This is a genomic window from Maribacter sp. PR1, from assembly GCF_028464145.1.
Classification (GTDB): Bacteria; Bacteroidota; Bacteroidia; order Flavobacteriales; family Flavobacteriaceae; genus Maribacter.
Genome location: NZ_JAQPCG010000006.1, coordinates 115343 through 230685 on the forward strand (window position 1 = coordinate 115343; position 115343 = coordinate 230685).

The window sequence follows — 115343 nt, forward strand, 5'->3', positions numbered from 1 at the left end:
ACATCAGGGGACTATGAAAAATATGTAAGCTTTAACGGTAGACGATATGCACATATCATTGATCCAAGAACCGGATATCCGTCCACAGGAATTATTAGTGTAACCGTTTTTGCCCCAAAGGCAGAATTAGCAGATGCCCTGGCAACTTCTGTTTTCGTTATGGGCAAGGACATAGGCATGGACAGAATCAATCAATTGCCAAAAGTTGAATGTATCATTATAGACGAAAAGGGTAATATTTCAAAATCCACTAATATAAAAATAGAAAAATTATGATGAAAAGATTTATAATACTAACCTTCATGGCAATTTCTTATAGTAGCTGTGTGGTCCTAAAAGAATATGAAAAAGTGAATATCAACGATCCCGATATGATTTTGGCGGACAAACCATGTGATAGAAATGTCACGACCATGCATTCCTACAGAGAAGCGGCCGCAGGAGCAAATGGTGGAAAAACAGGCGGTGGATGCGGCTGTAATTAATACTATCGAGACAATACCTTCTTTATGACAATTATTAAAAACTATATTACCATTTTTTTAGGGCTTATGAGTTTTATCACATTTGCCCAGGAAAACAAGGATGATACCTCCTATAAAAAGCGCGTTTTGGAAGCTACAGAAGTAGATTTTCTAACCAGTTATTATTCCCAAAATGGGGACAATGCCGCCGTCAGTGGCGGTATTGGAACTGAGAAATTAACGGATGCCACTGGAACTTTCGTAGTGGCCATCCCTTTGAATGAGGATGATGTACTTACCATAGATGCAGGCGTTTCAGCTTATACCTCGGCATCCTCTAGTAATATAAATCCATTTGATGGTGGTCAGCGTGCAGACCCTTTTGTTGCCAGTTCTGGAGCATCGAGTTCGGATGTATGGGTAAATCTCACCGGGAACTATAGCCATAGCTCGGATGATAGAAATAATATCGTATCAGGAAAAATATCCGTATCCTCGGAATACGATTATTTCTCACTGGGATTCGGTGGAAGCTATTCCAGGCTTTTCAATGAAAAAAATACAGAGCTAAGTCTCAGTGCCAACGTTTACCTAGATTCTTGGAATACCATTTATCCATTTGAGCTTCGGGCTTTTGGAAATAACGGCATTGGTTTTTTTAGACCTACAGAAATAACAGGCAATGTAAATTATAATCCTTCATTTACTGAGTTCGACAAAACGAATAGGAACTCTTATTCCCTAGGTCTAGGTTTTTCCCAGATACTACATAAAAACTTACAAGGTTCATTGGCTCTGGATTTTGTGAAACAACAAGGGTTGTTATCTACCCCTTTTCAACGGGTATATTTCAACGACGTTGCCGATTCCTTTATTGAAGATTTTCAATTGGCCGATGATATAGAACGACTGCCAAAAAGTAGGTTTAAAATGGCTATGGGTGGAAGATTGAATTGGTTTGTAAACGAATTAATTACAGTTCGTACCTTTTACCGTTATTATTTTGACGATTGGGGAATCAGTTCCCATACGGCGAGTATAGAAGTACCTGTTAAGATAACCGATAGATTTACCCTATACCCTTCTTATCGGTTTTATAATCAAACCGCTGCCGATTATTTTGCTACCTACGAAACCCATTTGTCCACCGAAGAATTTTATACATCGGATTATGATTTGTCCGAATATCAAGCCAATCAGCTGGGATTTGGAGTTTCCTACACGGATATTTTTACCAAAATGCATATTTGGGAATTCGGTCTAAAAAGTATCGACTTAAAATTCTATAAATATGACCGGGACACTACTTTTAGTTCCAGCATAATTACGGCTGGATTTAAGTTTGTGATGGATTAAAGACCTCTTTAAACATTATTAAATGACCAAATTTCCCGCCAATTGCTTAAGTATTATTTCGGACACCTTGGCTTGAAACTTGGCATTACTAAATCGGACCTTGGCGTTAATATAATTTAATTGAGCTGTTCTAAATTCTATAGTGGGTATAATACCTATTCTATATTTTTCAACGGTAATATCCAAGTTCTCCTTGGCAATCGATTCATTATTACCTTCCAATTCGATTAGGCTGATATTGGTCAAATAGGTTTGGTAGGTTGTTCCGAGCATTGCCAATAGTTCTTGTTTTTGTTGTGCAATGGCCACCTCCGAATTTTCTATCTCCAACTTTCCAATCTTCTCGTTTCTATTTTGATTTAATCCATCGAATAAATTTAAAGTAGCCCCAAATCCATAATTAAATCCTCTTGAATACGAGGAAGTAGTGAACCCCAAACTTGATTCTGATTGGCTAAAATTATAACCTGTTGTGGCAAAAATGGTGGGAAATCTTGCTGCCTTGATCTGTTTTAATTCGAGTTCCGAAATTCGTTTGTTAATTTCAGACACCAATAACTGAGGGTTTTGACTAACAACCATGGATTGCAGGTTGTCCAACAATAAGGTTTCATCTACAAAAATTTCAGGCGCCACGTCAAAATCAATTTGCAAATCCCGAGCTAGTTGTCGGTTCAATTCAATTTTCGTGTTTACATAAAGTTCCTTTTGGCGTTGCATCAACGTTTCGTCCGTGTTCAAATCAACTTTAGCGTTCAAAACTTCCAATTTAGAGGCTTTTCCTATTGTAAATCTATTTTGGGCCAATTCTACGCGCTGTTTTGAAATTAGAATTGTACTATCCAATGCGGACAATTGTTGCTTCTGCTGTACCAGGTCGTAGTAGGTAATCATTACTTCACCCACTGTGGTAAGAATTACTTGTTTCAACTCCGCATCTCCCAACTTTTGGTTTTCCTTTAATTGCTCATAGTTCGCAAACATCCGTAAACCATCAAACAAAGTCCAATCCAAGGCAACCCCATAATTAAGACTGTTATTTATAGCATTGTTACGTTCCTGTACCGTACCATCCAAACGTGTTTGGGAAAGGTAGAGGGTCCTATTGTTATCCGTTATACTTGCCTCCAGGGAAGGTAACATACCCGCATAACCCGGACTTATACCGTATTCATCTATTTTTAAATTGTTAGAAGCTGTAATGATCTGGAAATTATTTTCCAACGCCTGTTTAACGGTATTGTCTATCGTTAAAACTTCCTGACAGAAAATAAGTGCGACGTTGAAAACAAGAAGAGAAAAGATAATCGGGGTTCGGTTTGGCATTTTAATAACTTTCTAAAACTTTAAACTCAGGTCTTTCCACCTTCTCCCTTGACCATAAATAGTATAGGGCAGGAATAATGAAAAGAGTTAAAATCAATGAAAACATGGTACCTCCAATAATAACTACACCCATGCCTATTCTGCTCGTTGAGGCCGCTCCAAGCGACAAGGCTATGGGTAAAGCACCCAAAGCAATGGTTAAACTTGTCATTAATATAGGTCGTAACCTCGATTCCGATGCCTTGAAAATTGCCTTATGCTTGGACATACCTTGTTCCCTGAGCTGATTGGCAAATTCAACGATCAATATGCCATTCTTGGTAACCAGACCAATTAACATAATGGTACCAATCTGACTGAATATATTCCAAGACTGACCAAACAACCATAGAGAGAACATAGCGCCCGCAACTGCCATTGGAACGGTAAGAATAATTATGAATGGGTCAATAAAACTTTCGAACTGGGCGGCCAAAATCAAAAATATCAATAAAAGGGCAAGGCCAAATGCAAATAGGGTATTGGAGCTACTTTCCACAAAATCACGGGATTCTCCACCCAAATCTGTTGTAAATGTATCATCCAAAACTTTCGCCTTGATAGCTTCCATTGCATCGATACCGTCATTTATCGTTTTTCCAGGTGCAAGATTAGCCGAAACCGTAGCAGACATATATCTATTGTTATGATACAATTGGGGAGGACTACTATGCTCCACAGTTTCTACCAAATTGTCTAACTGAATCAGGAGGCCATCATTATTTTTAACGAATATGGACGTTAAATCCATTGGTGCATCCCTATCTTTTTTATCAAACTGACCAATTACTTGGTATTGTTTGCCGTTCATCAAAAAATAACCAAATCTTTGACCACTGAGGGATAGCTGTAATGTTTGGGCTACGTCAAGAACGGAAACACCTAAGCTTTCCGCTTTTTCCCTATTTATGTTTACATAAATTTCCGGTTTATCGAATTTTAGGTTTACATCCACAAAGGAGAATGTTTCGTCCTTCTCTGCTTCAGCCATAAATTTAGGAATGCTCTCCTTTAACTTATCAAAATTCTGTGCCTGGATAATAAACTGAATCGGAGGTCCCCCCCTTCTATTGACGGAAATCGTGGGCCTTTCCGAAACATTGGATTTTCCACCAACATAGGCCTTTGCCCATCTCCCCAAATTCTGGGCAATTTCATGTTGACTACGTTCCCTTTCACTTGGTTCCACCAAGGCTACATTTGCCCTTCCACTATTCACGGAGGAAGAACCAAAACCGGGAGAAGTAAGTACCAAGCTCACCTTTTTTTCGGGTATGGAATCATTGATCAATTCGGTTATATCTGTCATTAAACGGTTCATGTACTCATAGGAAGAACCTTCCGGAGCAGTTACGTTTAAACGCACAAAACTTCGGTCGTCGTAAGGAGCAGTTTCCTTTGGCAATAGGGTATAAAACAAAGCAATAAGGCCTAAACAACCAATTAAAATTGGAAAACTTAGCCATTTCCTTCCCATAAAACTTCTTAAGGATTCTGCATAGGCCTCATTCATTTTTAGGAAATATTTCTCCGTAAAATGATAAAACTTAGATTGTTTTTGCTTCCCGGGTTTTATAAGGTAAGCGTTCAACATAGGCGTTAACGAAAGAGATACAAAAGCCGAGACCAAAACGGCCGCGCCCAAAACCACACCGAATTCACGGAATAACCTGCCTACAAAACCTTCCAAAAAGATGACAGGAAGAAATACAGCTGCCAAAGTAATGGAGATAGATATTACCGCGAAGAATATCTCATTGGAGCCTTTAATTGCGGCCTCAATGGGACTCATACCCTCCTCCACCTTTTTATAAATATTTTCAGTAACTACAATACCATCATCTACGACAAGTCCCGTGGCCAAAACAATCGCTAATAAGGTGAGAACGTTAATTGAAAATCCAAACAACCACATAATAAAGAACGTTGCAATCAAGGAAACAGGAATGTCAATCAGAGGTCTTAGTGCCATGGACCAATTTCTAAAGAAAAGATAAATAACAAGGATAACCAGTACGATTGAAATGAGGAGGGTCTCCCCAACCTCAGTGACAGCACGTTTTACGAAAACCGTGTCGTCTATAACAACATTAAGTTTGAAGCCTTCCGGAAGGTCCCTTTTTAGCTTTTCATATTCCCTGTAGAATGCATCGGCGATTTCAAGGTAATTGGTACCTGGTTGCGGTATAACCGCCGTAGCGACCATTGGCTGACCGGAATCGCTCATCTTGGTCTCCATATTTTCACCTTCGAGCGAAGCATTACCAATATCATTTAGGCGAACTAGCTTTTCACCGTCGGCCATGATGATAATATTATTGAATTGCTCTTCCGTTTGTAGGTTACCTATAGTTTTAACCGCTAACTCCGTATTATCACCTGTCAGTTTTCCCGAGGGTAATTCCACGTTTTGAGCCAAAAGTGCAGTACGGACATCGGCCACTGTAAGGCTATAAGAAGCCAATTTTAGCGGGTCTATCCACAAACGCATGGCGTATCTTCGCTGTCCCCAAATTTGAACACTACTTACACCCGGAATGGTTTCTATTCGAGGGGTAATTACATTTTCAGCATAATCAGAAAGCTCAAGGATATTCTTGTCATCACTTTGAACGGTCATGGACAAAATTCTTTGTGCATCCGCATCGGATTTTGATACTACGGGCGGAGCATCAAGATCATCCGGTAGACTTCGTACTGCTTGTGAAACCTTATCCCTCACGTCATTCGCGGCATCCTCTAAATTTTTATCAAGATTAAACTCGATACTTATGGAGCTTGAACCCTGCACACTCGACGAGGTAATATTTCTAATACCGTCAATAGAGTTGATGGCTTTCTCCAAAGGCTCGGTTATCTGTGATTCGATTATATCTGCATTCGCACCGGAGTAACTGGTCCTTACGGAGACTTGTGCCGGGTCAATAGATGGGAACTCTCTGATTCCCAGATAAGTGTACCCAATTACACCAAACAATACAATAGTTACATTCATAACTATAGTAAGTACCGGCCGTTTTATGCTTAAAGTTGATAAATTCATTATTCAGCAGGTTTGTAGTTTGGTGATTCTTCAATTTCTATGGAAACAGGTGCTCCATTTTTTAAAGCCATAACCCCATAGGTCAAAACCGTATCACCAGCATTCAAACCTTTTAAAATACGAACTTCCGAACCCGTACGTGCTCCTATTTCAACATCGATTTCTTTAGCCTTTCCATTTTCGGCAACAAAGATTTTCTTGCCATTTTGAACAGGAATCAAAGCTTCCGAAGGAACCAACAAGGCATCGTTCACGGTCTGTAAAGGCAATACTACATTGGCGTATGCCCCAGGATATAGCGTACCGTCAGAATTATCTGCCACTGCTCTCATTTTTAAGGTTCTCGTGGCAATCTCAACCTCAGGCTCTATGGCATATATAGTTGCCATATGTTCCTTGGAATTGTCCGACGTCCTAAAGCTAAGACTAGAACCCTTCTTTATTTGTGAAGCATATTTCTCAGGTATAGAAAAGGTTATTTTTAATTTATTAGTATTTACTAGTTTCGCGACAGGAGTTAATGGAGTTATATAGGTTCCTTCTGAAATGGAACGAAGGCCTATTGTTCCAGAAAACGGAGCCCTGACCATGGTTTTTGATAACTGGGCGGAAATTAGGGATGACTCTGCACGTGCAGATTCAAAATCTGCACTGGCTATGTCATATTCCTCTTGGCTTATGGCTTGTTTATCCAGTAATAATTGGGCCCTTCTCTCATTTTCCGACGCTAATTTTTGTGCAGTTTTTGCCTTGGAAAGTTGTGCCTGTAATTCAATATCGTCAACTTTAAAAAGTACTTGTCCTTTTGAAACGTTACTTCCCTCTTGAAAGTTTATACTTTGAACAATACCGGAAACCTCGCTTCTTATCTCAATTTGTTCATTGGCCTCCAATGTTCCAGAAAGGGAAATATTGTCATTAAATTTCCTTGGCTTTAAAACCACACCTCGAACTGAAGTAATTGAGGAAAGATTCGAAGCATTTACTGACTTACCTATTTTTGAATTCGTGTTGATTCGGTATATGACTAAGCCGCCAACGCCAACAATAAGTAGACCATATATTAAATATTTTATTTTCATAGGTAAAGATGGTAGTTTGTTATTTCTGGTCTCCCAAAGCTAGATCTAAAACCGTTTTTTTAAAAAAAGTTGTGCTTTATTTAACATGCCTTAACATAAGTACTTGGAAAAAGCAAAATCTAAGACCTTTAATTTTCTTGAATTGGTATTATTCTTTCTCCCTATAATTGAATTTCAATTCGTGAACTTGCTTTATGAATTTCGCTGATTTGGAGTGGAAAAAAATTGGAAATAAAAAACCCGTAACATTTGTTACGGGTTTTTTTCGCGGAGGAAGAGGGATTCGAACCCCCGGAGGTGTGACCCTCAACAGTTTTCAAGACTGCCGCATTCGACCACTCTGCCATTCCTCCTAAGCGGGTGCAAATATAGAAAGCTTTTTCTATCTTTTAAAAACTTTTCTATTATAATTGCTAAAGTATTTTCATAGTCCAATGATAATTCATGCTCTATTAATATCCATGATGGCCATGTTATATGTATTTTCGCAGACTGCCGATGTGGAAAGCGTTTTGGTTGGTATTCTTATTCTATTCAAAAAACATCTGATTATTTACCAGAGTACTAATCCTCAATAATTACAAGGCCAACGCATGTTGGGAGGTTACTTAAGTGGTCACTATATCACGAAAAGGTATTATCCAGATTTATAAAAGGCCTTTTTATGCTATAACTTGACTATGCATTTCAAAAACCTTTAGAAGAAAAAATAAACAAATTATTGGACAGGTCAGTTTGCTTTTATCCTATAGGTAATTCCTCTATTTGTAATGACCGTTGCAGCCACATTTAGGGTAACTATGGCACTATCGCATAAATGGCTATTATCGATAAATTCCATACTACAAAGCGAGGGCCGAGCAGAACCACTACCGTCCATAAACTTACCTAAGAGTACATCTGTAGCAAGGCCCGTGTTCAAAGGGGAGTACTCAGGTGCCAAAGGAAAAACGGTCGTTGCCCCATTGGCCGAAAAAGTAACATTACCGGTTATTTCATCGTAATTAATAACATAAGGCACACTACCCGAAACGAAACTACCCAAATTAATAGTAAATGAATCCGGTAATCCAGTAGTGCCATTGATGACATCTACTCGGAGACCTATATTATTACCAGAGATGTGGTATACCCTTAAGTTACCACCTGTAATTATATCTGCCGTACTTTCCTGATCTTCGTATTCAAAAGACACCGTGAAACTCGTAAAATCGAAGATGCCACCGGTATTGGGAATGTTAATATCAAAACCTGTGGAACCACCAGATCCCGATGGAAAATAAGTACCACAACCCGTTTGCGCTGCTGATGGATTAATCGATGTAGCATTAGGTCCAACAGTTGCTAAGGTTAGGTCCGGATCGTCAAAATCAAATCTCGAAACAATATTATTTGGAGAACCGTCATCACAAACTTGATAAGTAAAACTATCCGTCCCTACAAATCCATTGTTTGGTGTGTATGTAAGTCCACCATTAGCCAGTAGGGATAAGCTACCCGAGCCGGGGCCGCTTAAAGGAGTTGTTCTCACCTGCAACGTTGTACCTGCGTTAGCATCCGTGTCGTTGAACAATACACCATTTAGACCGTTCACTACCCTGGGGGTTTGAAAACCTATGTTATAGACATCATCAATGGCAACGGGGGGCACTTTTTGTGCCACAACTGTCATTGCAGCAAAAAGTATTAGAACCACAAATAATTGATTATTGCCCATTTTTCTGTATTGTATTGCAATTTTGACCTAGAAAATCACATGGACAAAACTATGTTGTGTAATACTGAAATAGCGTTGTAAATCAAGTTTTAATGAAATCACTTCGTTTTATTCCGCCTTAAGACAGTTTTTCGAGCAATAAGAGACAAACATTTATTACTATATCCTATATACAGAGGTTACGAATGATTGGAAGTTTAGGATAACATAAAAACTTATGGCTAGCACATTCAAATTTTTCTATTTGAATATTAACAAATCATGATTCTAAAAAAGCATAATTGTATAATGATAAAGAACAACATATTTACCTAAATTGCCATTATGGAAAGTGCCTTGGTTAGCATTCTTATACCCTTTAAAAACACCTCAGAATATTTAAATGAGTGCCTATCTTCAATTCTTAATCAATCTTATACCCATTGGGAGGTTATTTCGGTAGATGACCATTCCAAAGATGAAAGCTTAGAAATAGTCGAAGAGTTTTCACGTAAGGATTCGAGGATCAAAGTTTTGTTCAATTCCGGAAAAGGAGTTATCGCAGCACTAAGAACTGGCTATGCCGAGTCCCGAGGTACATTAATCACAAGAATGGATTCGGATGATATGATGACGCCTAACCGATTGGAAACCATGGTTGTTTCGCTAAAAAAAAATGGTAGCGGGCATGTTGCCGTAGGACAAGTAAAATATTTTTCTTCCCGGGGAATAAGTAATGGCTATGATCGCTATGAGAAATGGTTGAATAAATTAACGGCCGAAGGTAAAAATTATGACGAAATCTATAAGGAATGTGTCATCCCCTCCCCTTGCTGGATGGTCCATAGAACAGATTTTGAGAACTGTGGAGGCTTTCAACCTGACAGATATCCTGAGGATTATGACCTTACATTTCGTTTTTATGAAAAAGGTTTAAATGTAATTCCATGTGAACAAGTTTTGCTACTTTGGAGGGATTATGATTATCGTACCTCCCGGACCAGTGAGCTTTATGCACAAAACTACTTCCTGGACATAAAACTGCACTATTTTTTAAAACTGGATTATGTTCACACCCGACCATTGGTAGTTTGGGGCGCAGGTAATAAAGGTAAAAAAATAGCAAAATCTTTACTAAAGAAAGGAATTGATTTTGAATGGATCTGTGACAACCCAAATAAAATTGGAAAAAATATCTATGGTAAGGAAATGCTTTCTTTCCAAGTATTGGAAACCATGGAAAACTCCCAAAGCATTATCACGGTTGCAAATGAAAATGCTCAGCGGGAAATAAGATCCTACTTTCAAAAAAAGGACATGTTCCATATGGCCGACTATTTCTTCTTTTGTTAAATTTGAAACTCCAATACATAATCAAGAATAAAACAATCACCCTCTTCGATCTAAATACAAAATAAGTATCTTTGGGCAATCTTAAAAAGGAATGCAGTTTAAATATCCAGAACTTCTTTGGGCCCTTCTCCTACTTATCATTCCCATAATTATTCATCTTTTTCAACTTCGCAGGTTTAAAAAAACACCTTTTACCAACGTAAAGTTGTTGAAAAAAGTAGTCTCTGAATCGAGAAAGAGTAGTATCCTAAAAAAATGGCTGATTTTGCTAGCCAGATTAGGCATTTTTACAAGTTTAATACTTGCGTTTGCACAACCCTTCAGTGCAAATGAAAATGCACTAAGAAACCAAGAAACAGTGTTCTATTTGGATAATTCGTTTAGTATGCAAGGAAAAACGGAGAATGGAACACTCCTTCAAAATACGGTTCAGGAATTTATTCGGAGTATTTCTAAGAACAACAACTTCACCCTCTTCACCAACGACAAGGTCTATGAAGAAGTAGAAATTGAAGATATTCAGAATGAACTTATTAATCTCTCTCCGAGCATCAATCAATTGAATTTAGATCAAGTAATCTTAAAAAGTTCTACGTTTTTCAGCAATGATCAAAGGGCTTTGAAAAGAACAATTTTAATATCGGATTTTCAGGAGACCATGGGTCCTTTTCCTTCCATTAATGATTCGGAACTTTTTTTTATAAAGCAGAAACCCCTGGAGCTTAACAATGTTTCAATTGATTCTGTTTTTATATCAAACGCAAACAACGAGGTGGTTGAGCTAACTGCCCAACTTTCTTCCAATACGAATCTGGAATCACATGCGGTCTCACTTTATAATGAAGACCAACTAATTGCCAAAACGGCTGCACCCTTCAATGCGGGTACTAAAGCTACAGTTACTTTTTCGGTTCCGGCCAATGAACCGCTCATGGGCAGAGTGGTAATTGCGGACAAAGGCCTACCCTACGATAACGAGTTTTATTTTAATCTCGACACACCAGATAAAATAAAGGTCTTGGTAATATCCGATGATGACACTTCTCATTTAAGAAGAATATATAAGGAAAATGAATTCGATATTGACATCACTCCTTTGAATCAAGTTAATTATGGAAGTATAGAGCAATATAATTTGATTATTTTAAATGAACTCAATCAAATTCCAACAGGCCTTACGACAACTATTAACGAATTCACTAAAAACGGAGGTACCATTGCCGTGGTACCTTCGGAAAACATTGAAATCTCCTCTTACAATAGATTAAGCTCCACTTATTTTAATACAAGTTATAAAGAACCTTCGTTGCAGCAAGCTGCTATTTCTGAAATAGCCTTTGAACACCCGATATTTTATAATGTTTTTAATAAGAACGTTACTAATTTTCAATATCCAGAAGTAAACAGTTATTATGAAATGGAGACAGATGGTGGCGTTGCTCTTTCGTTTCAAAATAATAAGCCTTTCTTAATCGGAAATGAGGATGCTTATTTTTTTACCTCGTCCATAAACAAGGAAAATTCTAATTTTAAGAATTCACCACTCATTGTGCCTACATTTTATAACATCGCGCAGCTTAGCTTAAAACTACCCAAATTATACCATATATTAGGGACCTATGAAGAAATGGAAATTCCTGTTTCCCTATCGAAGGATAACATTTTAAAGGTTACTAAAAACGACTACGAATTTATTCCCCAACAAAGGTCTTTACCAAAAAAAGTTAGTTTGATTTTTGAAGAAAATCCTACGGAAGACGGAATTTATCAAATTATAAATGATCAGGAAGCTCTCGCAAATATTAGCTTTAATTACAATCGAGAAGAAAGTAACTTAAGGTATATGGATTTAAGCAATGTTGAAACCATAAATGTTTTCGACTCCATTCTCAATTTTTTCCAAGACGTTCAAAAATCGAACCGTATCCATGAATTTTGGAAATGGTTTGCTATTTTAGCATTGGTTTTTGTACTCGTGGAAACTGCACTTCAAAGGTTTTTTAAATAACTCTTAAATGAATATACTTTTAAAATCAGCCAAGATTATAAATTCAAAAACAAAAGAATTTCATCTTAAGAAAAGAGATATTTTAATTAAGAACGGGGTAATTGAAAAAATAGCTTCTACGATAGATGCTCCATCAAAAACTAAAATTGTAACACATAAGAATCTTCACGTTTCCTTAGGGTGGATAGATACAGGTGTAAGTTTTGGAGAACCCGGTTTCGAAGAAAGGGAGACCATTGATAATGGGCTTAAAACTGCTTCAAGTAGTGGATTTACCGCTGTGTTATTGAACCCTAGCAGTTTTCCTTTACCCGATAGTAGCTCCGATATCGTTTTTCTAAAAAACTCTGGGGAAGGTCAAATTACCAATTTGCACCCTTTTGGTAACCTAACCGTAAATGGAAAGGGCGAAACACTGGCCGAACTTTACGACATGAAAAATGCAGGGGCTGTGGGGTTCTATGATTTTAAACACGCTGTTTCCAATCCCAATTTGCTAAAAATAGCATTGCAATATGCCCAAGGTTTTCAGGGGACTGTGCTCTCTTTTCCAATGGATAATTATATAGCCGGTAAAGGAAATGTAAATGAAGGTATAGTAAGCACCCAATTAGGGTTAAAAGGGATTCCTGCCATGGCCGAGGAACTTCAAATTTCTAGGGATTTATTTATTTTGGAGTATACCGGCGGAAAATTACACATCCCTACAATAAGCAGTGGAAATTCTGTTAAGCTCATTGCAGTGGCCAAGAAAAAAGGATTGAATGTAACCTGTAGCGTTGCTGTGCATAATTTGATGCTGACCGATGAGGTCTTGGAGGAATTTGATACTAATTATAAGGTTTTGCCTCCGCTCAGAACTAACAACGATTCCAAGGAGTTGATCAAGGGTGTTAAAAACGGTACGGTGGATTTTGTAACCTCGGACCATACACCTTTAAATATTGAGCTAAAAAAGGTCGAGTTTGATAATGCCGAATATGGGAGCATAGGTCTTGAGAGTAGTTTTGGGGTCTTAAATGAAATTTTTGGTACGGAGGAGTCTATAGAAATTCTAACCAGGGGACGAAAAACCTTTGGATTGGAAGAACCCGATTTTAAGGAGGGCGCCAAAGCCAATTTAACCTTGTTCGATCCTAAAACGGAACTTACTTTTACCGAAGAACATGTAGTAAGTAGTTCAAAGAACAGTCTGTTCCTAAACCAAAAATTAAAAGGTTTGGCTTTGGGAGTAATAGCCAACAATCAAATTTATTTAAATAGCTAATTAGAGTTATGACAGAGGAAGTGGTTCCCGGAAAAAATACAGCTATAATTGCCTATCTGACCATAGTGGGTGCCATCATAGCCATTACTATGAACACGGAACCAAAACATGATTTTGCCAGATTCCATACCAGACAGGCATTTGGCATACACCTGCTGTTTCACGCGTTTGCTTTGTTTTCCAGTGTTTGGTATAATCAATATGGACTATATGGACTATACGTATGTTATATAATACTTTGGTTTTACGGATTCCTTGGAGCGCTCAACACTAAAAAACAACTTATTCCAGTAATAGGCAGCTATTTTCAAAAATGGTTCACCTTTATACAATAATAAAATGACAACTGCCCCCTTATCTTTAGAACATATTATAAAACCATCATCCCTTACCGAAGGAAAACCCCCAGTTTTATTTATGCTCCACGGTTATGGAAGCAATGAGGAAGACTTATATTCATTTGCCCAAGAACTACCCGAAGAATTATGTATAATTTCGGTACGGGCGCCATACACTTTGCAGCCTTTTGGTTATGCATGGTATGCCATAAATTTTGATAATGAAAAAGGGAAATGGAGCGATGATGAGCAAGCCATAGAATCCCGTGAAAAAATTATAAATTTTATCGAAGAAGCCTGTGAAGTTTATCATCTCAATACCCATGAAATAACCTTACTTGGATTTAGTCAGGGAACTATTCTCAGTTATGCCGTGGCGCTCTCCTACCCAGAGAAGATAAAGAGAGTTATCGCCATGAGTGGTTATATCAACGAAAAGATATTGGTCGATAACTACAAAGAAAAAAACCATGAAGAATTGCGCATTTATGCTTCTCATGGGCAAGTGGACCAAGTTATTCCCATAGAATGGGCGCAAAAAGCTCCAGAATTGCTCAACAAATTAGGGATAAAGAATATTTTTGAGGAGTTTCCGGTGGGTCATGGAGTAGCACCTCAAAACTTCCATTCATTTAAAAAGTGGTTAGGGGATAATAGTTAATTACTTCGCGTGTAAAGAAGATGATCCATTAAAGTAAAATCAGCACCCAAATCATCTTTTAATTCATAGCGAATCAATAATTCTCCCCAATACTTACCATCTGAAAAATCCGCTAGAATCCATTTATGGTTTAAAACTTTTATTTTATTGATTTTAAAATCGTTTTGCATACCCTCATAAGGGACCAACGGGTTATCTCCCTTGGCCTCATTGGTTTCCAACAATTTATCGGATATGTATCGCGTTGGATTATCTAAATCTAAATGTTCATAATAGGCCAATGCATCATCATTATTTTCCAACGAAAAATATTGCATTTCCAAAATCCGAAGTTCGGCCTGTTGCAAAGTATCTTTTAGATTTTCCACCTTTGTTTCCAAACTTTGAATTCTTTTAATATTTGCATCAGCCATTTTGCTACCGCTAACAGCCAGATATAAACCAATTAATGCAGCAAAAATAAAAAGGTACAAATAGATATTTTTCTTCATAAACTAAATTTGAATCGTTAGGTTATCATAGGCCAAATGTACATCATTCGGAAGACTCCTTTCCACCTCTTCATGGAAACCCAATAAATGACTTATGTGTGTAAAATAGGCTTTTTCAGGTTTTACTTTGTTTACAAAAGCTATAGCTTCCTCCAAATTGAAGTGTGAATGGTGGGGTTCTATTCGCAATGCATTCACAACCAACACCTTAGTTCCCGTAATTTTTTCCAATTCCTTTTCATCAACAGATTTAACATCGGTCAAGTAGGTAAACCCGCCGAATCTATATCCAAATACCTTTAATCTATTGTGCATAACTTCAATGGGCGTAACTATGCGTCCACCTAATTCCAAAGTTTTACCCGTTTCTACTAAATTAATATCCACCGATGGAGCTCCAGGGTATTTATCTTTCTCTTCAAAAATATAATCGAATCTTTTTTTCAAAGATTTTACTACTCTTTTATGGGCATAAATGGGAATATCCCCTTGTCTAAAGAAAAAGGGTCGAATATCGTCGATTCCGGCGGTATGATCTGAATGCTCATGGGTAAAAAGTACGCCATCTAATCTTCTTACTTGATTTGTAAGCATTTGCTGTCTAAAGTCGGGGCCACAATCGATAACGAAATTAAATTCTCCCCATGATACCAATACGGACACCCTTAATCTTTTGTCCCTTGGATCATTACTTAAACAAACGGGGTGTGTACTCCCAATAATTGGAATGCCTTGGGAGGTTCCCGTCCCTAAAAATGTAACCTTTAAACCTTCTTCCATAAAACTCAAATTTACTTCTTATTTAACAAAAATAAAGCTGTAAAATCAAGGAAGCGTCATGAATTGAAGTACACTTTGCCATCATTAACATAACTTAAGGCATTTTTTTATTGGTATTGGCTATTAGGTTGCCCTTTCTTTATAACTTTGTTACAAACAAACTACAAGAATGGCCTCAGTTTTAAAGAGAGAAAGTGTCTTCGAGAATATCCCATCGATTAAAGCCAAAACTTTAAGAATAAACTTAAATCCAGATATCTACGGTACTTTCGCAGAAATTGGAGCTGGGCAGGAAACCGCTCGTCACTTTTTTAGGTCTGGCGGGGCATCAGGAACCATTGCGAAGGCAATGAGTGCCTATGATAAAGATTTTAGTGATGCCATCTATGGTATTGAAAGAGACGGGCGCTATGTTACCCAAGCTAGATTAAAGACCATGCTGCAATATGAAATGCAGTTAATGAAGGAACGAATTAGCCGAAAAAAGCATCCGAATAGAGTATTCTTTTCTTATGCAAATACCGTTGCTACCATAGATTTTTCAAAACGATACAAAGGTCATGGTTGGGTAGGTATTAGATACCAGTTGGATCCTGGACAAGAGGAATTAGATGAAATTGTTTTGCATGTCCGGTTTAAACAAAACGAAGCGAGGCTACAGCAAGAAACCTTGGGTATCTTAGGAGTTAACCTCATTTACGGAGCTTTCTATAAGTACCATAAGCCTAAGAAAATGCTGAAGTATTTGTATGACCATATTGATAAGGATACTCTGGAAATTGATATGATCAATTTTTCAGGTCCGAATTTTAAGGAGGTCGATAACCGATTGATGAGTCTACAATTGATTCGAAATGACATGACAGACGCTGTTATGTTCGGTCCGGACGGTAATAACCTTTTACCTGCAGCGGTATTGTACAAGAAGAATATTTTGGCCCTTAGAGGTAGTTTTAGACCTGTAACGAAGGTTAATTTGGATATGTTTGAAAAATCCTATGATATTTTCATTAGAGACCCCCAGGTTGACCAAGACAATAGTATCGTGATTTTTGAAATCACCTTGTCCAATTTAAAGGCTTCTGGAGAAATCGATGAAGAAGATTTTATGGGCAGGGCGGAACTTCTATGTTCATTAGGGCATTCGGTAATGATCTCCAAATTCCAAGAATACTATAAGCTAGTAGAGTATTTCAACAACTATACCAAGAATAGGATAGGACTTACCATGGGGGTAAATAACCTTATAGATATTTTTGACGAAAAATACTATCGTCATTTGAGTGGAGGTATTTTGGAGGCATTTGGAAAGTTATTTTTCAAGGATTTACAGGTCTACCTCTATCCTATGAAGAATCCTGATACGGGACAAGTAATGACCAGCAACAATGTAAAAGTCCATCCAAGAATGAAGGAACTTTATAAATTCTTCAAGTACAATGGAAAGGTAATGGACATCATTGATTACGAACCAGAAATAATGAACATATTTTCAAGGGACGTGCTTAGAAAAATCATGAACGGGGAAGACGGATGGGAGGAAATGTTACCAGAAGGAATTGCGGAAATAATAAAAGATAAAAACCTTTTCACAAAAAAGAAATTAGAGGAAGAAGCCCAACAAAAAGAGGAAAAAGAAGAAAAGGAAACAGAAAAGCTGAAATAAAACAAAACCCCTTAATTAAGGGGTTTTGTTTTCAATCTAATAGCTGGGCCGCATGGTCCTTGGTTTTTACTTTATCGATTACCTTGCTCACCTCTCCTTGCTCATTTATAACAAAAGTTTTTCTGTGTATACCATCATATTCCCTTCCCATAAATTTCTTAGGACCCCAAACACCAAAAATATTCAATACGGTATGATCTTCATCCGCCAATAATGGGAATGGAAAATCATATTTGTTTTTAAAGTTCAACTGCTTTTTCTGAGAATCAGCACTTATTCCAAGAAGTTCGTAACCGGCATCTTGAAGCGCTTTGTAATTATCCCTTAAATTACAAGCCTCGGCTGTACAACCCGGAGTATTTGCCTTAGGATAGAAAAAAACAATTAATTTCTTACCGGAGTAATCCGATAAATTAATAGTATTGCCATCTTGATCATTGGCTGAAAATTCCGGGATCTTATCCCCTACTTTTAAAGTATTCATAGTCAATTTTTTATTTTGTTCAATATTCTAATTGTAAAATTAAACAAATAATGACGAAGGCAGAAAAAGTATCTTTCGTAATTTCCAAATTACAAGAATTTTATCCTGAAATTCCGATTCCCCTTGAGCACAAGGACCCCTACACGCTTTTGATCGCGGTACTAATGTCCGCCCAAAGTACGGACGTTCGTGTAAACAAAATAACACCTTTACTTTTTAAACGGGCAGATAACCCCTTCGATATGGTAAAATTGAGCGTGGAAGAAATACGGGAAATTATTAGACCGGTTGGTTTATCTCCCATGAAATCGAAAGGAATTCACGGGCTATCCAAGATTTTAATTGAAAAATATAATGGTGAAGTTCCAAAAGACATGAGTTTGTTGGAAGAACTACCTGCAGTTGGCCATAAAACAGCTAGTGTTGTGGTTTCACAAGCTTTTGGAATTCCGGCTTTCCCAGTGGATACCCATATCCACAGATTGATGTACCGGTGGGGCTTTTCAAATGGAAAAAATGTAGTACAGACGGAAAAGGATGCAAAAAGATTGTTTCCCAAGGATTTATGGAACGAATTACACTTACAGATAATTTGGTACGGAAGGGATTACTCACCTGCTAGAGGATGGAACCTGGAAAAGGACATAATTACCAAAACCATAGGGAGAAAGACCGTTCTGGCCGAATATTATCGCAAAAAAAAGACCCGCTAAGCGGGTCTATATTTTTTAGTTTAAAAAGGTTTCAAACTCCAAGTCTTTATATTTAACGTCATATAGGGCCTTAGAAAAACTTAATAAAAAGTTGATTGTTTTAGGACATACTTTCTTAAACTCGGTTTGTTCTTGATAATTAGAGTAAATTTTTTCCATATTTCCAATGTTGTTACATTAAATTAACGTAACTCAAATAGAAATATTGTTTATTGTATTATCTCTCTAGTTAGTTCGTGAGAACAATGTTGTTTTTTTCAATGATTTTTCTCAAATTAATAAGGGCATATCTCATTCTCCCAAGTGCCGTATTTATACTTACTCCCGTGTTTTCAGAAATTTCCTTAAAGCTCATGTCCTTATAGATGCGCATTAACAAAACTTCTTTTTGGTCATCCGGTAATTCTTCGATTAATTCCCTAAGATCAGTATCAATTTGGTCCTTGATCAATTGCTTTTCTGCATTTAATTTATCGTCACCTATTACAGAAAAAATATTAAAATCGTCATTCCCCTCGAACATCGGCATTCTTTTGTTCTTTCTAAAGTGATCTATTATAAGGTTATGGGAAATACGCATAACCCATGGTAAAAATTTACCTTCCTCACTATACCTGCCCCTTTTAAGGGTTTTAATTACCTTAATAAAGGTATCTTGAAAAATATCCTCAGTAATATCCCGGTCCAATACCTTGGAATAAATAAAGCTGGTAATACGCTGATTATGTCTATTGATAAGAATTTCCAAGGCTTTTTCGTCGCCACTGATATAATCTCTTACTAGTTCTGAATCTTCGATCTGTAATTCCATATTAGTTATTTTCATTAGGTGACAGGGTGGGGATCCTGATTTTGGTTAATAATTGTAATTAGTCATTCATTTCTGATATAAAACTAGATAAAACACTTCCTGTAGGAAAAAGTATGTTGTAAAAACGTCTTTTTATGATGTGAAACACCGAAAACCTATTTTCCAGTACAATAATTGGATATTTTATAAGTTAGCTGAGCCTAAATTTAAAGTGAGTAATTTTTAAGTCCAGTTGTAATAGCTTATACTTGTTGAAGTCATCGATAAAATACAAAAACCCCAAGGAAAAATCCTTGAGGTTCTTTTATATGATAAAGTAATTGTTAATTCAAGTTACTCTCAAATTGGATACCCTTGGCCTCGGTAACCTTTAAAGATTTTGAATAATCTAATAAAAACTTAATAGTTTCTGGCTTTGCCGATACTAACTTGCATTGGTTCTTCTTGGTCTGGTAAATTTTCTCCATATTCTTCCGTATTGTTGGTTCTATAAAAGAACGCCAAGGATTTAAATATAGTAGATCCACTCGACCTTTTACCAATTAATTCGTTAAAACTATACTATTGGCCTCAACAAGTTTTCTAAGATTGATTAATGCATAACGCATTCTTCCAAGAGCGGTATTAATACTGACACCTGTATTCTCTGAGATTTCCTTAAAGCTCATATCCTTATAAAGACGCATTTGTAAAACCTCTTGTTGATCTTCCGGCAATTCTTTTATCATTCTTGCCAAATCTGAATCAATCTGATCTTTGATTAATTGTTTTTCGGCATTTAGTTTTTCATCACCCATCAATGAAAAAACATTAAAAGAATCTGTTCCATCGAACATAGGCATTCTATTACTTTTTCTAAAATGGTCAATGATAAGGTTGTGAGCTATGCGCATTACCCAAGGTAAAAATTTACCTTCCTCGTTATAGGCACCTCGTTTAAGCGTACGAATAACCTTCATAAAGGTGTCCTGGAAAATATCTTCTGTTAATTCACGGTCTCCAACTTTGGAATAAATGAAACCTGTTAAGCGCGCATTGTGACGGTTTATAAGAACCTCAATGGCTCTTTCATTACCGCTCATATAATCCTTAACAAGTTGGGAATCTTCAAGTACCTGTATCATAAGCCTTACTTTTGTGGGTTAAAATTGGGGTCCTATTGCTAAAAGAGCATAGGATTTTGTTAATTTTTTCTAACTTCAAAAGTAATTTTAGGCTATAGGCTTCTTGTTTTATAGAAGTTCAAATATATAAAAAAATAAATACTCTAAAAATAGTGTGAAAAAATAGGGGCCTATTTTAGAATAATACTAATTAATCTTTTAGCTAATGACCATATTGTATCTTTGCAAATTTAGAAGTAAATATGGTTTCATTATCCCAAGTAAATCCAAAGAAAAATATCATTATTAAAGGTGCAAAACTGCATAACCTTAAGAATATTGATGTTGTAATACCCAGAAATAAGCTTGTGGTCGTAACCGGACTTTCCGGTTCCGGTAAATCCAGTCTGGCCTTTGATACCCTTTTTGCAGAAGGCCAAAGACGTTACGTGGAGAGCCTTTCTTCCTACGCTAGGCAGTTTTTGGGAAAATTGGACAAACCTAAAGTGGACTATATAAAAGGTATTGCCCCAGCTATCGCCATAGAGCAAAAAGTAAATTCCACCAATCCTAGGTCCACCGTAGGTACAACCACAGAAATTTATGATTACATCAAACTTCTTTATGCAAGAATAGGAAAAACATATTCCCCAATATCTGGAAATGAAGTGAAGAAGAATACCGTATCCGATGTTATAGCATACGTTAAGACCTTTGATACAAATACCAAATTATTACTGTTAGCACCTATAAAAATAAGAGAGGATAGGGATTCCATAAAATCACTTGAGCTATTTTCAAAGCAAGGGTATGCCAGAATTAAATATAAGGGCAAGGTCATTCGAATAGACCAGGCACCTAAGGACATAGGTAAGGAATTCGATTTGGTCATAGACCGAATAATAACTAAAAATGACGAAGACTTTTACAATAGACTTGCCAATGCTGTTGATACTGCATATTTTGAAGGTAAGGGCCAATGTATTATAGAGGTTTTAGAAAATTCCCAACAACGCCTTTTCAGTAATAAGTTTGAATTGGATGGAATACAGTTCTTAGAACCCAATGTGCATCTATTCAGTTTTAACAATCCTTATGGGGCTTGCCCAAAATGCGAAGGTTATGGAGATGTAATAGGTATAGATGAGGATTTGGTAATTCCAAATACCGCATTATCCATTTATGAAAATGCAGTGTTTCCTTGGCGTGGCGAAAGTATGAGCTGGTATAGGGACCAATTGGTGAATTCTGCCTACAAGTTTGACTTCCCCATTCATAAACCATGGTTTGAATTGTCCAGCGACCAGAAAAATTTGGTTTGGAACGGGAACGACCACTTTATTGGACTCCATAAATTTTTTGAAACTTTAGAAGAAAAAAGTTATAAGATTCAGAATCGAGTCATGCTATCGCGCTACCGTGGAAAGACAAGATGTAACGTTTGTGGCGGCAAAAGGCTAAGGTCCGAAACCGATTATGTGAAAATTGGTGAGAAATCTATATCAGAATTGGTTGGATTACCTATTGAACGGCTTATTGTATTTTTCAGTGAACTAAAGTTGTCCGAGCACGATACCAAAATCTCAAATAGGTTATTGAAGGAAATTAATACGCGTTTAGGCTTTTTAGACAAGGTTGGACTTAATTACCTCACCTTAAATAGGAAATCTAATACCCTCTCCGGAGGTGAGAGTCAAAGAATTAACTTGGCAACCTCACTAGGGAGCAGTCTTGTGGGCTCTATGTATATTTTGGATGAACCTAGTATTGGTCTCCACCCCAGGGATACCGAAAATCTGGTTGAAGTGTTACTATCCCTAAGGGACCTAGGCAATACCGTAATTGTCGTAGAACATGATGAGGATATTATGAAGGCGGCCGACGAAGTTATTGACATTGGTCCGGAAGCAGGTACTCATGGAGGTAATATCGTTGCCCAAGGTACTTTGGATGAAATCTTAAACTCCTCCTCACTAACTGCCAGTTATCTCAATGGAACCATGAAAATCGAGGTTCCCAAAGACAGACGTACATCCAAAAATCATATCGAAATCATCGGTTGTAGGGCTAATAATTTGCGAAACATAAATATTACCTTTCCTCTGGATATGCTAACCGTAGTCACCGGTGTTTCAGGAAGTGGTAAAAGTACTTTGGTTAAAAAGTTATTATACCCTATTATTCTCAAGGAAACTGGAGGATACGGAGAAAAAGCGGGTCAGTTCACATCGGTTAAAGGAAAATACAGTCACATAAAGCATGTGGAATTTGTAGATCAAAACCCAATTGGTCGATCCTCTAGGTCTAATCCTGTAACCTACATAAAAGCATATGACGATATACGCAGCCTCTATGCAAGTCAAAAATTGAGCAAAATAAGAAACTATCAGGCTAAACATTTTTCATTTAATGTAGATGGTGGTAGATGCGAGAAGTGCAAGGGTGAAGGCGAGATTACCGTAGAAATGCAATTTATGGCGGATGTTCATTTGGAATGTGATACCTGTGGAGGGAAACGGTTTAAAAAAGATGTCCTTGAGGTTACGTTTAACAATGCCAACATTGATGACATCCTTAATATGACCATAGATGATGCCATCGACTTTTTTGAAGCTGGGGACCAAAAGAAGATTGTAGGGAAATTGAAACCTTTACAAGATGTAGGCTTGGGGTATGTCACCCTAGGGCAATCCTCTTCTACCCTTTCCGGTGGAGAGGCTCAACGCATTAAGCTGGCCTCCTTCCTAATAAAAGGATCTACAAAGGACAAGGCACTTTTTATTTTTGACGAACCCACAACCGGACTTCATTTTCATGATATCCAAAAATTATTAAAATCTTTTAACGCCTTGATCAAAAAAGGACACTCCATAGTGGTTATTGAGCATAACATTGAGCTCATCAAATGTGCTGACTACATTATTGACCTTGGCCCTGGCGGTGGTGAAAATGGAGGACAACTTCTCGCTGAAGGCACACCTGAGGAAGTTGCCCAAAATAAGGCATCCTATACTGCAAATTATCTTAAGGAAAAACTAAATTAAAGTAAGTAAACCTGATTTCAACAAAAATTATAATTACAAAATACTGATTATCAATTATTTAATTAGTTTAATTAATTTTTGGCACGCTGTTTGTTTTATATATGGCGAGTGTAAATAGTTGCACTTGGAATTTAAAACCTTATATCATGAAAAATTTAGTACTTCTTTTTACGGCGATGATTTTAGGCACAACGGGTGCCTTGGCCGACAGTACGGTAGAAGATAAGGTTGCAACACGCAATGCTTATAGGAACAACAACTCATTTATTTTTGTTGAAAATGGCATTACGTTTTCAGTATATCCAGATGGTGAGTTCGATTTTTATATAGAAGATTATGTAACAGGGCGAAGAAACGGAATCACCTTCAATTCAGGTTACGACTATAATCCTTATACGCAATATGATGATTACGGTGCTGTGATTCAGGTCGAAAATGTACCCATCTTTTATGACTACTATGGTCGTGTAACCCAGATTGGTGATGTGGACATCAGATATAGAAATAATAGGGTGCGTAGTGTTGGTGGAATGTATGTATTCTATGACAATAGAGGATTTTACAATTACCACACTGGATTTATAAACATCTATAATAGAAGATATGTTTACCGTCCATTTCACGGTTTGTTCATAAGACCAGCTATCGGGTTCTCCTTAGTATTCAATAGACCCTATAGAAGATACTATACACCTATTAGATATACATATTACAGACCTTATAGGTTTAATACGAGAAGGGCTTATGCAAAAATCGGTCGTGAGCATAGATATAATAAAGTAAGGCGAGAAAGAGCGAATGTCTATAGAAACGATAATAGAGTTTCCGTAAGAAACAATTCCAATAGAGGCAACAAAAGTGTAGCTTATAGAAATAATGATGGTGTACGTTCCAATACTAATACAGTAAGAAGAAATGGAAACAATAAATCCAGTAGAAGTATAGCTTCTGGTAATACTGTAAGGAAAAACGGAAGTAGTACCATTTCAAGGTCCTCAACTGTAAAGAGAAGTAGTTCTGCGGTTAAGCGTGGCAATAACAATGCAGTTAGAGGTAATAACAAAAGGACTGTTGTAAATAAACGTGAAGTTACCAAAACGCCAAGAAGTACAACTGTTAAAAGAAGTACGACTACATATAGAAAACCAGCGAACAATAGTAGGGTTGGTCGTAGTGCAAATCAAAATAGGACTGTAACCCAAAGAAGCGTAAAAAAATCGGTTAACAGGGCTCCTGCTAAACAAAAAAGCACTGTAAGTAGAAGTACAAGATCGGTAAGGAAGGCACCGTCAAGAACTGTAAATAGAAGTTCAACATCTCGGTCAGTGAATAAAGCTTCTAGAAGTGTTAACAGAAGTTCAAGATCGGTTTCTAGAAGAAACAATAAATAATTAAAGATAGTTTTTAGGTTGGTTAGTTGTTTAGCCCTGTAGTAAATACGTTTACTGCAGGGCTTTTTTTAATTTAATTCGAAGTTATTTTCAGTGACCACCAAAAATCTTCAAAAACTTTTCAGGTAATTCAATTTGAATATCCATTGGTTTACCCGTAAAAGGATGCTTAAACTTCAATTCAGCTGCATGGAGATACAGTCCCTTCCCTTTTAGAATTAGATTCGGTAAAAAATAGGTGTCATCACCAAGAATAGGATTACCAACACTGCATAAATGCTTTCTCAGTTGATGCCTTCTACCAGTTTTCGGCATTAACCTTACCAGATTAAGAAGCCCGAATCGTTTAGAGGTAACACTTTTCAAAACTTCATATTCAGAAAGCGAGACTTTTCCATCTACGGGTAGGTCTATAGTTCCATTTCTGCCCATCTGTCCAATAGTTACCGCATAATATGTTTTGTGAATATTTTTCTCCATAAATAAATTTCCCAATTCTATCATGGAAGAACTGGTTTTTCCTACCAATAACAAGCCTGTGGTAGGGTAATCTAAACGATGTACCGGTTTGGGATCAACTGCATCTGGTCTTTTACTTTTTTTAAGATTGTGGGATAATCCATTAGCGACAGTCTTAAAACTATTTCCACTAACTAAGATACCAGGTGGTTTATTGATTACCGCTAGATGTTCATCTTCAAAAATCACTTCCAACTTCAGCTTTAGTTCTCTTCGCGCATTTTTTATTGGAAATTCCTTTAAATGGATAGTCTCACCACCTCTAATGAATGTTCCTGTTCTCGCCGCTACACCATCTACCAATACCAACTTTTTCCCTATTGCCTTTTTTAATGAAGATTTGGTTGGGATATGCTTAAATATACCAACACCATATTCTTGCAGCCTTTCCATCGCAATATCCTTGGGTACGGTATGGGTTTCTAATATTGACAAAATTCAGCCGGATAAAATTAATTACGGAAAAGGTTTTAACTATATAGACTACTTATTTAACCGTGTGAATCAATAAAATAAATAGAATCTTTATACTTTGCCACTAACCTAAACAATAATTTAAATTCTTTGAAAAAAATCAATCCTAAATTATTAAGACAACTATTATTATTGGTCTTAATCTTGTTTTTTGGAGGACTTATTGCGAACTCCATGCTTCCCTACATTTCTGGTATACTTGGCGCACTCACCCTATATGTAATACTGAGAAAATGGATGATCAAGCTAGAAGAGAAAGGTTGGCGTCGCAATTGGGCATCCATACTTCTTATAAGTCTTGCCTTTGTGGGTATATGTATTCCGCTTTCTGGAGCGGTTATAATGTTAGGCTTTGAGATTGGAAATTTGGCCGATAAAGCCGAAGAAGTAATCGCTGCTTTGAAAGAGCAAATCTTTCAGGTTGAAAAATATTTAGGATATGAAATTTCATCTGCCATTGACCCGGAACAAACTTCAAGTTGGATCAGCGATAACGTTCCAGGTCTTGCCAGTGGAACAGTAAACGTATTTATTTCCTTGGGTGTACTCCTTTTTATTCTGTACTATATGCTTAAAAGTCCAAAGCACATGAAAGACTCAATGATGGAATATATTCCGTTGAGCAATAAAACCTTGCTGATTTTAGGTAAGGAAATAGACAATGTGGTCAGGTCAAATGCCATTGCCATACCATTAGTAGCTTTGGCCCAAGGAATAATTGCATTGATTGGGTTCTTTATTTTTGGGATAGAAAACCCGCTATTTTGGTTCGTTATCGTAACTATTGGATCCATGGTGCCATTTGTGGGTACCTTTCTAGGTATATTCCCAGTTTTTGTTCTTACGCTCGCCAGTGGTAACGACTTTGCGGCATGGGGCATCTTAATCTACGGTATGGTCGTAGTTGGCTCTACAGACAATCTTATTAGATTGTTTTTACTTCAAAAAATGGATAGTATACATCCACTAATCACCCTAATTGGGGTTCTTGTGGGTATTCCATTATTTGGATTTGTTGGTTTGATTTTTGGTCCTTTAATCATAAACCTTTTCCTTATAATAGTAAGAATATATAAAAAACAATATGGCACAGGTAAAACTGACAAAGAAAATTAGCACTAAGAAGCAACAAAATTTTAACTCTTAAGAAATTTTTTAATAACGGCATTGACGTCCTCAGATATCTTGAATTTATACAAAACCAGAAAATAACTGAGCGTTATCAAAGCACATTTAAGAGGAATATTAAAGAAAGGATGAAATGAAAATATTAGGTTGTAAAAGACTAAAGCAATTACAAGTATTACAATACATACCTGTATGGTTTCCAAGGTAAATGGTTGTAGTCCAAACTTCGATTTAACATAAAACAACTTTATTGAATTATATATGAAAAAGGCAGAAAAGCTTGCAATGGCAGCACCGTTTAAACCATAAGTGGGTATCAACCAAAGATTGAAACCTATTGCCATAATGGCTAGCAAAACACCAAACAAAAGAATAGATTTATAATAATCTGAATTGTACAATATAGAATTATTATTGCCCAACAAAGCATCATAGACCTTTGCCAAACCAATCCAAAAAACGATAAAAAATCCATCCTCATAACCTGAGGGTAAAAGTTGGTACAAATCATCTAGGTTTAATAGTATCAAAACCAAAATCAAAGCTGATACTATAAATAAAGTCAGCGAACTCTTTTGGTACAACCCCTTTAAAGAATTTGTATCTTTTTTATTAATGTATTCTGCCGTCATAGGATAGGTTATTTGATGCATAGCCCTAGCCGGAACTGCAATTACAGTTGCCATAAAGCCAGCAACAGCATAATAAGCAACATTCTCAATGGGTAAATAATTATTTAACATTACTTTATCCACTTCCATTAAAACAATGGCCGTTGAACCGCCCAAAATAATTAATGCACTATACTTTAGAATATTTACCCAGTTCCCTGGTAGTTTAAATACGATTTTCGGGAAACGTAATCGATAGGCATATAGCTTCATGATTATCGTTCTCAAAAGGTAAAATCCTACCAGGGCATTTATAAATAGTGGTATATCTATAATTTTAAACCACAACAAAATCAATAAAATGGATTGTCCTACCCTACAGAAAACTTCTTTCATGAAATTCCCAAAAACAGACTTCATCTTAATCCTAGACCATGCATAAAAAACTTCGAAATAAGCCATGGCCATCCCCACCAAAAATATATGCCAAACATAATCCTTGACTATGGGATTTTCCTTCGATAATAAGCCTCCAATGGCTTCATTTGCCATATAGCTTATTAAAGCCACGGGTATCATCAAGAAAAGTGGCAAAAAAAGCATCATGCTAAGAAAGCTATCCTGGTCTTTTTCCGACTTAAAACTGCTATAAAATTTTACAAGGCTGTTGGGAACTCCAAAAGCTAAAATCGGCATCAAAATTCCAGAAACCGAAAGAATCACCTGTATAAGACCATAATTTTCCGGTTGCATAAAATTAGTGTACAAAAAAAACGTATTAACCGCTGCTATTGCAAAACCGATATATGTAACAATTGTGTTATTTAAGGATTGTTTTAAAACGATACCCATCTAAATATACTCTGCTAGTTGCCTGGTAAGATCTCGCCTACTATACTTCTTAATGTTCGTAGATGAAACACTTAATGAATTGTTTTTATATGCTTGAAACCAGTTTAAAATTACATCTTTAAGTTCGGAATGTGCATCATAACCAAATACATCACCCGATTCTGTTTCCGAAACCATTTCTGCAACCTCCCAATTAGAAGGTCCAATTCCTAAAATTGGACGCCTGGCCCATAAATATTCGAATAATTTCCCTGGTATAATTCCAGTTGTTTCTTGCGAGTCAATTTCAACCAAAAGCAAAATTTGGGATTTTTGTTGGTATTTTACAGCATCTTCATGAGATATATAACCTAGCACATTAATATGTTCACCTAGCCCATATTTTTGTATTGAATTCAAAATGTTCCCTCCAACAACACCGATGAAATTCAATTGTAAGGACTGCTTAAAATCTTCATGTTCATTGGATAATTCACTCAGCACCTTCCAAAGGTTAATAGGGTTTCTTCCCGTGAGCATTGAGCCGATATGGGATATCGTAAATTTTGCGTCCAATACCGATTCCTTAAACGCTGTAAAGTCATAACCATTTGTAATTACTTTAAGCGGCTTGGATGTAATTTGCTCAAACTCTTGCTTTGTGGTTTTACTGGTTACCACAATTTTATCTGCATTGTTTAAAACATTCTCCTCTAATTTTTTATGCCGTTTTTTAGCATATGAGGTGAGTTTTAATTTTTTATGATAGCCAATATTCGTCCATGGATCTCTAAAATCGGCTACCCACTGTAATTTATATCGCTTTTTTAACTCAAGACCAATTAAGTGCATACTGTGAGGTGGTCCTGTGGTAATAATAGTTTCTATATGATCTTCCTCTAAGACCTTTTTTAAAAATTTAACCGACGGTCCTATCCAAAACTTTCTGGCATCCGGAATAAAAAGGTTGCCTCTTACCCATAACATCAACCGCTCTAAAATAGATTGATTCTTTGGAGAGATAACACCAGAACTTATACGTTTCGTTTTCTTTCCTGATATAATTTTCGAAATTCCATAAGGCTCAAATATCTTATGGCGATAAATTGTTAAATCGTTCGGAACTTCGTCTACTAAGGTCCTATCCAATAATGGGTAATGGGGGTTTTCGGGAATATAGACTATAGGTTCTATTCCGTAATCTCTAAAATACTTGACGAATTTTAGCCAACGCTGTACTCCAGGACCCCCAGCCGGTGGCCAATAGTAGGTGATGACCAAAACCTTTCTCATTAGGATGTTTCCTCCTTTCTCTTCCAAAAGGAGTAGCCTATACCGCCTAAGAGTACCAATCCTAACAAAATAGTGCTAGCCAAGGTGATTTTACTACCCTTTTCCACGACCTCCGGTTCGAATTTAAATTCAATGGTGTGCTCTCCTTCCGGAAGCCTCAGTGCTCGCAACACATAATCTACTTTAAAATAATCGGTAATTTTTCCATCTACGTAGGCGTTCCATCCATTGGGATAATACATCTCACTGAAAACGGCTATTCCGGCATTGGAATTGTTGGATTTATAAGTCAAGTGATTAGGTTGATAGTCTACCAGATTAATCGTCGCCGTTGAATCCGCTTGAAAATCGAATCTGTTTATATTCTTAACGGTATTGGTATTTACAACCGCCGTATTTTTAGTATCCAAACTATCTAAGGCAAGTATTTCTTCATCAGCGGAACCTACACCTTCCAATTTAGAAACAAACCAAGCGTTTCCATTGGCATTCGGGTTTTCTATTGGAAAAATATTTCCTTCTTGGTCCTGTCTTATTATGTATTTAATATTTAGCATATTAAATACGGATAAATTTCCTTTGTATATGTGGAAGTTGAAAAGGTCTTGCATACCGGCAGGCTTGGCGGCATGATAGCCCGTAATACTATTATGAAAGTATGCCGTCTTGGCGGAGTCAAAACCATCTGTTTGGTCGAAAACCCGGAATACACCATCATCTTCCAATATTTGTTTATCCGCTGTAGTTGCCTGGAAAGGTTCCAACATTCTTCTTTTGGATACAAAATTATCGGCATTTACATACCTAAGATTAACACCAACCAAATCGAAAACTATCAGCACTCCGATCACTATTACAACTACGTTCATCTTTAGTTTATTCTTAAGGTAAAACCAAATCAAACCTATAACAATCAGTACATATATCAAGGATCTTAGGAGGTCATTGGTATAGACTGCCTTTCGGTCGAGCTGAAGCATCGCGGGCAATTCCTCCAAGCCTGTCATTCTTAGTCGGTCATCAGAAGGTCCGACAAAGTCGAACATACCTTTTAATAAAAAAAGTAATATTCCCAAACCAAGTACTACACCTCCTGCATACTTGACGGATATAACCTTATCATCTTGACTCACTTTATTAGAAAATATTTTTTTCAAAGCCAGTATGGCCAATATGGGAGCACATAATTCTAAAATTACCTGAATCGAAGAAACTGCCCTAAATTTATCATATAAGGGAAAATAATCGATCATGAAATTAGTAAGGCCACTAAAGTTCTTTCCCCAAGACAGTAAAAGTGAAAGCAGTACACCGAACAACAACCACCATTTATGCTTTCCTTTGACTAAAAATAGGCCCAAAACAAATAGAAAAAATATTATCGCCCCAATATAAGCTGGTCCTGACACACCGGGCTGCTGGCCCCAATATAGGGGAAGTCCACTAACAAAATCAAGAGCGCTAGACCTCGGCAAACCTTTATCAATTAAATAATTGAACGACTTGGAGTCTTCACCCAAATTTTCCTGACTGGCTCCACCGAACAATCGAGGTACAAATAAATTAAGAGATTCTGCAACCCCATAACTCCATTGGGTAATATATTCCTTGCTAAGACCTCCTGTATTATCTTTAGGTGATCCGTCGGGATTAATGGTTAGTTCACTTTTACCCCGTGTACTCCAATCCGCATATTCCTTTGTGGCCAAAAGACTCGTGGCATTTGCGGCTATCCCCAAAGCAACGGATCCAAAAAGAATACCCACAGAAATGAAAAAGTGCTTTAATTCCTTATGTCTTACAGCGTCTATGAGATATACCACTCCCAAAATCAGCACCAATAACATAAAATAATAGGTCATTTGGTAATGGTTAGCTACAATTTCTAGTGCCATTGCCAAGGCAGTAACTAAAAACCCAATTAGATATTTTTTCCTGAAAACTAGTACGATGCCGGCCAAGAGAATCGGAATATAGCCTAAGGCATGGGCCTTTGCGTTATGACCGGCTCCAATTATTATGATTAAGTAACTTGAAAATCCAAAAGCCAATGCCCCAACTATGGCCAATCGATAATCGACCTTTAGACAGCATAGCAAAATATAGAAACCAATAAAATAAAGAAACAGATAATCGGCAGGTCTAGGCAAAAACCTAATCAGGCGATCTAATTGTTTTATGTAATTATGAGGATAGTTAGCTCCTAACTGATACGTTGGCATACCCCCAAAGGCACTGTTGGTCCAATAGGGCTCTGTTTCCGTGTTTTTACGGAAATCATTTTGTTCTTTGGCCATGCCCGTATATTGGGCAATGTCATTTTGGAAAATTACCTTGCCTTGAAGAACGGGGTGAAAATAGGCAAGCGCTGCAATAATAAAGAATACGGTTACAAAAAAATGGGTGAAAAAGAATTTTAGACCTTTCTTCATATTCCGGTGGTTGGTTAGTCAAAGATAACTAGTCTAGTTCTTCAAAATCTATATATTCCCCAACTTTTTCGGATTTCCCCTTTTTGGTGGTGGATTTTTTATCGATGATAACATCCCCGACCTGTTCCTCCTGTTGTTTAGTTTCTTGGTTAAAACCCTCAAAAGTCTTTCTAAAATGTGACTCGGTTTTCTTGGCTGCATAATTCAATATTTTAGGTGCAAACATCTTCGCTAATATTTTTAGCAAATAATACACCAAAAGAATTACCAATATTGTCTTTAAAAATGCCATTTATTTGGATTGATATATATCAAAAATACAATTATCACGTTGTATTACTAGATTCAAAGTATTAAAATAATTATAAAGTCGTTTCCATGGGTAGCCCCTTTATTACCAAAAGAATCCTTTTTCAACTTATAGTGTTTCTCATTGTCCCACTATCTACGTTGGCACAATACACGGATGTTATTAACTCTAATAGACCAGGTCTTTCTGTCAGTGCCTATGCGGTTGGTAAAAATGTGGTTCAGGCAGAAATGGGTCTTTTCTATGAACAAAGTGACCATGCCTTATTAAATACACAATCGGACCTTTGGGGAACAAACATCTCTTTGCGTTATGGACTTTTATTTGAACGGTTGGAGCTAAACTATGAAGGTACATTTCAAGACCAGGATATTGTTTATAACTCCTTTGATTTAAAAGCTAAGCGTAGGGACTTTTCTAGAAATAGAATGGGGTTAAAATTTTTGGTCTATGACCCCTATAAAAATCCAGAACGAAATAAGCCAAATCTTTACAGTTGGCGGGCTAATCATAAATTTCAGTTCAAAAATCTTCTCCCTGCTGTTTCCATTTATGCGGGTGCCAATTTTGTTTTGGGTGACAATCCCTACTATCCAGGTGAACCAACAGTTTCCCCAAGGGTTATGGTGGCCACCCAAAGCCGAATGACTCCGAGAATGGTAATGATTACAAATACGGCCTATGACAGAATAGGAGCCGATTATCCTGAATTCAGCTATTTGATTTCCTTATCACATGCCTTTAGAAATCCCAAATGGAGTACATTTTTGGAGCATCAAGGTATTCAAAGTGATCGATATTCCGATTTATTATTAAGGGGCGGGGTTGCTTATCTCATCAATGAAGGTATACAGGTAGATATGGGTCTAGGAGCTAGTTTTAAAAATACGCCTTCCAGAGTGTTCGTGAATTTAGGCGGGTCATATAGGTTCGATTTTCATAAGGACAGTTTAATCCCTATTGAAGATCAAGATGCTATTGGGTCCGGCGGTCCTATTAAAAAGAACACCATGAAAAAAGAAAAAAGAAAGAATCGAAAATCCAAAGGTAATGGAGCCGAGGATATTGATTTGGGACCCTCAAAAAAACAACTGAGGAAATTGAAAAAGGCACAAAAGCAAAAGAAAAAAGAATCCAATGAAATAGATTTCTAAACTTTATCCAAAGTGATATTATTTTTACTTTCCTTTATTTTTACGTATTGATTAATATTCCTAATATTGGTGCTTCTAAGAAGCATCAATGATTACAGTAAAAGAGGTTACAACCAACAAAGATTTAAAGAAATTCGTAACCTTTCCATTTTTCCTCTATAAGGGTTCCAAATTTTGGGTCCCCCCAATCATCAAGGATGAATTAGCATCTTTCGATAAGAATGAAAACCCCGTTTTTAAAGATGCGGAGGCTTGGTTTTTTCTAGCATATGACGGTGATAAGATTATAGGAAGAATTGCTGCGATGATCAACCATTTAGAGGTAAACCAACAAAATATCAAAAAAATGCGTTTTGGTTGGTTCGATTTTATTGATGATCATAACGTCTCCAAACTCTTACTTGAAAAGGTAGCTGAAATTGGCGCCAGAAACAATCTAGAGTATATGGAAGGACCTGTAGGTTTTTCCAATATGGATAAAGTGGGCGTTTTGGTAGAAGGTTTTGATCATATAGGAACCATGGTTACTTGGTACAATCATCCCTACTATAAAAATCATTACGAAGAACAAGGTTTGGTCAAGGAAAAGGAGTACATGGAGAATAAGTTTCCTGCCGGTAATGCGGACCCTGCACTATTTACTAAATTAAATGACCTTGTTAAAAGAAGATACGGTTTATCAGAAATGAACTTTAGCAGCACCAAGGAGGTAATGCCCTACACCGATGAAATGTTCGACCTTTTTAACGAAACTTACTCCAAGCTTTCCTCATTCGTACCCATAACAGAAATACAAAAGGCATATTTTAAGAAAAAATATATAAGTTTCATAAACCCGGAATATATAAAGTTTATAAAGGACAAAAATAAAAAGCTCATTGCATTTGCCATTGTAATGCCCTCCTACTCGGAAGCCTTACAAAAGGCCAAAGGAAAATTATTTCCCTTTGGGATTTTTCATTTATTAAGTGCAAAGAAAAATAGTAAGGACGTAATTTTCTACCTCATAGGAATACATCCAGAATATCAAAATAAGGGAGTTACAGCGGTAATTTTTAATGAATATTATAAAACCTTTAAAGAAAAGGGTATTCAGATGTGTTACAGAACTCCGGAACTTGAAGAGAACATTGCCATTAAACAGATGTGGAAACATTTTGATCCGGTTATATACAAAAGAAGAAGAACCTACAGAAAGAGCTTATAAAAAAGGCCCAATCCATGAATTATGGTTAAGGCCTTTTTTATTAAAAGAAATTTTATTTATTCTCCCATTGCCGCGGCAACAGCAGCTGAAAGTCTTTTATACGTTCCATTTTTCAACCTATCCCTAATTGCCGAAAAAGCGTCCAAGGTTTCTGCGATATCCTCCAATGTATGAGTTGCTGTAGGAATTAACCTAAGTAGAATAAGTCCTTTTGGAATTACTGGATATACCACAATGGAACAGAAAATACCATAATTCTCCCTTAAATCCTTAACTAAGGCCATGGCCTCTGGGATACTACCATTTAGATAAACTGGAGTAACACAACTCGTTGTTGTTCCAATATCAAAACCCCTTTCTTTTAGACCGTTCTGCAGGGCATTTACATTCTCCCATAATTTCGCTTTAAGCTCAGGCATTGTGCGTAACATATCCAATCGCTTCAAAGCTCCTTTAACGTATACCATAGGAAGTGACTTGGCAAACATCTGAGAACGCAAATTATATTTTAAATAGTCGATAATTTCTTGGTCAGCGGCAACAAAAGCACCGATACCGGCCATCGATTTTGCAAAGGTGGCCAAATAAACATCAATATTGTCTTGTACGCCTTGCTCCTCACCTGCTCCTGCACCTGTTTCACCTAAGGTTCCAAAACCATGGGCATCATCCACAAGAAGTCGGAAATTAAATTTTTTCTTTAACTCAACAATTTCCTTTAAAATACCTTGTTCTCCACGCATTCCAAAGACACCCTCGGATATGACCAAAATACCTCCTCCCGTTTGCTCTGCAAGTTTTGTGGCACGTTCCAAATTTTTCTCCAAGCTTTCTACATTGTTATGTGTAAAAGTGAACCTTTTACCCATATGCAGTCTAACCCCATCAATAATACAAGCGTGGCAATCCACATCGTAGACGATAATATCATCCTTGGTTACCAAGGCATCTATGACCGACATAAAACCTTGATATCCAAAATTTAATAGGTAAGACGCTTCTTTTTTTGAAAAGGCAGCTAATTCCTTCTCTAACTGTTCATGAAAATCCGTATGACCACTCATCATCCTTGCACCCATTGGATAAGCTGCACCATGTTCGGCTGCTGCCTCACCATCCACCTTTTTAATTTCGGGCAAATTAGCCAGACCCAAATAATCATTTATACTCCAGGTAATTACATCCTTTCCCTGAAACTTCATCCTATTGGAAATAGGACCTTCTAATTTTGGAAATACAAAATACCCCTCAGCCTGTGATGCCCATTTACCTAAAGGGCCTTTATTCTCTATGATTCTTTCAAATAAGTCTCTCATCGCCTAATTTTGGTTCTGCTTGCAAAAGTAAAAATTTTTGGACAGCATTCATAAATAATTTGTAGACATAAAAAAGCGGGCTTTTGGCCCGCTTTCAGTATAACTTTTCCAACTTGTTTATTTTATAAATTGAATTTCTTGTTTTTCTTCCACAGGATTTGCTTCCAGAAACCCTTGGTCTTCCATCCATTGATCACTATAAATTTTACTCATATATCTCGACCCGTGATCTGGAAAAATGACAACAACCTTACTGTTCTTATCGAATGTTTTTAATTCGTTTAATTGCTTCAATGCCTGCATTGCCGCCCCACTTGTATACCCCACGAACATTCCTTCCGTTCTGGAAATCTCACGTGCAGTATGCGCACTTTCAGCATCGGTAACCTTAATGAACTCGTCAATGATTTCAAAATCCGTTGCCCCGGGAATTAAATTCTTTCCTAAGCCTTCTATTCTATAAGGATAGATTTCGTTGGTATCCAAATTACCGGTCTCGTGATATTTTTTAAGTACAGACCCAAACGCGTCGACTCCAATAACCTTGATATCTGGATTTTGCTCCTTTAAAAAACGAGCTGTTCCAGAAATAGTTCCTCCCGTTCCACTGCAAGCCACCAAATGTGTAATTTGTCCAGCAGTTTGCTCCCATATTTCAGGTCCCGTGGATTTATAATGCGCATCCATATTCAACTCATTAAAATATTGATTAATATAGATGGAGTTCTTTGTTTCCTCGTGCAATCGCTTTGCTACTTGATAATAAGACCTTGGGTCATCCGCACTAACATGGGCCGGGCAAACGTACACTTCTGCTCCCATAGAACGAAGCATATCAATCTTGTCCGCAGATGATTTTGAACTTACTGCCAAAATACATTTGTATCCTTTAATGATACTTACCATAGCAATACTAAATCCGGTATTACCGGAAGTAGTTTCAATAATAGTACTGCCCTTTTTTAAGATACCTTTTCTTTCGGCCTCTTCAATGATATGAATTGCGATACGATCTTTGGATGAGTGTCCTGGATTAAATGCCTCTACTTTGGCATAAAATTCACCTGTGAAGTTTTCGGTAATCCTATTAAGTCTTACCAGCGGTGTTTTCCCAATTAATTCTAAGATACTGTTATTAGCATTTATCTTATTTTCCATAAGGGAGATATGTTTTAATTGTCTTTAGCAAATCTCGGATTTGTTAAATTTTGCTACAAATCTACTATTTTTTTTCTACAGTACTATTTTTCTCTCTAAATCCAACAAAAAGGCATATTCCTTAGCTGCTTCCCTCAATGCTTCGAATCTTCCAGAGGCTCCGCCATGACCAGCTTCCATATTGGTATCAAGAAATAAAAGTTTATTGTTTTTTTTCAATTCTCTTAGTTTGGCTACCCATTTAGCGGGTTCAAAATATTGTACTTGTGAGTCATGCAGACCTGTAGTTACAAACATATTCGGATAATCCTGCTTCCTTACATTATCATAAGGAGAGTACGATTTCATGTAATTATAATATGCAACCTCATTGGGGTTGCCCCACTCATCGTATTCCCCTGTTGTGAGAGGAATAGAATCATCCAGCATGGTAGTGACAACATCGACAAAAGGAACCGAGGCAATAATCCCGTTGTATAGCTCCGGAGCCATGTTGACTATGGCACCCATTAACAAACCACCCGCAGAGCCTCCCATGGCATAGAGATGTGAAGAATCCGTAATCTTTTGGTCTATGAGAAATTTGGAGCAATCAATGAAATCCGTAAAAGTATTTTTCTTTTTTAAAAGCTTGCCATCCTCGTACCATTTCCTACCTAAATACTCCCCCCCTCGTATATGTGCTATAGCATAGACAAAACCTCTGTCCAATAGACTTAGCCTAACCGTAGAAAAATAAGGGTCTATGGTGTAACCATAGGACCCATACGCATATTGCAAAAGAGGCGTGTCTTTTGATAGTTTGGTGTTTTTGTGGCGAACTAAGGAAATCGGAATCTTAACTCCATCTCGAGCAACGGCCCAAAGGCGATTTTCGATATAGTTATTTTTATCAAATTTTCCGCCCAATACTTCCTGCTCCTTCATTATCCGTTCCTCTTTTGTGGTCATATTGAAGTCGATGACAGAACTTGGAGTTGTTAATGAATTGTAGCTATACCTTAAAATATTGGTATTAAAATCACGGTTATTACCTACGTGTGCAGTATAGGTTTCACTATTAAAGGGTAGATCATAAGATTCCGAACCATCCCAGCGCACAATTCTGATCCTATTTAGTCCGTTTTCCCTTTCCGAAAGTACGTAGTAGTCTTTAAAAATATCAACATCCTCTAAAAGTACGTGTTCGCGATGTTCAATAAACTCTTCCCAATAATCAGCCTCTGTATTTTCCTCTCCAACTTTCATTAATTTAAAATTGGTTGCGCCATTCTTATTGGTCAGAACAAAAAAGGATTCCCCATAATGTAAAATGGAATACTCTACTCCCCTCACCCTTGGAGAAAATGTTCGAAAGCCTTCCTCAGGTCGCTCCAAGGACATGATTTGAAATTCGGAAGTTAAGGTACTGTACGAACCAATAACTATATATTTTTTCGATTTCGTCTTGTAAACGAACGTACTGAAAGTGTCATCCTCTTCATGAAATACAAGTTCATCTTCAGAGGTTGGAGTGCCCAAAATATGCTTGTAAATTTTGTCCGACCGTAGCGTAACCGTATTCTTTTTGGTATAAAAAAAAGTCTTATTATCGTTTGCCCAAACTCCTCCCCCGGTAGTGTTCTCTATCCTATCATCAAAAATTTCTCCGGTTTCCAAATTCTTAACCCTAAGTACGTATTCCCTTCTTGAGACGGTATCTACTCCAAATATGGCCAAGGTATTATCAGGACTAACGGCAATTCCCCCCATGCTAAAATAATCATGCCCTTTTGCCATTTCATTTCCGTTGAACATGATTTCCTCTGGTGATTCCATCGTATCCTTAAATCTACTATAGATGGGATACTCTCTTCCTGTCTCATACCTTGTCTTATACCAATATCCATTTAGTTTATAAGGAACCGAGGAATCGTCCTCCTTTATCCTCCCTTTCATTTCTTTAAATAATTCTTCTTGAAAAGGTTTGGTATGAGCGGTCATGCCATTATAAAATTCATTCTCACTTTTTAAGTATGAGATTACTTCCGGGTTGTCCCTATCGTTTAACCAGTAATAATTATCTATTCTAATGTCCTCATGAATCACTAATTCCTTCTTTATTTTCTTTGCAACTGGTGCTTCCTTCTTAATCATTCTAACCACTTTGTATTTTGAAAGATAGCTGCAAAAATAAGGTTAATTATCAGCAGCATGAATTGAATTTATTAAATTCAATTATTCTTACATTTTACTACTTTTACAAGGTATAACTAAAATTAAATTTTGATTATGTTCGGAGATATGATGGGTATGATGGGGAAACTGAAGGAGACCCAAAAAAAAGTTGAGGCTACTAAAAAAAAAATGGATACCGTTTTAATTGACGAAAAGTCATCCGATGAAGCGTTGTCCGTTACCATAACTGCCAATAGGGAAATAAAAAAAATTGAAATTGCGGACCACCTGCTAGAAGATAAAGAACAGTTAGAAGATTATTTAATTTTGACTTTAAACAAAGCTATTAAAAGAGCCACTAGTGTTAGTGAAAAGGAACTTTCCGCGGTAGCCAAAGAGGGTATGCCCAATATTCCCGGTATGGATTCTCTTTTCAAATAGTTCGAGCTTTTTTCTTTGATCTTATTTTGACAGATTTCTTATCTTTAAAAGAAAGAAATGCAATGATTGAGGTCAATAAAAGGGATAATAAGGATTATCAATTTGTGGTAAAGTCACCAACAGGCAAAATCTTGTTGGAAAGTATTCGGTTTTCTGACAATCGTACCTTGGAAAAGACCCTCAGTGAATTGAAAAATGAAGGTATACCTACAAAACGATTCGAACGTAGGACAAACTTCGAAGGCAAGTTTCTTTTTAATCTGAAGAATCACCAGGGCGCTATCGTAGGAAGCAGCGGCCTTTACAATTCGGAGGCCGGTATGGAAAACGGTATTAAAAATTTAAAGAATATCCTAATACAATAAGTTATTGCCAGTTCCTTCACAGCTGTTTTAATGTGGCCAATAAATAATCGTGCATTTCATTGGTATAATCCATATGGGTTACCATTCTAAGTTTCCCTTGCCCCATACTTATGATGTGTATATTTTTCTCTAACAACTTTGTATTGAAGTCCTTACCGGACATATAATTCTGATCGATTTCAAAAATTATTATATTGGTCTCAATAGGTTCTACTTTTTTAATAAAATCTAAAGAGCTCAATTCAATTCCAATTTCAGCAGCATTTTTATGGTCTTCAGCAAGACGTTCTATATGATGCTCCAAAGCATAAATTCCGGCAGCCGCTAGAAATCCCGATTGTCGCATTCCGCCACCTAATATTTTTCTTATCCTCAGTGCCTCATTTATCTTCTCCTTTGTACCCACCAGCACGGAACCCACAGGGCAGCCTAATCCCTTACTTAAACAAACACTAATGGTATCAAAAATAGATCCGTACTGTTCCGCGGTTTCATTTTTGGCAACCAATGCGTTCCATAATCTAGCCCCGTCCAAATGATAATTTAATCCATGCTTTTTGCAAACGGCCCCTATTTTTTTTAATTCCTCAATCTCCCAACAGGCTCCACCTCCTTTGTTCGTGGTATTTTCTATACAAACCAATGAAGTTAAGGGACTATGATAAAAGTCCGGAGGGTTTATGGCCTCTTCTACTTGGACGGCAGTCACCATGCCTCGATTACCATCCAATAAACGACAAGAAACGCCACTATTAAAACTAACTCCTCCCCCTTCATAATTAAACACATGGGCATATTTGTCACATATCAGCTGTTCCCCAGGTTGCGTGTGTAATTTAATCGCCGTCTGATTAGTCATGGTCCCACTCGGGAAAAAGAGAGCCGCCTCCATACCGAACATTTTTGCAGTCTTTTCCTCCAAGGCATTTACAGAAGGGTCATTCTTAAAAACATCATCCCCAACCTCAGCGGTCATCATAGCATCAAGCATACCTGCCGTAGGCTTTGTGACCGTATCACTTATCAAATTAATTTCCATTCTAAATTTTCGTGATTAACATTAATGAAAACAATCCATTCCTATGGGTGAACCGTCTGGAATTTTAGGAGTAGGAACCACCTTAAAACTATTTGGGTGCTCGTAAAAATCATTAATCCTACGTTTAAACTCCTCTTTAATGGCAGTATCTGTAATACTTGATGAATTTTGCAATTTCTTTAATTGCAAATTGGCTATAGCGTTCACTTGTGGATGCACTTCATCGCTGGCTGCCAAATTCATGAAATGAAAAAGGACCCTGAAATTTACATTTTGTTGTACTTCGTTGAGATATGCATCCTTGCTACTTTTTAGAATAGTATTCGAAACTACCTCATCCAATACTTCTTCCAATCCGATATTATTTGGATCCAAAGCTTTTTGTTGAATTAACCTTGAAGCTCTCTCAGGGTGCAACAGTAGTCCTAGTGTCATATCAGCTGCTGTTTCTGGAGCGGAAAGCGCATCAAACGAAACACCTGTTTTTCCTTTAAAGGATTCCCTTGTTCTTCCAAACCCGATGGCCCTTGGAGGAAACAAACCTAATTTGTCCTTAGGTATTGCAATTTCACTGGCATCCAAAGTCCTAAGTATAGCCTCCAAGGTCTTCTTCTGTACTTTCTTTTCAACCGGTGCAACAGTAAGTTGCCCATCTCCCTTTACCGTATAGTTATAGTCCAACCCACCAATAATTTTGGTTGCACCCTCTGTTTGGTATCTATGGAAAAAATATAAAGGGGCAAAAACATCCTCCAATATGGAGTTGGCTTCATTCGTGCGAATATTATCTATGGAAAAATTATTAATTGCAGTTTCCCTAACCCTAAGCATATCTACCAATTCTTCACTAATCGATTTACCATTATCCCAAAGGTGGGCAAACACATGGGCACCGCCTTGCGGTCTGGCATCTTGATCGGAAATGTAACGAAGACCCTCCGAAGTCGCTTCTTCCAATATGGAGTTTAAAGCATTTCTTTCATTTGTACTGTCTGAAAAATCGCTATAGGCATAGGCAACCACAACCTTATCCCACTCACCAATTCCAGTATCATAAGCATTGGAAAAATCTATTTCTCCATTTTTAATCGAAAATTGAGGATGAGGATAATCCATAACAGAAGCCCTCCCATTGGTGCTTGCAGCAAAATTATGGGAAAAACCTAGCGTATGGCCTATTTCATGTGCAGACAATTGGCGAATACGTGCCAGTGCTAAATCTAACATTGGTTTATAGTTGTTATCCCCAGCTTCGAAAGGTTTGTTCATGAGTGCCTGTGCAATTAAAAAATCTTGGCGGATTCTTAAACTACCCAAGCTCACATGTCCCTTTATGATTTCACCTGTTCTTGGGTCGGCCACACTGGACCCATAACTCCACCCTCTAGTAGAACGGTGTACCCATTGTATTACGTTGTATCTAACATCCAATGGGTCCGCATCGTCAGGAAGCATCTTTACTTGAAACGCATCCTTATATCCTATAGCTTCAAATGCCTGGTTCCACCACCTACCGCCTTCCAGTAGAGCACTTCTTACGGGTTCCGGTGTTCCATTATCCAAATAATAAATAATGGGCTCCACGGCCTCACTTACTTCTGCTTCTGGGTTTTTCTTTTTTAAGCGGTGACGAGGAATAAATCGCTTAATCAATGATTCCTCCACAGGAGTGGCATAATCATAAAAAGAAAATGGATAGGCTCCAGAACGAGGATCAAAGGCACGCTGTTCAAATCCGTCGTCCGGAAGGGCTACAAAAGAATGGTGTTGTGCAACCGTTATAAGACCCGGATTAGGGACAACACTCCTAACATATTCTCCTTTTGGTGTACCTTTAAATGTTAAGGTTACATCAAATTCAATATTTTCAGGAAAAGCTTTGGTGCGATCCAGGGCGATAACGCTTTTATCCTTGTCCAAACTATAACTTCCTTGATCAGCTCTTTGCAACCTATTTATAACACCGTGGATATCCTGCATTAAAAAACCGGTAATATCGATAATATAGATGCCGTTCCTTTCTTCTTCGATTTCGAAACCGTATAATATGGATTTAGCAAATGCCTGTTCTACCGATTTTTTCTCAAGGGCATTATCCGTAAGGGCCCTGAATTTTAAATTAGGTTGAACCAAAAGAAGTTTATTTCCGGCTTTCCGAAAGAAAACCACTTTTTCATTTCCAAGTTGCCCCCTATCCAAGCCTATATCATTGCTTCCAATTCCACTGCTAAGGGAAGGTATATAGAGAAACTCCTTTTCCAAATCCTTAACTTCGAGATAAATCTTATCAGCGCTTTCATCGTAATAAAAATCGTAAAATCCTTCATATTTCGTGTAGTCCTTTTTTTTCTCTGAAAACTGACCATTTACTTGAGATAGACAAAGAATGGTCAAAATTATCACTGTCAGGGATGGCTTTTTCATTTTCTAAAAATTAGTTTGGAGTTAAAAATAGATAATTTACGATTAAAATATCAACTGCCAATTTCTTAAATTAAAATACGCACGATCAGCAAAAAAGGCACAACATTTTTATTAAAAATCTAATAATCACATCCCATTAATATTGAAATAATACCTGAAATCTATCTAAAAACCATTACCTTTTAGGAAAACAAATTACATGACGAACATCGAAAATCAAATTTTTTCATCTTACCAAAAAAACCCTGATTTATACGATGAAATTTATGATAGTGAAGGAAATGTAAAAGATGTTTATCAAAAACTATTTGATATTTATGGAGGGCATTCCATTCAGGATTATGTCAACTTAAATTCCAAAGCAAAATCTTCTTTTTTTAATCAAGGAATTACTTTTCAGGTCTACGGAGAGGATAATGTCCAAGAAAAGATTTTTCCATTTGATCTTTTCCCAAGAATTATAGACCCGGACGAATGGGATATTATTGAAAGAGGATCAATTCAAAGGGCAAAGGCCCTTAATTTATTTCTTTGGGACATATATCACGATAAAAAAATCCTCAAGGACAATATTGTTCCTTTGGAACTTATAAGTTCGTCCGCCAATTACTTGGACCAAATGAACGGCGTAGATCCTCCGGGTGGTATTTACAATCATATATCGGGAACAGATATCATTAAACACAAAGACGGCAAATATTATGTATTGGAAGACAATATTAGATGTCCGTCCGGGGTCAGCTATGTTATATGTAACAGGACTGCCCTTAAAAGAGCGCTTTTTGGAGTCTTTAACCATTACCAAACACATACGGTTACGGACTATGCAGAAAATCTATTGGAGCAGTTGGAATCCGTTAAGCCGAAAGGTGTTGATATTCCCAATTGTGTCGTAATTACGCCTGGAATGTTCAATTCTGCCTTTTACGAGCATTCCTATTTGGCAAAAAACATGGGGGTAGAATTGGTAGAAGGTCGAGACTTATTTGTCGAGAACGATTTTGTTTATATGAAAACAATCAAGGGACCGGAACGAGTAGATGTCATATATCGCCGAATTGATGATGGGTTTTTAGACCCCTTAGAATTTAGACCGGATTCGGCTTTAGGAGTTCCTGGCTTATTTGCAGCTTATAAAAAAGGAAATGTAACACTGGCCAATGCTCCGGGAACAGGGGTAGCGGATGATAAAGCTGTTTATACCTACATGCCAGAAATCATTAAATACTATTTGAAAGAAGAACCTATATTAAACAATGTTCATACCTACCACTGTAGTAGACCTGATGAACTGGAATATGTTCTGGAAAATATTTCAGAACTTGTAATAAAGCCCGTGGATGAAGCCGGAGGTTATGGAATTTCGATAGGAAATCGATTGTCAAAACAAGAAATTGAAGAAGTCAGAAAACAAGTAAAAGAGACACCAAGGAAGTATGTAGCGCAACCTATAATGTCTCTTTCCGTGCATCCTACCTATATAGATGAAAGCGAATCCTTTGAGCAGCGACATGTAGACTTAAGAACATTTACTATTCTTGGAAAAGACGATGAATTTGTACTAAAAGGCGGATTGACCAGAGTAGCGCTCAAAAAAGGAAATTTAATAGTTAACTCCTCTCAAGGTGGTGGTTCTAAGGACACCTGGGTTTTAAAAAAACAATAAATACATGCTAGCAAGAGTAGCCAATAATCTTTTTTGGATGGGGCGATATATTGAACGTTCGGAACATATAGCACGATACATGAACGTCAATTATTTTTCATCCTTGGATGCACCAAATCAAATATCACAAGACAGACAGTTCGTACTAAGGTCCATGCTGTTTATGGTCGGGGATCCCGAAAAAGATTTGAACAAGACATTACAGGAGAACGAAGTCCTTTATAAATTAGGGGTCGATCCAGATTTCGGCTCTTCCATTTTAAATAACGTTAAACAAGCAAGGGAAAATGCCAACAGTGCGCGGGATTTAATATCAACCGAATTATACGAAGCTATTAACAAGTTTTATCATTTCGTTCTTAATTACCCAAAAGAAGTCTTTGTAAAAAGTGGTTTGCACGACTTCACCACCAATATAGCCGAAATGAGCGCTATTTTGAGGGGTAAAATAAGAGGTACTTTATTACACGATTCCGTTTATGCAATTATCTTAATGGGCGTTAATATTGAAAGGGCGACCCAAATTACACGTATTATTAATTCTAAATATAATGATGCCCTTCTAGCTCAAGGGAGTTATGAAGATGGTTTTAGCAAAAGCTTTGAGTGGTCAACCTTACTTAAATGTGCAGAATCCTACGATATGATGCGAAGGTTTTACAAGAAGACCCCAACAAGCATTTCTACACTGGAATTTTTAATTTTAAACCCAAATTGCCCAAGATCCGTAATGAACTCCTTGAACCAAGTTTACAAACACGTAAAACTACTAAATCCAGAGAAACGATATAATAAGGAGTCCACTGCATTTCTAATAGGTAGGGTACGTGCGGAATATGAATACAAGTATATAGAGGAAATAGAACAGGACATTAAATCGTTCATTGAAAATATACTTAGAAGTCTCGAAGAAATCAGCAATAAAGTAGACGAAGAGTTTTTTAACTATTAATGTGACCAATTATCCTATTTTTACATCCACGATGTCGAAAGAATATACGGTCACTTACAGTTCGGATAATGTTTACGAAAATTGGGTTTATGATGCCTATTGGCAGTTTTTAATAATGCCCTTCGAAAATGAATCCCAAGAAATATTGGATATTGATTTCAAAAACTCATTACATACTATCAACGAGTTTTCCGTAAATGGTTACGGTTTTAAGACCATTAGAGTTCAATCCAAAAAGAAATTTAAGAATGTAACTTTTGAAGGGAGATTCAAGGTATTAAAATCAGAAATCAAAGAACCGCCCATACCCTCAAGAGCGGAGATACTCAAATCTTACGAAGAAATAAATTCTTTAACTTTTAAAGTAAACTTCCAAAGATTTTTAAAGACTACTGGGTTGACCACTTTGCCCATAGGAAATAAACCCCTCTTTAAATTTGACAATATTACCTCTATAATTGAAAACCTGCATAGTTTGAATAATTGGGTGTACCAGCATTTACATTATCTAACTGGAGTTACGGACATTTCTTCTACACTGGAAAAGGTCTTGTCCCAACAATCGGGGGTTTGTCAAGATTTTGCACATGTATTTTGTGCATTGGCCCGATACAATGGTATTCCTGCAAGATATGTCTCAGGATATCTCAATCATGAAAGCGGTTACGTAGGAGATTCCCAAATGCATGCATGGGCCGAAGCATTTGTTCCAGATTTTGGCTGGTTAGGTTTTGACCCGACGAATAATATTATAGAAAATAGCAATCACATAAAAGTTTCTCATGGAAAGGACTATAATGATTGTTCCCCATTAAAGGGGGTGGTTCATTCCCAAGGTAACCATAAAACAAATCACTCCGTTGTCGTAAAAAATCACCAGCAACAAATACAACAATAATCCCTAAGTGCGAATTCCAAATTGGTGAAAAAGAATATTACTTTTACGCAAAATTATTGATATGATTATAACTACGGACCATTACAAAGGTCTTATTGATCGCCTTGGTGCGTTAAGGAGGTATCTTTGACATTGATGCCAAACTTATAGAAATAGAAAACGAGCAAGAGAAAACTTTGGCACCTGATTTTTGGGACAATCCCCAGGAAGCTCAGGCGCATATGAAGTTTATTCAATCCAAAAAGCAATGGGTAGATGACTATAATGCGGTTAAAAGCCTTGTTAATGATTTAGAAGTACTTGTAGAGTTTCTTCAAGAAGGTGAAATCTCAGAAGAAGAGGTTGAGCTCCAGTACGAAAGAGCTGTCAATGCCATAGAAAAAATGGAGTTCAAAAATATGCTTTCCGAGGAAGGCGATGAACTGCCTGCCGTGCTACAGATTACTGCTGGTGCGGGTGGTACCGAAAGCTGTGATTGGGCCGCTATGCTTATGCGTATGTATATGATGTGGGCAGAAAAAAATGGATATAAAGTTAAGGAACTGAACTTCCAAGAGGGAGATGTTGCAGGGATAAAAACAGTTACCCTAGAAATTGATGGAGAATATGCCTTTGGATGGCTAAAAGGTGAAAACGGGGTGCACCGTCTCGTTAGAATTTCCCCTTTTGATAGTAATGCAAAAAGACACACGTCTTTTGTTTCCGTCTATGTATATCCCTTGGTGGATGACAGCATTGAAGTAGATGTAAACCCTGCAGATATTACAATAACAACTGCGAGGTCCAGTGGCGCGGGAGGACAAAATGTAAACAAAGTTGAAACAAAGGTTCAATTGGTACACCACCCTACAGGAATACAAATTTCCTGCTCCGATTCTAGAAGTCAGCATGACAACAGGGCTACCGCTATGAAAATGCTTAAATCACAGCTCTATGAAATTGAGTTACGAAAAAAGATGGAAGCTAGGGAAGAAATAGAATCCTCGAAAATGAAAATTGAATGGGGTTCACAGATAAGGAACTATGTAATGCACCCCTATAAGCTGGTCAAAGATGTTAGGACCGCAGAAGAAACGGGTAATGTTGATGCCGTAATGGATGGGGATATTGACGCCTTTCTAAAGGCATATCTAATGATGATGGGGCAAAAAGAGGAGGAATAGAAAAGCTATAACCTAAATAAATTGTAACAATGATAACTATTTACCACAACCCAAGATGTAGAAAATCCCGGGAAGGATTGGAAATTTTGGAAAAATCCGGTAAGGAATTTGAAATCAAGAAATACTTAGAGGAAGTACCCACCAAGAAAGAATTGCGACAAGTACTTAAATATTTGGGTATTTCCGCAGAAAACTTAGTCAGAAAAAATGAATCCGTGTGGAAAAAAAAGTTTAAAAATCTGAATTTGACCGAAGAGGAAGTTCTGGATGCTATGATAGAAAATCCCAAACTCATTGAAAGACCAATAGTTATAAAAGACGGTACGGCAGTCATTGGAAGACCGCCAGAAAACATCGAAAATCTGATTTCCTAAAGTTATCATAAATGGCTAAAACTATTAACAAATTATTAACCAAAGCCATTTAAACCAAAGTCTAATTTTACAATCTAACGTTATGAACAATACTATAAAATTGAATCGTTTCAATGTAATTATAATGACCTTGTTCCTTTTTATAGGAGCAGAAGTTTATAGCCAATACGGTTATGGAAATGGTGGTTATGGTTACGGAAGGGGTTATGGATATGGAAGACAAAGAAGTGCCATACCTCAAGCCCAGGTAACACCCAAGGAAGAAGCGCCTAAAACAGCTGAGGAGTTAGTTGATGGTGAAATGCCCTCCATAACAGAGGCATTGCAGCTCAATGATTTTGAATCCGCTGTCCTTAGCTCAATTTTGAAAAAGTTTGTTCAAGAAAGGATCGAAGCTCGAATTCTAAAACTTCCGCCAGAAAAAATGCGTGAAGTTTATGAAAACATCACCCTAAGACAGGATGAGGAATTAAAGGCTAGTCTTCCTTTAGAAAAATATGAGGCCTTTGTGGAACTTCAAAAAAATGGAGTAGCAAAGACCTTAAAGAAAAAGAAAAAACAAAAAAAGAAACGCCAAAAAAAGAAGAACAAAAACTAAACCTATGAGAAAACTTTTCCCTTTACTCCTACTACTATTTATCTTACAACCCATTTTAAGTCAAAGACCAGAAGGAGCCCCAGGGAACGGTCCAGCTTCTATTACAATTTCCGGAACGGTATTGGACCAAGAAACAAACCAACCCTTAGAATACGCAACATTAGTTCTTCAAAGTATAGATAACCCAGATAGGGTAACTGGGGGTATAACCGACTTGGACGGAAAGTTTTCAGTTGAGACCACTCCAGGAAAGTATAATGCCCGTGTAGAATATATTTCTTACAAAACACAGCAATTACCAAATAAAACATTCGAAGAGTCCACAGATTTAGGGACCATAAAATTGTCGCTGGACGTAGCGCAACTCAATGAAGTAGACGTAGTTGGTGAAAGAACGACCGTAGAAGTAAGATTAGATAAGAAAATATATAATATCGGTAAGGACCTCACCACAAGTGGCGCAACCATTAGTGACGCTTTGAGCAATGTTCCGTCCGTAAACGTGGATATTGATGGCGGAATCAGTTTACGTGGAAACGAAAATGTTCGCATATTGATTAATGGTAAACCTTCAGCCCTGGCTGGGTTTGGATCCACCGAAGCACTTCAACAGTTGCCCGCAGATGCAATAGAGAAGGTAGAGGTCATCACCAGCCCTTCCGCTAGATATGATGCCGAAGGTACTGCCGGCATATTAAATATTATTCTAAAAAGAGAAAAAACACTTGGATTTAATGGTTCTATTAATATGTACGCTGGTCACCCTACCAATGCCGGTATAACAGCAAACGCCAACCTAAGAACGGACAAGTTTAATTTCTTTACAACGATTGGATACCGGTATCGAGAAGGGCCTGGCAACGGTTTTTTTGATACAAGATATTTTGACCCTAGACAGGATGCATTCTTGGATAGTATTGCCTATGACAGGAATATAGAAGATCGGGACATTGACCGAATAAATCGTGGCATCAATGCTAATTTTGGAATCGAATACTTTTTCAATAAACAATCTTCCATTACAGGTTCATATTTCCTTAGAACGGGAAGTGACGAGGACTTGACTACCAACATTAATGATTATTTATTGAACAATGCTCCACAGGTAGGTACCACAAGAAGTGAACTGGAAACAGAAAAAGATAATACGCATCAAATATCGCTGAACTATATTAATCGTTTTGATGATGATGGACAGGTTTTAACAGCAGACTTTCAGTACTCTGTAGATACCGAAAATCAAAATGGTTTTATATCCGAACCTGTACGCTATAATAACACTGCAAATACGGATATTAGTATACCTAGGGAAGAAACTTCAACTATTGAAGATCAAACCGAGTATTTAATACAAAGTGATTATGTTTTACCATTTGGTGAAGATTCACAATTTGAAGCAGGTTACCGAGGAAACTTTGAAAATCAAGTTACCGACTACAGTTTACTTCAAGAAAATGAAAGTGGAAATCTCGAAGTCAATGTGAACCAAACAAACATTTTTGATTATACTCAAAATGTACACGCCTTATATTCTCAATATGGTTCAAAATTTGGTGATTTTAATTTCCTTTTGGGGCTTAGAATGGAGAGCACACAATTAAAGGGGAAAATAGAATCCCAACTTACCGAAGAGGAACTACAGGATGAATTTTCCTTTCCAATAGATACGGATTTCGATAATAATTATACTGGTCTTTTTCCTACTGTGAATCTAATCTTTGAATTTAATGAAAAAGAGAATGTTTCTTTGGGATATAACAGAAGGATCAATCGTCCTAGAAGTTGGTTTTTAAATCCTTTTCCTTCTAGAAGTAGTAGAACAAATATTTTTCAAGGAAATCCCAATTTACGACCTGCATTTTCAAATGCTTTCGATTTGGGCTACTTAAAGAGATGGGATAAATTGACCTTGACTTCGTCTATATATTATCAAATTGAAAGCGATGCATTTCAAAGGGTACAAGAACAGGTTTTCATAACAGGACCTGGGGGTTCACAAGTTGAAGTCGTTAGGAACATTCCTTTTAACTTAGCTACAAATGACAGAACGGGTGCAGAATTAGGTTTGTTGTACAATCCTTTTAAATGGCTACGTTTAAACGGTAGTGTCAACTATTTTAGCTTTAACCTTAATGGAGAATTTAATGGAGTAAACTATAGCCAGTCCAATAATAGTTGGTTCGGTCGCTTTAGTTCAAAGGTTACCTTACCTTGGAAAATCGATTGGCAGACTAATGCCTTCTATAGAGGTGCATCCGATGAGGTACAAGGACGCTCTGACGGAATTTTATCAATTAATTTAGCTTTCAGTAAAGACTTCTTAAATGACAACGCCACTATATCTTTAAATGTTCAGGATCTTTTGAATTCAAGAAAGAGAAGTTCATTCACCACTACCGACTTTTACGATCAAGATAGTGAGTTTCAATGGAGACAACGCCAGCTAAGAGTTTCGTTTATCTATCGCATAAACGAGCAGAAGAAAAGAGGAAGGCCAGAGAGGGAAGATGATGGCGGAGAAGGAGAATTCTAATAATCCGAAATTTGGGACACAAAAAAAGGGAAGCAAATGCTTCCCTTTTTCTATATTTATGATTGTTAAGCTTGTCTAGCAGCTCTTTTCTTATCACGTCTTTCTTTCAAAAGTTCTCTAATATTACCGAACAACCAATAAGGAACAACAAAAGTCAATAAGAATATCATTAACCAAAAACCTATAGTGAGAATGGTTAAAAATGCTAAAAATCCTAAATATTGGTCAAACTCAAACATAATATTAAATTTTACGTCCCAAAGATAGTCCGAAAAACATACAATTTGCAAATCAAAATTAAAAAAATATTTAATTCCCTTTGAACTCCAAAAAATAAGGTAAACCCCTAAATTTGTGAACCTAAATAGTTAACATCATGAATTATAGAATAGAAAAAGATACCATGGGCGAGGTAAAAGTGCCTCAGGAAAAGTATTGGGGTGCTCAAACAGAGCGTTCCAGAAATAATTTTAAAATTGGTCCATCGGGCTCTATGCCTCTGGACATCGTTTATGGTTTTGCTTTTTTAAAAAAATCCGCCGCCTATGCCAATTGTGAATTAGGGGTATTGTCCGAACCCAAGAGAGACTTAATAGCGCAAGTATGCGATGAAATTTTAGAGGGTAAACATGACGACCAATTTCCTTTGGTCATATGGCAAACGGGCTCTGGTACGCAAAGTAATATGAACGTAAACGAAGTGATTGCCAATCGTGCCCATGAAATTGCAGGAAAGGTAATTGGGAAAGGTGAAAAGACCATTCAGCCTAATGATGATGTTAATAAATCGCAATCTTCTAACGATACATTCCCAACAGGAATGCATATTGCGGCGTATAAAAAAATTATAGAAGCTACCATACCCGGGGTAACCCAATTAAGAAATACCTTGGATAAAAAAGCGAAGGATTTCAAGGATGTAGTGAAAATTGGCCGTACCCATTTAATGGATGCCACACCCCTGACCTTGGGGCAAGAATTTTCAGGCTACGTTTCTCAACTTGATCATGGCTTGGCTGCTTTAAAAAACACTATGGATCATTTAAGTGAATTGGCCTTGGGTGGTACTGCCGTAGGAACTGGGTTGAACACACCCGCTGGTTATGATGTGCTCGTTGCTAAATATATTTCCGATTTTACGGGTCTACCCTTTAAAACTGCAGCGAACAAGTTTGAAGCCCTTGCCGCCCATGATGCCATTGTGGAGAGCCATGGTGCCTTAAAGCAATTAGCCGTTTCTTTGAATAAAATTGCCAATGACATTCGTATGATGGCATCCGGTCCACGTTCTGGTATTGGAGAAATCATTATTCCCGCTAACGAACCGGGAAGTTCCATTATGCCAGGAAAAGTGAACCCTACACAATGTGAAGCGCTAACGATGGTTTGTGCACAAGTAATGGGTAACGACGTTGCCGTAACTGTTGGGGGAACCCAAGGTCATTATGAGCTTAATGTCTTTAAACCTTTAATGGCCGCAAACATTCTACAGTCCGCGCAATTATTGGGAGATGCCTGTAAAAGTTTTGAGGAGCATTGCGCTTCAGGTATAGAACCAAATCATGAGGTTATAAAACAACTGTTGAACAATTCATTGATGTTGGTAACTGCATTGAATACTAAAATTGGGTATTACAAAGCCGCGGAAATTGCGAATACAGCACATAAGAATGGTACTACGCTTAAAGAGGAAGCGATTAACTTAGGATATGTTAGTGCGGAAGAATATGACGAATGGGTAAAGCCCGAGGACATGGTTGGAAGTTTGAAATAAGGTATTGATCCTAAACATAAAAAGGGCGGTCTAATTAAGACCGCCCTTTTGTATTTAATGGATAGTGTGTTATTATTTTAAGGTGAACTTGGAAGTTCCCAATAATTTTAATTCATCGTCATAAACATTAACCATGTAGTTTCCATCCTGAAATTCACTAGCTGGTTTGTTGATATAATCACAAACATCCAAGGATTTATTCTCATAGTAGAACTCAGTTGCCTTACTATAAGTTACCGAAGCACCTTCCTCGTTTGTCGTAGACATAGTTTCACCCAAAACATTTCCTTGAGGATCCAATACTTCCAAATAAAATTCCCTATCACCAGCCTGTGCGATTACATTATCGGCAACAGTAAAACAAATTTTAAACTTATCCGTTCTCTTAGCTCTTTGTGTAGAAACCAATTTACCACTATTACGCTCTCTAACTGCATCAACATTAAACTTGGAAAGGTTTAAGGCAGAACCTTTAGCAACAGCATCGGCCAATTGCGTATTTTGTACAACCAAAGAATCATTGAATACCGTTTGTTTTTCCAATTCTACGTAAGTGCTATCACGCTGCATGGCTATCATCGTGTTGGAACGGGTCAAAGAATCAACTTGCTTTAACAACTGTTCTCTTTCCGCCTTAAGAACACCTACTTGTCTTCTGTATCTAGACAAAGCGGAGATATCGGCCTTCATGGTTTGCACAGAATCAATATACTTAGCTATATTATCTCTTGCAGTAACCAATTCTTCGTTTGTAGCATTGCTCTCCAAGATAGCCTTATCATACTCTGATTTTAGGCTATTCAAATCTTCAACTACCAATTCTTTTTCCTTGGTAAGTACAGTCTCAGTCTTTTTCTTATCCTGGTAAAGACTAACAGTGTAAATAATAGTACCTAAAAGCACCACACCTAGTAATGCCGCTAAGACCTTCAATCCATTGTTATTTTTTGTTTCAGTCATAATGTAATAATTAATTAATCTCGTTGAATTTCAACTAATGTGTTTGTTTGTATCATTCTATATACGCATAGAACCTGTTTTTAGATTTTTTAATGTTAAATTATTTTAAATCAAAGATTAAAGACTAATTTGTTTTAATAAATTTAAGTGCGACCAAACCTCTAAAACATGCTAAAAATTGTACCTTTTGAGGAAAAGTACAAGGATATTTTTAAGCAATTAAATTTGGCTTGGCTCGAACTTTATTTCCATGTCGAGGCTAAAGATCAAGAGTTGCTCAATGACTGTGAAAAGTTTATTATAAACAAAGAAGGGTTTATTTTTATTGGTTTATGGAAGGCTGCTCCAGTGGCGTGTTATTCCTTGTTAAAGGGAAGTGAAGAAAATGGGTGCTACGAACTTGGTAAAATGGCCGTGGACAAAACTTATCAAGGACTTAAAATTGGCCAAAAAATGTTGGCTCATGCCATTGATTTTGGAAAGTCCAATGCTTGGAAAAAAATAGAACTATATTCAAGCACAAAGTTGGACACCGCTCTCTATCTCTATAAAAAATATGGTTTTAGAGAGGTAATCTTGGAAGCAAACTCACCCTACAAAAGGTCTGATATAAAAATGGAATTAATACTTTAAACAAATTCAATATGAAAAGGAGAAATTTACTATTGCTTTTATTATTTACTACCACTTTATTCATCGCATGTAAGGATAAGGCTAAAAAGGAAACCGAAGCCGATATGACGGAAATGAAGTCTGCAGAAAATAACACTATGGATAATTCGACAGTATCCAATACGGTAGAGGTTATTCCCATAGAACATGCGACCACGGTATTGGAATGGGGCGATGTTACGATTTATGTGGACCCTACTGGAGGCGCAAAAGCTTTTGAAGGTCAAAAAAATCCAGACTTAATTTTGATAACGGATATACACGGGGATCATTTGGACGTAGAAACATTACAGGAACTGAGTACAGCAAATGCAGCTTTTGTAGTTCCAAATGCGGTAGCCGAACAAATGCCGGACGAATTTAATTCTCAGCTCAACATATTGGCAAACGGTGAAACCACGGAACTAATGGGCGTAGGTATTGAAGCGATACCCATGTATAATCTTAGGGAAGAGGCCAAAGATTTCCATGTAAAAGGCCGTGGTAACGGATACGTATTAACTTTAGGAGACGAAAGAGTTTATTTTTCCGGTGATACAGAGGATATTCCCGAAATGAGAAGTTTGGAAAACATTGACAAAGCTTTTGTTTGCATGAATTTGCCCTACACAATGACCGAAGAAAGCGCAGCTTCCGCAGTATTGGATTTTAAGCCGGCAGAAGTTTATCCCTACCATTATAGGGGAAGACCCGATGTAAGTGATGTCGAAAAATTCAAGGAGTTGGTCAACGCTGGTAATTCAAATATTGAAGTAGTTCAATTAGACTGGTATCCCAGCGAGGATTATTAGTGATTTTATGTAACATACTTGCATAAACATAGTCCTATTAAACATAAGCTTATTATAAACCAAAAAACATCAACTAAATGAAATTGAAAACCAGCATGGTTTTTCTTTCTGTAATTTTTCTACTGGTCCTTGGCTGTGGAGAAAAGGAAGAAAAGCAGAGTAAAGAAGTGGCACAATTCAAGGTTCCCGTAGAATACTATACCTTGGACAATGGACTAAAGGTAATCCTCTCACAGGACAAAACTTCTCCTACCGCAATAGTGGCCGTTTATTATAATATCGGTTTTAGAATTGAACCAAAAGAGCGAACCGGTTTTGCACATTTATTTGAACATATGATGTTTCAAGGCTCAAAGAATATGGGTAAGATGGAATTTATCAAATTGGTTCAAGAAAATGGTGGGGTATTAAATGGCTCCACAAGGTTTGATTTTACCAATTATTTTGAAATAGTCCCTTCCCATAAATTGGAGACCATGCTTTGGGCGGAAGCCGATCGTATGCGAGGTCTTGATATTACGCAGGACAACCTCACCAATCAACAAGGAGTGGTAAAGAACGAAGTAAAGGTGAATGTACTTAATCAGCCTTACGGTGGTTTTCCATGGTTGGATATGCCACAATATGCCAATACAAATTGGAATAACGCCCATAATTTTTATGGGGACCTAAAAGACTTGGATGCCGCTAATTTAGAAGACGTTGCCAGTTTCTTTAAAACGTATTACGCACCAAATAATGCCGCACTCTCCATAGTCGGAGATTTCGAAATAGAAGAAGCCAAAACATGGATTCAAAAATATTTTGGTGACATTCCTGCTTCGGACCTTCCCGAAAAACCGGACATTTCAGAACCAAAGCAAACCGAGGAAAAGTCTTTTGTTAAAGACGACCCGTTGGCCAACAAGCCCGCTATAGCCTTGGCCTATCATATGCCGAAAAGAAATACACCAGAGTATTATGCTATGGGCTTACTTGATCAAATACTGATACAAGGAGACAATAGTCTATTGGCTCAAAAGCTGGAAAAGGAAAAAGGCTACACTTCGAATGTTAGCGGAGGTATCAATTATTTAGGAAATATGTTCAACTATCAGGGTCCAATGTTATGGATGTACGACCTAACTTATGATAATGAAACCTCTGAAGATGAAATATTATCTTCTATTGATGAAGTCATGGACACCTTAAAAGCAAAAGTAGACCAAAAAATGATAGATCAAGCCATTGTTAAGATCAGGTCGCAGCTTTACGATGATATTGGCGGGACATTCGGTCTTGGACGTGCAGACCTTCTTTGTTCCTTTGCTCTTTTTGACGATAATCCTGAGCGCATTAATACATTGGAAGAGTCCTTTAAAGAGATTACTCCAGAAATGGTTAAGAAAACCATTGATGAATATTTGGTAAAAACCAACAGGACCATACTTAGAGTAAATCCATTATTAGCAGATAACGAAAAAACACAATCCTAATGAAGTATTATTTCCTATATATAGTGGCCATAGCATTTTCTGCTAATATAATGGCCCAAGAAAAAGAAATGCCCCCAAAAGGAGGCGAACCTAAGAATTTTACCCTTCCCGAAAAGGAAGTGGTCTCTTTTGACAACGGCTTGACCTTGGTTATGATTCCTTATGGTTCCATACCAAAAGCAACCATACGCTTTAGTGTTAAAACTGGAAATATCGATGAAAATGAAAACCAAGTTTGGTTAAGCGACTTGCTGGCCGATTTATTGGAAGAAGGAAGCGCAACGAAAACTAACAAGGAAATTGCTGATGAGATGGCAGGTATGGGAGGTAACTTGAATATTGGTGTTGGTCTGCATACCTCTTCCATTAGCAGCTCCGTGCTCTATGAATTTGCTCCAGATGCCATTGCCGTCATGGCCGATGTTCTAAAAAACCCTAAGTTCCCTGAATCAGAGTTAGGACGCTTGAAGGATAATATGAAAAGAGATCTTTCTGTTCGATTATCAAGACCACAGGCACAGGCCAGTAGGGATTTTTACGCCACCTTATATCCCGACCATCCTTATGGACGGGTATATCCAACAGATGAAATGATAGATTCCTATACCGTGGAGGATATTAAGACATTTTATAATGAAAACTTTGGAGCTTTACGAACCACTGTTTATGTAGCCGGTAATTTTGATGGTGCGGAAGTAAAATCAGCTGTTGAAAAAGCTTTTGGAGAATGGAAAAAAGGTACAGCATCCCAATATAAAGTTGCAGAACCAGTAGTCTCTAGTGAAATAAAGATTATTGATCGTCCAGAAGCTCCCCAATCTACAATCTATTATGGTTTGCCCGTTATTGGGCCTTCCCATGAAGATTATGTGGCCTTGGATGTGACCAATTCTATACTTGGAGGTTCATTTGCTTCGCGTATTACTAGTAATATTAGGGAAGATAAAGGGTATACCTATTCCCCCTATAGCAGCTTGGACACCAATTATAAAAGCGGGGTATGGTATGAATCAGCAGATGTGACTACCGAACATACCGGTGCTTCTTTGGCCGAGATTCAAAAAGAAATAGAACGTTTACAAAATGAACCACCTTCGCAAGAGGAGATGGATGGAATCATCAATTATGAGTCTGGTATTTATGTACTACAAAATTCAACACCTAATGGTATCATAGGGCAGTTGATATTTTTGGATACCCATGACCTGGATGAATCATTCTTGACCAACAAAGTGGAGAACATGCATGCGGTTACGCCTGAAAAAGTTCAGGAAATGACACAAAAATATATCAATACCGAAAATATGACCTTAATTGTTGTTGGTGACAAGGCCAAGATTCAGGACCAAATTCTGGAAACCGTTAAAAAGCCTTTAAAGCAATAGACGTAGTTCTTATTATGAAAAAGGCTCCCAAGAATGGGAGCCTTTTTTTATCGAATCAATTTTTTATACTTTATCCGCTTTGGCATTAAATCACCCCCAAGACGTTTCTTCTTGTTCTCCTCATATTCAGAGAATGAGCCTTCAAAGAAATATACTTGGGAATTTCCTTCAAAAGCAAGAATATGTGTACAAACACGATCTAAGAACCATCTATCGTGGGAAATGACCACCGCACAACCTGCAAAATTCTCCAAACCTTCTTCTAAGGCCCTCAATGTATTCACATCCAAATCGTTGGTTGGCTCATCCAAAAGCAAAACGTTTCCTTCTTCTTTCAAGGTCATCGCCAAATGAAGTCGGTTTCTCTCTCCACCAGACAACATATTTACTTTTTTATTCTGCTCACTCCCCGAAAAGTTGAAACGGCTTAGATAGGCCCTTGAATTTACTTGTCTACCTCCCATCATAATGAGTTCTTGCTCATCGCTAAAATTTTGCCAAATCGTTTTTTCGGGATCAATGTTGGAATGACTCTGATCCACATAAGCAATCTTTGCAGTATCTCCCACTATAAACTCCCCTTTATCAGGTGTTTCCTCGCCCATAATCATTCTGAAAATGGTGGTCTTACCGGCACCGTTCGGACCAATAATCCCAACTATACCTGCTTGTGGAAGGTTAAAGTTTAAATCTTCATACAACAACTTATCCCCATATGCCTTACTAACACCTTTGGCCTCGATGACATTGGTACCTAGACGTGGTCCGTTGGGAATGTAGATTTCCAACTTCTCATCCAATTGTTTTTGGTCTTGGCTCATCAACTTGTCATAGTTTTTAAGACGGGCCTTTTGTTTGGTCTGCCTTCCTTTCGCCCCTTGACGAACCCATTCCAACTCGCGCTCCAATGTTTTTTGACGTTTGGAAGCGGTTTTACTTTCTTGTGCCAGCCTTTTGGATTTTTGGTCCAACCATGAAGAATAGTTCCCTTTCCAAGGAATACCTTCTCCCCTATCCAATTCCAGAATCCAACCCGCAACATTATCCAAGAAATACCTATCGTGAGTTACTGCGATTACAGTGCCTTTATATTGAGCCAAATGATGTTCCAACCAATGTACGGACTCCGCATCCAAGTGGTTGGTAGGTTCATCGAGAAGTAAAATTTCTGGCTCTTGCAGTAATAAGCGGCAAAGTGCAACCCTTCTCCTTTCTCCTCCTGATAGGACCGCAATTTTCTTATCACTTTCAGGTGTTCTAAGGGCATCCATGGCAATTTCCAATTTGGTATCCAATTCCCATGCATTTGAGGCATCAATCTTATCTTGAAGGACTGCTTGCTTATCCATCAACTTTTGCATTTTGTCCGCATCTTCATAAACTTCTGGAAGACCGAACATATCGTTGATTTTATTATACTCGTCCAAAATGGCTACCGTTTCCGAAACACCTTCCTTTACCACTTCCAAAACCGTTTTGTTCTCGTCCAATTCGGGTTCCTGTTCCAAATAGCCCACATGATAGCCAGGGGAAAAGACCACATCTCCCTGAAAATTTTTATCCCTTCCGGCAATAATTTTAAGTAGCGTGGATTTACCCGACCCATTAAGTCCTAGAATACCAATCTTTGCACCATAGAAGAAACTTAGATGTATATTCTTTAAAACAGGTGTATTGGCCGTTTTAAAGGTCTTTGTAACACCCGACATTGAAAAAATGACTTTCTTATCGTCAGACATAATAAATTTTAATTATGAGTTATGTAATAGAGAAGCAGGAGTATAAATCCAAAGGATATTTTGTACTAGACCCTACCCTTTAAGGCGTTAAAAACCCAAGCAATGGCAAAAAAACCGATACCGACAGAGGCAAATCCCCATCCGGCAACTTCATCATATCTAAAAGCCCCTAAGCCTATTAATAGAAGTCCTACCAAAATCATGATGAATGTGGCCCATGCCAAAACAGTGTTCTTATTCATTCCCATCTTACCTTAAGTTTTTAGCGAATATCAAATATCGCAATTTTTAGGATGTCTTTCCAACTTCCAAAGTGATTATTGTTGTTCAAAAGGAAATTTTATATCCGTTTTTAATCGAATGGAATCCATCAGGGAAATTAAATCCAAACTATTTTGATGGCTCCAAAGATCACTTTCCAATTTTCCTGAGGCTAGACAGTTATGAACTTCTTTAATCTCATGACCGTATCCTTTGCCTATCTTCGGTATTTCAACAGTTTTGGAATCTCCATCCTTTTCCAAAGTATAACTAGTAGCTTCATGCCATCTTGGATTGATAAAGACCGAACCTTTGCTTCCAGAGATTTCACTTTTCATTTCAGAGTCCGATGTAAGCCCGCTATACAACATGGCGTGAGCATCGGGATAATCGAAAATCATACTACACTGCTTCTCCACCCCGGTTTCATGGAAATGAACTTTTGCTACAATATCCGAAGGCATTCCCAAAATCAAATAGGATAAAAAAATAGGATAGATACCGATATCCAATAGTGATCCGCCGGCTAGATCAGGGTTTAAAAGTCGACCATTCTCATCCCTGTCCAGGGCATAAAATGCAAAATCCGAATACAAATAGCCAATTTTACCAATTTCTCCTTTGTCCACGATATCCTTTACGGCTTTAATGGTGGGATTAAATCGAGACCACAGTGCTTCCATCAAAAAGACATTATTTTCTTTAGCGGCCTTTATCATTTTTTCAACCTCACCTTTGTTAATGCCCATCGGTTTTTCGCATAAAACATGCTTACCTGCTTCCATGGCCTTTATGGCCAAGTCCATATGACCCGTATGGGGTGTGGCAATATATACTACGTCCACCGTATCACTCAAAAATAACTCCTCATAACTTCCAAAAGCATGGGGAGCGTCATATTCTGCTGCAAATTCCTGTGCCTTTTCTAGGCTTCTTGAGCCTACAGCCATTAATTTCCCTCCTGTAACCAGTGCTAAATCCTTCGAAAACGTGTGTGCTATTTTACCAGCCCCTACAATGCCCCATCTAACCATAGTTTTATATTTTGTTTAGAGTTTACCCAAATTTAACTCCTTATCTTTAGCCTAGGAAATGAAAGTGGACAGAATGGATTTAAAATTCAACCAGAACGAAGACAAAAACAAACTGCTTTTATCCGAATTAAGAAAAAAACTGGCCCAAGTACAACTCGGTGGCGGTAAGGCAAAAATTGCCAAGCAGCACGATCAAGGAAAGTTAACGGCACGGGAACGTATAGATTATCTTTTAGATCCAAAATCGGAACAATTGGAGATTGGAGCCTTTGTAGGTGACGGTATGTATGAGGAGCATGGAGGATGCCCATCCGGTGGTGTTGTTGTAAAACTAGGATACATAAAAAATAGACTTTGTGTTGTAGTTGCCAATGACGCAACCGTAAAAGCGGGTGCTTGGTTCCCCATAACCGCAAAAAAAAATTTACGGGCACAGGAGATTGCCATAGAAAATAAACTTCCCATCATTTATTTGGTAGACAGTGCGGGGGTGTATTTACCCATGCAGGACGAGATTTTTCCTGACAAGGAGCATTTTGGACGAATTTTTAGGAACAATGCCATTATGAGCAGTATGGGCATCACTCAAATTTCCGCCGTCATGGGAAGTTGTGTAGCTGGCGGCGCATATTTGCCCATCATGAGCGACGAAGCACTGATCGTTGATAAAACTGGAAGTATTTTTCTTGCAGGAAGTTATTTGGTGAAAGCTGCCATAGGAGAAAGTATTGACAATGAAACGTTAGGAGGTGCGACCACACACAGCGAAATTAGTGGTGTAACCGACTACAAATCCAAGGATGATAAGGATGCCTTGGATACCATTAAAAATATTATGGATAAAATCGGTGATTTTGAAACTGCAGGGTTTAATCGATCAAAAGCCATTAAACCGAAGAAAAATCCAGAAGATATCTATGGGATTCTGCCCGGTTCAAGAACCGAGCAGTATGATATGATGGAAATTATTGAGCGGTTAGTAGACGACTCGGAATTTGAACCATATAAAGATGGCTATGGACAAACCATTATCACAGGATATGCCCGAATTGACGGGTGGGCCGTGGGGATTGTAGCCAATCAAAGAAAGGTAGTAAAAACCAAAAAGGGAGAAATGCAATTTGGCGGTGTTATTTATTCCGACTCTGCCGATAAGGCGACCCGATTCATTGCCAACTGTAACCAGAAAAAAATTCCTTTGGTGTTCCTACAGGACGTTACCGGATTCATGGTAGGCAGTAAAAGTGAACATGGAGGCATTATAAAAGATGGTGCTAAAATGGTGAATGCCGTTAGTAATTCCGTCGTTCCCAAATTCACTGTGGTTATTGGGAATAGTTACGGTGCCGGTAATTACGCCATGTGTGGAAAGGCCTATGACCCTAGATTGATTGTTGCTTGGCCCAGTGCAGAACTGGCCGTCATGAGCGGTAATTCCGCAGCCAAAGTGTTGTTACAAATTGAAACGGCGTCATTAAAAAAGAAAGGTGAGACCATCACCGAGAAAAAAGAAAAGGAACTCTTTGATAAAATAAAACAGCGATACGATGATCAGGTTTCGCCCTATTATGCCGCTTCCCGTTTATGGACCGATGCGGTTATAGACCCAAAAGATTCTAGAAAATGGATTTCCATGGGTATTGAAGCCGCAAATCATGCGCCTATTGAAAAGCCTTTTAATATGGGGGTTTTGCAGGTTTAATTGGAAACCAGTCCTGTTATGTTAGAAATCCTAAACAATTGTTGGTTCATATTTTTAAGACTCAATTTAAAGACCTTAGTTTCCTTGCGCTGCGAAAAGGTGCCGTAATCATGGTAGATTGCTACCTTCAAATAAGTTGGCGTCAAACTTTTATTGCCTAAATATTTAATGTTCACCTGCCAATCCCCTTTATACGTGTTTCCTATCAAATATTCCTTGGTGGTATATCCTATTAATTTTTCGTCCTTAACTTGGCCGTAATTGTCCTTTAAGCTATGGTTCCATACGAAGAACCTGTTTTCGGGATTTACCAGTTGTAGTTGAAACTCCGCCTCACTATCCGCCCATTCGAATACAAGTCGGGTACCCTTGAAACCTTTATCAGAAACCAGCTTTTTTCGTTTCTTTACCGATAAAAAATCGTTATCCTTTAAACCTAGTAGGTTATTGAATTCCGTATCCAGGAACTGGGCAAAATCTCCCCTGTCGTCTTTTAGGAAACCCTTTTCTTTTAAATAATTGTATCTGGTAAACATATCGGCGGCCAACCCAAACTGCTTATTTTCAATATAACTTTCGGCCATATTAAAATAGGACTGGGCATACTCCGGCCGATGTATAAATACCTCTTTATAGATATCCTTAGCTATTGAGAATTCATTATCGGCCTGATATACATATGCAAGGGATTTTAAGGCGATGGGGTTATCCTTGAACACACCATAATTTTGCTGAATGATGGTCTCAGCAAACTCAGCATTATTCCATTTATCCCTGAAATAGATGTAAGAATCCAAAACAAAGTAAAACGAAGCAGCATACTTGCTACGTTCATCCCTGTAAATATGTATTGCCTCGGCTTCTGAAGCCGCCTTATTATAACGCTCTAAATACTTAGGAAGACCTTGCTGTGCTGTTATGGGCAAGGCGTCACCGTTATATAAGTTTTTCTGGTTTCGCCGCTCTTTGGCGTTATGAAGATTTTCTTTTTGAACGTTAGCAAACGTACCTGTTTTGGTATTAATCACCACAACACCGCCCATTACATTACTACCATAAAGGCCTGCACCTCCCATTCCCCGAATTACCGCAATTTTTTTAATATTTGATGGGTCTATCAAAAAACAGGGTAAGGTATTCATAATAACACCATCTACATCATATATTGCGGTATTGGGACCATAGGTAGTATTATTACTTCTAATACTAACTTCAACCTCCCATGTATCTCTATTACAATGTGCCATTACCCCAGCAAATTTTCCATTCATTAAGGTACCGACATCCGTATATTGCACGCCAAAATCACTTTCATTTAATATACGCATAGAGTACCCAACGGTCTCCTTGTCCAAATAACCAAAAGCATTTTTTATAATATTGGGATTAGTAGCATATTCCATAGCCCTTTCCTCCTGCGTTTTCAAACGCTTCCTTACCGTAACTTCATCTAGCTTTTCTACATCATCGAATAGGGTTATATTGAGTATACGTGTTACGTCTTCCACCTTGATTTCCAATGGCAACTTACCCAAAAGTTCGAAGCGCAGCACATCGCCTTCTTCAACTGCAATGCGATACTTACCGTTTGCATCCGTAGTGGTACCAGTATTTTGATCGTTTACCGAAACGACCACATTTTCCAGGGGTTCATATTCATCTGAAATGGTCCCGAAAACTTCTTTTGTGTTCTGGCCAACCAAACTGTTTACAAAAACACTGGCGAAAAGAACGTATAACAACTCCCTCATAAGTGCAACCCTTTAAATTTCAGTAGAATATAATCAAAAAATACATTATTTCTATGAACTATTTTGTTAACGAAATATTAATTACAAGCCATTGATGTTCAAGATTGCCTTCGGGTCATCTTGGTAAATGGCATAAAAAAAGATTATGACAAAGCATTTATCAAAATCAATAAAAATGTGGTAAAAGCTTCTAGGTTAGAGAACTTGAAGAAGCTTGCGGTTGACATCCTCGATATCCATTCTAAAGATTTGAATGTTGTCTTTTTGTTCTACGGTGCCATAATTGGTACTTATTGTAATTTTAAGATAGGTGGCCAAGCCCGATTTATTACCCAAATAGTTCGCATTTATTTTCCATGGACCATCATTCCCATAAATAAAGAAATCTTTACTGGTATACCCTTTTGACACTAGGCTTTCGCCCAATTTTCCATCATTGGTATTGGACCATGAACTTAGCGTATTGTTGGGGTCGATGAATTGAAAATCTATTTCGGCCGAGTCGTCGTTCCATTCCAAAAGAATCCGTGTTTTGTTTTCATCCTTATAAAGCAGGTCTGTAAGCGGGTCATCGGCCTGATTTTCCTTGATTTCCAAAAGTACCTTTACCTCTGTATTGATTACCTGTTGCAGTGCCTCCGGCTGTTCCGAAAAATACCCTTCTTTCAACAAATTAAAATACCGCGCATATAGGTTTTTACCCGTTTCCTTTTGGCCGTTCATGACATAGGCATTGGCCAAATCCCTATAGGATTCTGCAGAATTGGATTTGAAAAGCAATAATTGCTTATATAGTTGAACGGATTGATTTTGATTGTCATATTTATCCATCAAAAACGCCAAAGCCTTTTTGTAGTTGAAATCATTGTTCAATCGGTCCAAAGCTATCGATACCAAATCCTTCGTGAATGTATCCTGTGGCCAATATTCCAAGAAATAATTGACGGCATCAATATTAAAATTAGGGTTTGTTCCATACTTAGATTCATAGGAATCGTAGATAGTCTTCGCTTCATCCGGTTCTTTACTACGATATAGTTCCTGTAGAAAATCAGGCCAATTCCGTCGAGCTTCCTCCTCTGTAATTGCTTTTATGTTTTCTGCTTTCTGTATAGCACCTATACTTTTGGCCGAAGTATTGTTTGATGGAGAAAAATTTCCAAGATTTGTATTGATAATGATGACCCCACCAGCACCAACAGAGCCGTATTTTGCTACTGCTGAAAGACCGGAAAGTATTGCGATTCGTTTTATTTGGGTAACATCAAGAAAATCCGGATATCCAGAAGCGATAATTCCATCAATTTCATATACCGCAGGGATAGGATTTGAAGTTCCATTCTGTCTTAAAAAAATTTGCGTTGAACCATCGGTAGAATTATCAAAGGAAAGCATGGACAAACCGGATACTTTGCCCCTAAGCAGATTACCCAAGGTAGTTGCACCACTGGTAATTTCTGACTCATCCAATATCTTCATGGAAACACCAGAGGTATTCTTATCAAAAATACCGAACGAGGTCTTAATGATGCCGGGATCCTCATTATACTGCTCAAAAAGCTCTTTCTGCGTTCTTTTGTTTTTTTTCTGGGCAGTGACCACGGTTTCGTCCAAGGCTATCGCCTCCTTTTCAAGTGCCACGTTAATCGCAAAAGTTGTTTCCAATACTGTCCTATGTTCGCTTTGCATGGAAGTATATGAAAATGTTAATTCGTCACCTATCTTAGCCCTCATGGTATATCTACCGCTCTCATCGGTAGTGGTCACCTCGTTTGAAGATAAATTTTGAACTTGGACGCCTTGTACTCTTTCCCCTTCCATAAACACAAATCCACTTACCACGCCGATATTCCGGCCCATGCTTTGTAATAATTGCTCATTGGTATAGTGGGTCAACAAATTTTCTTCCTGCAGCACCACATCTTCTGGCTCATCTGAATCTTCCAACAGGGTCGTACTGACAAAGTAAGTTAGGGCATCTTTGGGATATCTTTTCCATTCCCCCTGGCTGGCATACCTTCTATAAGAAACCCCGGGCGTATCGTCACCTGCAACGATAAGCCCTAATTGGTCCCCATATACTTTCAGTAGCTCAATACCTATACTAAAATCGTCCTGTACAACAATATCATAAGGTTTTAAATCGATACCGACCTTTCCAACTTTAGTTTTTATGGTATACACAATGTTCTTGTTCATTAATCTACGCTTCGGCAATTTTGTTTTGCCATCATAAATATTCACTCGCACCAAAAGACTATCGGACTTATTTTCCAGGACATAGAAATAAAAGGCATTTAACTGCCTTTTATTTTTGGAAACATTAATTTTGGTAATCAACTCCCCGCCAAGGGCTCCATCTCCCTCCCAGGAACCGTTCTTTAATTGACCCACATAGGAATAGCCGACCATTTTTTCGGTCTTGTTCCTTCTTCTCCGTTTATCACCGGTTAAAACAACTTCATTTAAACTCAGGATATCCGGTTCCAACTTTATTTCAAAGAATTTTGAATTCTTTACTACCTCGGAAAAGGGTATTTTATATTCCTTGTAGGCAACATAGGAAATTTTTAGGGTATCCCTATCCGTTAGTAAGTTCGAATCAAAGGAGAAGTTAAAGGTACCGTCCTCCTCCGATACCGTTCCAAGGCCACGTTCTATAAAACCAATATTCACATAAGGCAACGGAAGTCCCGTGTCCGCATCCGCTACAGTTCCCTTTATAACGGTTTGACCGATAATGACTCCATGGAACATAAGGACAAGCCATGTCCAAGCCCATAGATTTCTATCAATTTCGAATTTCGGACCCATATCCTCAAATTAAATAATTTTTAGAAACTTCTAATTCCCCTGGTGCCCTTTTATCCTGGGAATCAATAACAATTCTGTTTGCCTGCCATTGACATACCTAAAACCATCCTGACCATAAAAGCCCGCTTCTTCCAACATGATTCGAATGTCCCGTTTCCATTCTGGAATGTTTACTGTAGTATTTAATTCAATGGCATATACCGTATTCGGGTTTAAGGGATAGTTCTCACCATCGTCTTTCATAACCCCATCTTGGGAATCCCACATACCAATGGTGGTACCGGCAGAATGGCCATACATGCCCAATGGATGTGTATAAATTGAGGGTCTTAACCCGGCCGCTTTAGCTTCGCTTAACGACTTTGCTAAAATTTCATTTCCCGTTCTACCAGTTTGCATGTTTGTGGTCAAGAAATCTTGAACGCGATTTCCATCTTTTAACCCATTTATCAAGAAATCTGGAGCTTTCTTTTCCTCGGGCTTCAGAACATAGGCCAATTCCTGACAATCCGTATTCAATCGCAAATACGTAATGCCAAAATCACAATGCAACAAATCGCCGGGGAGAATGACCATATCTTCCGGTCTACCGGAAAACGAATACAAATGCCCCACAAGTTCTTCACTGGTGCGTTGGATATCCACAGTTGGGTGAAACCAGGTTTCCAGTCCCAAATCCGTTACTTTTTGTCGCATCCACCACTCCACTTCCGAGGTTGTGGTAATCCCCGGAGTAATTACTTTTTCTGAGAAGGCCTCGGCAATGATATCATGGGTAATATCTACCAATTGATTATAGATTACCATTTCCCGATCAGTTCTTGTTTCTATCCAACGTACGGCTAATTGTTCAGCTGACGCAACCCTTGAGCTGAATTTTTTGGGCAAGTTGGCCATAAATTCATCGTAATCCGTTTTGTCCAATCCGTCCGCTATATTGTGGTCTTTTGAGAAATTTAATCCTATTGTTTTTGGATTTCTTTCCGAAATCAATTGCATCAATCGTTTCCACTGATCGGGTTCTTTTTCCTTGTCCCAGGCAGATTCTATGTTTTTGCCAACATTGTATCGGGCTACTGCCAATTTTTCGATACTGTTTTTATCCTTATCGCGATAGAATACTAAAATGGTCCTTCTTCTGGCATTTAACCAGGTCGCCGGTAACATAGTCCTTAGAACCGGATCCTCATTATATTCCCTAGATATAACTACCCACATATCGATGTTTGCGGCATCCATGAGCTGTGGCAAAAGGTTATTGAATCGTTCATCCAAAATTTCATCAATGACTTTTGCACGTTCATTTTCTTTCAAGATTCTTTGTGCGTTGAGACTTATTACGGAAATCAACATCAATAGTAAAAGGGGTCTTTTCATAGTAAGGAGTAGTATTTATGTATTATTCATTGCTCTTTTTAAGGTAAAATCCCTATGGACTTTACCAGAATCGGTCCTAATAAAATGTTCAAGATAAAATATATCTTTTGGACGTTCATAAGGTTCCAGACTTTTTATCGAATTAAATTGGGGCAATTCATATTCGTTTGAGCCATCCGTTTCTATTATTAGAATCAATTTTTGGCCCAAAACTTCATCCTCGATTCCGGCAACAAAATATGGTCTATCAATTACCTCGTTTAGTTTGCTTTCTATTACTTCAGGAAATAGTTTGACACCACCGGAATTAACAACATAATCATATCTGCCCAACCAAATAAATTCAGTTTCCGAAATCAATTCCACAACATCATTCGTAATGACCTTTTCTATGGAAATTTTTGGAGCGCAGATAATTAAACAACCTCTATCATCCTTTTTGAAAATCACATCCGGCAGGGCTTTAAAATTATTGTTTTCGGCTCCTTTACCTATGTGCTTAATGGCTATATGGGTTATGGTTTCAGTCATACCATAGGTTTCATAAATTTCGGTATTCGTATGGACCAGATCTTTTTTCAATCTGGAAGATAAGGGAGCGCCGCCTATAATTAACTTTTTAACCTTTTGCATTTGATCTAATGAAGCCTGTACTTGCAGAGGTACCATAGCACAAAAATCAAAACTCTTATCTTCATTCAACTCCACCAATGGGTTTGATTTGGGTTCGGTCAAATAAATATCCAATCCTAAAACCATGGCACGAACCAGCATCATCTTGCCAGCTATATAATCACAGGACAAGCACAATAGTGAAGTATTACCTGGCAAAAGACCAAAGAATTCCCCTGTTGCTAGTGCACTATTCCGCATGTGGTTCTTTAAAAGTTTTATAGGTTTGGGCTTTCCTGTAGAACCAGAAGTTTTAACCTCTATCGTTTTTGTGGTATCCACCCATTCCATCAAAAAATCACCTATACTTTTTTTATAAGGTTCACCTTCTTTAATAAAACTATAAGCAATCTCCGTAATATCCTCAGATGAAATGGGTCTACCATTTATCTTAAAGTTGGGATGCACGGCCAAGTCCACCATGTCTCGATTATTGATTTTCTTTTGCCAAGAACTCCTCTTTGGAAAGCACCTTCCCGGTTAACCTTTCTTTCCAGTTCGTCCATTTGTATTTTTTGGACAAAACAAATAGGATCAATGGAAAGGTTACAAAAACGGATAATAACATTTCTTGTACAATATCCCCAGATGCACTTTCTGCGGTATTCTTAAAAAGGGAATCTGCTTGGATAGCGGACCAATCCGATGTTACCAACAAGGCAGCCATTAGATTATTACCGAGGTGAAACCCTAGTGCCAATTCAATTCCATCATCCATCAATGTCATTATCCCCATAAGAAGACCAAATCCGATATACAAAACCATAGTGATATAACCCATTTCAGCCACCTCTGGATTTGCAGAATGCATCAACCCAAACATTACTGAAGTGAGTAATAAGGGAAACCATTTATTTTTAACCAATACACCTATCTGTTGCATTAAATAACCTCTGAAAAGATACTCTTCAAAACCTATTTGAAAAGGAAACAGAATAAGACTTGCAAATACTAAAATTAGAAATTTGTAGGGCTTAAAATTCCATTCTACACCTTCTGGATCAATACCATATCCAATTGCAAAAAATAATACAGTTAATAGTATCGTAAAGCTTGCAGAAAATAATAATCTTGAAAAATCAATTTTTTTTCTGGCCGTAGTAAGTGAAACAAAGCTTCGTTTGTGTAAAAAGATGACCAGCAATATTAAAACCAAAAGCAAAAAAATAAAAGGTGCCAAATTAGAAACTAGATTTACTATAGGTGGCAATTGCTTCATCAATTCATATGTTTTCTCTAAATCTTCTGGTGATATCAAAAGAAAAAAGATAAAGTTTACGATGAAAACCCCAGTACTGATAAGGGTTGTTAATATTACTTTCCAAGACGCATTATCTCCTTTATATGCCTGTTCTATATACATAAATCCTTAATTAAATTTCTTTCCCAACTTTTCGTTCGGTTATAATACAAACTTCCGTTCTTTACTTCTAGCGGACTCTTAAAATTATTGATGAACAAAGACCCGGTTCCTAGTCCCTGCGGCATCGTATTTTTCAATGTTGCTGTCCATTGCGCTATGGCATTTAGACCTATGTTGCTTTCCAAAGCACTGGTTATCCACCATCCTATTTGGTGCTTTTCTGCCAAGCTTATCCATTCACCGCTACCACCAAAACCTCCAACGAGACTTGGCTTTAAGATTATATATTGAGGTTGAATTATAAGTAACAATTCTTCCTTCTTCGTTACATTGTTTACTCCAATTAATTCTTCATCCAAGGCAATCGGCAAGGGTGTTCTCTTACAAAGTTCCTTCATCGCCAGCCAATTTCCCTGTTTTATGGGTTGCTCAATGGAGTGAAGTTCAAATTGGGCCAGGTCTTTTAGTTTTACCAGGGCATCATTAGGGGAAAAAGCTCCGTTTGCGTCCACCCGTAGTTCTATTTCATCCGCTGAAAAGTCCTTTCGTATAGATTCCAATAGACCTAGTTCCTTATTAAAATCAATGGCGCCTATTTTCATTTTAATACATGAAAAGCCCTGTTCCAACTTTTCATGGATTTGTCCTCTCATAAATTCTGGGTCACCCATCCAAATAAGACCATTAATGGCGATTGGAGATTCCTTTCTTAAAAAAGGCGAACTAAACAATTCAAAAGGACTTTCGTTTTCTATGGAAATAAATGCCTGTTCCAAACCGAATTGAATACTTGGAAAGTCGGTTAAATTCTCTAGCAATTTATGCAAACCAATATTAATATGGTCTTTGACCCATTGTAGTTTGTTCTCAAACTCCGGGACATCATCATAACTTAGCCCTCTAAACAGGCCACATTCCCCTACTCCAAACTTTCCTTCTACTTGCAATATTAAAAACCAAGTTTCCTTGGTTTGCAAAATACCCCGAGAGGTACCACTGGGTCTTTTAAACTTTAGGAGATACTTTTTGATTTCAGCTTTCATCTAATTGCATTAATATTACTAAAATCTCAGATGTAAATCGCCACCTATCATTTCGATTTGTAAGAAGATTTTTTATACTCATTTCATTGAATCCTTCAAATTTAGCTATATTTTGACTTTCAATAAACACTATATGGAAAGCATTAAAAATAAAGTGATTTGGATTACCGGAGCCTCTTCAGGAATTGGAGAAGCCCTTTCCTATCAATTAAATAATCTGGGATGTAGACTTATTCTATCAGCAAGGAGAGAAGCTGAACTGGAACGTGTAAAAAGTAACTGTAGTTTCCCGGAACAGGTTACCGTTTTACCTTTAGATCTAGCCAACTTTAAAGCTTTGGAAAAGATGCCAGAAAAGGCACTTACCTTTCATAACCAAATTGATATTCTTATCAACAATGGCGGTATTAGCCAGCGTTCTTTGATACGCGAAACTTCATTTGAAGTGTATCAACAAATGATTAATGTTAATTATCTGGGTACTATTCAATTATCCCGTTGTCTTCTCCCATATTTTATTGAAAACAAAAGTGGACATTTCGTTACGGTAACCAGTTTAATGGGCAAATTTTCATCTCCTTACCGTTCCGGCTACTGCGGTGCCAAACATGCCCTTCATGGTTTCTTTGATTCACTTAGAATGGAACATGAAAAAGACCGAATTTCCGTGACTTTAGCGTGTCCGGGTTTTGTTCAAACCAATGTATCCAAAAATGCCTTGGTGGGTGATGGTACTACATCAAAACAAGAGGACAGCGCAACAAAAAATGGTATTACAGCTACACGCTGTGCAAAGGAAATCATTGAAGCTATAATGGAGAAGAAATTTGAAGTATATATTGGCGGGAAGGAAAAATACGGGGTTTATTTAAAACGTTTTTTTCCAAAATTACTACACAAATTGGTCTTGAAAAGTAAGGTTCGATAGGCTTATTTGAAGTTAAACCAAAAACGTACGCCTTCGGCCGTCCTATCTGTATTTAAAGTGGTCTGTAACTGATTTGCAAGCCTATTCATTAACCGAATTCCCATGGAGGAATTGGCTCTTTCATCAGAGTCTTCAGGAAGCCCAACTCCATTGTCCGTATACTCAAAAAATCCTTCCTGGTCTTGTATCTTCCTAAGGTGGATGTAAATTTTACCATTTTCTTCATCATGAGGAAAAGCATATTTAAACGAGTTTGAGACCAATTCGTTTAATATAAGACCAAAGGGAATCGCTCGATCAATATCCAACTCAACTCCTTCCGCATCTATGGTAATATTGATATTATGCCCTCCTTTTTTATATACCGACTGAACACTATTAATTAAGCTCTCGATGTACCCCTGCATCTCTATTACGGATAAATCTTCATTTTGATATAGTTTCTGATGAATTAACGCCATCGCCTTAACCCTACTCTTCCCTTCTTCCAAAGCAACAATGGCTGCCTTGCTTCTGGTATTCTTCGTTTGTAAGCTCAACAAACTGGAAACCATTTGTAGATTGTTTTTTACGCGATGATGTATTTCCTTCAACAAGGAATCTTTTTCTATTAATGAATTTTCAATGAAATGTTTTTGTTCGGCTATCAATCGCTGGTTTTTAATACTCTTTAAGTAGGCATACACCAGACCGGAAAAGCCAAGCAAAGTAAAAATCAAGGATATAAAAACCAGGTTTATTCGCTCATCCTTTTCTAAAATTTCGTTCCTGGATTTCTCTAGATCGGCTTTTTGGACCTCCATCATTTTTCTGGAATATTCCAAATCCTGACTTAATACGGACTCCAACTGTTGACTCTTTATATTAGTAGCATTAACGTCCAAGGAATCCCTAATTCGAATATTTCGTTTTAAATAAGTCGTAGCACTTTTAAAGTCTCCCGTCCGATCATAATAAGCAGCATACAGTCTATTTCTTTTAAGTATATTCTCAATTCTAACAGGGGTTAAACCATCGCTAAGATAATCGGTAGCCTTTTCATAATTATTGAGTTGTAGATAACACTCGGCTATCTCCAAGGTATTCTCAACCAAATCCGTTGAGAACTTCCCAGTGTTGTACTTTTTAATCATTTCGATACTCTCGTCCAAATAGGGTATCGCCTTTTCAAATTCTTTTAACTGTACATGACATTTGCCAATATTCCCGAGAATAACGCCTTTTAGGTAATTAGCTTCATTTATTTGGTTTGTTGTCTTACTGTTAATAACATCACTAAAATAAACATCGATTAAGGCGTTGGCCTTATTAAAGTAACTTAATGCAGTGGGTGTTGATTTATCTAAACGAAGATAATTTCCAATATTGTTATTGTAAACGGCCTGAGCGTAGAAATCACCATCTTCCACATTTCTTTTCTCCTCGGTCATATAATCCTCCATCGCCTTGCGATGCTGACCTAAACTAGAATAAATATCATAAAAGGAAACATTCTTGGTGAGACCAATTTCTCTTTTGTACCTACGGATTTCAATCTGTTTATCATACAACTCCAATTTAGAATAATCGGCATCCATTAAATTTAGGATAAGCGTCTTTTTTTCCAACTCAAAGTTATCCATTCGATCAAACAACTCTTTTGCGATTGCCAAACTCTTCTCATAATCGCCCAAATCAAAATAAATCTGGGACTGTATCAATTGATAATCTATAACGGATATACTATCATTAGTTTTTTTAGAACTATTTAAATAGACATTGACGGAATCTAACCAGTCATAGGCTGAGTTTTGGTTATACCGATTAGAATTATTGAAGAAGAAATCAATTCTTGTTTCAGAATCTGGAAGCTCTTTAAATTGTTGAAAGTAATTTTCGTCTTGGGGTAGAACCTCTTGTGCCTTTGCCTCTTGGTAGGAGCATAAAAAGCAGATAATCCCAACTATTATTACCGAAAAGCGTTTTTTCATATCATGTCCAAAACAATTCTACAAACTTAATTTAATTGCTTTGAGTAATTAAATTTTTGTTGTGTAGCCGTAATGATGTTAAGCTAAAATCGATTGAAACCTATACTGTGTCTACAATGATTCTATTGAAGGTTAATGGGAATAAAAACTTGAGGAAATCAACTGAAAAACGTCCGTAAATACTAAAAATTGGCCTTTAACCATTTAAGGCCACCTAAATCCTCTCCAAAGATTATTTTCCAAAACCTTCATTACAAAAATATCACTAAGAAAATCCAGTAGATGATTATTGTTGTATAATGCCAATTTTTTGTTGTGTAAGTGTACTTCGACGGAAAATTAATCTTTTCAACGGATTTTTTGTACATTTTATCGAAGCACAATTATATCGCCATAGTCACATAAATGATTATGGAAAATTCTTGAATTCTAAACGGACTAAGAATTCATTGCAGAAATGATAAACTCCTTAAAGTCTTTTGAGATTGGAATGAGGGTATTATTGATCATAATATCCTTGGAGTTAATCGCATCTATATGATCAACATTAACGATATAGGACTTATGGGCCCTATAAAACTTGTTTTGTGGTAATTTCTCCAAGTAATCCTTTAGCGGTGATCGCACTAGGAACTTTTTGTCTACCGTATTTACTTCTAGGTAAACATTGTCGGCCTTTATGAATTGAATATCCCCAAACTGAATTCTATAGTAAAGATGTTGTTTTTTAACAAAAATAGAATCCTTTAATATAGAATTGCTCATTGGAACATCTTCATTGGTATCCGTTACATTATTTTCGGCGTTTCCAGATGCCTGTTTACCATAAATAAAATTTGAAAGTGCAATTTCAATGGAAGTATATAAATCCTGTTGCTCAAAGGGCTTAACCAGATATCCATTCGGCTTTACGGTTTTTGCATTTTCAACCGTGGCTCGGTCGGAGTTTGAGGTTACGAAGATAAATGGGATATCGTAGTTCGCTCGTATATGTTTCCCTAAATCGATTCCTGTTTTGTCGGAGGCAAGAATGATATCAATAAGCACAAGATCTACCTGCTGTGTTTTCAGTACCTCAACAGCTTGCTCATAAACGATAACATTATCTACAATTTCATAACCAATTTCCTCTAACATGGACTGCATATCATCCGCAATGATTACATTATCCTCTACAATTAAAATTTTAATAGGTTGTTCCAAAATTGTCAGTGGTTTAGTGGGTTAACGTCCAAAACTACAAAAAATTGTAATAACTAAAGTAAAAGAGTACCGCCATAAAAAAAGTGCTCAATGCCAATTTCTTGAGTTCTGGGTCTAGCAAAACCGGAGTTTTTATTTTTTTGACCTTTACTAAATGAATAAAAATAGGAATATAAGCAAGCAAACTAATATAGCCTGTCCAATCTTTCGCTGTTAAGTATAAAAATATGGATAGGGCAATAAAGGAAACAAAGAGTATTGTGTAATGATAGATTTTACCATTTTTGTAGCCCATTTTCACAACTAGCGTGTTTTTACCGGATTCCTTATCGGATTTATGATCTCTAAGATTGTTAAGGTTCAATACTCCCACACTTAGTAGACCGATGGAAATTGCAGGTAAAAAGGAAATTACAGGCAAAGACTTTAAAAAGAGAAACAGACTTCCCAAAACTCCAACCAGACCAAAGAAAAGAAAGACAAAAAAATCACCCAGGCCGTTGTAGCCATAGGCATTTCTTCCAATGGTATACTTTATCGCGGCCCAAATACTAAATCCCCCCAACAGAAGAAAAAAAACTATCCAAATAAGCTCATTTTGATTGAATGCAAAATACAGTAGTGCACTAACCAAAAGTAGATCTATTAGTATTAAAACTATAATTCCTCTCTTTAATGACTTTTGTGTAAGAAGGCCACTCTGTAGTACCCTTTTAGGACCGATTCTATTTCGATTGTCTGTACCTTTGACTCCATCCCCGTAGTCATTGGCAAAATTTGAAGTTATTTGAAAGCCCGTGGTGGTTAAAATAGCCAACCAAAAAATTGTCGCATCAAAATTTCCATAAAATTGAGCGAGTCCGGCACCCACCAAAATACAGGAAATAGAAAGTGGTAGCGTTCTAAGCCGTGCAGCACTTATCCAGGCCTTTAATTTGGACACTAAAAAGGATCTTCTATTTGCACTCTTTTACCTTCTTTATACGAGGCAACGAACGCATCCTCAAAACCAATATCCACCAATTGTTTTCTAAAAGACTGTGCTTCTTCCAAGGTCTCAAAATTACCAAGGGAGTATGAATAAAAAGGATTTGTTTTAACAAAAAGTGTATTAGTAAGCGCTTCAGAGGCAAGAGTAACGTTGTTGTCAACAAAAGACTTTACCTGAACGGAATAAATTTTTTCTTTCTCCAAGAATTTTTTGGCCAAGTAAAACTCCTTGACCAAGCTCAATTCATCGTTTTGAGCTTTTAAATTATCAATTCTGGATTTTATCGCATCCAAACTATCAATGGACACCAATAGATTATTATTTTGCTTATCCAATGAACTTGATGTATTTAATCCAGCAGTAAAAGAGGTTAAAGCAAGTCCACCAATTAAGAAAAAGGCAGTGATACCAGCAAAAATATTCCGCTGTATCTTACTTTTTTTAAGTTCCTTGTTCTTGAATTTTATTTGATCTAAAAGGCGTTCATTGATTATTTGTGCCTTATCTATGTCTTTATGCAACTCTAATAAATCACTTTCTTCAATAAAGGGCATATGCTATTATTTAGATACGAAATTGTACGTTAAATTTAATTAAAAAAAGAGTTGAATTTAAACTTCATCTCGGTCAAAGCAACAAAAATAGGATTAACGGTAAGTTAAACAAAAAATAACTGGACTATATTCTAAATAATAAATTGAAATCCAGATATTTAAGCATTTTCTTATAACACCAAATCACTCCGCCAAATTTATTCCATCGTCTTCCAAGGTCACTTTCCTGGCTTTGTACAAGGCTCCTAAACCCTTTTTAAAAGTCTTTTTGCTCATTTGAAGCATATCCCTAATTTCTTCAGGGTCCGACTTGTCATGTAAAGGCAAATAACCTCCATTCTCCTTTAAAACCGTAAATATTTTATTTGCTGCAGGTTCCAAAACCCTTTCTCCCAAAGGTTGTAATGAAATATCAATTTTATTGTCCTTCCTTATTTTCTTTACACATCCCGGAATGACATCCCCAATATTCACAGTTTTAAAAACTTCATTGAAATAGACCAAACCTTTGTGCTTTTCGTTTACAATAACCTCCCATCCCAAATCTGTTTGTCTAGTGACCACCAAATCTACTTCATCCCACTCTTTAAGATGAAGGTTATCATTGTTTAAAAATTTGTCCAGTTTGTTCGATGCAACCAATCTACCCGTTTTTTCATCCAGGTAACAATGTACCACATACCACTGTCCCTGTTTCATTTTACTCCGTTGCTCCCTAAACGGCACCAATAAGTGCTTTTCAAGGCCCCAATCCATAAAAGCGCCGAACTCATTAACTTCAGCGACTTCTAACAACCTGAACTCGCCCAACATGATGTCTGGTTCCAAGGTTGTTGCTACTGGCCTTTCATCATAATCCAAATAGCAAAAAACTTCAATTTCTTCACCAATTTCGTAGGATTCGGGCACATATTTGTTCGGCAAAAGAACATCATTCCCCTCTTCATCCCCAAGAAAGAGACCCACACTGGTATCCCTTAAAATTTTTAAGTTGTTTTTTATACCGATTTCAATCATGCTACAAAATTACGTCAATTAAGCGGTAGGCCGTGGTATATATACTAAATAAAAAAGCTGTTTCTTAGGAAACAGCTTTTTGATATGGTTAAAAATGACTTTCTAATAGGCCGAAGCTTTGTTAAAATGCTTGCATAACATGTAGTATACAACAGCTCTATATTTATTTTTGTTCGATGAACCGTACTTATCCATAACACTTTTTATGGCCTCCATAAGTTGTGGCCCGTCACTAAGACCTAATTTTTTAATTAAATAATTGTTTTTTACGGTTTCCAGTTCTTTCTCATCACCTCCCGACACTTTGGAGGCGTCAAGGTTATAAATGGAAGGTCCTAAACCAACAGTTACTTTGGTAAGCAAATCCATGTCTGCACTTTCACCGAATTTATCCTTGATGTCAGCTGCATATTTTTCAATAAGCTCGTCTCTTTTACTCATAATTTGTAGTGTCTTAAAAAGTTAATAGTTAATATTTTCCCTAAGATATGAAATGAAAATAGTCTGTCAAAATTTTATTGTTTATTACCCTAGGGGTAAATATTTCTAAAAGTTTAGGTTTATCGGAGGTATTGTAGAAACCCTCCAGAGAATTTCGCAGTGAAATATCATCTGAAGCGGAATCATATTTTAAATTGTACATGTCGCATAAAGACGAAGCATTTAATTTATGTTTGGTTTCAAAAAAACGCTCATACGAATCTGAATCCTTACGACCGGGTAGAATTCTGAAAATACCTCCTCCCCCATTATTTATAAGAATGATTCTGAAATCCTTTCTTATATAATCGTTCCACAAAGCATTACTGTCATAAAAAAAGCTAAGATCTCCAGTAATTAATAGTGTTGGTGTTGCCTCATTAACAGATGCTCCAATTGCAGTAGATGTACTACCATCAATGCCACTGGCCCCTCTATTACAAAACACTTTTAATGAGGGACTTAATGGAAATAATTGCGTATATCTTATTGTAGAGCTATTGGCTAAATGTAATTGATACTCCTCTGGTATTGACTTTAAAACCCTATCAAAAACCAAGAAGTCGGAATATGGAACCTGACTCAAATATTCCTCCCTTTTAATTTGGTATATTAATCTAACCTTATCCCAAAGTTTAAAATAATTGGATGGTGATTCTGACCATTCCGCATAGATGCTTTCGAAGAATTTGTTAACTGAAGTTTTAACATGTTTTTCCAAACAAAAGTAGGTATCATTGGCTTTGGTATATCCAACATGCCAATGATGTTTTGGTTCATATTCTCGAAGAAAAGCCTTCACTTTTTTGGAAACCACATGACCTCCGAAGGTCAGCAAAATATCAGGTTTTAAATCCTTGAATAATTCATCCTTTTTTTCGCTTAATTCGATCGGTGCCAAAATAGAGTCTATACTGGTAAAAAAGTTTGGATGGTGCATATTTGAGGTGGTCTCCGTAAAAACTATCACAGAAGAATCACTCCCTAATGCCTCTAAAATATCCTCTTCCAATAAATTGGGGTTATTAACTCCTACCAATACCATTTTTCGCTTAGCGTTCTTCCACGTTTCCCGAAAACTACTTGGAATTATTTCCGAATCCATTCTTTTAAAATCAACAGCTTTTGGGAGTGCTAAGTCAATTTCCACCGTATCATATAAAGGTTCCTCCATGGGAACATTGATATGAATAGGTAATTGTTGTTGAAATGCAACTGTTAATGACGTACTTAATTCTAGATCATTGTGGGTCTGAACTTCTATTTGCAGTTGATTAAGATCATCATCCGCTAACCAAGATGGACTATATCGATTGATCCTTTCGGTTGCATGTATCAGGTCTTGTTTTAAATTGGCAGAATACCCTATGTGTTTTTCATATACATTTTCCTGTCGAATAGTCTGCCCATCACCAATATCAATTTTATAGGAAGGTCTATCCGCTGAAATAACTATTAATGGAATCTCACTGTAATATGCCTCCGCTATCGCCGGGTAATAGTTTAATAAGGCACTTCCAGAAGTACATAACAAAACAACTGGCCTATCTAAGTGTTGTGCCATTCCCATTCCATAAAAAGCAGCGCATCGTTCATCTACAATACTAAAACATTTAAAAAAAGGATCGTTTGTAAATGAAAGTGTCAAAGGAGCATTTCTGGAACCTGGAGAAATGACGATGTTATTTATCCCATTGGCCTTGCAATGCCCAATAATCGATTGGGCTACGGGTATTGTTGAGTAATTCATGGACTACAAAAATAAGACCTCTGAGTGTCTTAAACCAATAGCTTTGGGGTTAATCCGAAAGAACTTTTAATATCGTTTCACTTTTGTTTTCTGTTTCCTCCCATTCCTTCTGGGGTTCTGATCCCCAGGTTATTCCACCACCTACATATAACGTGGCCAATCCCTTGTTTAACTGCATGCAACGGAGGTTTACATATAGTTCCGTTCTGGTAAGGACTGATTTATAGGCACTATTTTCTTTATTTTTGAGGTTGATATTTCTGGATTGCTCCTGTTTAAAATTCAGTTCGCCCAAAAAACCGGTGTAGAACAAACGATTATAGTTTTCATTCTTCAATATAAAATCTTTAGCGTTTTTTTTGGGGATTCCACAAACTGCAGGGGTTGGGTGAAGCGATCTTATTAATTTACCCAAACCATCTCTTTCGAAATTGCCGGATATCTTAGTTCTAAGATGCCAAAGCTTACCCGCCCTCGTAGATTCTTGATCACCTATTTTCAAGGCCTTGGTTTTTCCCTGTAAAACTTGTTCAATATAGTCCGTTACTAATTGTTGCTCGTGGAGTTCTTTCTTTCCCCATTCTGGATTTACTATATTTTCATCGAAAACTTGAGTACCCGCCAATGACATGGTCGTAAAGGAAGTGCCAACAGTTTTTACTAAAATTTCTGGCGTAGCCCCTAACCAAACTCCAACTTTTGGATGATACCACACATAGCATAATGCATTGTTATAGGTATACACCAATTTCTTAAATATATGAATAGCGGAAATAGCTACTTGCACTTCCTTTTTTCTAGAAACCACCACTTTTTCCAATTCTTTTTTTCTGATGACTTCAATAGCTTTTTCAACTAAAGATTCAAACCCTTTCTTCTCTTCTTCGTTATTGGAAATGCTTGGGTTTTTAGTTACAGCATTCAAATTCCATTCTTCAATGGGTTCCTTTACCATTTCATCAGGCTTGATCAGTGTGGGTTTTTCGGTATCATCAAATGGGGCAAGGACAAAGCCCTTTTCTGTAAAATCCCCTACGGTATGCAGCAGGTCGTCACGCTGAAAGATACCCTTTAACAGCTGTTCCTTAGGTTTCCTGTAAAGAACAAATGGCAGTTGTTGATTAAACTGATTTTGGGCTTTCTCAAAAATGAATGAAACCATGTTATTTTTTTGGCAGGGCAATAGTGGTCAACTTACATATGGATATCAACTGATCTTCTTCATTGGTAATTCTAATATCCCATACCTGTGTGGTTCTTCCTTTATGAATAAAAGTAGCCTTGGCATAAACAAACCCCTCTTTTATACTTCTTACATGATTTGCTGAAATTTCGATTCCGCGTACAAAGAACTCAGAAGCATTCAAAAAAATGTAAGAGGCCATACTCCCTACACTTTCGGCCAAAGCAACCATAGCACCTCCGTGAAGTACTCCATCCGGCTGGTGCACCCGAGCGTTAACCGGCATTTGGGCTATTAAAAAATCCTCTCCGACATCCACATACTTTATGTCCAAGGTCTCCATCATGGTATTTTTGGAAGATGCATTGCACACATCAAGTATCTTATCTTTGTGTTCGCTCATTATTTTTTATTGTAAAATTAATGAATACAATAGCAAGAGCATCAACCTTAGATATTAGATTTATGAATACTACTATAAAACAAGTTACTTATGAACATTCCAACTCCTACGAAACACTTAATAAACTTGGCCCACAGACCAAGAATGTTTGGTTGGTCTTTCATGGTATAGGATTTTTAAGTAAATACTTTCTCAGATATTTCGATGAATTGGACAGTAAGGAAAATTATATAATAGCCCCTCAAGCACCTTCAAAGTACTATCTAAACAATCAATATAGACATGTTGGGGCAAGCTGGCTAACTAGAGTGGATACCCTGCAAGAAACTGAAAATGTTTTGAATTATATTAATAAAGTTTTGGAGAGTGAAAACATTCCCGAAGCATGCAACTTGATAATTTTTGGGTTTTCCCAAGGGGTATCCATAGCCACGAGACTTATAGCGAAAACAGATTTGAAATGTAAAAAATTGATTTTGTATGCAGGGGGGTTGCCTAATGAATTAACAGTAAAAGACTTTGAAAGCTTAATTGCAAATGGAACTGAAATATCGATGATTCTCGGTACAAAAGATGAATACCTTAACAAGAATAGGCTTGAAGAAGAATCGAATAAGTTGGATGTCCTTTTTAAAGGACAAGCAAAACGAATTACATTTGATGGCGGACACGAAATAAAAAAAGAAATTATAAACTCTTTTGCAGACTGATATGGAAGTAACTCTCGAAAATGAAAGGGTGAGATTATCACCCCTAACCATGGAAAACTATGAACAATTAATTCCAATCGCTTCTGAAGAAAAATTGGTGCAATATTCTCCTTCTGATATTGAAACACCTGTAGCGCTAAAGAACTACGTAACATTATCACTGAAGCAGAAAGAAGAAAAATCCTCGATTCCCTTTATTATTTATGATAAACAGTTGGGCAAGTACGCAGGAAGTACCCGATATATGAATATAGATTGGAGAAATAAAGTCCTACATATCGGCTCCACATGGATAGGAAAAGAATTTCAAGGGACGGGTCTAAATACCCAAATGAAGGATTTACTTTTACACTATGCTTTTATGGATTTGGGGTTTGAAAAAGTGGAATTCCGGATAGATGAACGGAACATAAAATCCAGAAAGGCAGTTGAAAAACTAGGGTGCAGTTTAGAAGGTGTCTTAAGAAAAAACGTATATCTGCTTGATGGTTATAAGCGCAATACATGTTGTTACGGCCTATTAAAAGAAGAATGGATAAAAACACTGAAATAAGCTATTCTTTCCCCTTCTTTTCCTTCGATTTATAATAGGTTATCTTTCTAGTAGTGTAGGCGTTTTCTGGAGTAATAATTTGCTTGATCCAATTCCCCCCTGATTCTTTATCATATTGATAGATATACTCTTTTTTGTCCAATACATTTTCACCTCTCTTAGTTTCTTCTACTAGCATTCCATTTTCATCATAGCCATACGTAGTTCTTATTGTGGGTACAAATTTATTTTTATCTTCATTATAATCGAACTCTTGTTGTGCCAACAATAATCCTTCTGGATTAAAAACTTCTTCATAGGCCTTATTGGCCTCACCTTTTAAAAATTCCTTTGTGAGCACTACTTTTTGAGTGTTCCCATTTTTTTTCTGAGTAGAGGTTCTGATCGACTTTAAGGGAACCTCGTTCAATAAATAGGTAATTGTAAACTCTCCCTTATACTTTTTATATTCTACCAAGGTTTCATCCGTACCTTCATTATTGGTTCTTACCATTTTAGTAAGATCTCCATTTTCATCATAGGTATAGATATATTGGTCTAAAAACTCCTTATCATAAGAAATAATTTTCTCTGTAACCTGTCTATTCTCCGTTGTATCCAATTCAAAAAAATGGGCTATAGAAGTACTGGGGTCAAACTTATTGTCCCTATAGGTTTCTGATCTTTTTTCCAAAAGCATACTATCCTTATACTTATAATAAACCACATCGTAATCCGTATCGCTGTAACGCGTTACCGATTTTATCAGAAGTCCTTTTCTATTAAAATCGTACTCTTCCTTGCCGTACTTGGTACTTACAAGGCACGTCTTTACACTATCTTTCAAATCAAAATCCGCCAAGCTGAATATTTTCACTTCTTGGGCCAGGGAAAATGATGGGAGTGCCAACAATCCCAACAAAAAAGTATAAACGATTTTTTTTATCATAGCACAAAACTAAGTCAATTACCAACCGAAACAAATTACATTCCAAAAATAAAAAAGGAGCGACTAGTGCCGCTCCTTTTAATATTGAGATACTTAGGATTTATTTCACTTCTTCGAAGTCAACGTCCTCAACATTGTCTCCTTCAGATGCATCACCACTATCCGCTGTCGGTTCTCCTTGAGCAGGATCTCCCGCACCTTGTTGTGCCTCGGCTTGAGCCTTATACATCTCTTCGGAAGCTACTTTCCAAGCTTCGTTAATTTTATCCAAAGCTGGGGTAATAACCGCTAAATCTTTGGACTCATAAGCTGTTTTCAATTCAGCAAGTGCATCCTCAATGGGTTTTTTCTTGTCATCGGACAGTTTATCCCCAAATTCAGAAAGTTGCTTTTCCGTTTGGAAAATCATTCCATCTGCCTCGTTCAATTTATCAGCTGTTTCCTTCGCTTTTTTATCGCTTTCCGCATTCGCTTCAGCCTCGGCTTTCATCTTTTTGATTTCCTCTTCCGTTAATCCTGAAGAAGCTTCAATTCTAATATCCTGGGATTTTCCAGTAGCCTTGTCCGTAGCGGAAACTTTTATAATACCATTGGCATCGATATCAAAAGTCACTTCGATTTGAGGTGTTCCTCTTGGAGCTGGTGGAATACCGTCTAAGTGGAACTTACCAATTGTTTTGTTATCCGCAGCCATTGGTCGCTCTCCCTGAAGTACATGTATTTCTACCGAAGGCTGATTGTCTGCCGCCGTTGAGAATACTTGTGACTTCTTCGTAGGTATAGTCGTATTGGCCTCAATTAACTTGGTCATTACACTTCCCATAGTTTCAATACCTAATGAAAGCGGTGTTACATCCAATAACAATACATCTTTAACATCGCCGGTCAAAACACCACCTTGTATAGCTGCACCTATAGCAACAACCTCATCTGGGTTAACGCCTTTGGAAGGTTTCTTACCAAAAAACTTCTCAACGGCTTCCTGTACGGCAGGGATTCTTGTGGATCCACCTACTAGAATGATTTCATCGATATCACTTTTAGAAAGTCCTGCAGCTTTCAAAGCTGTTTCACAGGGTTGAATCGTTCTTTTTACTAAATCGGCAATCAATTGCTCGAACTTAGACCTTGTCAAAGTACGTACTAAGTGTTTAGGTCCAGAAGCTGTTGCCGTAACATATGGCAAGTTGATTTCGGTTTGCGCTGACGATGAAAGCTCTATTTTAGCCTTTTCAGCTGCTTCACGCAACCTTTGCAATGCCATAGCGTCATCTCGTAGATCCAAACTTTCTTCGGCCTTAAATTCCTCGGCTAACCAATCGATAATTTTTTGGTCAACATCATCTCCTCCCAAATGGGTATCACCATCCGTAGCAAGTACCTCAAAAACACCATCACCCAATTCTAATATGGATACATCATGTGTACCACCACCAAAGTCAAATACGACAACTTTTTGATCTTTATCCTTTTTATCCAAACCATAGGCCAAGGATGCAGCCGTAGGCTCATTAATAATACGTTCTACAGTCAATCCTGCAATTTCTCCCGCTTCTTTGGTTGCCTGACGTTGCGAGTCATTAAAGTATGCTGGTACGGTAATTACCGCACGGGTAACATCTTGCCCCAAATAATCCTCTGCGGTCTTCTTCATTTTTTGAAGAATCATGGCAGATAATTCTTGTGGGGTGTACAAACGACCATCAATATCAACACGAGGGGTATTGTTATCTCCTTTAGTTACTTTATAAGGTACTCTTTTTGCTTCCTTTTCCGACTCGGAAAATTTATTCCCCATAAATCGCTTTATGGAGTATATCGTTTTATGGGGATTGGTAACCGCCTGTCTTTTTGCAGGGTCACCGACCTTTATCTCACCACCCTCCACAAAAGCAATAACGGATGGTGTTGTTCTTTTACCTTCTGCATTTGGAATTACTACTGGCTCATTACCTTCCATAACGGAAACGCAAGAGTTGGTAGTACCCAAATCTATTCCAATAATCTTACTCATTTTATATGTTTTAAAATTTAAGTGCTTAATTTTTCAATCACTGTACAAATGACAAACAATATGCCAAGGGACAAAAACTGACAGGATGTCATTTATTCATTTAATTCGTCTTTCTACTAGTGGTTTTAAATAAATCAAAATTGAAAACGACAACTTCCTCAATCTAACTTTGTACATTAGTATTTGACTAGAATAAAGGATATGTTGCAAAGAGAAAGCATAAGTATATTTGACATGCTCAAAATCGGCATTGGCCCTTCCAGCTCCCATACATTGGGGCCTTGGCGTGCTGCCGAACGGTGGATATCCGAATTGAGAAAGGACGGTCTCTTTGATGCTGTGGTAACCATTAGGGCCAATGTATATGGCTCCTTGTCCTTAACGGGAAAAGGGCATGCCACGGATTATGCCATAATACTAGGGCTTTTGGGAACTGACCCTGAAATTATCCCCATTGAGGATATAAATACGATGGTACAAGAGGTCAAAAACACCCACATTCTAATTTTTGGAGGAGAAAAAAAACTAAATTTCAATCCGGATGAAGATATCGTTTTCCATAAAAAATTCTTACCCTTTCATGCCAACGGACTAAAGTTTCAAGCCGTTCTGGAAAGCGGTAAAAAAATATCCAAAACCTATTACTCTATTGGAGGCGGTTTTGTTGTGGTCGAAGAACGTAAAAATGCCAAAAAAAAGGATATTGCTTTTAGTACTTTCCCCTACCCCATCGAAAATGGAAAAGAATTATTGGAAGCTTGTAGTAAAGCCTCAAAAAATATTTCGGAAATAGTATTGGCCAACGAAAGATCATTGCGATCGGACCAAGAAATAGATTATCAAATAAAAAGAGTCTGGAATACCATGCTCGAATGTATGTATACCGGATGCCACACGGAAGGAAAGCTCCCCGGTGGCCTAAACGTTAAGAGAAGGGCATTCGAAATGCATAGCAAGCTTATGGGTGACCTTCCCTATGCTAATCCTGAGGAGTGGCTACAATCTATACGACAAACAGAAGTCAAATTCAGGCAAATATTACAATGGGTAAGTTGTTTCGCTTTGAGCGTCAATGAGGTCAATGCCTCCTTGGGAAGGGTCGTAACCGCTCCGACCAATGGTAGTGCAGGTGTTATTCCTGCTGTACTCATGTATTATATGGTCATTGAAAATCATGCTGGAAATTTTGAGCACATTAAACAATTTCTTTTGGTTGCAGGAGAAATTGGAAGTATTTTTAAAAAGGGAGCAACCATTTCTGCAGCCATGGGCGGTTGCCAGGCAGAAATTGGAGTGTCTTCGGCCATGGCAGCTGGAGCCTTGACCGAACTATTGGGAGGTACGCCCGAACAAGTTTTAATGGCCGCAGAAATAGCGATGGAACATCACTTAGGGCTTACCTGCGACCCCATTGGCGGGCTGGTTCAAATCCCTTGTATTGAACGTAATTCCATGGGGGCCATCAAGGCCATCAATGCGACGGAGTTAGCTTTGGGTTCCGACCCATCCGAAGCAAAAGTACCTTTGGACAAAGTGGTACAAACGATGTGGGAAACAGCCAAGGACATGAGTTCAAAATATAAGGAAACCTCTGAAGGAGGCTTGGCAGTTGGTGTTTTCTTAAGCGACTGTTAATCGGGAAATTTAATTATCTGACCAGAATGAAAAATCTTATTTCCGAACGCGTTGCGGATTTCTTGAAGAATTTTCCTCCGTTCAACATAATGGATAAAATCCTACTGGACAAACTTTCCCAAGAAGTATCCATTATCTATAAAGAAAAGGGTAGTAGGGTTTTTTCCTTGGACGAAAGTCCACATCCCCATTTTTATGTCGTTCACAAGGGAGCAATTGAGCTCAGTAACCCGAATACAAAATCAATCTCGGATTACTGTGATGAAGGAGATATTTTTGGTTTACGCCCCTTGATAGCCAAAGAGAACTATAAACTAGAAGCGTTGGCCTATGAAGAATCCATTATTTATGCCATCCCAATATCTGCTTTTCGTCCAATTATTGAGTCAGACTCTAGGGTCTCCAATTTTCTAACGGAAAGTTTCGCTTCAAATACTAGAAACCCCTATAATCAAGCTCCAAAATTTAATAGAACCGGGGTATCTACAAGTATTAATTCGCAGGGAAACCTAGTTATCGATGATTTTCAACCTGTTAGATATTCTAAAAAGTTAGTGACATGCAGTCCCAGAACGACCATACAGAAAGCAGCGGAAAAAATGACCAAAAACCGAATCGGCTCCATACTCATTTGCGATAAAGAACTACCAGTCGGTATTGTCACGGATAAAGACTTAAGAAACAAAGTAGTAACCGGAAGTGTCCCTATCACTTCAACCGTAAAGGGTATTATGTCATCACCGGTAATCACTTATCCGCCAAAAATTACCATAGCGCAAGCCCAAATGGCAATGATGAAAAGCGATATAAGCCATTTAATACTTACCAAGGATGGAACTGCAAACAGCGCACCTGTTGGCATGGTTTCGAAGAATGATATTATGGTTTCGCTTGGAGACAATCCAGCGGTTATTGTCAAGGCCATAAAACGAGCAGAAAAAATTAAGCAGGTTAAGGAACTGCGAAAAAGCATCATGATGCTATTAAATGGTTATTTGGAACAGAATCTACCCATGGCACTTACTTCCAAAATAATTTCGGAATTAAATGATACCTGCATAAAACAGGTTATCCAAATTTCCTTAAAAAAAATGAAGTCTCTACCTCCGGTAAGTTTTGCTTGGCTTGCCTTGGGTAGCCAGGGACGTGGCGAACAGTTGTTACATACGGACCAAGACAATGCACTGGTTTTCGAGGATGTTTCCGATGAAGAGCTTCCCAAGACTACAGGGTATTTTCTAAAGCTTTCGCAAAAAGTCACCAAAGGACTCCATAAAATTGGCTATGAATATTGCCCTGCCGAAATGATGGCATCCAATCCTAAATGGTGCCTTAGCCTTAAGGAGTGGAAAAACAAACTGTCCTATTGGATTATTAACCCCGGCCCAAACGAGGTATTAATGTCATCTATATTTTTCGATTACAGTCTCGCCTACGGAGAACGTGATTTATTGAACCAAATGTCCGAACATATTTTTTCCAACGTGAAGAAGTATCCCATATTTTTGGTACATATTGCGAATGGCGCTTTGCAAAGTCCGTCTCCTTCTGGATTTTTTAGGTCATTTCTCGTGGAGCAGGATGGACAGCATAAAGACTTTTTCGATTTGAAGAACAGGGCGTTACGCCCCCTAATCGATGCTGCTCGTGTATTGGTTCTATCCCATTCGGTAAAAGGAATCAGTAATACATGGGAACGTTATGAGAAATTAGCAGAACTGGAACCCAATAATAAAGAACTCTATCTTGCCTGTTCTTATGCTACCAAGGCCCTACTAAAATTTAGAACCAAACAAGGTTTACTACATCACGACTCCGGTCGATTCATCGAATTGGAATCCCTGACAAAAGAGGAAAAAATGAAACTGAAAAGAACGTTCAAAGCGATCAAAGAAATCCAGGACGTAATTTCTATCCGTTTTAAAGTTGCTAATATATTGGGTTGATGGGTATACTTAATAGGTTTTCTAATCTTCCAGAGTACTGGAACACTTATGCCAGGATGTTTAAGAACCCCTTACCTAAAAATTTCGATGAACTAACCTTTGTAGTTCTTGACACGGAAACCACAGGTTTTGATAAAATTCAGGATAGAATACTATCAATTGGTGCACTTAAATTAAAGAACAACCAAATACATGTTGATGATATTTTCGATGTTTATATCGAACAGAAAAAGTTTAATGAAAAAAGTGTAGCCATACATGGTATTTTAAATAACAGCAAACACAATTGTACCTCCGAAGAATTTGCAATTCAAAAATTCCTTGAATATGTTGGGAATAATGTCATAGTGGCTCACCACGCTGGGTTTGATATAGGAATGATCAATAATGCCTTAAAACGCTTGGGACTTCCCAAACTAAAGAACAAATGCTTGGATACCGGAGTTTTGTATAAAAAAACATTGATTAAGTCCTATCTTGTTCAGCCGCAAGAACACTATTCCTTGGATGATTTAGCTGAAAAGTATTCGATATCAAAAAAAGATAGACATACGGCCTTGGGAGATGCCTATATCACAGCTTTAGCTTTTGTGAAAATACTTTCCAAAATCAAAGAAAAGAAAGTGTTGTCCTTGAAAAATTTGAGGTAATTAAGCCTTGTTCAAATAGTTTAGGATATTTGTCTCAATACGGTCATTGATATGCTCCGTATCTGCTTTTATAAAGGCCTCACCTGTTATATTCTCATACAGCTCTATATATCGTTCCGATACGGATTCAATATATTCATCAGACATTGGCGGTACTTTTTGTCCCTCCAATCCTTGAAATCCATTGGAAATGAGCCATTGCCTAACAAACTCCTTGGACAATTGCTTTTGAGGTTCATTTTTATCCTGTCTTTGTTGATAACCATCCGCATAAAAATAACGCGATGAATCTGGAGTATGAATTTCGTCTATCAAAACAATTTTACCCTCCTTAGTTTTTCCGAACTCATATTTAGTATCCACCAAAATAAGCCCTCTTTCTGCGGCAATTTCTGTTCCCCGCTGAAACAGGTCTCTAGTATATTTTTCCAGAATCTCGTAATCGTCCTTGGATACAATTCCTCGTCTTAGAATATCTTCTTTGGAAATGTCCTCATCATGATCTCCCATTTCCGCCTTGGTTGCCGGAGTGATCATTGGGGTCGGAAATTTATCGTTTTCCTTTAAACCCTCTGGCATAGGAACACCACAAAGTAGTCTTTTGCCAGCTTTGTATTCCCTTGCTGCATGGCCAGACATATAGCCTCTAATGACCATCTCTACCTTAAAAGGCTCACAAGCATGTCCTATGGCTACATTAGGGTCGGGAGTGGCCATTAACCAATTGGGAACGATATCGGCTGTTGAAACCATCATTTTAGTCGCAATCTGATTTAATATCTGTCCTTTATAAGGTATCCCTTTGGGCATGACCACATCAAAGGCCGAGAGTCTGTCGGTGGCAATCATAATTAGCCTATCGTCCTCGAGGGCATAAACTTCCCTGACCTTACCTTTATAGACGCTTTTCTGATTGGGAAACGTAAAATTGGTATCAAAAATGGTATTCGACATTAAATCTAATTTTGATGTTCAATAGTTTTGTAGGCGTCTATTACTTTTTTCACCAGTTTGTGACGGATTACGTCCTTATCATCCAGGTATATCACTTCAATACCTTCCAAATTTTGAAGTATAAGCAAGGCCTCCTTGAGCCCAGAAATGGTTCTTCTTGGTAAATCTATCTGACCCGGGTCCCCTGTTACCAAAAACTTGGCGTTCTTGCCCATTCGGGTAAGGAACATCTTCATTTGAGCATGTGTAGTGTTTTGTGCTTCATCTAAAATAACAAAGGCATTGTCCAGGGTTCTTCCTCTCATAAAAGCCATGGGAGCAATTTGTATGGTACCATTCTCAATATAGTGCGCCAACTTTTCGGCAGGTATCATATCCCTAAGTGCATCATACAAGGGTTGCATGTAAGGGTCTAGCTTTTCCTTTAAATCACCAGGTAAAAAACCAAGATTCTCTCCGGCTTCAACAGCAGGTCTGGTCAATATAATTCTTCGGACCTGTTTTTCTTTCAAGGCTTTAACGGCCAAAGCTACACCTGTATAGGTTTTACCTGTACCTGCAGGGCCTATAGCAAAAACCATGTCGCATTTTTTAGCGGCATCCACCAACCTACGTTGATTAGCGGTCTGCGCTTTAATGAGTCGTCCACTTACACCATGAACCAAGGTTTCCCCACTCTTTTCCGAACCATGATAGTCCTTTGAATCATCGCTAGTAAGCACACGTTCAATACTGTTTTCGTCCAGTTTGTTATACTTCACGAAATGCTCCGTAAGCATATCAAAACGTTTGTCAAACTCCTCTAACTGGTCTTCGTCGCCATAGGCCTTTATTTTATTGCCCCTAGCAACAATTTTTAGTTTTGGAAAATACTTTTTTAGAAGATCTATATTTTCATTTTGTTGCCCAAAAAATTCTCTGGGATTGACTTCGGTGAGTTCTAATACGATTTCGTTCAAATAGTGGGATTTTGAAGATTTTAATTCCACCAAGTTTAATTTCGCTTGGCTGTTTTTTTGTTTAATTTTGTATATCAAATTTAAGTAAAAATTAAGTTTGCCTAACCAAAAACATATCAACATTGCTGCATGGCAATAATTACCCTTACTACAGACTTTGGATTGAAAGACCACTTTGTTGGGGTGCTGAAAGGTTCTATTTATAGCGAATTACCGGACGCCAAAATTGTTGATATTTCCCATGACATTGCTCCGTTCAACATACAGGAGTGTGCTTATATCTTAAAAAACTCGTACCACAGTTTCCCTAAGGGTTCTATACATATTGTAGGCATTGATTCGGAAGCTACGGAGGAAAACCAACACATTGCGGTGCTTATCGATGGACATTACTTTATAGGTGCAAATACCGGCGTCATTGGATTAATAACCTCTGAAATAAAACCAGAGAAAATTTTCGAGATAAAAATTCCAGATCCCTTTCACGGTTCTTTCCCCGTATTAAGCGTTTTTGTTCAAGTGGCCTGTCATATTGCCCGTGGCGGCACGCTGGAAGTAGTGGGAAAACCCTTTTCCGAACTCAAGGAACTCAAAGAATTTATTCCAAGAATAGTGGACGATGGCAAAAAAATAATTGGTAGCGTCATCTATATTGATAATTATGGTAATGTGGTAACCAATATTCAGAAACACCTTTTTGAAGCTTACAAAAAAGGGCGTGACTTCGAATTATTGGTGCGAAATCATAAAATAAAAATAATACATAAGGCCTACACGGATATTGTGGACTATTCTGTCGAAAAAAGTAGGCGCAAGGGTGACGGTGACTTGCTCGCATTATTTAATTCCTCCAACTATATAGAATTGGCCATTTTCAGAAGTAATCTAAAAACAGTGGGTGGTGCGGCAACGCTTTTAGGCCTAGATTATAGGGATACCATAATTATAGATTTTCTCTAGGCAATAACTAAATTCAAGGCTACACCTACATAATTAGGTCATGGTCTTTTGTTGAACGATAAGAGAAATATATAGTCTGGATATTAATAGAAATAGTTAATAACTCTAAAAGCAAACACTTAAGTTTACCCCAGCCAACCTTGATATAAAGGCGGTTTTGTAGGTAAATTTATGAGGTAAGACTGTTAATAAGTTTGTTTCCTATAAATAACCATTTAAAATATCTTTGTTTGATGGCAAAAGAGTTTGTGATAAGCCATTTAAATAAGGATAAAGCAGCCTTTACAGATTGAAATAACACAAAGAACGACCGATGAAATTTATTGTTTCCAGTACTTATTTATTAAAACAACTTCAAATCTTGGGAGGTGTAATTAATAACAGTAATACCCTACCCATCTTAGATAACTTTTTGTTTTATTTGAATAAGGACAAATTAACGGTATCCGCTTCTGATTTGGAAACCACTATGAGTTCTGTTTTAAATGTTGACTCGGACAATGAGGGAACCATAGCGGTCCCTGCAAGGTTACTTTTAGATACGTTAAAAACTTTTCCGGAACAACCCTTAACTTTTATTGTTGCGGATAACCATACCGTGGAGATTAGCTCAAATCATGGTAAATATGCCTTGGCATACGCTGATGGTGCGGAGTTTCCAAAAGCCGTTGAGCTCTCCAGTCCCAGCTCCACAACATTATTAGGTGATATTTTGGCTACGGCCATAAACAAAACCATATTCGCGGCAGGTAACGACGATTTAAGACCTGTCATGAGCGGTGTGTTTTTTCAATTCTCTCCGGAGCATCTAACTTTCGTTGCTACCGATGCACACAAATTGGTAAAATATCAAAGGGAAGATGTTAGTGCTTCCGAGGTTGCAGAATTTATTATGCCCAAAAAGCCATTAACGCTCCTAAAGGGAATTTTGGCCGGTAGTGAATCGGATGTACTTATTGAATATAACGACAGCAACGCAAAGTTTACATTTGACGATACTGAACTTATTTGTCGGTTGATTGATGGTAAATATCCAAATTACGAAGCTGTTATACCCAAGGAAAACCCGAATAAACTTACGATTGCCAGAAATCAATTTTTGAGTTCGGTAAAAAGGGTCTCCATTTTTTCCAATAAAACTACCCACCAGATTCGATTAAAGATTGCCGGTGCCGAGTTAAACATATCCGCAGAGGATATCGACTATTCCAATAAAGCTGAAGAACGGTTAACATGTTCCTATCAAGGAGACGACATGCAAATAGGTTTTAACTCCAGATTCCTTACAGAAATGCTGAATAATCTGGGTTCTGATGAAGTTTCACTGGAAATGAGTTTACCTAACAGAGCGGGCATACTAACACCTATAGATGGATTGGACGAAGGTGAAAATGTGACCATGCTGGTAATGCCGGTAATGCTCAATAATTAATATAACCATCCTAAAATAAAAAAGGGGAACTATTATGGTTCCCCTTTTTGTTGTTATATATAAGATTATGAAATAAACCGTATTGTACCAAAGTAACTTGGAGATTCTCCATTACCTGCCCTTACGGCATTTACAATAGGCATGACAAAGGATAATACTCCTGCGAAAACCAAAAGAACAATCCCTGCGCCTAAAAGCAAAATAGCCGGTATTCCAATAATCACATACAAGATTAAACTTAATTGAAAATTAATAATGGCCTTGCCATGCTCATCCATTCCAATTACCGAATCTTTTGTTGTGAGCCAGAGCACTAGTGGAACTATTAAACCTCCAAATCCGGTTATATAATCCAGATACTGGGTTAGATGTGCCACCACTAATAATTTTCTATCCTCCCTAAGCGCTATATTTTGATTTACAACTTCCATTTTTGATTGATTTATGATGAATATCCATTAATAGGACGCAATTGATTGGAATTTGTTACAAAAATCAACATCCATTATATAATTATTTCTTTCCTATTAAAGCCCTATAAGATAACCTGTGTAATTAAAAATACAAATGTTCGTTTTAAAATGAATCAAAGACTACTCCCTAATTGATTATTTTTGCGGTATGAATAGAAATGAAACCATTATAGCTTTGGCAACAGCTTCAGGAGCGGGAGCAATAGCCGTTATTAGGATTTCAGGAGCGCGTGCTATTACTATTGGCTCGGCATTGTTCAAGTCGGTCAGCGGGAAAAACCTAGCGAATCAGAAAACACATACCATTCATCTAGGTCATATAGTAGATGGCGAAAAAATATTGGACCAAGTTCTTGTTTCCCTATTTAAAGGACCTAATTCATATACCGGAGAAAACGTGCTTGAAATCTCCTGTCATGGCTCACCCTTTATTCAACAGGAAATTATACAATTGTTTTTGAGAAATGGCTGTAGAATGGCAGAGGCCGGCGAGTTTACCTTACAGGCTTTTCTCAACGGTAAAATGGACTTAAGCCAAGCAGAAGCCGTTGCGGATTTGATCGCTTCGGACAATGCCGCGAATCATCAAATTGCTATGCAACAAATGCGTGGTGGGTTTAGCAACGAAATACAAAAGCTTAGGCAGGAATTGCTAAACTTTGCTTCATTAATAGAGTTGGAGTTGGATTTCGCCGAAGAGGATGTAGAATTTGCGGATAGGACACAGTTCAAAACGCTGGTTAATAAAATTCAGGAAGTCCTAAAAAGGTTGATTAATTCCTTTGCCATAGGAAATGTAATAAAAAACGGGATTCCGGTTGCTATAGTAGGAGAGCCCAATGTGGGAAAATCGACCTTGTTAAATGCATTGTTAAATGAAGAGCGGGCCATCGTTTCGGACATTGCCGGAACGACCAGGGACAGTATTGAAGATGAAATTAACATCGGTGGAATTGGTTTTCGGTTTATAGATACAGCGGGTATTCGAGAAACCCAAGATGTAGTAGAAAGTATAGGTATCAAAAAAACTTTTGAGAAAATAGCGCAATCCCAAGTCGTCATATTATTGGTGGATGGCGCAACTTTACAAAAGGAAGCTTTGTTAGGTGACAGGTTAAAGCTAATTGCCTCTGAAGCTGAAAAAATTAGAAATAAGCAACCCGGAAAACCGTTTATTCTGTTGGTGAATAAAGCAGATGTACTGACGGAAAATCAAGAAAAGGAAATAAAAAATGTTCTGACCGACTCTCAATTTATTTCGGCAAAAACTGGAATGGGCATTGAAGCGTTACAAAGTCAGTTGTTGGAATTTGTGAACACAGGAGCTCTTAGGAATAATGAGACCATAGTAACCAATAGTCGACATTATGATTCCTTAATACGCGCGCTTGAAGCCATTGAGAAAGTTCAAGCAGGGATGGATGAAGAACTTCCCAGCGATTTAATGGCCATTGATGTTAAAGAAACCTTGTATCACCTTGGAGAAATAACTGGGGAAGTTACTAACGATGAACTATTAGGCAACATATTTGCCAATTTCTGTATCGGGAAGTAAAACCCAAAAAAAATTAAAATGTTCAATTTTTTTACGAAGAAAAATTATTTGGTCGATTACTTGGAAGGCTTTGTGGATATCCACAATCATATACTTCCGGGAATTGATGACGGGGCTAAAACCGTGGAGGATTCGTTAGCCCTTATAAAAGGTTTTGGTGAATTTGGTGTAAATGATTTTGTATGTACTCCTCACATTATGGAAAATTATTATCCTAATACACCTACAACGATTTCTAAATCCCTGTCACTTTTAAAAAATGAATTAAAAATGCAAGGTATGAACGAAATAAATATTTCTGCTGCTGCCGAACATATGATAGACGCCAATTTTGAAACTAAACTAAAAGAGAGTCTTATCATGCCCCTTGCTAATAAATATCTTTTAATCGAAATGTCTTTTCTACAAGCATCAATTAATTTTGATACCTCCATTGGTAAAATAAAAAGTGTGGGATTGTTTCCAACCCTTGCACATCCAGAAAGATATCTTTTTATGCATCGTAAAATGAGTTCATATGAAAAACTTAAAAAAGATGGGATATTGCTACAACTAAATTTACTTTCACTTGGAAGTTACTATGGGAAAGATGTTCAAAAAATTGCCCATTATTTAATCGGAAAAAATTATATCAATTTATTGGGGTCAGACATTCATAATTTAGAGCAGTTAATGGAACTAAAAAAAGTAACGTTGAACCGGAAAAATATCCAAAAAATAAAGGAAATTTTAAATGAAAATAAAAAATTTAAAAACTCATAAACCATTTTGATTTGCATTACTAAAGTACAGAAAACTGAACATAAAAAATTCTCCAAATTTTAAAAAAATCATTACGTGGTAACGAATTGTCAAACCCTTTTATTTCAATATCTTAATTATTGTTGAATTTAGAGTTGTCATAAAAAGAGTGTAGTTACATTTTTCGGGAAGCCTCAATTCCATTGCAACAAGGGAGGCACTTGAAAACAAATTTACTCAATCATCTAACTTTGCCGTTTTGAGAGGTTTCATGTTATTTTTTTTGTTGATTAAGTTAATCTTTGTTTCTAAATAAACAAATCTTTGAATTTGTTATAAACTTTCAATCCTTATGATGAAGGTAAAATCGCCTTTGTAAATATGGAACATGTTAAAAATGGTTAATCATATTGTTTTTTGGTATTTAATCGATAATTAACATTTATTTAGATAATGCTTTCTACCTTAGTTGCCAGTTCCCTAGAAAAACAAGTAAGTCTATATATTCACTTACTATAAGTATAAAAAAAGTAAACAATCGTAAATTATTTATGTCCTACTTAACCAATTTGTTTTCTAGCCCTTATGTCTATTCAGCCCTTTCCTTTTTATTGGCATTTATAATTGCCATTAGAGTATTTCCTGTGATTATTTACACGGTAAGAACAAAAAATATAATGGATGAGCCAGGAGGAAGAAAAATTCATTCAATGAATATTCCAACTCTCGGCGGAGTGGGTTTATTTGCATCATTCTCTATCCCTTTAATATTATTTGGATTATCGACTGGTTTGGTTAGACCAGATTTAATTAAATTATTGTCAATAATTGGCTCAACTCTAATTTTATTATTCTTGGGAATTAAGGATGATTTAATAGCAATACCTCCAAGAAAAAAATTAGCAGCACAGATTATAGCAGCAGGCATTGTTGTTTTTTCAACTGACCTAAGGGTAGATAGTTTCTTTACTCTTTTCGGTATTCAAAACCTTCCATATTTTGCATCTCTATTAATTACTTTTTTCGTCTTTATTTTAGTTATCAATGCTTTTAATTTAATTGATGGTATTGATGGACTTGCTGGCTCAGTTGCGGTTATGGGTTGCTGTACATTTGGTATTTTTTTCTTACAAAATGGACAAACATTAATGGCACTAGTGTCCTTTACTCTTATTGGGGCTACCTTAGGGTTTTTGATGTTTAATTTATCTAAATCATTGAACAAAAAGCTTTTTATGGGCGATTCTGGTTCAATGTTTGTAGGCTTTCTTTTGGCTTATCAAGGAATTTCATTTCTTTCAGTGAATTCTAATGAGGAAATAACAACTACCATAGCAAATGCCCCCATTATGCTTTTAGCTATTCTGTCATTTCCCTTAGTGGATACTTTAAGAGTTTTTATTTTTAGGGCGAAACAAAAAAGAAGCCCTTTTAGTCCAGACAAGAATCATATACATCATAGACTTTTAACTTTAGGTCTTTCGCATAGACAGTCGACCTCTGTGATAATGATGCTGAACTGGGCCGTAATTGGAGTAGTTTTTGCCACAGATAGTCTAAATATTAATGTTCAACTAGTCGTATTTATACTTACAAGTTTAACCATGTATCTTTTCCCGTTTACAAAATCAGGTGCAAGTTTAATTAGTAAACTATCCAATCCCTCGAGAGTTAAAGAAAAAACTTTGGCCCATTCTAAATATAATAATTCTAAGATAGTTTTGAATAAACCAGTTGTTGCTGAAGATAATTCAAAATCGATTTATTTTTATGACAAAAAAAATAATGACGAAATTTCTAATACCTCAAATCAAAATAAAGATGATTCTGAGATAAAGAAAATCCTTCAGAAGAGAATGGAAGCTTTTAAAAAAGCCTCTTACATAAAATAATAGTTACCTCTCTTCGTTCCTTAACCAATGGTATACGTAAAACAATTTTCGATAATCAGATAAAGATTGTGTTGGCAATTAATATTTTAATTGTAAAGCGCCGCCTATCATTTAACAAAAAAGATATTTCAAAAATACGCTAATGAAAAATCTAGAATTAAAAAAACGAAAAATATTAATCACAGGAGGTGCTGGTTTTATTGGTTCCCATGTTGTAAGACGATTTGTTGAAAAATACCCGAATTATCATATTTACAATTTAGATTCACTTACCTATGCTGGAAATTTAGAAAACTTAATTGACATTGAAGAAAAGGATAATTACACTTTTCTTCATGGAGATATTTCTGACGAAAAGTATGTGTCAAGAATCTTCAACGAATATCAATTTGATGGAGTTATACATTTGGCCGCAGAATCCCATGTAGACAGATCAATTTCTAATCCTTTATCCTTTGCCAGAACGAATATTTTGGGTACTATGATTTTACTTAATAATTTTCGGAATTTGTGGGGAGATAAGTGGGGTGGAAAACGCTTCTATCATATAAGTACGGACGAGGTATATGGAACTTTAGGAAAAACTGGTTTATTTACAGAAGAAACTTCTTACGAACCCAACTCACCATATTCCGCATCTAAAGCTAGTTCCGATCATTTTGTAAGAGCTTATGGAGAAACATACAGCTTGCCTTATGTCATCACTAATTGTTCCAACAATTATGGGGCAAATCAATTCCCCGAAAAGTTGATTCCATTGTTCATACATAATATTATAAACAAAAAACCTTTGCCGGTCTATGGTGATGGCAATTATACCAGAGACTGGCTTTATGTTATAGATCATGCCATTGCAATAGATTTAGTATATCATAGAGGATTAGACAAACAGACCTATAATATTGGCGGTTTCAATGAATGGAAAAATCTCGATTTAGTTAAGTTGCTTTGTAAGCTTATGGATGAAAAGTTAGGCCGTCAAACAAACAGTAGTGAAAAATTAATAAATTTTGTCAAAGATAGGCCTGGTCATGATTTAAGGTATGCAATCGATGCTTCCAAAATCCAAAAAGAACTGGGTTGGAGTCCATCAGTAACATTTGAAGAAGGACTTTCTAAAACAATTGATTGGTATCTCAACAATGAAGAATGGTTAAAAAATGTAACCAGTGGTGCGTACCAACAATATTATAAAGAGCAATATACATAATTTTATGAAAGGAATAATTTTAGCAGGAGGTTCAGGTACTAGATTATACCCATTAACCAAAGGAACTTCTAAGCAATTGTTACCAATCAACGATAAGCCAATGATCTATTACCCTTTATCAGTTCTGATGCTGGCAGGGATTAAGGATATTTTGATTATCTCTACACCTTTGGATTTACCCCGATTCAAGCAATTGCTTGGTGATGGTTCAGATTTTGGAATGCGATTTGAATATAAAGAGCAACCCTCACCAGATGGTTTAGCACAGGCTTTTATAATTGGAGAAGAATTCATTGGAAAGGATGATGTATGTTTGGTTTTAGGAGATAATATTTTCTATGGGCATGGATTCACCGAATTACTAAAAAAATCCGTTTCAAATGTCACTAATGAAAGAAAAGCTACAGTGTTTGGGTACTACGTTCAAGACCCTGAACGCTATGGAGTAGTTGATTTTGACAAAAATGGAACCGCACTAAGTATTGAAGAAAAACCGAAAAATCCTAAAAGTCATTATGCCGTAGTCGGACTTTATTTTTATCCAAACAGTGTTGTTGATATTGCGAAAAATGTAACACCAAGCCATCGAGGAGAATTGGAGATAACATCTGTGAACAAGGAATATTTGGATAGGGATTGCTTAAAAGTTGAGCTTATGGGTAGAGGCTATGCATGGCTAGATACCGGAACTCATGAATCCCTTTTGGAAGCTTCAAATTACATACAGACTATAGAAAATAGGCAAGGACTCAAAGTAGCATGTCTGGAGGAAATTGCATATGAAAAAGGGTATATTACAAAAGAACAATTATTAAAACTAGCCGACCCTCTTAAGAAGAATAACTATGGTCAATATTTAATACAAAGAGCAGAAGAATTATAGTATGAATTTTACAAGATTGGAAATACCTGATTTAATTTTATGTGAACCAAACATTTTTGGAGATCAACGCGGCTATTTTGCCGAAACTTTTAGAGAAGATAAGTTAAGTGATTTTTTAGGATATAAGATAGATTTTTGCCAAGATAACGAATCAAAATCTACCTTAGGGGTAATTAGAGGTTTACACTATCAAATGAATCCATCCGCTCAGACCAAACTTGTGAGGGTTATGAAAGGTAAGGTTTTGGATGTAGCTCTGGACATTAGAAAAAACTCACCAACTTTTGGGAAACACCTCGCAGTTGAGCTTTCGGGTGAAAACAAAAAACAGTTGTTGATTCCAAAAGGCTTTGCCCACGGTTTTATTGTACTTAGTCAAGAAGTGCTTTTTGCATATAAGGTAGATAATTATTATAATAGAGAGAGCGAAAGAGGTATTTCATTTGATGACCCTACGTTGGGAATCGACTGGAAAATGGATAAAGGAAAAATGGAGTTTTCCTTAAAAGATGCTGACTTACCATTGTTTAAAAATGCCGATTATTTCGAATAAATATTTATGTTGAATATATTAGTTACCGGATCAAAAGGACAGTTAGGTTCAGAAATACGGGCTCTAAAAGTGCAGTACCAAAATTTTAAATTCTATTGCACGAATTATGAGCAATTAGACATTTCTAATTTCACCGCCGTAAATGAATTTGTTAAATCTTTTGGTATAAATGTGATAATAAACTGTGCGGCCTATACCGCTGTGGATAAAGCCGAGAATGAGAGCACTAAAGCCAATGAGGTAAATAACTTGGCAGTATTCAATCTGGCAAGGATAGCAAACGATAGCGGTATTAGTCTTATCCATATCTCTACAGATTATGTATATGACGGAATGGCATATAGACCATATACCGAAGATGACGATACCAACCCCAAATGTGAATATGGTAAAAGCAAACTAGCTGGTGAAAAATCAATGTTAGAACTAAATCCCCCTAATTCAATAATAATTAGAACCTCTTGGGTTTTTTCAAGTTATGGATCCAATTTTGTAAAGACTATGTTGCGTTTGGGAAGAGAGCGTAACCAATTGAGCATTATTTTTGACCAAGTCGGCACACCCACTTACGCCGGAGATTTGGCCAGAACAATTTTGGATATTCTGCCAAAAATAAAAAACGATACTGTGGAAGTTTATCATTATAGCAATGAAGGTGTTTGTAGTTGGTTTGATTTTGCAAAGACTATTTTTTCTATCGAAAATATCACAATAGATGTGTCTCCTATTGAAACCAAAGAATATCCAACACCAGCAAAAAGACCACATTATAGTGTATTGAATAAACAAAAAATAAAAAAAGCTTACCAGGTAGAAATTCCATATTGGAAGGATTCATTGGCGGTTTGCTTAATGAAAATAAATAATCCAAGCACACCCATATTGATTTAAAATGTTTGATTCTTTCAATATATATTGTCCAAAATGATGATCCATAAACCAAAAATTATTGAGCTTCCAAAAATTTTGGATGACCGTGGAAATTTAAGTCTCTTTGAAAATGACGGTCATATCCCTTTTAGCATCAAACGAACCTATTGGATATATGATGTTCCCGGTGGTGCCATTAGGGGAAGTCATGCTTTTAAAAAATCTAACGAATTTATAATCGCTCTATCGGGAAGTTTTGATGTCATTTTAAATGATGGGCAAAGTGAAATTACCCATAATTTGAATCGATCATATTATGGCCTTTTTGTTCCCAAGGGAATTTGGCGTTACATGGAAAATTTTGCAACCAATAGCGTAGCCTTACTCGTTTCGGATACCGTTTTTGATGAAGACGATTATATAAGAGATAAAGATGAATTTCTAAGATTAAAGTCTAAATGAAGAAAAAAACTGTATTTGAATGCTCCTTAATAGAACTTCCAAAAATTAAAAATAGAGCAGGAAATATAACTCCAGTAGAAAATAACATTGAAATACCATTTGAGACCAAAAGAATATTTTATCTCTATGATATTCCAGGTGGAATAAGCAGAGGAGCTCACGCACATATAAACTGCCACCAATTTTTAATTGCCGCTTCAGGTAGTTTTGAGGTTGAATTAGACGACGGAAAAGTAAAAAAAACCGTGATGCTAAATCAACCATATAGAGGTTTACATATACCTCCGGGTATTTGGGCGTCTGAAATTAATTTCTCATCAGGAGCAATTTGCTTGGTCTTAGCCTCTCACAAATATGACCCAACGGATTACATTAGGGATTATGATTCCTTCTTAGAATATGCAAGATAATAAAATTGGATTTGCCGGAAAAGGATGGGGAGCTGTAGCTGCTGTAAAAAGTCTAAAACAATTTTATAATTTAGAGTGCCTTTCCACTGATGGTAATGTTATTGATTTACTATCAGATCAAAGTAATTTAGTTAACTCCTTTGACGAATTTACCTGTAATCTTATCATATGTGCCGGATATGAGCCTTTGATCGAGGAAAAACTGTTGTCCAGGTATAAAATAATCAATATTCATTATTCGTTATTGCCTAAATATCGGGGATGGCATTCCACTGCTTGGGCAATTATGAATGGGGAAAATAAACTAGGGCTATCAATTTTTGAAATGAATCAATTTATGGACGATGGACCCATAATTCACCAAAAGAAGTTTGTAAACGATAATACCTCCTCGGCTACACATTACATGGGACTTATGAATACCTATATTGAGGAAAATTTGGGTCAGATAATTAATAAATACAGTATCGGAGAAATAACTTCCAAACCACAAGATAAGAGCAAAGCAAGTTGGGTAGGCAAAAGGAGCCAAACACACAACCTTATTAATTTTAATAATGGTTTTGAACACTGCAAGCGATTGTTTAGGGTTTTACAATTTCCTTATCCACTTCCTCAAATTAGATATCGGAAAGAATACTATACCGTTGGAAAAGTAGTTTTTCATAAATCTGATGTCCAGACAGATATCGGTAGAATTTTGAACGTAGATAGCGATGGTGTTTGGGTAAAATCTCTGGATGGCTATATTATCATGAATGATATCGAAGATGTTATGGGTAATTGCATAAATAATAATACTTTTAAATTAGGAAGTTTTATAAATGATTGAAGTAAGAAAATATTTAGCCAGCGATAAAGATGCTTGGGATACATTCATTGATTGTTCAAAAAATTCTACTTTTTTGTTCAAAAGAGATTTTATGGACTATCACAAACATAAGTTTGATGATTTTTCCGTGGTGGTTTTTGACCAACATAAACTAATAGCAGCACTACCAGCACATTCAATTGATAGTCAGACTATTGCCTCTCATCTAGGGCTGAGTTATGGTAGCCTTATTTTACAAAAAGACGAAAAATTACAAAGGATACTTTTAATTATTTTTGAATTATTGAAATTTTTAAGATCTCTTGAAATTCATAAAATTATATTCCAAGAATTCCATCAATTTTATAACACTATTCCTTCGGATGAAGTTGTTTATGGTCTTCATTTACTAAAGGCGGAGCTCAATTTGAGACAAATAGTATCCGTTATTAATTTGCAGGATAGAATTAGCTATACCAAGAACAGAAGGAGAAATCGTAATAAGGCCTTACAATTGGGAATTATGGTAAAGGAAGTTTCTGAGTTTGATGAGTATTGGAATGAAATTTTAATTCCAAATCTGAAAGAACGATACAATGCATATCCTACCCATACTCTTCAAGAAATAACACAATTACATGATTCGTTCCCAGAAAATATTCGCCAATTTAATGCTTATTTAAATGGCAAAATCATCGCCGGTACCACTATTTTTGAATCACGAAATGTTGCTAGGGTACAGTATAACTCAGCCAATCAACTTGGAAAACAATCTGGCGCCTCAGATTTACTATATTCGGAACTTATTGAATCAGTTTTTAAGCATAAAAACTATTTTGATTTTGGAACGTCCTTTGATTCTGACTGTATGAACTTTGAATTGTTGAATTGGAAAGAAACATTTGGAGCAAGGGCGTTTTCTGTAGATACTTACGAAATTAAAACTGAAAATTACCAATTATTAATGAATTATTTACCAACCGAAAGCGTAATGGAAAGTCTATAAAAACTTAATTATTTTTGAATTCATATTAAGTATTACAAAAATAAAAAGCCACTCAAAACAATAATAATGAAAAATAGAAAAGAGATTATTGATGGAATTTTGCCCACAGAGGCGTACAATAGCTATTTCCGTCTGGTAGAAATGGAGGATGCGGAATTCATACTTTCTCTAAGGAACAATGAAAAACTTGCGAAACATATCAATCCTACAAGTACCGATATGGAGGAGCAGATTAACTGGTTGAAAGAATATAAAAACAGGGAAAAGAATGGTAAGGATTTCTACATAATTAATTTAAAGAAGGATGGGAAAACCCGATTGGGCTTAAATAGAATTTACAATGTGGAAGGCGACACCTTTGAGTTCGGAAGCTGGTTGTATAGTCCCGAAGCTGGGCCCAATGATGCCGTTTTGGGCGAATTGTTTACAAAAGGTTTAGCATTTGAGGAATTAGGCTTTAACTTATGTAAAATGGAAACTAAGAAAAAAAATACACGAGTTTTGTGGTATGCTAAATCTTACAAGCCTAAATTTACTGGGGAAGATGAATTTAATCATTATTTTGAATCGGACTACGAGAATTTTAAGGCACATCGTGAAAAATATTTAAAATTATTTAATGTAAAACCATAAGTTATCGAACGCTAAATTCTCGCCTAATTAGTATTTACTAATTATTTTATCCAGACAATTCTTGGTTTTTTATATAAAATTATTGAAAAAAATAAATTGGTTAGAACATAATTCAAAAACTTGCGTTATTAAAATGTTGATGAATTATTTTAGCCAAGTAAATTAATCAATAAAGTTATTAATTGACAATAACTATCGAACCCCCTAAATTTTTAATAGTTACAAATAAAACAAATTGTAGTAAAAAATATTAATAAATGCTTATGGAAAATTACCTACCAACCATGAAGGAGTTTTTGGAAGTGGATAGTATAGAACTAGAAAATGAGCTTTCATCATTTGACAATTGGGATTCAATGACTGTTCTTATGATAATCGATTTTAGTTCAACTGAATATGGAATTATACTATCTGCTGATGAAATTGAAAACTCACATACTGTTCTAGGGCTTAAAAAGTTAATTGAATCCAAGTTATAATTGCACATTCAACTTTGATATAGTTCTTTCAGACCTTTTTTGAAATTCATAATATTTTTTGAATATCTCAAATATAGCAGACCCGTAAACAATAAAACATCTAACATTTCCCTTAAACCTTAAGAAAACTAACGTGATAAAATTTTTAGATCTTCAAAAAATTAACGCCCATTACGCAAAAGGGCTTAAAGAGGCTGCAAATAGAGTCATTGATTCCGGATGGTACTTAATGGGTAAAGAATTGGAGACTTTCGAAAGCAACTATAATAATTTTTGTGGAAGCGGACATACTTTAGGTGTGGCAAATGGATTGGACGCCTTGCGCTTAATCTTTAAAGGGTATATGGAGCTTGGAATTATGCAAGAAGGAGATGAGGTCATAGTTCCAGCGAATACCTATATCGCTTCAGTCTTGGCCATTACGGACAACAATCTAATTCCTGTTTTTGTGGAGCCAAATATCAAAACCTATAATTTAGATGCTACCAAAATAGAGGCTGTAATTACGAAAAAAACAAAAGCGGTATTAACCGTTCATTTATACGGTCAGATTTCTATTGATCAACAAATGTTGGATATATGTGCAAAGCATAATTTGAAACTGATAGAGGATGGAGCGCAATCTCACGGCGCGAAATGGAACAATAAAATTTCAGGAGCTATTGGTGATGCGGCAGGACATAGTTTCTATCCAGGCAAGAACTTGGGTGCATTGGGAGATGCGGGAGCATTAACTACGAAGGACGAACAATTATTTCAAACCACAAAGGCACTTGCCAATTATGGGTCGCATAAAAAATATGAGAATCTATATCAAGGGTTAAATTCCAGACTAGATGAAATTCAAGCGGCTTTTTTGAACGTAAAATTAAAGCATATACAAGCGGATATTGAAGGTAGAAGAAAAGTAGCCAATCGCTATCTGAAAAAAATTAATAACCCGTTGATTATGCTACCAGAAGTAGTAGATGAAGAAGGGCATGTTTGGCATTTATTTGTGGTTCGAACAGAGAATAGGGATAAACTCCAGAGTTATCTACAAAAGAATGATATTCAAATTATAATTCATTACCCAATCCCTCCGCACAAGCAAGAAGCTTACAAGGAATTTAATTCCTTATCCTTCCCTATTACTGAGCAAATACACAAACAAGTGCTGAGTTTACCAATTAGTGCTTTCATGACCGATGAGGAAATCAACATGGTTATTGAATCACTTAATAGTTACAATGGCTAAGGAAGAAGTCTCGAACGAAAATAATAGTTATAGACAAATTATGAAGGCCACCTCCATTTTTGGAGGGGTCCAGGTATTTAATATTGTTATTTCCATTCTGCGTTCTAAAATTATTGCCCTTTTACTTGGTCCCTCAGGGATGGGAATAGCGGGCTTGCTCACCTCCACAACAACTTTTATTGGTTCTCTTACTAATTTCGGTTTAGGAATATCATCGGTAAAGGATATTGCAGCAGCCTATGGCAGTGGTGATGAATTGGAAATTGCGAAGGTTATTACCGTGGTTAGACGTTTAGTGTGGTTTACCGGACTTTTGGGTTCCATTGTTACATTTTTTCTTGCACCTTGGCTTAGTGATTTATCGTTTGGAAATGCAGAATACTCGTTCGCGTTTAGGTGGCTCTCTATCACACTTTTATTTACCCAGTTAACTAGTGGTCAATATGTTTTATTGCAGGGCTTACGCAGGCTAAATTATTTGGCAAAAGCAAATATGTTAGGTTCTGCTTTTGGCCTACTAGTTTCCGCACCGTTATATTATTATTATCAAATAGATGGCATTGTTCCGGCCATTATACTAACAACTATAATAACTCTTGTTGTAACAAAGTACTTTTCTGGCAAAATTAAAATAGCTAAAGTTGATGTGTCTATAGAAGATACAAAGTTACGTGGCAAAGGGATGATGATTATGGGGTTTATGCTAAGCCTAAGCGGGATTATGGTAGTTGGAGCATCATATGTTATTAGGATTTTCATTAGTAATACAGGAGGTATAGAGGATGTTGGTTTATTCAGTGCTGGTTTTGCCATTATAAATACGTATGTAGGCTTGGTCTTTACAGCCATGTCCACAGATTATTATCCCCGTCTTTCAGGCGTAGCCCATAATAATGCCAAGGCAAGGATAATGATTAATCAACAAGCGGATATTGCCATTTTAATACTTTCCCCGGTACTTGTGGTGTTCCTGATATTTATTAATTGGATCGTTATTTTACTTTATTCTACCAAATTCGCGCCAATAGACACCATGTTGCATTGGATGGCCTTGGGAATGTACTTTAAAGCAGCAAGTTGGTCCATTGCCTTTATTTTATTGGCCAAAGGAGCTTCAAAATTATTCTTTTGGAATGAATTAGCTTCTAATATCTACGGACTAGGATTAAATTTATTGGGATACCATTTAATGGGGCTAGAGGGTTTGGGTATTTCATTTTTGATTAACTATGTTCTTTATTTTATTCAGGTTTTACTTTTATCCAAGTATAAATATAAGTTCGAGTTTAGTCCTGAGTTTTATAAAATATTTATACTCCAATTTTCGTTAGCCTTAATATGTTTTGGCATTATTAAATTTGTGGTTACCCCATGGGCTTATCTATGTGGGCTTCCATTTATAATTGTCTCTTCATGGTATTCTTTTAAAGAATTGGATAAAAGAATTGATATCAAGAGTATCATCTCAAAATTTATTAAAAAAGGAAAATGAGCCATTACTCAGTTTGTCACCTGCCAAACAATTAATAAGAAAAAAAATGAGATACTTACTAGTTTATGAGCACTTGGACCGTGGCGGAATTGAAACGTTAATTGTTCGCATGGGCAACTGGTTGGTCAACAATGATCATGAGGTCCTCTTATATGTTGAAAAAGATGGTGATATGTCCGCTCTTTTGGATTCACGTGTTCAACTGGTCATACCTAAAAATAAGTATTCTATTATTTTCAATCCGAAACAGGTGTTGGCCCTAGTCGGTAACCCACAGATAGATTGTGTCTACACATTTGGCCCAAAATCTTGTTTAATTGGTGGGATTCTATATTCAAAACTTGAAAACAGGGAAAATATAAATTTCTTTTCCGGTATTTACCATTCTAGGGAATTTAATACAGGGGGGGATATAAATTCAAAGGGGCGGCTCTATTTAAATTATTTTAAAAACTATCTCAAAAAAGGTACCCGTGTTTTCATGTCAAAGGAAACGGTTGAGGGAATTGAGAGTACCGCGCAAAAAACTTTTAATGACCCTATAATATGGCCTTTAGCCATCAATTTACCTGAGAAATCGTATAACGGAAAACCGAAAAGTTTAAAGATTGTATCCATTGGAAGGTACGTACCGTTTAAAAGCTATAATTTGTATATGTTTGAGGTAGTGAAAGAGCTTATCGGTAAAGGGTTGGATGTAACTTGGGAGGTTTATGGGCATGGTGGCCTAAAAGACAGAATGTTAGCGTTGGCCGCACAAAAAGAATATGAGGGTAGTATTAAGGTACATGGTGGTATTGCATATGATAAAATTCCAGAAGTCCTCAAAGATACCTTTGTATTTCATGGAATGGGAACGGCTTTGCTAGAGGCTGGTTCCTATGGGGTACCCTGTATTCCTGCCATTGCCTATAATGATAAGCCAAATTCATATGGTTATCTGTATGACATCCCCTATTACACATGCGGGGATCATTTAGGATATGATCCTGGCCAACCTATTGTTGGTTTGATTGAAAAATTATATCATCTAAACGAAAATGACTTTAATGAACACCGTCAAAAAACAAAAGAATATGTTGCAGAGTATGGTATGGACGCCTTAATGGCAAAGTTCATAACATTTACGGAAAGAACAGATATAGGTATTAAAATTAAGGAATACCCTAAACACTTGGCTTATTTATATGTGTTGCTAAATTCCTATTATAATTTTCGAAAAAAAATGGCCATACGCAGTAGATTCAAACACTTCAAAAATCTATTCTCAAAACAATCAAAGGGATTATCCAACTCATAATATTCTATAAAAATGCCAAAAGTTAGCGTTATTGTTCCCATTTATAATGTTGAAAAATATCTGGATAGATGTTTAAATTCACTTTTGAACCAAACGTTACAGGATATAGAGATTATTTTGGTAGATGACGGATCACCTGATAACTGTCCATCACTCTGTGATGCCTATGCCCTAAAAGATTCAAGAATAAAAGTAATCCATAAAGAAAATGCAGGATTAGGATTTGCAAGAAATTCCGGATTGGAAATTGCAACTGGGGATTTTGTAGCATTTGTTGATTCTGACGATTATGTGGACGTAAACATGTACCAAAAACTTTACAAAACGGCATTGGATAATTCTTTGGATACTGTTTATTGTGGCCTTAATAATGTAGATGCGGAGTTGAACATAATACCTATTAGCGAGGTATCGGAATTTACTCTTTTTGATACCCCTGAAAAAATTCAACAGGTCCTATTGGATATGATTGCCACAGAACCCTCCAGTAAGGTAGAACGAAAATATAGGATGTCCGTATGGCATGCTATTTATTCCAGAAAAATAATTGTAAAGAACAATATTAAATTCTGGTCCGAGCGTGAGTATTTGTCGGAGGATATAATTTTTGATATCGATTATTTATCCAATGCAACGAGAATTGCCATTATTCCAGATTCCTTTTACTACTATTGCTTTAATGAAGATTCCTTGACCAAGAGCTTTAGGGCGGATCGTCTTGAAAAGCAAAAAAAATTATATGAGGCCATTCTAGTTAGGCTAAATGAATTGGGGTATGATAGTAGTATTTATAAAGATAGAATTGATAAATTTTTTATTGGCTATATAAAATTTAATTTGGGGAATATTGCGAGATCTAATATTGGATATCCAAAGAAATATAAGCTGGTCAAAGAAATTTGTAGTGACCCGATTTGGGAACGTCTTGCAAGCTATCCAATAAAGGAAGTGCCTTTAAAGCAGCAACTGATCCTTCTATTAATAAGAACCAAACAAGCAAGATCAATATTAGCACTCTATAAGCTATTTAGAGGATAAAGCAGAAAATTAGATAATAATTTAACTAATAAAATGTTACAAAGCTTCGTTGTTTATGGGGGGTTAATGTTAATCATGATTTTCTTAGGTGCAAGATATACATACACCTATAATAACGGCATGACCCAAAAAGAACCTTTCTGGCAATTAGAAATAATGACCACCATTTTGGTATTTGCATTTATCTGTGGTATAAGATATGATGTTGGTGTAGACTATCCTACTTATTTAAAAACCATAAAATATGTGAATAATCATCCATTTGTAAGCTCTCTAACTGATTACGAAATCGGCTTTGTATGGATTCTTAAGTTTTTTGCAAATCTAAATGCTCATTTCGCATGGGTATTTGGCTTCTTTGCTTTTTTACAGCTGTTTTTTATCTATTATGCATTTAAAAAGGAGCGCTATTTATATCCTTTTTTGGCATTTATTATCATGACCGGGGGTTTGTATTTCACCATGATGAATGAAATACGCCAAAGCGTAGTCTGGTGTATTTTAATATTGGCTGTTCAATTTGCCAATAGAAAGAATATTTTAATTTATTTCTCCTTAATGCTTGTAGGGCTAATATTTCATAAGTCCGCAATAATGTTTATTCCATTGTATTTCATCCTAAATTCAGATAAAGATTTCTTTAAAAGTATTAAACTTCAGATACTATTATTGTTTTCCGTAATGGCTTTAGCTGAAGTAAATGTTTGGGACGCTCTTATGGATCAAATCACCTTTTTAATTGAAATTTTCAATTATGGAGACAGGTATGGAGATTTGGCTTCCCGAATGGAGATTTGGCAAATGGATTATAGTAAGGGAATAAGATATTATGGCCCATTTGTAATCTACTTTTTGATAATTATTCATAGCAAGAAACTTAAAACATACTTCAAAAAGACTACGTTTATAAAATATTATAATCTATTTTTTATTGGAGTCCTATTGTTCTTTATCACCTATACAAATACTTTAATGCAAAGACCTGCAAGGTATTTTATAGTAATGCAGTTGGTGATTTCAGCATATTTCCTTTATTATTTTTGGTATAAACACCAAAAAACTATAATGAATATTTTGCTTTTAATAATGTTTATCTTGCTTCACCTTGCAATATTATTTGCGTTTCTAAAATCTGACCATGCAACAAACTATTTATTTTTCTGGGAAAACTAAACTAATAGAATCCACTAGGTTAAATGGAAAAATCAGCTTTATAAAAAATTAATTTGTCATTGTTTAAAGCAATGAATTTCTATGAAACGTTATTTGAAAGTAAAATCCATTAATTCAAGATTTATTTTGTGATTCTAAATTTTCTCCAGAATTTGTAAAATTAGTAAACATGAAAATTGTAATTGTTCATTATAGGTATTATCATGGTAGCGGTCCAGAAACTTATTTATTCAATGTAAAGCGTCTCTTTGAAAATAATGGACATACTGTCATTCCATTTTCAGCCTCTTATCCAAATAATGAACCAAGTCCATATTCTGAATACTTTTATAAACCTATTGTTGACAAATTTCATTTAAATGAAAACAAAAATAGTATTTCGGTAACTGACCAAATAAAAATTGTAAAAAATAGCTTTTATAATAAGGACGTTTTTAAAAAATTAACTGGATTATTAAATGATGAAAGGCCCGATGTGGTATACGTCCTTCAATATGGGACAAAATTGTCTACTTCCATTTTTGATGCGGCTTATTCACTAAACATACCAGTCGTCTTAAGGTTAAGTGATTTTAATCTCGTATGTGCCAAAAATACTTTTTTTAATAAGGGACAAATTTGTACTAAATGTATTGACAATAGATTCAACTCCGTAATGGACAAGTGTGTTCATGACAGTTTAACTCAATCATTCGTATATTTTCTCATTCAAAAGTTCAATCATATACGTCATTTTCAAAATAAAATAGATGCTTTTATAGTACCTTCTGTTAATACTATGAACTTAATAAAGAAAACCGATCAATTTAAACACGGTAATTTTTATCATGTTCCTACTTTTATTAGCAAAGAAGAAGACCAACGTTTTCTCAATAAAAAAAAATCAAGCTTGAATGCTGGCATTAGACTATGCTATTTAGGTAGAGTGAGCGA

Annotated in this window: 101 protein-coding genes and 1 tRNA gene (2 of these 102 running past the window's edge); 57 read left to right on the forward strand and 45 right to left on the reverse strand. The window is 36.8% G+C overall.

The features are described from left to right. The 3 genes in view from PP182_RS13305 to PP182_RS13315 are tightly spaced (at most 24 nt apart) and all read left to right on the forward strand, a layout consistent with a single transcriptional unit that may run on beyond the window. Positions 1–276, forward strand: the 3' end of a protein-coding gene (locus tag PP182_RS13305) for an FAD:protein FMN transferase (RefSeq protein WP_272651755.1). 705 nt of this gene lie to the left of the window's left edge; the window shows 276 of its 981 coding nt (coding positions 706–981); its start codon lies off the left edge, out of view; the stop codon is at positions 274–276. Continuing rightward, positions 273–485 carry a DUF4266 domain-containing protein gene (locus tag PP182_RS13310; RefSeq protein ID WP_272651756.1) on the forward strand — a complete coding sequence of 71 codons (213 nt, stop codon included), beginning with the start codon at positions 273–275 and terminating at the stop codon, positions 483–485. The genes PP182_RS13305 and PP182_RS13310 overlap by 4 nt, the downstream gene beginning before the upstream one ends. Before the next feature lie 24 nt (positions 486–509). Next, entirely contained in the window at positions 510–1820 is a 1311-nt protein-coding gene (locus PP182_RS13315; RefSeq protein ID WP_272651757.1) for a DUF3570 domain-containing protein, read from the forward strand. Between the two features lie 18 nt (positions 1821–1838). Here PP182_RS13315 and PP182_RS13320 read toward each other — a convergent pair whose 3' ends face one another. The 5 genes from PP182_RS13320 to PP182_RS13340 all read right to left on the reverse strand — a co-directional run bounded on the left by PP182_RS13320 (position 1839) and on the right by PP182_RS13340 (position 9027). Then, a complete protein-coding gene (locus PP182_RS13320) occupies positions 1839–3146 on the reverse strand; it encodes a TolC family protein (RefSeq protein WP_272651758.1) in 1308 nt (435 codons plus the stop codon). A gap of 1 nt (position 3147) precedes the next feature. Further along, positions 3148–6228 (reverse strand): efflux RND transporter permease subunit, encoded by a 3081-nt coding sequence (locus PP182_RS13325; RefSeq protein ID WP_272651759.1) that lies wholly within the window; start codon positions 6226–6228, stop codon positions 3148–3150. Next, complete coding sequence (locus PP182_RS13330; protein ID WP_272651760.1) at positions 6228–7310, reverse strand: efflux RND transporter periplasmic adaptor subunit; 1083 nt, start codon at positions 7308–7310, stop codon at positions 6228–6230. The genes PP182_RS13325 and PP182_RS13330 overlap by 1 nt, the downstream gene beginning before the upstream one ends. 268 nt (positions 7311–7578) lie before the next feature. Continuing rightward, positions 7579–7663 (reverse strand) — tRNA-Ser (locus PP182_RS13335). Positions 7664–8040: 377 nt separating this feature from the next. Next, positions 8041–9027, reverse strand: a complete 987-nt coding sequence (locus PP182_RS13340) for an Ig-like domain-containing protein (protein WP_272651761.1) — start codon at positions 9025–9027, stop codon at positions 8041–8043. A 324-nt stretch (positions 9028–9351) separates the two neighbouring features. On the opposite strand from PP182_RS13340, the gene PP182_RS13345 reads away from it, so the two are divergent. The 5 genes from PP182_RS13345 (at position 9352) to PP182_RS13365 (ending at position 14633) form a co-directional block, all read left to right on the forward strand. Then, complete coding sequence (locus PP182_RS13345) at positions 9352–10359, forward strand: glycosyltransferase (RefSeq protein WP_272651762.1); 1008 nt, start codon at positions 9352–9354, stop codon at positions 10357–10359. A 91-nt stretch (positions 10360–10450) separates the two neighbouring features. Beyond that, complete coding sequence (locus tag PP182_RS13350; protein ID WP_272651763.1) at positions 10451–12367, forward strand: vWA domain-containing protein; 1917 nt, start codon at positions 10451–10453, stop codon at positions 12365–12367. Positions 12368–12374: 7 nt separating this feature from the next. Further along, complete coding sequence (locus tag PP182_RS13355; RefSeq protein ID WP_272651764.1) at positions 12375–13634, forward strand: dihydroorotase; 1260 nt, start codon at positions 12375–12377, stop codon at positions 13632–13634. An 8-nt stretch (positions 13635–13642) separates the two neighbouring features. Then, the gene (locus PP182_RS13360; protein WP_272651765.1) at positions 13643–13969 is read left to right on the forward strand and encodes a hypothetical protein; all 327 of its coding nucleotides are present in this window, start codon (positions 13643–13645) and stop codon (positions 13967–13969) included. 4 nt (positions 13970–13973) lie between these two features. Further along, positions 13974–14633, forward strand: coding sequence for an alpha/beta hydrolase (locus PP182_RS13365; protein WP_272651766.1), 660 nt, complete (start codon positions 13974–13976; stop codon positions 14631–14633). Here the strand turns inward: PP182_RS13365 and PP182_RS13370 are convergent. Then, the gene (locus PP182_RS13370) at positions 14630–15124 is read right to left on the reverse strand and encodes a hydrolase (RefSeq protein WP_272651767.1); all 495 of its coding nucleotides are present in this window, start codon (positions 15122–15124) and stop codon (positions 14630–14632) included. The genes PP182_RS13365 and PP182_RS13370 overlap by 4 nt on opposite strands. Positions 15125–15127: 3 nt before the next feature. Continuing rightward, the gene (locus PP182_RS13375) at positions 15128–15904 is read right to left on the reverse strand and encodes an MBL fold metallo-hydrolase (RefSeq protein ID WP_272651768.1); all 777 of its coding nucleotides are present in this window, start codon (positions 15902–15904) and stop codon (positions 15128–15130) included. Positions 15905–16073: 169 nt separating this feature from the next. Here PP182_RS13375 and PP182_RS13380 point away from each other — a divergent pair, with 169 nt between their 5' ends. Beyond that, entirely contained in the window at positions 16074–17570 is a 1497-nt protein-coding gene (locus PP182_RS13380; RefSeq protein ID WP_272651769.1) for a TonB-dependent receptor, read from the forward strand. 31 nt (positions 17571–17601) lie between these two features. Here PP182_RS13380 and bcp read toward each other — a convergent pair whose 3' ends face one another. Continuing rightward, a complete protein-coding gene (bcp, locus tag PP182_RS13385) occupies positions 17602–18054 on the reverse strand; it encodes a thioredoxin-dependent thiol peroxidase (protein WP_272651770.1) in 453 nt (150 codons plus the stop codon). Between the two features lie 50 nt (positions 18055–18104). Here bcp and PP182_RS13390 point away from each other — a divergent pair, with 50 nt between their 5' ends. Beyond that, on the forward strand, positions 18105–18767 hold the full coding sequence (locus PP182_RS13390) for an endonuclease III domain-containing protein (protein WP_272651771.1): 663 nt from the start codon (positions 18105–18107) through the stop codon (positions 18765–18767). 229 nt (positions 18768–18996) lie between these two features. Here the strand turns inward: PP182_RS13390 and PP182_RS13395 are convergent, their stop codons facing one another. Together PP182_RS13395 and PP182_RS13400 are read right to left on the reverse strand one after the other, a co-directional pair. Next, positions 18997–19578 (reverse strand): RNA polymerase sigma factor, encoded by a 582-nt coding sequence (locus PP182_RS13395; RefSeq protein ID WP_272651772.1) that lies wholly within the window; start codon positions 19576–19578, stop codon positions 18997–18999. A 542-nt stretch (positions 19579–20120) separates the two neighbouring features. Next, positions 20121–20702 (reverse strand): sigma-70 family RNA polymerase sigma factor, encoded by a 582-nt coding sequence (locus tag PP182_RS13400; protein ID WP_272651773.1) that lies wholly within the window; start codon positions 20700–20702, stop codon positions 20121–20123. Between the two features lie 242 nt (positions 20703–20944). On the opposite strand from PP182_RS13400, the gene uvrA reads away from it, so the two are divergent. Both uvrA and PP182_RS13410 read left to right on the forward strand, forming a co-directional pair. Continuing rightward, positions 20945–23725: an excinuclease ABC subunit UvrA gene (uvrA, locus tag PP182_RS13405; protein ID WP_272651774.1), complete on the forward strand. Its 2781-nt coding sequence runs from the start codon at positions 20945–20947 to the stop codon at positions 23723–23725. 146 nt (positions 23726–23871) lie between these two features. After that, the gene (locus PP182_RS13410; protein ID WP_272651775.1) at positions 23872–25116 is read left to right on the forward strand and encodes a hypothetical protein; all 1245 of its coding nucleotides are present in this window, start codon (positions 23872–23874) and stop codon (positions 25114–25116) included. Between the two features lie 90 nt (positions 25117–25206). Here the strand turns inward: PP182_RS13410 and PP182_RS13415 are convergent, their stop codons facing one another. Continuing rightward, entirely contained in the window at positions 25207–26070 is an 864-nt protein-coding gene (locus PP182_RS13415) for an RluA family pseudouridine synthase (protein WP_330097995.1), read from the reverse strand. Between the two features lie 129 nt (positions 26071–26199). On the opposite strand from PP182_RS13415, the gene PP182_RS13420 reads away from it, so the two are divergent. Continuing rightward, a complete protein-coding gene (locus PP182_RS13420) occupies positions 26200–27225 on the forward strand; it encodes an AI-2E family transporter (protein ID WP_272651776.1) in 1026 nt (341 codons plus the stop codon). Between the two features lie 20 nt (positions 27226–27245). Here PP182_RS13420 and PP182_RS13425 read toward each other — a convergent pair whose 3' ends face one another. From PP182_RS13425 to PP182_RS13440, 4 genes are read right to left on the reverse strand one after another with little or no spacing between them, the layout of a single operon-like run. Then, a complete protein-coding gene (locus PP182_RS13425) occupies positions 27246–28700 on the reverse strand; it encodes a lipopolysaccharide biosynthesis protein (protein ID WP_272651777.1) in 1455 nt (484 codons plus the stop codon). Beyond that, on the reverse strand, positions 28701–29972 hold the full coding sequence (locus tag PP182_RS13430) for a glycosyltransferase family 4 protein (RefSeq protein WP_272651778.1): 1272 nt from the start codon (positions 29970–29972) through the stop codon (positions 28701–28703). It abuts the gene before it with no gap. Next, the gene (locus PP182_RS13435) at positions 29972–32404 is read right to left on the reverse strand and encodes a YfhO family protein (RefSeq protein WP_272651779.1); all 2433 of its coding nucleotides are present in this window, start codon (positions 32402–32404) and stop codon (positions 29972–29974) included. The genes PP182_RS13430 and PP182_RS13435 overlap by 1 nt, the downstream gene beginning before the upstream one ends. Positions 32405–32432: 28 nt before the next feature. Next, positions 32433–32696, reverse strand: coding sequence for a DUF4834 family protein (locus PP182_RS13440; RefSeq protein WP_272651780.1), 264 nt, complete (start codon positions 32694–32696; stop codon positions 32433–32435). A gap of 86 nt (positions 32697–32782) precedes the next feature. Here PP182_RS13440 and PP182_RS13445 point away from each other — a divergent pair, with 86 nt between their 5' ends. Next, the gene (locus tag PP182_RS13445; RefSeq protein ID WP_272651781.1) at positions 32783–33868 is read left to right on the forward strand and encodes a transporter; all 1086 of its coding nucleotides are present in this window, start codon (positions 32783–32785) and stop codon (positions 33866–33868) included. An 88-nt stretch (positions 33869–33956) separates the two neighbouring features. Next, a complete protein-coding gene (locus PP182_RS13450; protein WP_272651782.1) occupies positions 33957–35075 on the forward strand; it encodes a GTP cyclohydrolase in 1119 nt (372 codons plus the stop codon). Positions 35076–35131: 56 nt separating this feature from the next. Here the strand turns inward: PP182_RS13450 and PP182_RS13455 are convergent, their stop codons facing one another. From PP182_RS13455 to PP182_RS13465, 3 genes are all read right to left on the reverse strand, one after another. Further along, positions 35132–36391: an aminotransferase class I/II-fold pyridoxal phosphate-dependent enzyme gene (locus PP182_RS13455; protein WP_272651783.1), complete on the reverse strand. Its 1260-nt coding sequence runs from the start codon at positions 36389–36391 to the stop codon at positions 35132–35134. 117 nt (positions 36392–36508) lie between these two features. After that, positions 36509–37549, reverse strand: a complete 1041-nt coding sequence (locus PP182_RS13460; protein WP_272651784.1) for a PLP-dependent cysteine synthase family protein — start codon at positions 37547–37549, stop codon at positions 36509–36511. A 75-nt stretch (positions 37550–37624) separates the two neighbouring features. Further along, positions 37625–39685, reverse strand: coding sequence for a S9 family peptidase (locus PP182_RS13465; protein WP_272651785.1), 2061 nt, complete (start codon positions 39683–39685; stop codon positions 37625–37627). Positions 39686–39820: 135 nt separating this feature from the next. Here PP182_RS13465 and PP182_RS13470 point away from each other — a divergent pair, with 135 nt between their 5' ends. Then, on the forward strand, positions 39821–40147 hold the full coding sequence (locus PP182_RS13470) for a YbaB/EbfC family nucleoid-associated protein (protein WP_272651786.1): 327 nt from the start codon (positions 39821–39823) through the stop codon (positions 40145–40147). A gap of 26 nt (positions 40148–40173) precedes the next feature. Continuing rightward, a complete protein-coding gene (locus PP182_RS13475) occupies positions 40174–40512 on the forward strand; it encodes a YegP family protein (RefSeq protein ID WP_272651787.1) in 339 nt (112 codons plus the stop codon). 16 nt (positions 40513–40528) lie between these two features. On the opposite strand, the gene PP182_RS13480 is transcribed toward PP182_RS13475, so the two are convergent. Both PP182_RS13480 and PP182_RS13485 read right to left on the reverse strand, forming a co-directional pair. Then, positions 40529–41551 (reverse strand): threonine aldolase family protein, encoded by a 1023-nt coding sequence (locus tag PP182_RS13480; protein ID WP_272651788.1) that lies wholly within the window; start codon positions 41549–41551, stop codon positions 40529–40531. A 21-nt stretch (positions 41552–41572) separates the two neighbouring features. Further along, positions 41573–43975 carry a zinc-dependent metalloprotease gene (locus PP182_RS13485; protein ID WP_272651789.1) on the reverse strand — a complete coding sequence of 801 codons (2403 nt, stop codon included), beginning with the start codon at positions 43973–43975 and terminating at the stop codon, positions 41573–41575. A gap of 199 nt (positions 43976–44174) precedes the next feature. On the opposite strand from PP182_RS13485, the gene PP182_RS13490 reads away from it, so the two are divergent. From PP182_RS13490 to PP182_RS13520, 7 genes are all read left to right on the forward strand, one after another. Continuing rightward, entirely contained in the window at positions 44175–45641 is a 1467-nt protein-coding gene (locus tag PP182_RS13490) for a circularly permuted type 2 ATP-grasp protein (RefSeq protein ID WP_272651790.1), read from the forward strand. A gap of 4 nt (positions 45642–45645) precedes the next feature. Continuing rightward, on the forward strand, positions 45646–46593 hold the full coding sequence (locus PP182_RS13495; protein WP_272651791.1) for an alpha-E domain-containing protein: 948 nt from the start codon (positions 45646–45648) through the stop codon (positions 46591–46593). Between the two features lie 31 nt (positions 46594–46624). Next, positions 46625–47491: a transglutaminase-like domain-containing protein gene (locus PP182_RS13500; protein ID WP_272651792.1), complete on the forward strand. Its 867-nt coding sequence runs from the start codon at positions 46625–46627 to the stop codon at positions 47489–47491. A gap of 64 nt (positions 47492–47555) precedes the next feature. Continuing rightward, positions 47556–48654, forward strand: a protein-coding gene (gene prfB, locus PP182_RS13505) for a peptide chain release factor 2 (RefSeq protein ID WP_272651984.1) whose coding sequence is annotated in 2 segments (ribosomal slippage) — positions 47556–47618 and positions 47620–48654 — 1098 coding nt in all. Because the reading frame shifts where the segments join, the coding sequence is not laid out codon by codon here. A gap of 29 nt (positions 48655–48683) precedes the next feature. Beyond that, positions 48684–49028 carry an arsenate reductase (glutaredoxin) gene (gene arsC, locus PP182_RS13510; RefSeq protein WP_272651793.1) on the forward strand — a complete coding sequence of 115 codons (345 nt, stop codon included), beginning with the start codon at positions 48684–48686 and terminating at the stop codon, positions 49026–49028. An 82-nt stretch (positions 49029–49110) separates the two neighbouring features. Then, complete coding sequence (locus PP182_RS13515) at positions 49111–49626, forward strand: hypothetical protein (RefSeq protein ID WP_272651794.1); 516 nt, start codon at positions 49111–49113, stop codon at positions 49624–49626. Between the two features lie 4 nt (positions 49627–49630). Further along, positions 49631–52159, forward strand: a complete 2529-nt coding sequence (locus PP182_RS13520; RefSeq protein ID WP_272651795.1) for a TonB-dependent receptor domain-containing protein — start codon at positions 49631–49633, stop codon at positions 52157–52159. Between the two features lie 65 nt (positions 52160–52224). Here PP182_RS13520 and PP182_RS13525 read toward each other — a convergent pair whose 3' ends face one another. Next, the gene (locus PP182_RS13525; protein ID WP_272651796.1) at positions 52225–52398 is read right to left on the reverse strand and encodes a hypothetical protein; all 174 of its coding nucleotides are present in this window, start codon (positions 52396–52398) and stop codon (positions 52225–52227) included. 137 nt (positions 52399–52535) lie between these two features. Between PP182_RS13525 and fumC the strand changes: the two genes are divergently transcribed. Next, positions 52536–53933, forward strand: a complete 1398-nt coding sequence (gene fumC / locus PP182_RS13530) for a class II fumarate hydratase (RefSeq protein WP_272651797.1) — start codon at positions 52536–52538, stop codon at positions 53931–53933. 72 nt (positions 53934–54005) lie between these two features. On the opposite strand, the gene PP182_RS13535 is transcribed toward fumC, so the two are convergent. Then, on the reverse strand, positions 54006–54893 hold the full coding sequence (locus tag PP182_RS13535; RefSeq protein ID WP_272651798.1) for a hypothetical protein: 888 nt from the start codon (positions 54891–54893) through the stop codon (positions 54006–54008). A 168-nt stretch (positions 54894–55061) separates the two neighbouring features. Here PP182_RS13535 and PP182_RS13540 point away from each other — a divergent pair, with 168 nt between their 5' ends. From PP182_RS13540 to PP182_RS13555, 4 genes are all read left to right on the forward strand, one after another. Further along, positions 55062–55526, forward strand: coding sequence for a GNAT family N-acetyltransferase (locus tag PP182_RS13540; RefSeq protein ID WP_272651799.1), 465 nt, complete (start codon positions 55062–55064; stop codon positions 55524–55526). Between the two features lie 11 nt (positions 55527–55537). Then, complete coding sequence (locus PP182_RS13545; RefSeq protein WP_272651800.1) at positions 55538–56356, forward strand: MBL fold metallo-hydrolase; 819 nt, start codon at positions 55538–55540, stop codon at positions 56354–56356. Positions 56357–56433: 77 nt separating this feature from the next. Beyond that, positions 56434–57831, forward strand: a complete 1398-nt coding sequence (locus tag PP182_RS13550; RefSeq protein ID WP_272651801.1) for a M16 family metallopeptidase — start codon at positions 56434–56436, stop codon at positions 57829–57831. Then, on the forward strand, positions 57831–59216 hold the full coding sequence (locus PP182_RS13555) for a M16 family metallopeptidase (protein ID WP_272651802.1): 1386 nt from the start codon (positions 57831–57833) through the stop codon (positions 59214–59216). The genes PP182_RS13550 and PP182_RS13555 overlap by 1 nt, the downstream gene beginning before the upstream one ends. Before the next feature lie 47 nt (positions 59217–59263). Here PP182_RS13555 and ettA read toward each other — a convergent pair whose 3' ends face one another. The 3 genes from ettA to PP182_RS13570 all read right to left on the reverse strand — a co-directional run bounded on the left by ettA (position 59264) and on the right by PP182_RS13570 (position 62250). Beyond that, complete coding sequence (gene ettA, locus PP182_RS13560; RefSeq protein WP_272651803.1) at positions 59264–60955, reverse strand: energy-dependent translational throttle protein EttA; 1692 nt, start codon at positions 60953–60955, stop codon at positions 59264–59266. A 65-nt stretch (positions 60956–61020) separates the two neighbouring features. After that, on the reverse strand, positions 61021–61203 hold the full coding sequence (locus tag PP182_RS13565) for a CAL67264 family membrane protein (RefSeq protein ID WP_094995435.1): 183 nt from the start codon (positions 61201–61203) through the stop codon (positions 61021–61023). 69 nt (positions 61204–61272) lie between these two features. Then, entirely contained in the window at positions 61273–62250 is a 978-nt protein-coding gene (locus PP182_RS13570; protein WP_272651804.1) for a Gfo/Idh/MocA family protein, read from the reverse strand. A 73-nt stretch (positions 62251–62323) separates the two neighbouring features. On the opposite strand from PP182_RS13570, the gene PP182_RS13575 reads away from it, so the two are divergent. Then, positions 62324–63952 (forward strand): acyl-CoA carboxylase subunit beta, encoded by a 1629-nt coding sequence (locus PP182_RS13575; RefSeq protein WP_272651805.1) that lies wholly within the window; start codon positions 62324–62326, stop codon positions 63950–63952. Here the strand turns inward: PP182_RS13575 and PP182_RS13580 are convergent. From PP182_RS13580 to PP182_RS13605, 6 genes are all read right to left on the reverse strand, one after another. Beyond that, positions 63949–65703, reverse strand: coding sequence for a carboxypeptidase-like regulatory domain-containing protein (locus PP182_RS13580; protein ID WP_272651806.1), 1755 nt, complete (start codon positions 65701–65703; stop codon positions 63949–63951). The genes PP182_RS13575 and PP182_RS13580 overlap by 4 nt on opposite strands. A gap of 195 nt (positions 65704–65898) precedes the next feature. Beyond that, complete coding sequence (locus PP182_RS13585; RefSeq protein ID WP_272651807.1) at positions 65899–68517, reverse strand: carboxypeptidase-like regulatory domain-containing protein; 2619 nt, start codon at positions 68515–68517, stop codon at positions 65899–65901. 30 nt (positions 68518–68547) lie between these two features. Next, entirely contained in the window at positions 68548–69894 is a 1347-nt protein-coding gene (locus tag PP182_RS13590; RefSeq protein WP_272651808.1) for a M24 family metallopeptidase, read from the reverse strand. 15 nt (positions 69895–69909) lie between these two features. Further along, positions 69910–70989 carry an AMP-binding protein gene (locus PP182_RS13595; protein WP_272651809.1) on the reverse strand — a complete coding sequence of 360 codons (1080 nt, stop codon included), beginning with the start codon at positions 70987–70989 and terminating at the stop codon, positions 69910–69912. Between the two features lie 7 nt (positions 70990–70996). After that, positions 70997–71929, reverse strand: coding sequence for a CPBP family intramembrane glutamic endopeptidase (locus PP182_RS13600; protein WP_272651810.1), 933 nt, complete (start codon positions 71927–71929; stop codon positions 70997–70999). Further along, complete coding sequence (locus PP182_RS13605) at positions 71920–72972, reverse strand: o-succinylbenzoate synthase (protein ID WP_272651811.1); 1053 nt, start codon at positions 72970–72972, stop codon at positions 71920–71922. The genes PP182_RS13600 and PP182_RS13605 overlap by 10 nt, the downstream gene beginning before the upstream one ends. A gap of 133 nt (positions 72973–73105) precedes the next feature. Here PP182_RS13605 and PP182_RS13610 point away from each other — a divergent pair, with 133 nt between their 5' ends. Then, positions 73106–73900: an SDR family oxidoreductase gene (locus PP182_RS13610; protein ID WP_272651812.1), complete on the forward strand. Its 795-nt coding sequence runs from the start codon at positions 73106–73108 to the stop codon at positions 73898–73900. Between the two features lie 2 nt (positions 73901–73902). Here PP182_RS13610 and PP182_RS13615 read toward each other — a convergent pair whose 3' ends face one another. The 9 genes from PP182_RS13615 to PP182_RS13655 all read right to left on the reverse strand — a co-directional run bounded on the left by PP182_RS13615 (position 73903) and on the right by PP182_RS13655 (position 83451). After that, a complete protein-coding gene (locus PP182_RS13615) occupies positions 73903–75870 on the reverse strand; it encodes a sensor histidine kinase (protein ID WP_272651813.1) in 1968 nt (655 codons plus the stop codon). A 438-nt stretch (positions 75871–76308) separates the two neighbouring features. Continuing rightward, complete coding sequence (locus PP182_RS13620; protein ID WP_272651814.1) at positions 76309–77073, reverse strand: LytR/AlgR family response regulator transcription factor; 765 nt, start codon at positions 77071–77073, stop codon at positions 76309–76311. A gap of 34 nt (positions 77074–77107) precedes the next feature. Further along, complete coding sequence (gene menA, locus PP182_RS13625) at positions 77108–78016, reverse strand: 1,4-dihydroxy-2-naphthoate octaprenyltransferase (RefSeq protein ID WP_272651815.1); 909 nt, start codon at positions 78014–78016, stop codon at positions 77108–77110. Continuing rightward, complete coding sequence (locus tag PP182_RS13630; RefSeq protein ID WP_272651816.1) at positions 78016–78618, reverse strand: SPOR domain-containing protein; 603 nt, start codon at positions 78616–78618, stop codon at positions 78016–78018. The genes menA and PP182_RS13630 overlap by 1 nt, the downstream gene beginning before the upstream one ends. 183 nt (positions 78619–78801) lie before the next feature. Next, complete coding sequence (locus PP182_RS13635) at positions 78802–79635, reverse strand: CvfB family protein (protein ID WP_272651817.1); 834 nt, start codon at positions 79633–79635, stop codon at positions 78802–78804. Positions 79636–79737: 102 nt separating this feature from the next. Continuing rightward, positions 79738–80076 (reverse strand): DUF2853 family protein, encoded by a 339-nt coding sequence (locus tag PP182_RS13640; protein WP_272651818.1) that lies wholly within the window; start codon positions 80074–80076, stop codon positions 79738–79740. 40 nt (positions 80077–80116) lie between these two features. After that, positions 80117–81865, reverse strand: coding sequence for a 2-succinyl-5-enolpyruvyl-6-hydroxy-3-cyclohexene-1-carboxylic-acid synthase (menD, locus tag PP182_RS13645; protein ID WP_272651819.1), 1749 nt, complete (start codon positions 81863–81865; stop codon positions 80117–80119). A 49-nt stretch (positions 81866–81914) separates the two neighbouring features. Further along, on the reverse strand, positions 81915–83027 hold the full coding sequence (locus PP182_RS13650) for a chorismate-binding protein (RefSeq protein ID WP_272651820.1): 1113 nt from the start codon (positions 83025–83027) through the stop codon (positions 81915–81917). A 1-nt stretch (position 83028) separates the two neighbouring features. Continuing rightward, complete coding sequence (locus tag PP182_RS13655) at positions 83029–83451, reverse strand: PaaI family thioesterase (protein ID WP_272651821.1); 423 nt, start codon at positions 83449–83451, stop codon at positions 83029–83031. A gap of 20 nt (positions 83452–83471) precedes the next feature. Between PP182_RS13655 and PP182_RS13660 the strand changes: the two genes are divergently transcribed. Next, complete coding sequence (locus tag PP182_RS13660) at positions 83472–84161, forward strand: alpha/beta hydrolase (protein ID WP_272651822.1); 690 nt, start codon at positions 83472–83474, stop codon at positions 84159–84161. Between the two features lies 1 nt (position 84162). Then, complete coding sequence (locus PP182_RS13665; RefSeq protein WP_272651823.1) at positions 84163–84714, forward strand: GNAT family N-acetyltransferase; 552 nt, start codon at positions 84163–84165, stop codon at positions 84712–84714. A 1-nt stretch (position 84715) separates the two neighbouring features. On the opposite strand, the gene PP182_RS13670 is transcribed toward PP182_RS13665, so the two are convergent. Together PP182_RS13670 and dnaK are read right to left on the reverse strand one after the other, a co-directional pair. Then, entirely contained in the window at positions 84716–85642 is a 927-nt protein-coding gene (locus PP182_RS13670; RefSeq protein WP_272651824.1) for a hypothetical protein, read from the reverse strand. A 100-nt stretch (positions 85643–85742) separates the two neighbouring features. Then, positions 85743–87656, reverse strand: a complete 1914-nt coding sequence (gene dnaK, locus PP182_RS13675; RefSeq protein WP_272651825.1) for a molecular chaperone DnaK — start codon at positions 87654–87656, stop codon at positions 85743–85745. Between the two features lie 201 nt (positions 87657–87857). Between dnaK and PP182_RS13680 the strand changes: the two genes are divergently transcribed. From PP182_RS13680 to PP182_RS13690, 3 genes are read left to right on the forward strand one after another with little or no spacing between them, the layout of a single operon-like run. Further along, positions 87858–89291 (forward strand): L-serine ammonia-lyase, encoded by a 1434-nt coding sequence (locus PP182_RS13680; RefSeq protein WP_272651826.1) that lies wholly within the window; start codon positions 87858–87860, stop codon positions 89289–89291. A gap of 26 nt (positions 89292–89317) precedes the next feature. Continuing rightward, entirely contained in the window at positions 89318–91237 is a 1920-nt protein-coding gene (locus PP182_RS13685) for a DUF294 nucleotidyltransferase-like domain-containing protein (protein WP_272651827.1), read from the forward strand. Further along, positions 91237–91887 (forward strand): 3'-5' exonuclease, encoded by a 651-nt coding sequence (locus tag PP182_RS13690; protein WP_272651828.1) that lies wholly within the window; start codon positions 91237–91239, stop codon positions 91885–91887. The genes PP182_RS13685 and PP182_RS13690 overlap by 1 nt, the downstream gene beginning before the upstream one ends. On the opposite strand, the gene PP182_RS13695 is transcribed toward PP182_RS13690, so the two are convergent. Next, on the reverse strand, positions 91888–92841 hold the full coding sequence (locus PP182_RS13695) for a phosphoribosylaminoimidazolesuccinocarboxamide synthase (RefSeq protein WP_272651829.1): 954 nt from the start codon (positions 92839–92841) through the stop codon (positions 91888–91890). Positions 92842–92846: 5 nt separating this feature from the next. Further along, positions 92847–93800, reverse strand: a complete 954-nt coding sequence (locus tag PP182_RS13700; RefSeq protein WP_272651830.1) for a PhoH family protein — start codon at positions 93798–93800, stop codon at positions 92847–92849. Between the two features lie 129 nt (positions 93801–93929). Between PP182_RS13700 and PP182_RS13705 the strand changes: the two genes are divergently transcribed. Together PP182_RS13705 and dnaN are read left to right on the forward strand one after the other, a co-directional pair. Then, positions 93930–94760, forward strand: coding sequence for an SAM hydrolase/SAM-dependent halogenase family protein (locus PP182_RS13705; RefSeq protein ID WP_272651831.1), 831 nt, complete (start codon positions 93930–93932; stop codon positions 94758–94760). Between the two features lie 313 nt (positions 94761–95073). Continuing rightward, complete coding sequence (dnaN, locus tag PP182_RS13710) at positions 95074–96192, forward strand: DNA polymerase III subunit beta (protein WP_272651832.1); 1119 nt, start codon at positions 95074–95076, stop codon at positions 96190–96192. Positions 96193–96257: 65 nt separating this feature from the next. Here the strand turns inward: dnaN and PP182_RS13715 are convergent, their stop codons facing one another. Beyond that, positions 96258–96623, reverse strand: coding sequence for a DUF4870 domain-containing protein (locus tag PP182_RS13715; protein WP_272651833.1), 366 nt, complete (start codon positions 96621–96623; stop codon positions 96258–96260). Between the two features lie 190 nt (positions 96624–96813). On the opposite strand from PP182_RS13715, the gene mnmE reads away from it, so the two are divergent. The 19 genes from mnmE to PP182_RS13810 all read left to right on the forward strand — a co-directional run. Further along, positions 96814–98220: a tRNA uridine-5-carboxymethylaminomethyl(34) synthesis GTPase MnmE gene (gene mnmE / locus PP182_RS13720; protein ID WP_272651834.1), complete on the forward strand. Its 1407-nt coding sequence runs from the start codon at positions 96814–96816 to the stop codon at positions 98218–98220. A 48-nt stretch (positions 98221–98268) separates the two neighbouring features. Next, a complete protein-coding gene (locus PP182_RS13725; protein WP_330097996.1) occupies positions 98269–98982 on the forward strand; it encodes a tyrosine-protein phosphatase in 714 nt (237 codons plus the stop codon). Between the two features lie 530 nt (positions 98983–99512). Continuing rightward, on the forward strand, positions 99513–100853 hold the full coding sequence (locus PP182_RS13730) for an MraY family glycosyltransferase (protein WP_272651836.1): 1341 nt from the start codon (positions 99513–99515) through the stop codon (positions 100851–100853). 142 nt (positions 100854–100995) lie between these two features. Then, positions 100996–102063, forward strand: a complete 1068-nt coding sequence (rfbB, locus tag PP182_RS13735; protein WP_272651837.1) for a dTDP-glucose 4,6-dehydratase — start codon at positions 100996–100998, stop codon at positions 102061–102063. A gap of 4 nt (positions 102064–102067) precedes the next feature. Further along, positions 102068–102946 carry a glucose-1-phosphate thymidylyltransferase RfbA gene (gene rfbA, locus PP182_RS13740; protein ID WP_272651838.1) on the forward strand — a complete coding sequence of 293 codons (879 nt, stop codon included), beginning with the start codon at positions 102068–102070 and terminating at the stop codon, positions 102944–102946. Between the two features lies 1 nt (position 102947). Continuing rightward, positions 102948–103499, forward strand: a complete 552-nt coding sequence (gene rfbC / locus PP182_RS13745; protein WP_272651839.1) for a dTDP-4-dehydrorhamnose 3,5-epimerase — start codon at positions 102948–102950, stop codon at positions 103497–103499. Positions 103500–103505: 6 nt separating this feature from the next. Further along, positions 103506–104390 carry a dTDP-4-dehydrorhamnose reductase gene (rfbD, locus tag PP182_RS13750; RefSeq protein WP_272651840.1) on the forward strand — a complete coding sequence of 295 codons (885 nt, stop codon included), beginning with the start codon at positions 103506–103508 and terminating at the stop codon, positions 104388–104390. A 33-nt stretch (positions 104391–104423) separates the two neighbouring features. Beyond that, positions 104424–104831: a sugar 3,4-ketoisomerase gene (locus PP182_RS13755; RefSeq protein WP_272651841.1), complete on the forward strand. Its 408-nt coding sequence runs from the start codon at positions 104424–104426 to the stop codon at positions 104829–104831. Continuing rightward, a complete protein-coding gene (locus PP182_RS13760) occupies positions 104828–105241 on the forward strand; it encodes a sugar 3,4-ketoisomerase (RefSeq protein WP_272651842.1) in 414 nt (137 codons plus the stop codon). Before PP182_RS13755 ends, PP182_RS13760 begins: the two co-directional genes overlap by 4 nt. After that, complete coding sequence (locus PP182_RS13765; protein WP_272651843.1) at positions 105231–106073, forward strand: formyltransferase family protein; 843 nt, start codon at positions 105231–105233, stop codon at positions 106071–106073. Before PP182_RS13760 ends, PP182_RS13765 begins: the two co-directional genes overlap by 11 nt. Beyond that, a complete protein-coding gene (locus tag PP182_RS13770; RefSeq protein ID WP_272651844.1) occupies positions 106066–107058 on the forward strand; it encodes a GNAT family N-acetyltransferase in 993 nt (330 codons plus the stop codon). Before PP182_RS13765 ends, PP182_RS13770 begins: the two co-directional genes overlap by 8 nt. Positions 107059–107124: 66 nt before the next feature. After that, on the forward strand, positions 107125–107691 hold the full coding sequence (locus tag PP182_RS13775; RefSeq protein WP_272651845.1) for a GNAT family N-acetyltransferase: 567 nt from the start codon (positions 107125–107127) through the stop codon (positions 107689–107691). A gap of 263 nt (positions 107692–107954) precedes the next feature. Beyond that, complete coding sequence (locus PP182_RS13780; protein WP_272651846.1) at positions 107955–108170, forward strand: acyl carrier protein; 216 nt, start codon at positions 107955–107957, stop codon at positions 108168–108170. A gap of 133 nt (positions 108171–108303) precedes the next feature. After that, the gene (locus PP182_RS13785; protein ID WP_272651847.1) at positions 108304–109407 is read left to right on the forward strand and encodes a DegT/DnrJ/EryC1/StrS family aminotransferase; all 1104 of its coding nucleotides are present in this window, start codon (positions 108304–108306) and stop codon (positions 109405–109407) included. Continuing rightward, entirely contained in the window at positions 109400–110899 is a 1500-nt protein-coding gene (locus PP182_RS13790; RefSeq protein WP_272651848.1) for an O-antigen translocase, read from the forward strand. Before PP182_RS13785 ends, PP182_RS13790 begins: the two co-directional genes overlap by 8 nt. Positions 110900–110945: 46 nt before the next feature. Further along, the gene (locus PP182_RS13795) at positions 110946–112199 is read left to right on the forward strand and encodes a glycosyltransferase (protein WP_272651849.1); all 1254 of its coding nucleotides are present in this window, start codon (positions 110946–110948) and stop codon (positions 112197–112199) included. 12 nt (positions 112200–112211) lie between these two features. Next, positions 112212–113237, forward strand: coding sequence for a glycosyltransferase (locus tag PP182_RS13800; RefSeq protein ID WP_272651850.1), 1026 nt, complete (start codon positions 112212–112214; stop codon positions 113235–113237). A gap of 33 nt (positions 113238–113270) precedes the next feature. Next, positions 113271–114410: an EpsG family protein gene (locus PP182_RS13805; protein WP_272651851.1), complete on the forward strand. Its 1140-nt coding sequence runs from the start codon at positions 113271–113273 to the stop codon at positions 114408–114410. Between the two features lie 169 nt (positions 114411–114579). Continuing rightward, on the forward strand, positions 114580–115343 hold the 5' portion of the coding sequence (locus PP182_RS13810) for a glycosyltransferase family 4 protein (RefSeq protein WP_272651852.1). It continues 532 nt past the right edge of the window; only the first 764 of its 1296 coding nucleotides appear in the window; its start codon is at positions 114580–114582; the stop codon falls past the right edge of the window.

Bases quoted from the DNA above. Each gene is read 5' to 3' on its own strand.
- PP182_RS13310 (WP_272651756.1), top strand. From the start codon at position 273: ATGATGAAAAGATTTATAATACTAACCTTCATGGCAATTTCTTATAGT.
- PP182_RS13315 (WP_272651757.1), top strand. From the start codon at position 510: ATGACAATTATTAAAAACTATATTACCATTTTTTTAGGGCTTATGAGT.
- PP182_RS13320 (WP_272651758.1), bottom strand. From the start codon at position 3,146: ATGCCAAACCGAACCCCGATTATCTTTTCTCTTCTTGTTTTCAACGTC.
- PP182_RS13325 (WP_272651759.1), bottom strand. From the start codon at position 6,228: ATGAATTTATCAACTTTAAGCATAAAACGGCCGGTACTTACTATAGTT.
- PP182_RS13330 (WP_272651760.1), bottom strand. From the start codon at position 7,310: ATGAAAATAAAATATTTAATATATGGTCTACTTATTGTTGGCGTTGGC.
- PP182_RS13340 (WP_272651761.1), bottom strand. From the start codon at position 9,027: ATGGGCAATAATCAATTATTTGTGGTTCTAATACTTTTTGCTGCAATG.
- PP182_RS13345 (WP_272651762.1), top strand. From the start codon at position 9,352: ATGGAAAGTGCCTTGGTTAGCATTCTTATACCCTTTAAAAACACCTCA.
- PP182_RS13350 (WP_272651763.1), top strand. From the start codon at position 10,451: ATGCAGTTTAAATATCCAGAACTTCTTTGGGCCCTTCTCCTACTTATC.
- PP182_RS13355 (WP_272651764.1), top strand. From the start codon at position 12,375: ATGAATATACTTTTAAAATCAGCCAAGATTATAAATTCAAAAACAAAA.
- PP182_RS13360 (WP_272651765.1), top strand. From the start codon at position 13,643: ATGACAGAGGAAGTGGTTCCCGGAAAAAATACAGCTATAATTGCCTAT.
- PP182_RS13365 (WP_272651766.1), top strand. From the start codon at position 13,974: ATGACAACTGCCCCCTTATCTTTAGAACATATTATAAAACCATCATCC.
- PP182_RS13370 (WP_272651767.1), bottom strand. From the start codon at position 15,124: ATGAAGAAAAATATCTATTTGTACCTTTTTATTTTTGCTGCATTAATT.
- PP182_RS13375 (WP_272651768.1), bottom strand. From the start codon at position 15,904: ATGGAAGAAGGTTTAAAGGTTACATTTTTAGGGACGGGAACCTCCCAA.
- PP182_RS13380 (WP_272651769.1), top strand. From the start codon at position 16,074: ATGGCCTCAGTTTTAAAGAGAGAAAGTGTCTTCGAGAATATCCCATCG.
- bcp (WP_272651770.1), bottom strand. From the start codon at position 18,054: ATGAATACTTTAAAAGTAGGGGATAAGATCCCGGAATTTTCAGCCAAT.
- PP182_RS13390 (WP_272651771.1), top strand. From the start codon at position 18,105: ATGACGAAGGCAGAAAAAGTATCTTTCGTAATTTCCAAATTACAAGAA.
- PP182_RS13395 (WP_272651772.1), bottom strand. From the start codon at position 19,578: ATGGAATTACAGATCGAAGATTCAGAACTAGTAAGAGATTATATCAGT.
- PP182_RS13400 (WP_272651773.1), bottom strand. From the start codon at position 20,702: ATGATACAGGTACTTGAAGATTCCCAACTTGTTAAGGATTATATGAGC.
- uvrA (WP_272651774.1), top strand. From the start codon at position 20,945: ATGGTTTCATTATCCCAAGTAAATCCAAAGAAAAATATCATTATTAAA.
- PP182_RS13410 (WP_272651775.1), top strand. From the start codon at position 23,872: ATGAAAAATTTAGTACTTCTTTTTACGGCGATGATTTTAGGCACAACG.
- PP182_RS13425 (WP_272651777.1), bottom strand. From the start codon at position 28,700: ATGGGTATCGTTTTAAAACAATCCTTAAATAACACAATTGTTACATAT.
- PP182_RS13430 (WP_272651778.1), bottom strand. From the start codon at position 29,972: ATGAGAAAGGTTTTGGTCATCACCTACTATTGGCCACCGGCTGGGGGT.
- PP182_RS13435 (WP_272651779.1), bottom strand. From the start codon at position 32,404: ATGAAGAAAGGTCTAAAATTCTTTTTCACCCATTTTTTTGTAACCGTA.
- PP182_RS13440 (WP_272651780.1), bottom strand. From the start codon at position 32,696: ATGGCATTTTTAAAGACAATATTGGTAATTCTTTTGGTGTATTATTTG.
- PP182_RS13445 (WP_272651781.1), top strand. From the start codon at position 32,783: ATGGGTAGCCCCTTTATTACCAAAAGAATCCTTTTTCAACTTATAGTG.
- PP182_RS13450 (WP_272651782.1), top strand. From the start codon at position 33,957: ATGATTACAGTAAAAGAGGTTACAACCAACAAAGATTTAAAGAAATTC.
- PP182_RS13455 (WP_272651783.1), bottom strand. From the start codon at position 36,391: ATGAGAGACTTATTTGAAAGAATCATAGAGAATAAAGGCCCTTTAGGT.
- PP182_RS13460 (WP_272651784.1), bottom strand. From the start codon at position 37,549: ATGGAAAATAAGATAAATGCTAATAACAGTATCTTAGAATTAATTGGG.
- PP182_RS13465 (WP_272651785.1), bottom strand. From the start codon at position 39,685: ATGATTAAGAAGGAAGCACCAGTTGCAAAGAAAATAAAGAAGGAATTA.
- PP182_RS13470 (WP_272651786.1), top strand. From the start codon at position 39,821: ATGTTCGGAGATATGATGGGTATGATGGGGAAACTGAAGGAGACCCAA.
- PP182_RS13480 (WP_272651788.1), bottom strand. From the start codon at position 41,551: ATGGAAATTAATTTGATAAGTGATACGGTCACAAAGCCTACGGCAGGT.
- PP182_RS13485 (WP_272651789.1), bottom strand. From the start codon at position 43,975: ATGAAAAAGCCATCCCTGACAGTGATAATTTTGACCATTCTTTGTCTA.
- PP182_RS13490 (WP_272651790.1), top strand. From the start codon at position 44,175: ATGACGAACATCGAAAATCAAATTTTTTCATCTTACCAAAAAAACCCT.
- PP182_RS13495 (WP_272651791.1), top strand. From the start codon at position 45,646: ATGCTAGCAAGAGTAGCCAATAATCTTTTTTGGATGGGGCGATATATT.
- PP182_RS13500 (WP_272651792.1), top strand. From the start codon at position 46,625: ATGTCGAAAGAATATACGGTCACTTACAGTTCGGATAATGTTTACGAA.
- arsC (WP_272651793.1), top strand. From the start codon at position 48,684: ATGATAACTATTTACCACAACCCAAGATGTAGAAAATCCCGGGAAGGA.
- PP182_RS13515 (WP_272651794.1), top strand. From the start codon at position 49,111: ATGAACAATACTATAAAATTGAATCGTTTCAATGTAATTATAATGACC.
- PP182_RS13520 (WP_272651795.1), top strand. From the start codon at position 49,631: ATGAGAAAACTTTTCCCTTTACTCCTACTACTATTTATCTTACAACCC.
- PP182_RS13525 (WP_272651796.1), bottom strand. From the start codon at position 52,398: ATGTTTGAGTTTGACCAATATTTAGGATTTTTAGCATTTTTAACCATT.
- fumC (WP_272651797.1), top strand. From the start codon at position 52,536: ATGAATTATAGAATAGAAAAAGATACCATGGGCGAGGTAAAAGTGCCT.
- PP182_RS13535 (WP_272651798.1), bottom strand. From the start codon at position 54,893: ATGACTGAAACAAAAAATAACAATGGATTGAAGGTCTTAGCGGCATTA.
- PP182_RS13540 (WP_272651799.1), top strand. From the start codon at position 55,062: ATGCTAAAAATTGTACCTTTTGAGGAAAAGTACAAGGATATTTTTAAG.
- PP182_RS13545 (WP_272651800.1), top strand. From the start codon at position 55,538: ATGAAAAGGAGAAATTTACTATTGCTTTTATTATTTACTACCACTTTA.
- PP182_RS13550 (WP_272651801.1), top strand. From the start codon at position 56,434: ATGAAATTGAAAACCAGCATGGTTTTTCTTTCTGTAATTTTTCTACTG.
- PP182_RS13555 (WP_272651802.1), top strand. From the start codon at position 57,831: ATGAAGTATTATTTCCTATATATAGTGGCCATAGCATTTTCTGCTAAT.
- ettA (WP_272651803.1), bottom strand. From the start codon at position 60,955: ATGTCTGACGATAAGAAAGTCATTTTTTCAATGTCGGGTGTTACAAAG.
- PP182_RS13565 (WP_094995435.1), bottom strand. From the start codon at position 61,203: ATGGGAATGAATAAGAACACTGTTTTGGCATGGGCCACATTCATCATG.
- PP182_RS13570 (WP_272651804.1), bottom strand. From the start codon at position 62,250: ATGGTTAGATGGGGCATTGTAGGGGCTGGTAAAATAGCACACACGTTT.
- PP182_RS13575 (WP_272651805.1), top strand. From the start codon at position 62,324: ATGGATTTAAAATTCAACCAGAACGAAGACAAAAACAAACTGCTTTTA.
- PP182_RS13580 (WP_272651806.1), bottom strand. From the start codon at position 65,703: ATGAGGGAGTTGTTATACGTTCTTTTCGCCAGTGTTTTTGTAAACAGT.
- PP182_RS13585 (WP_272651807.1), bottom strand. From the start codon at position 68,517: ATGGGTCCGAAATTCGAAATTGATAGAAATCTATGGGCTTGGACATGG.
- PP182_RS13590 (WP_272651808.1), bottom strand. From the start codon at position 69,894: ATGAAAAGACCCCTTTTACTATTGATGTTGATTTCCGTAATAAGTCTC.
- PP182_RS13595 (WP_272651809.1), bottom strand. From the start codon at position 70,989: ATGGTGGACTTGGCCGTGCATCCCAACTTTAAGATAAATGGTAGACCC.
- PP182_RS13600 (WP_272651810.1), bottom strand. From the start codon at position 71,929: ATGTATATAGAACAGGCATATAAAGGAGATAATGCGTCTTGGAAAGTA.
- PP182_RS13605 (WP_272651811.1), bottom strand. From the start codon at position 72,972: ATGAAAGCTGAAATCAAAAAGTATCTCCTAAAGTTTAAAAGACCCAGT.
- PP182_RS13610 (WP_272651812.1), top strand. From the start codon at position 73,106: ATGGAAAGCATTAAAAATAAAGTGATTTGGATTACCGGAGCCTCTTCA.
- PP182_RS13615 (WP_272651813.1), bottom strand. From the start codon at position 75,870: ATGAAAAAACGCTTTTCGGTAATAATAGTTGGGATTATCTGCTTTTTA.
- PP182_RS13630 (WP_272651816.1), bottom strand. From the start codon at position 78,618: ATGCCCTTTATTGAAGAAAGTGATTTATTAGAGTTGCATAAAGACATA.
- PP182_RS13635 (WP_272651817.1), bottom strand. From the start codon at position 79,635: ATGATTGAAATCGGTATAAAAAACAACTTAAAAATTTTAAGGGATACC.
- PP182_RS13640 (WP_272651818.1), bottom strand. From the start codon at position 80,076: ATGAGTAAAAGAGACGAGCTTATTGAAAAATATGCAGCTGACATCAAG.
- menD (WP_272651819.1), bottom strand. From the start codon at position 81,865: ATGAATTACTCAACAATACCCGTAGCCCAATCGATTATTGGGCATTGC.
- PP182_RS13650 (WP_272651820.1), bottom strand. From the start codon at position 83,027: ATGGTTTCATTCATTTTTGAGAAAGCCCAAAATCAGTTTAATCAACAA.
- PP182_RS13655 (WP_272651821.1), bottom strand. From the start codon at position 83,451: ATGAGCGAACACAAAGATAAGATACTTGATGTGTGCAATGCATCTTCC.
- PP182_RS13660 (WP_272651822.1), top strand. From the start codon at position 83,472: ATGAATACAATAGCAAGAGCATCAACCTTAGATATTAGATTTATGAAT.
- PP182_RS13665 (WP_272651823.1), top strand. From the start codon at position 84,163: ATGGAAGTAACTCTCGAAAATGAAAGGGTGAGATTATCACCCCTAACC.
- PP182_RS13670 (WP_272651824.1), bottom strand. From the start codon at position 85,642: ATGATAAAAAAAATCGTTTATACTTTTTTGTTGGGATTGTTGGCACTC.
- dnaK (WP_272651825.1), bottom strand. From the start codon at position 87,656: ATGAGTAAGATTATTGGAATAGATTTGGGTACTACCAACTCTTGCGTT.
- PP182_RS13680 (WP_272651826.1), top strand. From the start codon at position 87,858: ATGTTGCAAAGAGAAAGCATAAGTATATTTGACATGCTCAAAATCGGC.
- PP182_RS13685 (WP_272651827.1), top strand. From the start codon at position 89,318: ATGAAAAATCTTATTTCCGAACGCGTTGCGGATTTCTTGAAGAATTTT.
- PP182_RS13690 (WP_272651828.1), top strand. From the start codon at position 91,237: ATGGGTATACTTAATAGGTTTTCTAATCTTCCAGAGTACTGGAACACT.
- PP182_RS13695 (WP_272651829.1), bottom strand. From the start codon at position 92,841: ATGTCGAATACCATTTTTGATACCAATTTTACGTTTCCCAATCAGAAA.
- PP182_RS13705 (WP_272651831.1), top strand. From the start codon at position 93,930: ATGGCAATAATTACCCTTACTACAGACTTTGGATTGAAAGACCACTTT.
- dnaN (WP_272651832.1), top strand. From the start codon at position 95,074: ATGAAATTTATTGTTTCCAGTACTTATTTATTAAAACAACTTCAAATC.
- PP182_RS13715 (WP_272651833.1), bottom strand. From the start codon at position 96,623: ATGGAAGTTGTAAATCAAAATATAGCGCTTAGGGAGGATAGAAAATTA.
- mnmE (WP_272651834.1), top strand. From the start codon at position 96,814: ATGAATAGAAATGAAACCATTATAGCTTTGGCAACAGCTTCAGGAGCG.
- PP182_RS13730 (WP_272651836.1), top strand. From the start codon at position 99,513: ATGTCCTACTTAACCAATTTGTTTTCTAGCCCTTATGTCTATTCAGCC.
- rfbB (WP_272651837.1), top strand. From the start codon at position 100,996: ATGAAAAATCTAGAATTAAAAAAACGAAAAATATTAATCACAGGAGGT.
- rfbA (WP_272651838.1), top strand. From the start codon at position 102,068: ATGAAAGGAATAATTTTAGCAGGAGGTTCAGGTACTAGATTATACCCA.
- rfbC (WP_272651839.1), top strand. From the start codon at position 102,948: ATGAATTTTACAAGATTGGAAATACCTGATTTAATTTTATGTGAACCA.
- rfbD (WP_272651840.1), top strand. From the start codon at position 103,506: ATGTTGAATATATTAGTTACCGGATCAAAAGGACAGTTAGGTTCAGAA.
- PP182_RS13755 (WP_272651841.1), top strand. From the start codon at position 104,424: ATGATGATCCATAAACCAAAAATTATTGAGCTTCCAAAAATTTTGGAT.
- PP182_RS13760 (WP_272651842.1), top strand. From the start codon at position 104,828: ATGAAGAAAAAAACTGTATTTGAATGCTCCTTAATAGAACTTCCAAAA.
- PP182_RS13765 (WP_272651843.1), top strand. From the start codon at position 105,231: ATGCAAGATAATAAAATTGGATTTGCCGGAAAAGGATGGGGAGCTGTA.
- PP182_RS13770 (WP_272651844.1), top strand. From the start codon at position 106,066: ATGATTGAAGTAAGAAAATATTTAGCCAGCGATAAAGATGCTTGGGAT.
- PP182_RS13775 (WP_272651845.1), top strand. From the start codon at position 107,125: ATGAAAAATAGAAAAGAGATTATTGATGGAATTTTGCCCACAGAGGCG.
- PP182_RS13780 (WP_272651846.1), top strand. From the start codon at position 107,955: ATGGAAAATTACCTACCAACCATGAAGGAGTTTTTGGAAGTGGATAGT.
- PP182_RS13790 (WP_272651848.1), top strand. From the start codon at position 109,400: ATGGCTAAGGAAGAAGTCTCGAACGAAAATAATAGTTATAGACAAATT.
- PP182_RS13795 (WP_272651849.1), top strand. From the start codon at position 110,946: ATGAGATACTTACTAGTTTATGAGCACTTGGACCGTGGCGGAATTGAA.
- PP182_RS13800 (WP_272651850.1), top strand. From the start codon at position 112,212: ATGCCAAAAGTTAGCGTTATTGTTCCCATTTATAATGTTGAAAAATAT.
- PP182_RS13805 (WP_272651851.1), top strand. From the start codon at position 113,271: ATGTTACAAAGCTTCGTTGTTTATGGGGGGTTAATGTTAATCATGATT.